A 115,343-nucleotide genomic window follows, 5' to 3' on the forward strand; every position below is an offset into this window, starting at 1 on the left:
CGCGTCGATGGCGACCACAGTGCACTGCGAGCCGAACTTCTCAGCCGCCTCGTTCACGAACTCGGGACGATGTACCGCGGCCGTGTTGATGGAGACCTTGTCGGCCCCGGCGTTCAGAAGACGCCGGATATCGTCAACGGTGCGGACCCCGCCGCCGACGGTGAGCGGCATGAAGACGCGCTCCGCGGTGCGGCGCACCACGTCGATGATGATGTCGCGCTCGTCCGAGGAAGCGGTGATGTCGAGGAAGGTGAGTTCGTCGGCGCCCTGCTGGTCGTAAAGCTCGGCGATCTCCACCGGGTCACCCGCGTCACGCAGACCGAGGAACTGGACCCCTTTCACTACCCGTCCCCCCTTCACGTCCAGGCAGGGGATGATTCTCTTTGTCAGCATCTGAAACTCCGGATTACCGCTTTTTGGTCAGCGCGATCGCTTCGGCGAGGTTGATGGCGCCGGAATAGATGGCCTTGCCGGTGATGACACCGGTAACGCCGGAAGACTCGATGGAGATGAGGTTTTCAATGTCCTTCAGCGAGGAGAGCCCGCCGGAGGCTATCACCGGGATGTTGATCGCTTCTGCCAGTGCCTTGGTCGCCTCGATGTTCGGCCCCTGCATCATGCCGTCGCGGCTGATGTCGGTGTAGATGATGGCGGAGACGCCGTCCCCTTCGAACTGTTTCGCGAGCTCGGTCGCGGTGATGCCGGTAACCTCGGCCCACCCCTGCACAGCGACCATGCCGTTCTTGGCGTCGATGCCGACGACGATCTTGCCGGGGAACTTGGCGCAGGCCTCCTTCACGAAGGCGGGGTTGCGCTGCGCGGCGGTGCCGATGATGACCCGGCCGATGCCGAGGGAAAGATAGGCTTCGATGGTGGCTATGTCGCGGATGCCGCCGCCCAACTGGGTCGGGATGGTGACGGATTTCACGATGGACTCGATGGCGGAGCGGTTCTTCGGCTCGCCGGCGAAGGCGCCGTCGAGGTCGACGATGTGGAGGATCTCTCCGCCCTGGCGCTGCCACTCGGCCGCCTGAGCACCCGGATCGTCGTTGAAAACGGTGTCCTTCTCCATCAGCCCCTGCTCGAGACGCACGCAGCAGCCGTTCTTCAGATCTATTGCCGGAATAATGATCATTTCAATTCCTCATCGATATTTCAGTATCCCCCCACTCCCTCCCCCTCCGGGGGAGGGTGGCCGGAGGCCGGGCCTGCCGGCCGTAGCTTGGGGCTGCGAAGGCTGGTGAGGGCGTCGCTACGAAGCGAGACGGTTGAAGATTACAGCGCCCTCACCCCCGCCCCTCTCCCGGAGGGCGAGGGGAGACAGGTTCTCCAGCTGCAAGATGCCTACTTCATCTGCGCGAAGTTCTTCAGCATCGCGAGCCCCTTCTCCTGGGACTTCTCCGGGTGGAACTGGGCCGCGACTACGTTGTCGCGCCAGATGGCGGCGCAGAAGTCGATGCCGTAATTGGTGGTCGCCGCGACGACGCTCTCGTCCTCGGGCTTCACGTAGTAGGAGTGCACGAAGTAGACGTTGGAGCCGCTGTCGATCCCGTTGAAGAGCGGGGAAGGACGCTTGACGTCGAGCTGGTTCCAACCCATGTGCGGCACCTTCAGCTCCTCGCCGGCCTCCTGCATCCCTTCCGGGAAGCGGAGCACCTTGCCGGGGATGACGTTCAGCCCCTTGTGGATGCCGAACTCTTCGCTCTCGGTGAAGAGAAGCTGAAGCCCCAGGCAGATGCCGAGGAAGGGCTTTCCTTCCTTGATGACCTTGAGGATCGGCTCGACAAAGCCACCTTCCTCCAGGTTCCTGATGCAGTCACGGAACGCGCCCACACCCGGGAGCACGACGCGCTCGGCGTCGAGGAGCACCTTGGGATCGGAGGTGACCACGGCCTCGCAGCCGACCTTCTCGAAACCTTTCTGCACGGAGCGGAGATTCCCCATGCCGTAATCTATGATCGCGATCATCTCGTTCCTTCCTTAAAGCTTGCCTTTCGTGGACATGACCCCTTCGATGCGGGGGTCCATCTGGGTGGCCATATCGAGGGCGCGGGCGGCGGCCTTGAAGCAGGCCTCGACGATGTGGTGCACGTTGTCGCCGTACATCACGTTCAGGTGGAGGTTCGCGCCGCAGTGGTTCACGAACGCCTGGAAGAACTCGCGCACCAGCTCGACGTCGAAGTCACCGATCTTCACCTTGGGGAGATCGACGTTGTAGACCAGGTAGGGACGGCCGGAAAGGTCGGTGGCGACGCTCGCCAAAGTCTCGTCCATCGGCACGGTTGCCTGGCCGTAACGGCGGATGCCGCACTTGTCGCCCAGTGCCTCCTTGAAGGCGCTGCCGAGCACGATGCCGATGTCCTCGACGGTGTGGTGGAAATCGATGTCGATGTCGCCGTGGGCTTCGACCTTCAGGTTGAAGAGGCCGTGCCGGGCGAAGAGGTCCAGCATGTGATCCAGGAAGGGGACGGAGGTGCAGACCTGCGCCTCACCCTTGCCGTCGATTTCGAGGGAGAGCTTGATCTGGGTCTCCCTGGTGATCCGTTCGATACTTGCCGATCTAGCCATGCCGCCTCCTTGCATGAATGTCAAAGCTGCAATGAATTGAAAATCAGTCCTGAAGCCTCAAGCTGACCGACCTGCCGTGGGCGTCGAGGCCCTCGAGCTTGGCGATCCTGACCACGTCCTCACCGACCCGCTGCAGGCCTCCCTTGGTGAAGTAGATGAGGGAGCTTTTCTTCACGAAGTCGTCCACGGAAAGGGGCGAGAAGAAGCGCGCGGTGCCGCCGGTGGGGAGGGTGTGGTTCGGCCCGGCAAGGTAGTCGCCGGAGGCCTCGGGGGTGTAGTGCCCCATGAAGATGGCGCCTGCGTTGGTGATGAGCGGCATCACCTCGAAGGGGTTCTCAACGGCGAGTTCCAGGTGCTCGGGAGCGATGCGGTTGGAGAAGGCGACGGCCTCCTCGAGGTTCCCTGCCACGATGATGACGCCGAAGGACTCCCAGGACTTGCGGGCGATCGCCTCGCGGGAGAGTTCCTTCAACTGGCGCTCCACCTCGGCGGCCACCTTCTCGCCGAAGGAGCGGTCGGTGGTGATAAGGACCGAGGAGGCGAGTTCGTCGTGCTCGGCCTGGGAGAGGAGGTCGGCGGCGATGTGGACCGGGTTGCCGCTGCCGTCGTTGATGACGAGGATCTCGCTCGGGCCCGCGATCATGTCGATGCCGACCTGGCCGAATACGAGCTTCTTCGCGGTGGCGACGTAGATGTTGCCCGGACCGGTGATCTTGTCGACCCTGGGGACGGTGGCGGTGCCGTAGGCGAGGGCCGCGACGGCCTGAGCGCCGCCGATGCGGAAGACGCGGTCGACGCCGGAGAGTTTCGCGGCCACCAGGACGTGCGGGTTCGTTTCGCCCCCCGGAGTCGGGACGACCATGACGATCTCGCCGACACCGGCGACTTTCGCGGGGACTGCGTTCATGATGACGCTGGAGGGGTAGCAGGCCTTGCCGCCCGGGACGTAGATGCCGACCTTGGCGAGCGGTGTCACCTTTTGCCCCAGCATGATGTCGGCTTCTTCGGTGGAGAGCCAGGTCTGCTGCTTTTGTTTCTCGTGGAAGCGGGCGACGCGCTCGACGGCGAGTTTCAGAGCCGCGAGGTCCCTTTCGTCCACCTGGGCGAAGGCCTTTTCGAAATCGGCTTCGGTGATCTCCAGACCGGCGGCGTCGCACTCAAGGCGGTCGAAACGATGCGTGTACTCGAGGAGCGCATCGTCGCCGCGCTTGCGCACATCCGAGATGATGCCGAGCACCACCTCTTCCACCTCGCGGCCCGACTCTTCGCCGCGCTCGATGATGGCGTCGAACTTCGCCTGAAAACCTGCTTCCCTAATGTCGAGGAACTGCATCGTTTAAACCTCGCGATTAATATCATTGTAATTGAAGCGCTGCTCAGCCTTTTCCATCAGCCGACATATTTCGTCAAGTTTGTCGCGATGCTCATCCAGCGTAGCCCTTATGGCATCAAACTCCGGCTTGAGGAGTTGCTGGTAGAAATCCAGCAACGCATCATCGATAGCTTTCGTCAATCAGCACCTCTTATATGTGCTGCTCAAGCCCCTCGATGATCTTGGAGATCCGCTCGTGCTTGGTCTTGAGGCTCGCCCGGTTGACGATCAAGCGGCAGGTGATCTCGGCGATGGTCTCGATCTCAGCCAGGCCGTTTTGCTTCAGCGTCTCTCCGGTGGAAACGAGGTCGACGATGCGCTCGGAAAGCCCGACCAGCGGGGCCAGCTCGATGGAGCCGTAGAGCTTGATCAGCTCGACCTGCACACCCTTCGCCGCAAAATACTTCTCGGTGACGTTGGGGTACTTGGTGGCGATCCTGATGTTGTTCCAGGCGGCGGGATCGTCCTTGCTTGAAAGCTCGACCGGCTCGGCGACCATCAGGCGGCAGTAGCCGAACTTCAGGTCGAGCGGTTCGTACAGGTCCTTCTCCGCCTCCATCAGCGTGTCCTTGCCGACGATGCCGAGGTCGGCGCAGCCGTACTCGACGTAGGTGGGGACGTCGGTCGCGCGCACGATCATGTAACGCATCTTCTGCTCATGGTTCACGAAGACGAGTTTGCGGGTGTCGGAGAGAAGCTCTTCGCAGTCGATGCCGATCTTCTTGAAGAGGGCAACGGAGTCCTGAAGGATGCGGCCTTTGGGGATGGCTATGGTGACGTAATCGGTCATTTTAAAAACTCCGGTGGAGCATGGCATTTTACGGCAGCGGTCTGGTGGACCAGATGGACCAAATGGACCGGCGGGGCGAACGGGGGCTCAGCCCTCCACTGCCCAACTACGGGCCTTCGGTGTCCTGAACGCGGACGATGTCGGCACCGAGACCGGCAAGCTTCTTCTCGATGTTCTCGTAACCGCGGTCCAGATGGTAGATCCTCGAGATCTCGCTGGTGTTGTCGGCGGCAAGGGCGGCCAGAATCAACGAGGCGGAGGCCCTCAGATCGGTCGCCATGACGGGCGCGCCGGAGAGCTTCTTCACGCCTTTCACGGTGGCGCTGTTCCCCTCGCAGATGATGTCGGCACCGAAACGCAGCAGCTCGGAAACGTGCATGAAGCGGTTCTCGAAGATGTTCTCGGAGATCACGCTGGCGCCTTCGGCGATGCACATGAGCGCCATGAACTGGGCCTGCATGTCGGTCGGGAAGCCCGGGTACGGACGGGTCTTGATGTTGACGTTCCTGATCTTCTTGGGCCCTTTGACGCGGACCAGGTTGTCCTTGTTGGTGATCTCGACGCCGGCGTCCTGCAGCTTGAAGGTCAGGGCGTCCAGGTGTTCCAGGCGCATGTTCTTGATCTTGATGTCGCCGCCGGTGATGGCCGAGGCGATCATGAAGGTCCCGGCCTCGATGCGGTCCGGCATCACGGCGTGCTCGGCGGCGGTCAACTGCTCGACACCCTTGATCCGGATGGTGTCGGTACCGGCGCCTTCGATGTCGGCGCCCATCTTTATGAGGATGTCGGCCAGGTCGACGATCTCCGGCTCGCGCGCGGCATTCTCCAGGATCGTTTCCCCCTGCGCGGTGGCGGCGGCCATGAGGAGTTGTTCGGTGCCGCCGACGGTGGAGATGTCGAAGTTGATGCGGGCGCCTTTGAGCTTCTTGGCCTTCGCTTCGACGTAGCCGTGCTCAAGGGTGATCTCGGCGCCAAGCGCGGCGAGACCCTTCAGGTGCAGGTTGATCGGACGGGCGCCGATGGCGCAGCCGCCGGGCAGCGACACGCGGGCCTGGCCGAAACGGGCGAGGAGCGGGCCTAGCACCAGGACGGAGGCGCGCATGGTGCGCACCAGGTCGTAGGTCGCCTCCCAGCTGTTCAGGTCGGTGGTGTCGATCTTCACGACGTTGCCGCGGCCGTCGACCTTGGCACCCAGTTTCTCGAGCACCTTGATCGTGGTGTTGATGTCCCTAAGGAAGGGGACGTTGCTGATGGTGTGGCACCCGGGTGCCAGAATGGTCGAGATGAATATGGGGAGGGCGGCGTTCTTCGACCCGCTGACGGTCACTTCTCCGGAGAGTTTGTTGCCACCTTTGATTACCAGTTTTTCCACTGTTACCTCTGTACTCTTTTCTTTTGTTCAGCGCCCCTTGGGGCGGATGGAAATGTCTAATCCCCTCACAGCCTGCCGCCGACGACCCGCTCGATGCCGGCGGGATCGGTCTGCGTGAAAGTCTCCTCGGTAAAGCCGCCTGTCTTCAGCAGGCCAAGAACCTGCGGGGCCTGGCCGGCGCCTACCTCGAAGATAAGCCAGCCTCCGGCGTTCAAGTACTCGGGAGCTGCGCCGACGATGCTGCGGTAGAAGTCGAGGCCGTCGGCCCCTCCGTCCAGCGCTCCGGCCGGTTCGAAGCCGCGCACTTCGGGCTGCAATGTCGCCATTTCATGGTTGGGGATGTAAGGCGGGTTGGATACTACCATGTCGAAGCGGCGTCCGGCAAACGGTTCAAACAGGGAGCCCTCAAAAAATTGCACCGCGGCGCCGTTGGCCTCGGCGTTGCCACGGGCGACGGTAAGGGCCTCGCCGGAGACGTCGACGCTGCTCACTTCGCATTGCGGCAACGCTTTCGCGAGCGCCACGGCGACGCAGCCGCTCCCGGTGCCGATGTCGAGGATGCTCTTGGCGGCGCCGCCGCGCTTGGCGGCCTCGGTTACCAGGACTTCGGTGTCGTGACGCGGGATCAGCACCGCCGGGGTGACGCGGAACTCGAGGCCCATGAACTCCTGGGTCCCGAGGATGTACTGTAGAGGCTCGCGCTTGCCGCGCCGCGCCACCATGCCGCGGTAGGCGGCAAGTTCGGCGTCGGACAGGGGCTTGTCGAAGTTGAGGTAAAGGCCGACCCGGTCCAGGGACAGCGCATCGCAGAGCATCCACTCCGCTTCAAGGCGCGGGTTCTCAACGCCTTTTTCGGCAAGGTACCCTTTGGTCCAGTTGAGAACCTTGAGGACATCCCATTTTTCGGGGGTGGTGGTCATGGCAACCTGCTTGTTGTGGGCCTTGTGGACCCGATGGACACGGTGGACCTGATAAACCAGGGGCTTGGCAAGCCGGCGGCTCACGGAGCCTTCGACGACGTTGCTACATGCCTTCGCTCTGCGCTTGCAGGGCTTCCATCTGGTAGTGGGCACGCAGGGCATCGGCAATCTCGGCGATGTCACCGGCCATGATCGAGTCAAGACGGTAGAGGGTGAGCCCGATGCGGTGATCGGTCATGCGCCCCTGCGGGAAGTTGTAGGTCCTGATGCGCTCGCTGCGGTCGCCGCTGCCTACCTGGCTCTTCCTGTCGGCGGCCAACTTGGCGTTCTGCTCCATCACGATGTTGTCCAGGATCCTGGACTTCAATACCTTCATGGCCTTCGCACGGTTCTTGATCTGGCTGCGCTCTTCCTGGCAGGCCACGACGGTGCCGGTCGGGAGGTGGGTGATCCTGACCGCGGAGTCGGTGGTGTTGACGTGCTGGCCACCTGCCCCGGAGGAGCGGTACACGTCGATCTTCAGGTCGGCAGGGTTGATTTCGATGTCGATGTCTTCGGCCTCGGGCATGACCGCGACGGTGCAGGCGCTCGTGTGGATGCGCCCCTGCGCCTCGGTCTCGGGAACGCGCTGCACACGGTGCGTGCCGGACTCGTACTTCAACCTCGCGAAGACGCCGTCACCCTCGACGAGCGCGATGACCTCCTTGAAGCCTCCGCGCTCGGATTCGGAGGCGGAGATGATCTCGACCTTCCAGCGGTTCACCTCGGCAAAGCGGCTGTACATGCGGAAAAGGTCGCCGGCGAAGAGGGCGGACTCGTCACCGCCGGTACCGGCGCGGATCTCGAGAACGACGCTCTTGTCGTCGTTGGGGTCTTTCGGAAGCAGCAGGACCTTGATCTCGCCTTCCAGCGTCTCGCGGCGCTCCTCAAGGCTCTCCAGCTCGGCCTGCGCCATCTCGCGCATCTCCTGGTCCGGCTCTTTCAGGAGCTCCTTGTTCCCTTCGATGTCGGCAAGGACCTTCTTGTATTCGCGGTAGGCGGTGATCAGCTCGGCGAGGCCGGAGTGCTCCTTGGAGAGCTTTCTGAACTCGGTCTGGTTCGCCAGCACCTCGGGATCGGACAGGAGCGATTCAAGTTCCCCGAAGCGGACTTCAAGATCTGCGATTTTGTCAAAGATGGACATCTAAAACCTCAAAAAAGGTTCTACGTTCTATGTTCTACGTTCTACGTTGAAAGCAAACCGCAGACGGCAGTGCTCTTAACGTAGAACGTAGAACGTAGAACATAGAACGTGTTTTATTAATTTACACGACCAGCCGGTCGTCCTTGTGGCCGCCGTTCAGCTCGAGCGCCACCTGCATGGACTTGATGGCGACCTCGATCTGGCTGTCGTCCGGCTCGCGGGTGGTCAGGCGCTGCAGGGCAAGCCCCGGCGCGATGATCATCTTCACCAGCGGGTGGTTGTCATGCTTCGCGGTCCACCTGAGTACCTCGTAGGAAAGCCCGGCGATCATCGGCAGCAGGATGATCCTCGACCCGGCCTTGAAATAAAACGGCCAGAGCTTCGGGATCAGGGAGAACACCACGATGCTCACCAGCATGACGATGAGAAGAAAACTCGTGCCGCAACGCGGGTGGAGGCAGCTGTACTTGCGCACGTTCTCGACGGTGAGTTCCTCGCCCGCCTCGAAGGTGAAGATCGATTTGTGCTCGGCGCCGTGGTACTGGAACACCCGCTGGATGTCCTTCATCCTCGATATGCCGACGATGTAGATGAGGAACACGGCCACGCGGATCACGCCGTCCACCAGGTTGAAGACGATGTTCGAGTCGCCGATGACCGGAACAAGCAGCTTGGTGAGGTAGAGCGGAAGGATGAAGAAAAGCAGGATGCCGAAGCCGAAGGCAGCACCCATGGTGCCGGCGATGGCCCAGTTGTTGATCTCTTCCTTCTCTTCGCCCTCGGCAAGCGCCTCGTTCGCGGAGAAGTTGAGCGCCTTGATGCCGGTGGCGAGCGAGGAGAAGAGCGCCACCGCACCGCGCACGATCGGGAGCTTGGTGATCGGGAACCGCTCGGAGAGGGGGATCACCGTCTCGCTCTTGACCGAGATGTCGCCGTCAGGGCGCCGTACCGCAATGGCCAGCGAGCGCGGAGCCCGCATCATGACACCTTCCAGAACCGCCTGTCCGCCAATGTTGATCTTTGACACGTGTTACCTCGTGTGTTGAAACGAAGGAAAACTACATTTCCCGGAAAAACTCTCTGACTTGTGCCATCTTGCCGCAGCACATGGCGCCTTCGGGGCAGGGGCCGCCGAGGCAGCCGGGACCGGCCTTCTCGAAGACGGTCGGCGCCACCGGCTTCACCAGCCGGAGCATCTCGATCGCCATGGCGCGGATCTCCCACTGGGCCCGCTCGCAGCAGCGCACCGCGAAGAAGTGCAAAAGCTCCCTGGCGTTCATGGTGATGATGATCTTGGTCTCGGTCGCGTTCGGGAGCAGGTAACGCGCATCCTCCGCCGGAACGCCCGCCTCAACCAGCGCGGCATAGGCGGCATGCACCGCCGCCACCTGCGCTTCGAAAAGCTTCAGGTGCTCGGGGTTGCCGGCGATGGAATCGGGGGTCACGACCGCGAAACGTTCCTTGTGGGAAACGTAGCGCTGGGACTGCTGGGAAAAGGAGGCTACCCGGTGCCGCACCAGCTGATGGCTGGTGACGCGCGAGATCCCGTCCACGCCGAAGGTGAACGAGGCGTGCTCCAGCACCGACTGGTGCCCAAGCGACATGATCTTGTCCAGGAATTTTTTTACGTCAGCGCCGGAAAGCTTCTCCTTGAGCGCCTCGATATCTGCCGACGAATAGCAGAGCCGGGCCGCCAAGGCGATGGTCAACTCGGGCTCGGGGGTGTGTTGCAGAAGGGCAACCTTCATGAAGATCCTTCAAAAGACAACAGGTTGTGCAATCAGGTCATAGAAAACGAAACAAGGGGATTTCGCCATGTGACAAAATCCCCTCCGAACGGATTCGCAAACGCGAAAGCATCTACTTTTCCAGGTTGTATCTCTTGCGGAAGCGCTCGACGCGGCCGGCGGTGTCGATCAGCTTCTGCTTGCCGGTGTAGAACGGATGGCACTGCGAGCAGATCTCGGTGCTGATCTCAGCCTTGGTGGAACGGGTCTGGAACTCGTTACCGCACAGGCACTTTACGGTAATTTCTTCGTACTTGGGGTGGATCCCTTCTTTCATTATCTTCCTCCTCGCGGGGTCGCACCCCGTTATCTAGCTTGATAGGTAATGCCGGAAAGTAGCCATAAATAGCACCTCCCCCGCAAAATTTCAACAGTTTTTTACTTGCTCATGGAATCGAGGAAGTCCTGGTTGGTCTTGGTCCCCTGAAGCTTGGAGATCAGGAACTCCATGGAATCGACCACGTTCATCGGGTGCAGCACCTTTCTGAGGATCCAGATGCGGTTAAGAGAGGCCTGCGGGATGAGGAGTTCCTCCTTCCTGGTGCCCGACTTGTTGATGTCGATGGCGGGGAAGGTCCTCTTCTCGACGAGCTTCCTGTCGAGGTGGAGTTCCATGTTGCCGGTGCCCTTGAACTCCTCGAAGATGACCTCGTCCATCTTGGAGCCGGTATCGACCAGGGCGGTGGCGATGATGGTGAGCGATCCGCCTTCCTCGATGTTGCGGGCGGCACCGAAGAAGCGCTTCGGCTTGTGCAGTGCGTTGGAATCGACACCGCCGGAGAGGATCTTGCCGGACGGCGGGATCACGGTGTTGTAGGCGCGTGCCAGACGGGTGATGGAGTCGAGCAGGATGACGACGTCGCGCTTGTGCTCGACGAGGCGCTTCGCCTTCTCGATGACCATCTCGGCCACCTGGATGTGACGGGAGGCCGGCTCGTCGAAGGTGGAGGAGATGACCTCGCCCTTAACGGAGCGCTGCATGTCGGTAACCTCTTCCGGGCGCTCGTCGATCAGGAGAACGATCAGGAACACCTCGGGGTGGTTCAGCGCGATCGAGTTGGCTATGTTCTGGATGAGCATCGTCTTGCCGGTGCGCGGCGGAGCGACGATGAGCCCCCTCTGCCCCTTGCCGATCGGCGCGACCAGTTCCATGACGCGGCTCGACATGTTGTCCGGGGTGGTCTCGAGGATGAGCTTCTCTTCCGGGTAGAGCGGGGTCAGGTTGTCGAAGAGGATCTTGTCGCGGGCGACCTCGGGAGACTCGTGGTTGACGGTCTCGACCTTGAGGAGCGCGAAGTAGCGCTCGCCTTCCTTGGGCGGCCTGATCTGGCCGGCAACGGTGTCGCCGGTATGCAGGTTGAAGCGGCGGATCTGGGACGGCGAAACGTAGATGTCGTCCGGACCCGGCAGGTAGTTGTAATCCGGCGCCCTCAGGAAGCCGAACCCGTCAGGCAGGGTCTCGAGGACCCCCTCGCCGAAGATCATGCCGTTCTTCTCGGTCTGGGCGTTGAGGATGGCGAAGATCAGGTCCTGTTTCCTGAGACTGGACGCCCCCTCGATGTTCAACGCCTTGGCAATGGCCGTGAGATCGTTGATTTTCTTTTCTTTAAGTTCCTGTAGGTTCATCTGTTCTCCTGATATGGCGCAAATATAGAGCTAGCGGCGTTTGCCTGAATGGAAAGCACGGGAATGTCGCACCGAAACGGCATGGATGTACATGCGGGGTGTGCCTGATGAGCGCTAACGTGTAAAGGATCTGTGAATTATTAACCCTGGTTTACTCTAGAGGTGTCGAGTCGGTTCGGAATGAGAAAGCTTGGGGTATATAAGGTGTCTGCTAAAGGTCTTATTGAGGATAATGGAAATTTATACCCTTGTCCTCATTACCTTGTCAACTTTATTTTTAGAAGCTTTACGGGGGAAATCAGACGCACTTGGTATGGAAGAGCAGGGCGTTCTGTGACCGTAACGCGGTCAATTTATTGTCACAGATCCTGACCGGTTGACGCATCTTCCCCGCTTTCCGGCTCCGTCTCCGCTTCATTTGCAGCAACGGTGCCATATTTCACGGTGCCGCGACGTTTTCTGCGCGCCTTCTGCCGTTTCAGCTTTTCCGCCGCCAGTTCCTTCTTGGTCTTGCCGCCACCGGCACCTTCCAGCTTCTCCAAAAGCAGGCGCCGGGCCAGGAAGCGGTTCAGCGACTGGCTGCGCGACTCCATGCATTTGACCTCGGTGCCGCTCGGGAGATGTTTTATGTACACGCACGAGGAACTCTTGTTCACGTGCTGCCCCCCGCGCCCTGAAGCGTGCACGAAGCGCTCTTCCAGATCCTTCTCCGCGACCCCGAGCTGCTCCATCTTTTCCCTGAGCCAGCGGTTTTTCTCCTCGCTCACCGCGAAATCGGCCATCTTGCGTCTCCCCTTTCGAATCGCCGGCCATGATAGCGTTGGATATCGAGGAAGTCAAAGATGTGCAGTTGGTAAGCATGCGGAGACGACGACGTCCATCCCCTCTCCCCCCGGGAGAGGGTGGCCGCAGGCCGGGTGAGGGAGACGCCACGGGCCATTAATTGCCTATTGCAACGCCCTCACCCCGCCCCTCTCCCAAGGGGAGAGGGGGAATGGACAGACCGGGATGTTCTTCGGTGGGTCGGGCGGAGTTCAGCGCCCGGATTGGGGCAGCACCACGTCGGCCATCAGGGTGGCGATCTGCGTCGCCGTGAACCGGTTGTTGTTGAAGATGAGGTGGTAGAGGGTCGGATCGGTGATGTCCCGCCCGAGGAAATCCTTCAGGAAGGCATCGCGCTGGCGCTGCTTGTCCCGGACCTTGTCCTGGGCCTCGTCCGCGGAAATGCCGCAGCGGGCGGCGACCGACTTCACCTTGAAGCTCATCGGGGCAACGATCCTAAAGTGGTAACAATTGCCGGTGTCCTGGGTGAGGATCGAGGCACCACGCCCCACCAGGATCACGTTCCCCTCCGTGGCAAGCGCCAGGATCTGGCGGCTGAGCAGGCGGTAATAATCCTTGTCGCTCTTCCAGCGCGACGAGAAGGTCGAGAGCATGTCGTCGAGGAAGCGGTTCTTGGTTCCCAGGTTCTCCAGGATCTCCTGGTTGAGGTTATGGTCCTTTGCCACCGCATCGAGCAGGGCGCGATCCATCACCAGCCAGGGCTTGCCGCTTCGGCTCTCCAAAAGCCCTTGCAGCCTTTCCGCCACCGGGTACCCCTCGCAGCCGAACTCTCGGGTGATGGTCACCGTCGGGTTGCCCCGCTCCACATCCACGAAGCCGTGCTCATGCAGGTTCCTCCGCCCCACCTCCATCAGTCCGCGCAGCCTCTGCTCGATGGAAGGGATCAAAATGCTCTTGGACATGGCACCCTCCTGTACAGGTTAATTCCCCGGCCTAACACCTCTAATTAGGCCCCTTTTTGCGCGACAGTCAACCGCCCGACGCCATTCTTTCGAGCGCATACGCGGGGTTGCCGCTGCGGCGCCGCTTTTTTCCGTTATCATTTCCGACATGATGCCCCTATGGTTTCCTCTCACAGTGATCTCCGCTTTCTTCCTCGCCACGAGCGATGCAACGACGAAGCGCGCCCTCGAGGGACGTAACGAATATCTGGTTACCTGGCTGCGCATCGTCCCGACACTGCCGCTCTTCCTGATGCCGCTCCCCTTCATCCCGGTGCCGGTAATCGGTGACGACTTCTATTTCTGCGTCTTCACCGCACTGCCGCTGGAGACCATCGCCATCATCCTCTACACGAAGGCGCTCAAACTCTCGCCGCTGTCGCTCACCCTGCCGCTTCTGTCGCTTACGCCGCTGCTCCTTTTGGTGGTGCCGTTTCTGCTCTTGGGCGAACGGATCTCCCCCATGGGGGGTGCCGGGATCCTCCTCATCGCCCTGGGTGGCTACCTGCTGAAATCGGGCAAGGGGGAGAGCGGGGTCCTCGCCCCCTTGAAAGCAATCGCGCGGGAAAAGGGGGCCCTGTGCATGCTCGGCGTCGCGGCGATCTACAGCGTCACCTCGACGCTCGGCAAGCGCGCCATCGCCGCCTCATCTCCCCTTTTCTTCGCCGCGGTCTACCTGCCGCTCCTGGTTCTCGCCGTCACCCCTATCGCCCTTTACAAGGCGCGCGGCGAACTCGGGCAGGCCGCGCGCAACGGCACGGTGCGGTCCGCCCTGCTCCCCGGCGTCTGCTACGCGCTGCAGGCCCTCACCCACGTCTACGCGGTCAACCTGACCAACGTCGCCTACATGATCGCGGTGAAGCGCCTGAGCCTTCTCTTCGGCGTTCTGTACGGCCATTACCTGTTCAAGGAACGCGGCGGCATCGTCCCGACCCTCATCATGCTGGCGGGCGTCTTCCTCATCGTGCTCGGCGGATGATCGGTCGCCCGCAACAGCACCGCCGCGAGCCGTCGGGAAATTGACAAAACCGCGGCAAGAAACCTTTTCAAAATGTTGACGGATATGTCATCGGCGCCCACCGGTCTTACATGCCTGCCTTCCGTCCGGCGCGGGAAGCCGCGCTCAGCCTTTACCGCCCCGAGTCTTATAGCCCAGCCGCCGGGCGCTCCCGCCTCTGGCATGGCAGTTGCTTTCGATCATCCTGATCAGCCCCGCCCGCACCTTGCCTTAGACCCGCGGCGGGCACGCTGTCGACCAAACCGTAAATGGAGATACTCATGAGCCAGCTAGTTACCCGCCCAAACGGCGGCCCGGTCGCCGTGGTTGATAACGGCACGCTCGTTTCAGCCATCGTCGTCACCCGCAACCGCGAATCCCACCTCAGGGAGTGCCTTAGTGGCCTTATGGAGCAGAGCATCGCCGACAGGATGGAGGTCATCCTGGTGGACCAAGGCTCCGACGAATGCGAATGGGCCGTGGCGGCCGACCTGCAAAGGCGGTACGGAAAGCTCGTCATGCTCAAGGTCCCCGCCGCATCCGCGGTCAAAGCAGTGAACATGGCGCTCAAGATTGCGTCGGGCAAGTACCTCACCATCCTCGACGCCACCGACCGCATGAGGCGCGACGCCTACGAGCAGTTGGCCGCGACGCTGGAAACCAACCCCACCGCGATGCTGGCCTACGGCGATACCTGCTTTACCGCCATCCCCCACGAAAACTTCGCAAACCATACAAGCTACGGCAAGGTGATCTGGCCCGACTACACGGTGCAGCAGCTCTCCCAGCTCTCCGAGGTGGCACCGCACCCGCTTTGGCGCAGGGAGCTGCACGACAGCATCGGGTTCCTGCCGGAAGGTTACCCGAACCACGGCATACGCGAGTTCCTACTGAAGACGGTGGAGCGCTTCCGCATCCAGCACATTGAAGAATTCACCGGGCTCAAGCTGATTGTTGCAAGTGGCCAGGCCGTCCAGTCCGAGCCCCGTGCGACCGCGATGCCGGTACAGGAGCAGTTTTCCTCGCAGCCGCTGCATAGCTTCGAGCAAGCCGCCCCGGCGCAGGCAGCACAACCTGCCCCGGCCCCGCTCGGCCCGGACGAGGCGTACGCGAACCTGAAACCCGTTCTTTCCGGTGGTGACATGGAAAAGGCGGAAAGGGTGCTCAAGGAGCACCTGCTGCGCTACCCGAACCACGCGGTTGCGCACAACGATCTGGCCGCAGTGAGCTACCAACTCGGCAATTGCGAGCAGGCTCTCAAGCACTACCGCGAGGCGGTCCGCCTGCAGCCGGACGAGGATGTCTACCTGAAGAATTTGGCCGATCTCCTCTACGTCGAGACGGACGGGACCGAAGAAGCGATCTCCATCTACCTGAAGCTCCACGAGAAGTCCCCGCGCGACGTGGAGACCCTGCTGAACCTGGGCCTCATCTGCGAGGGGGTTGGGCAGCCGGCCGAGGCGGAATCGTTCCTTCAGAGGGTGCTCGAGATCGAGCCCTGGAACCAAGCGGCACGCGAGCGCTTGAAAGCGCTCAGGGAGGCCACGGCCGCACCGGCACAAGCAAGCGCTACGGCAGCGGCACCCGCCCCGGCATGCGAGGATGACGAGATGACTGCGGAGGAGCTCTACGAGGTCTCGCAGCAGATGGTGCAAAGCGGCGACCGCTCAGGTGCTGAGACGAACCTGCGCAAACTCATCGAGTTCTACCCGGATTTCGCCCCTGCGCATAACGATCTGGCTGTCCTAGCCTACGAGCATGGGGACAATGAGACCGCCAGAATCCACTACGAGAAGGCAGCGCAACTGAAACCGGGCAACAGCACCTTCCGGAAGAACCTGGCCGACTTCTACTTCGTGGAGGGGTACGACCTGGACGGCGCCATCAACATCTACCTGGAAGAGCTCCGGAAGGAACCGAAGAACATCGAGACGCTGATGGGTCTGGGTAAGATCTGCACCGTTTTGGACCGCCCTGCGGAGGCGGAAAGCTTCTATGGCAAGGTGATCAACCTGGAGCCCTGGAACCGCGAAGCCCGCGAAAGCCTGAACTCGCTAAAGCAGGCGGTGAACGGGTAGAACCGAGAGGACGTTCAACGTTCAGCATTGAACGTTTACAACCAACACCGTGGCAGGCCCCGTCTTACTGGGGACGGGGCAAGTTTTTATTAAAGTTTCGCCCGGCTTGCGCCGATACGTACAGCGGCTGACAAGCCCAAGGCGGAGGACGTTATGGCAATGAAAACAGCATGGGACTACGTAAGCGACATGTTCGATACGCTTACCTCGCAGGACACCATGAGGGCACAGGCAGCGACCGGCGCTATGGCCTCGGGTGCGACATTCTTCCAGAAGAAGGATTACACCCGCGCGGCCAACGAGTTCAAACGCGCCATTTCGCTCGATCCCACCACCGCACAGCCATACAACCTCCTCGCCAACGCCTATCTCGCACAGAACAAGACCGATGAGGCCATCAAGACCTACAAAAGCTCCCTCGCCCTTGACCCCACCCAGGACTCTGTGCACACAAACCTCGGGAACATCTACCTGCAGCAAAAGAAGTACAACTTGGCTGAGAAGGAGTTCAAAGAGGCCGCGCGCCTGAACCCCAGCGACACCCTAGCCCCCTACACACTAGGACAGCTCTACCTGCAGACCGACCGCATGAGTGAAGCGGAGGCGCAGTTCAAGAAGGTCGCCAAGATGGCCCCCAACGATCCGAACCCCTACTACAGCTTAGGTGTCACCTACAACAAAGAGGGGAAGTACGAGGAGGCGGTGAAGGAGCTGACCAAGGCTGTGAAGATCCGGCCGAAGATGGCAGCGGCCCACTTCGAGCTGGGCGTCGCCTACTCCGAACTCGGCGACAGCACTAACGCCCAGCAGGAGGTGAACACCCTGACCTTGCTGGACGCGTCGCAGGGGGCACTTTTGAAGGCGACCATCGCCCAACCGAAGATGGTGGCAGGCGGCGGCGGCGAGACCGACACCTTCTTCCCGGCGCTGGAGTCCGGGACTGCGCTCGTCGGCCTCCTCGGGGTCGACAGCACCACTGGACAGCCGCTCCAGTCCAAGGCCTTCAGTCTCACCTTTTATTTCGATTCCGCGATGGACCCGACATCCGTGCAGGACACGAGCAACTGGACCATCACGAAGGCGAGCGGCGGCGCCGCCGGTTACTATAACAACCTTCTGCCAGTGCTCCCAACCGAGGCGTACATCCCGCAGAACCCAATTAGCGTGGTCTACGACCAGGAGAAGCAATCCGCCACCGTCACCTTTATGCTGAGCCAGAACTCCACCAATAACGCGACCGTCGACCCGTCCCACATGGTCTTCAAGTTCTCCGGTACCGACGCCCGCGGCAAGATCATGGACCCGACCGCGGACGAGTTCGACGGCGCGGCGGAAAGCCCCTTTTAGACTCACTTCACCCCGGGGAAGCGCCCCCTTCGCGCCGCGCCCCCCTCCCCCCCCCTCCCCCCCCCTTCCCCCTCCTTCCACACCGTACATCCGCGGGCACTGGCACGACATCTGCAGAAACTGAAAAGTCGTCTGCCGTCAAGGCTTTGCAGCCCCGTAACGGTCTGAAAAAATGTGGAACGGGAATGACTTAAGGCAAGTCGCTACATCCGTCCCTATTTCTTCAAAAAATTGACACGACGCCGAGCGGTGCGACCGAGTCCCCAAGATCCGGTTCGCGCCACCCACGGCACACCACGGCTTACTGGGGGAGAGATGGGATTGGCCGAAGCAGATGTGAAGCTTCAGGAGCTTTCTGAAGAGATAGCAACTAACATAGCGCAGGGACGTACCGATGCTGCAATACGGCAGATAAAACTGGCCCGGATTGCCGGTGTGGAGGACCAGGATTTTTATTGGCGGTTGGCGCAAGTCGCGCGGGACGCAGGAAACCTCCCTCTTGTCGACTACACCTGCAGCATCGTCCTAGAGATATCACCCCAATTCTGGTTCGCCCGCGAACTCCCGAGGCATGCCCGCGGCTTTTATGCTCAAAAGGAGCAGGACGTCGTTATAGAAAGCTTCTTCACCTCGGTGCCCCCGACCGATAAGTTCTTCGTTGAAGTGGGCGCTTTCGACGGCGTGCACTACAGCAACGTAAGAAGGCTCGTCGAACAGCATGGCTGGAGCGGCATCTCCATTGAGCCGGTGGAACAGAACTTCGCCAAACTTACCTCGTCCTACCGCGGAAAGCCTGTCACCTGCGTCCGCTGCGCCATCGGAGAGAAGGAAGGCGAGGCGGAACTCAACGTATCGACCTACCCTCATCTCCCGGACTGGGGGAGCGACGTGGCCAGTCTCACCGAAGAGGATACTGAGCGATGGCAGAGGGAGTACGGCGCGGTCTGGCGCAAAGAACGGGTCAGGGTCAGGACCCTCGACTCCATCCTCGCCGAGAACAACGTCGCCCATTTCGACCTCCTCTCGGTAGATGCCGAGGGGCACGACCTGGAAGTCCTCAGGGGGCTCAACTTCAGACGCCATCGTCCCACGCTGATCGTGGTGGAATACGGCAGCAACAGGGAAGAGATCTTCGCCTTCCTCGGAGCCCATGGCTACTCCCTGCTGCTGGACAATGGGCAGGACCTTTTCATGGCGTCCCTCCCGCAATCACTATCCCTTAATGGGTCGCCGCGAAAGCCCGCACGGGAGAGCGCGTCATCCCCCCTGACCGACGCGGCAAGATCTGGAGATCAAGAAAAGCTTGTAGCTACACTCCTCGAACTGGAGCGCGCCCCGTCGCTCGTCAAGACGCTGGTGCAAGGCGAGGGCGGCATAATGGCAAGCGAAGACCTGCTGCTCCTGGCGGAGCAGGGCAGGCGCATGGGATGCCTCACCTCCGCACGAATGCTTGCACAGGGGGTACTCGCCCAGGAACCGCAGTCAGGTGCGGCGCGTGACCTTCTGCGTCGCATGGAGGGCTACTACTGCGACGATGGAGCCGACTTGATCATCGAGGAGTATTTCCTCAGGCATGGTGCACCGTCACGCAGTTTCGTGGAGATCGGTGCCGGGGACGGATACACCGAAAGCAAGGTGCGCCGCCTGCATGAAAAGCACGGCTGGAGCGGCATCTGCCTCGAACCCCGGAGAGAAGTTTTTCAACAACTGTCGGACTCATACGCCGGGAGCTCGGTCCGCTGCGCACGCGCCCGCGTCCAAGGCCCTGGAAGGGAGTCCGACGGCGACGTCCCGGAGGTACCCTTCGACCGGGTTCTCGAGGCACTTGCAACTGCTACGGTCGACCTGCTGGCCATCAACACCCCCGCCCCCGACTCCGTCCTCGCCGGGTTCGAATGGCAAAACCAACAACCCGCCGTCGTGGTTCTCGGGCCCCGGGAAGGGGCGGAGCCGGCCGTCTCACGCCTCAAGGGGCTCGGCTACCGCATGCTGCATCAGGGGGGGCTCTCACTGGTAATGGCGAAAAGCGAACCTGAGACGCCGGTCACTCTTGACACGGTTGCCTCGCGTCTGCACCCGTTCCTCCTGGAGAACCGCTACTTTGAGCAGGCGCGCCTCACCAGAGCCTCCACCGGACCGCGAACTCTCCTCTCGGCGCGACGCTTCGACATCCCGGCAAAGCTCATATATGCACGTCTCACTACTGAGGGGCACGACACCCTCTTTGGTGTCGAGCTGTACCGCGAGCACCTAGCCATCTTCAACTGCATCAGGGAGACCGCTGAAAAGGAGGGATTTGAGGCGTTCGAAGCAGATTTCCGCGCCACCCTTGAAAGCATCGGCAGTGAAGGCTTTTTGCCGAACCGGAGCCTCCTGCCGGTGGATCCACTAGGGTCTCCGGTGGACGGAGCGCACCGGGCAGCGGCATCAATTTACCACGACCGGCCGGTGCAGGTGCTGCGCTGCGACAGGATCGCACCGGTGTACGATTACCGCTGGTTCCGTGACCGCGGACTGTCGGAGGAAGCATGTGACGCCATTGCTACCGAGTACGTACGCTGGAGCCCACGCTGCATCATGGTGACGCTCTTTCCCGCCGCCGACCGCACCAAGGACGAGGCGGTGCTGCGCATGCTCCTGGAACAGGGGGACATCGTCTACGGCAGGGAGTTGGAGGTACGCGGCGACGGACCCGCGCTCCTAATCTGGCAGATGTACCGGCACGAATCTTGGGCGGGGGACGCCGTGCAGCAGTGGCCGGGCACCAGGTACAAGGCGAGCTGCTGCTTCCCGGCGGGGCACGGCGTGGTGCGTGCGCTCCTCTTCGAGCCCCGGCCGGGAGCCGACCTGCGCCGGCTCAAGAAGGAGATTCGTGCCGTCTATGCTGTGGAAAACGACAGTGTCCACATCAACGACACACACCGCGAGACCCAGTTGCTGGCGAGCATCTACTTCAACGCCAACAGCAGGCACTTCCTGAACAACGCCCGGATGACCTACATGGAAAACTTCTGGGGCCTGTTCACCCGCTTCGAGGCGGGGCTCTACCTACAGGACGCCACCCCAGACGATTACTGCATCGACGGCTCTGCCATCCTCTCCGCTTACGGCCTCAGGGAATGCCGCGACCTAGACTTCCTGCACACAGGGATCGACGACCTCTCCTTCGGGGACCCTGACCTCATCGGATCGCACAACCTCTGCACGGCCCATCACGTCACCTCGCGCGACGACATCATCTTCAACCCGGCCAACCACTTCTACTTCCACGGCATCAGGTTCGGTTCGCTGGGAATCATCGCCGCCATGAAGAACCGGCGCGGCGAGGGGAAGGACGCCGCCGACCTCGCCCTCATCGCCGGACTCCCGGAACCGCCGCCGCAGCCGCACCGACAGCGCAACCAGGTGACGGTCCCCTTCGACTGGAGCAAGAGACCGCCGAAGATCGTGGGGCTTGTCACCGTGCGCAACGAGAGCGCCATCGTTGGGCAGGCCCTACGCCTGCTCTCGCTGTTCACGGATGCCATCGTGCTCCTCGACGACGCCTCGACTGACGACACCGTGGCCGTGTGCGAGGCTTACGCCGCCTCTTGCCGCGTCGAGCACATCATCCGCAAGCGGAGTTGGTTCCGCGATGAACCGGGAGATCGCAACCGTCTCTTGAATGCAGGGCGCGCCATCGGCGGCACCCATTTCATCGTCACGGATGCGGACGAGTGCTTCACGGCGAACCTGCTTCGGAACGGTTTCCTGCGTCGAACCCTGCTCTCCCTGCAGCCCGGCGAGATCTTGGAGTTGCAGTGGCTCCAGTTGTGGCGCTCCACCTCCAACTACCGCGACGACGGCAGCATCTGGAGCAACAGCTACAAGGCGGTGGCGTTCAGAGACAACTGGAGCAGCCACTACACCAGCGACTTCATTCACACCCCCCGCATCCCCAAAGGGATCGCGGGCCGCACGATCCGCGTCAACGGCCCAGAGGTGGGGCTTATGCATTTCCAGTTCACCAACTGGGCGAACCTCCTTTTAAAGCAGGCTTGGTACCGGTGCATGGAACGCATTCGCACCCCGGAAAAGCCCGACGCCGAAATCAACGAGCGATATGCCCCCAGCAAAGATGAACGGAACATGGTCCTCAAGGGCGCGCCGGAGGCGTGGTTCTCCGGCTACCCGCTGTTTGACCACGAATGCTACCAGAAGCCGGACAACTGGCGCATGGAGCAGGTGCTCGCCTGGTTCGCGCGCTACGGCCGGGAGCACTTCACGGGCCTCGACATTTGGGATGTGGCCTGGGAGACCGCGCAGCCGCGGGAGGCACTACCACCCCGGCCCGACCGGCTCGGGGTGATACGCGGTGAGCTCGCCGACATGCTGGGGGTGCGCAGGCCAAAGGGGTTCAACGACGTGACCGCCAGGATCTATGCGAGCCCCGTCGCGGCAGTTTTTTTCCACGATCAACTCCCCTACCTGCGCAGCGAGCCGCTCGCAGCCGAGTTCGTCCCGCGCTCGGGGATCTCCACGGAGACGGTTAAACGACTCACCGGCGGTCCCTGCCGGATCGGGTACCTGGGGGCCTCGGTTTCGGCACAGCAGGACTCGTACGTAGCATTCCTGCACGACCACCTGTGCCGCCTCACAGGACAGGACCATGGAAAGGTGGTGCTCGCTTACGGTGCCATGGGGTCGGTAGCAGCCCTGCAGAAGGTGGGGCAAGAACTTTTCGAGTTCCGCCCGCAGATCTGCTTCATCGAGCTTCTTACCGGGGAGATGAACGACGGGCTCACGCCGCTGCCGGAGATCGGCCCGGCGCTGGAAGCCATAGTGCGCGGAGCGCGGAATATCGGGTGCGAACCGATCTTCCTGAACCTCTACCGCGCCGACCATCTCTTCAACGAAAAGAACCCGTGGCTTGCCTGCTACGAGTCGGTAGCGCAGCACTACGGCGTGCCGAGTATCAACGTCTGCTCGCGCTTTTTCAGCGCCATCACCGCAGGGGAGCTGGAACTACAGCAGGTGATCAAGGACGCGGTACACACCACGCCGGAAGGCTCACGGTTCGTCGCCGCCACCACCATCACCCATCTCGCCACGCTGCTCAAAGGAGGTGGCGGGCATCTCTCCGCAGTACCGGCACCTCTGTTCGGCACCCGCTACCTGCAGACACTCTCGTTATCCCCCCAAGAACCATGCACCCGGCAGTTCAAGGATGCGCACGTGTGGGAGATGGCTCCCGGACAGGAACTGGCCATCCCTGGTGAAGGGTACCTGGCCGGGATCCAACTCGTGGTCGGGTCCAGGGCCGGGCTGCTCGAGGTGGAAATCACGGCGAGCGGCTTTCACCGGCGCTACTCGACCTGGGACCACTGGTGCTACCACGGGGAGCGCTTCCACTTTCTCTGCATAGGGACCGAGGTCCCCCCCGGGGGGACGGTGCGGCTTCGCGCTCTTCCCCATGAACGTACCTGGTGCGGCTTCTGCTACCATGAGGAAGCCGATGGCCGGCTGGCGTCGCAGGCTGCCATGCCGGGATGGGACGCACTGCTGCCTCGCGAAACCCCGTGCAGCGAGTCGGACCAACCCGCGCCGGAGTATCCGGTAGTCCAGGTGGTCTCCCTCTTTTTCGGCGTAGGTGCGGCGACCTCACCCACAGCACCGCACGACCTGGAAGACGGAGGGGCACCGAAGGTGGAACGCAGCAACCTAAAGTACTGGCAGCATATGCAGGAGAAAGGTTATTTCGAAAACCAGAACTTCTTTCTGATGGAGAAGTTCGGTGCTCAGGAGTACCGGCGCCTCTTCGGCAGCAGCGACCCCCGAGAACCCAGGGACACCTCGAGACGTGACAAGGCTTTTATCGCCGAGTTCATGGCGCTCGACCGGACCATGAACGCCGCAGTTATCGGCTGCGGCTACGGAAGGGAAAGCCTGTCCATCGCGCCGCAGGTAAAGCAGGTCTACGGCATCGACGTGAGCCCGACCATCCTGAAGAAAGCCCAGGAGTACCTGGGCTCCAAAGGGGTGCACAATTTCACCCCGGTCCTGGCCCAGGATTGGCGCAGCGGGATCGAGGCCGAACTCGACTTCGTCTACTCCATAACGGTCTTCCAGCACCTGACCCGGGATCTGGTGCGCGACTACCTGTTCGGGCTGGCGCAAAAGCTGTCGGCTCGCGGCAGGGGGCTTTGCCAGTTCGCCGAGCTCTCCGGAGGCACGACAGACGCGGAACTGAAAACCTACGAGCCGTCGGTGAACTGGAGCGCGCCCGAAATCGAGGCGCTCGTCGAGGAGGCGGGCCTGAGGATGGTCACCCTTAGGACGCTGGACGTGCAAGGAGGGAAATGGCACTGGGCCTTCTTCGCGCGCGCCGCGAACGGTGGGGAGCAGGGATGAGCAAGTTCCGAGTTTCCGCTATAGTCTCAACCTACAACTCCGAGCGCTTCATGGAGGGGTGCCTCACTGACCTCGCCGGCCAGACCCTGTTCGCCCGCGGCGAACTGCAGATCGTCGTCATTGACAGCGGCTCTCCCGAGCAGGAGGGGGAGATCGTCAAGCGCTGGCAGCAGCGTTTTCCGGAGCGTATAAGCTACCTGCGCACCGAGCGCGAAACCCTCTACGCGGCCTGGAACCGCGGCGTCGAGTCGGCCCGGGGCGTCTTCCTCACCAACGCGAACACCGACGACCGGCACCGACCCGACGCGCTGGAGGTCATGGCGGCCGCGCTGGAGGCGAACCCCGGGGTCGATCTCGTCTACGGCGACTGCTACGTCTCCACTGTCGAGAACGAGACCTATGCGGAGTCCGCACGGAAGAGGCTCTTCAGATACCCGGACTTCCTGGCGCCCGCTTCCCTGCTCCACTACCAGCTCGGCCCGCAGCCCATGTGGCGGCGCTCGGTGCACGAAAAGATCGGCTTCTTCGACGGCTCCTTCCACGCCGCCGGGGACTACGACTTCAACATCCGCTTCGCGCTCGCCTGCAAGGCGCTGCATCTGCCGGAACCGCTGGGACTGTACCTGGAGGCGCCGACCGCGATCTCGTTCCGTGACAACCGGATGGGGAACGAAAACACCCTTTTGCGCAGGACCTACCACAACGAGGAAACCGTCTTCGGCCTCTACCGCGCGGCGGGGGTCCCCTGCGAAAACGACGTCGAAAAGGCGCAGGCGCTTCTCGACCTCGGCATTCGGGCGCTGCGCTTCTACCCTCCCTGGAAGGAGGGGGGCCCGGAGCGGGACCCGGAGCTCGCCCTTTTCTGTTTCCGGCGCGCCGCCGAGCTCTCAGGCAACGCCGTCGCCCCCTGGAACAACCTGGCGGTTGCCGCCTTTCATGACGGGGAGCGCGATGTGGCGCTCAGCATCCTGCAGCGGCTCGTCTCACGCGGCGCCGACAGCGACGTGGCGGCGAACCTCCGCCTGGTAACCGCCGATCGTTGTTCCCCGGCGGATCTTAAACTCATGCCGTCCGGCCTCGCCTTTCCGTCCCAGCAGGAACTCGTCGCCGGCCTCCCCCCCCGGGACACCGCCATGGCGAAAACACCGCGGCTCCCAAGCCCGATCCTGCTTGTCTGCCACGGCTATCCTCCTGCAAACACAGGCGGGACCGAACTGTACGTGGCGTCCCTAGCTCGGGAACTCCGCCTGGGGGGAGCTCACGTGGTGGTTCTGGTACCGGGGCACGCCCCGGACCGGCCGGAGGGGGAGATCGTCGAACGCGATGAGAAGGGCATCCTGGTCGCCGAGATGAACGTCCACCCCACTTCCGGCAGTGACGGCATCCGGCAGCTCAGGGAACAGTTCCACAACGAGAGACTCGCGGCCCACTTCGAGCGTTTTCTGCAACGAATCAAGCCGCGCCTCGTGCACTTTCACCACTTCATCGACCTCTCCGCCTCGCTGCTCGACGCCGCGGCGCGCTGCGGCATACCGAGCGTGGTGACGCTCCACGACGGCTGGGCGGTTTGCCCCCTGTACCATTTCTTCCGCCCTGACGGCACGTATTGCGAAGAGGGACCGGTCCCGGCGCGTGCCTGCACGCGCTGCCTCACCGGCGGCTCCCCCGGCCCGGGCGACCAGGCTCTCGAGGAACTCCTCGCTGAGCGCAGGGATTACATCCTGTCGCGGCTTTTACTCGCCGACACGATCCTTTTCCCTTCCAGGTTCATGCTGGAGAAGCTCAGGCGCCACGGACTCGACCACCCGCGCTGCATGGTGCACCCGCTCGGCCTGCCCGAGCTCTCCCCGTTGCCCCGGAAAAACGGGACGCAGGGGAGGGTCCGCTTCGGCTACATCGGCCATATCCACCCGGTGAAGGGACTCGACGTCCTGATGCGTGCGGCGAACCTTTTGCGCCCCGGCAGGGCCGAGCTCGCCATCCATGGGGAGGTACGCGACCCGGCGTACTTCCGGGAGGCGGGGGGAGAACTTAACGCACCGGTGCCGGTCACCGGTCACGGGACATACCTGCGCAGCGACTTGCCCGGCATCTTAGCCTCGATCGATGTCGCGGTGATTCCCTCCCGCAACGAGAGCTTCTGCCAGACCGTCAGGGAGTGCCTTCAGGCCGGCGTCCCGGTGATCGTCTCGGACGCCGGTGCGCTGCCGGAGGCGGTCCGCCACGGGGTGGACGGCCTGCTCTTCAAATCCGGGGACCACGCGGACCTCGCCGCGTGCATGAACGCCTTCATCGACGACCCCGCCCTGCTGCAAAGGTTGAGGGCCGGGATAACGCCGGTGAAGACGTCGCACGACGAGGCGGTGGAGCTGGCCGCCGTCTACGCCGCGGTCGTCGGCCGCAAAGGCGAGGCCCCGGAAGCAGGGGGAGGCAGCGTCCCTGCCGAGGGAAGCCAGAAGGCCGTGGCGGGAAGCGCGGCCGAGGTGACCATCGTGATCCCGGTCTACAACGGCGCCGAGCTCACCGAGAACTGCCTGAGGGCCATCGCCGCGAACACTCCCAAAGGGATGTACCGGGTGGTGATCGTCGACAACGGCTCAAAGGACGGGACCCGGGCACTGCTCGAGAGACTCCGCGCGCCGGAGATCACCGTGATCAGCAACGCCTCTAACCTCGGGTTTGCGAAGGCATGCAACCAGGGGGCTCAGGCTGCCAACGGGGAGTTCATCCTCTTTCTCAACAACGACACGCTGCCGCACCCCGGATGGCTGGAGCATCTCGTCGCGATGGCGCGGCAGGACGCGACGGTCGGCATCGTAGGGAGCAAGCTCCTTTACCCGGACGACCGCGTCCAACATGCAGGCGTGGTGGTCGGCCTGCGCGACGGCGAGCCCTACCCCTACCACGTGCACCTGTGCGAGCCCTCCGACAGCCCGCTCGTCAACGTCCCGCGCGAGTACCAGATGGTGACCGGCGCGTGCCTTATGATCAGAAGCGGGCTCTACCGGCAGGTGGGCGGGTTCGACGAGGCCTACGTGAACGGCCACGAGGATCTGGATCTCTGCATGAAGGTGAGGGCCGCGGGGGCCAAGGTGATGTACTGCCCGGCGAGCGTGGTCACGCACCTCGAGTCCCGCACCAAAAGGCTCATCGGCCTGGAACAGTTCCACTACGAGAAAGGGGTCGATAACGAGGAGGGGCGGGGGAGGCGGCGCTTTCTAAAGCGGTGGCGGGAAACGCTGCAGATCGACGGCGGGGTGCTTGCCGGATCTGGCGACCACAACCCCGTCCCCCCTGCCGCTCATGGGCTCAGCATCCTTTTCACCATGTACGGCTGGAACGAGACCGGCGGCGGCACGACCTTTCCGAGGTCGGTGGCGCTGGAGCTCGCCCGGCAGGGGCATCGCGTCACCGTTTTCTACGCTTCCCTTGCGACCGACCCCGCCCGGCCGGCATACGCGCTGGAGAGCTCCTCAGAGGAGGGGGTCCGTCTCTTCGCCCTTTTCAACCGGCCGGCGCGCTTCACCGATCCGGACCACCCGGAACGCGAGATGCTCGACGAGGGGGTGCTTATGGCCTTCCGGCAGGTGCTTTTGGAGAGCGCTCCGGACGTGGTGCATTTCCACAATTTCCACGGCCTCACCCTCGCGATGGCGCAGGAGACGAGGCGCGCCGGCATCCCGAGCCTCTACACGCCGCACAACTACCACATGATCGATCCCGACCTCTACCTTTTCAACAGCGACCTCTCGCTCTGGAACGGGACCGACCTTATCGCGAACTCTGAGGCGGTGGCGCGCAACCCGGAGAAGGTGCCGCAATACCGGCTGCGGAGCGAGACCGCGCGGCGCCTCATCAACGAGTGGGTCGACGTCACCCTGGCGGTATCGACGCGTCAGAAGGAGCTGCTCGTAGATTTCGGCGCCTCACCCGAAAGAATCGCGGTGGTGCACCAGGCGAGCCGCTCCACCGACCTCCTGTGGCACGACCCGGCGCTCGCCCCCCTCGGCGCGAGAGTGCTCGAAAAGCCGCTGCGCTTCGGCTTCATCGGCGGGGTCATGCCGCACAAAGGGGTGCACATGCTGGTCGGAGCGGCGCAGCTCTTCCAACCCGGGGAGGCGGAATTCCACGTGTACGGATTCATCTCCACGGGGTACCTGGAGGAGCTGCGAACGCTCGACTCGCGCGGCATGGTCGTCTTTCACGGCGCATACGGTGAAGCCGATCTCCCAGCCATCGCAGCCGGGATCGACGTCGCCGTGGTGCCCAGCGTCTGGGAGGACTGCGCGCCGCTGGTCCTTCTGGAGCTCATGGCCTTAAGGCTCCCGATCATCGGGGCGAAGATCGGCGGCATACCGGATTTCGTCGAGGAAGGGGTGAACGGCTTTTTGTACCGGCACGACTCGCTGGCGGAGCTCGTCGCATGCCTTAAGCGCTGCGCCGCCGATCCCGGCATGGTCGCCAGAATGCGGGGAAGTCTCGCCTCGCCACACTCCTTCGACCGCTACATGGGGCACCTCGCAGAGATCTACCGTCTCCTTAAGGAGCGAAAGCCTCTCCTTATGCCGGAGCTGGAGCTTCGCATCCGGCTTGGGACGAAGAAGACGCCCGCCTCCCTTCCCGCCGTCGTGTGGGAGGGTTCGCAGTTCGTCGGGCACTCCCTCGCGCTGGTGAACCGGGAACTCTGCCTGCAACTGATCCGGGACGGCTATCCGCTGAGCATCATCCCCTACGAAGAGGACGAGTTCGGGGCCGAGGCTGATCCCCGCTTTCACCTGCTCGCCGAGGCCGTCCGGCGCCCGCTCCCCACGCAGCCTGCGGTGCACGTGCGGCACCAGTGGCCCCCCGATTTCACCCCTCCCCCGCATGGGCGCTGGGTCATGATTCAGCCCTGGGAGTTTGGCAGCCTTCCCGTCAGTTGGATCGAGCCGATGAACGAGAAGGTCGACGAGGTGTGGGTCCCCTCCTCCTACGTGCGCGACTGCTACCTGCGCAGCGGGGTCCGGCCGGAACGGGTCTTCACCGTCCCAAACGGCGTCAACACGGCGCTCTTCAACCCGCAGGCTCCCCCCATCGCGCTTGAGACCCGCAAGAGGTTCAAGTTCCTCTTCGTCGGTGGAACCATCGCGCGCAAGGGGATCGACATCCTGCTTCAGGCGTACTCCGCCGCCTTCACCAGCAGCGACGACGTCTGCCTGGTCATCAAGGACATGGGGGGGGGATCGTTCTACCAGGGGCGCACCGCGCAGGACCTGATCGCGCGCTACCGGCAAAACCCGGAACTCCCCGAAGTCGAATACCTGGACCGGTTCCTCCCGGAGCGGGAACTCGCCGGACTCTACACGGCCTGCGACTGCCTGGTCCACCCGTACCGAGGCGAGGGGTTCGGGCTCCCCATGGCCGAGGCGATGGCCTGCGGCCTCCCCGCGATCGTGACCGGGTATGGCGCCGCCCTTGATTTCTGCTCCGACGAGACGGCGTACCTGATACCGGCGCGGGAGGTAAAGCTGCCGACGAAACAGGTGGGGGTACTGGAAACGGTGGATTACCCCTGGCTCGCGGAGCCCGATGCCGCAGCCCTCACCGACCTTATGCGGCACGTGGCGAAGCATCGCGATGAAGCGCGGCAAAGGGGAAGGGCGGCAGCCCAGCACATCGCCCGGAACTTCACCTGGGAGAAGGCCGCCGCTTACGTACGTGCGCGGCTGTTGGCCCTGAGCGAAGAAAGCGCAGAAAAGCCGCCTTGCAACGAGGAGGTCCCGGCGCGCGCGGAGGAAACCCTCTGCTCCATCGTCATCGAGGCAGCCGGACCCCTGGAAGGTTTGGAGCGCTGCCTCGACAACATCGCGCGGCACACGCCGCAAGCGCACGAGGTGCTCCTGGTCCATGACGCCACACAGGATCTCGCCCGCCTAGAGCAGCTCGCCCACCGGCATGGAGGCTGCCGCCTGGTGGACGGCGGCACCCGGACCGGTGACTCGGACCCGCGCAACGCAGGATTTGCGCAGTCGCGTGGCGACGTGATCGTGCTGATGGAGCAAAGCGTGGTGGTGACTCCCGGGTGGCTTACCGACATGCTCGCCTGCCTGGATCTGGAAGAGGGTGCGGGCATCGTCGGGCCCATGGGAGACGGCGCGACAGGTCTGCAAAGAGCCCAAGGCCCCGGGGACGAGAGCGAGGCCATCGTGGCAGAATTCGCCCGTTCCTTCGCGGCACGACACGCCCGGCGCCGCATGTCGGTCCAGGCCGTCGCCCCATTTTGTTTCCTCTTGACCCGCAAGACGCTTGAGGCCGCAGGAGCTCTGGACGCCCGGCTGAAGCGGTCCGACCGAGGAGAAGACCTCTGCCTGCGCGCCGCCCTGGCCGGCTTTGGCTGCGTGATCGCTGGAGATGTCTTCCTCCACCACACGACTTGCACGGCGGTTGAAACTCCTGAACCAGGAAAACTCTCCTTGCGCGAAAAATGGGCGCTTGGGGGGCTGGACGAAGCACTGGCGCAGCGAGTGGCATGCCGCCAGGCGCTCTATCGGGCGCAGGAGCTCGCCAGGCGCGGGAGGCTTCAGGAAGCGGTCGATCTGTTCCTGCAGCAGGGGATCGCCCTCGCGCCGGGCGAACCGGTGCCGTACCTGCTTCTCGCCGAGGCGCTCCTCGACGCGGGGAGTTTCCAGAACGCCCTGGATGTGCTGGGGCAGGTCCCAAAAGGGGAACAGTTGCAGCGCCTGTACCTTAGCTGGCGCTGCCGCATGGCGCTGGGACAGGAGCGAGAGGCTCTGGCGCTGGCCGAAGAGGTCGCGGGGCTTGCACCGCAGAGCGCAGTCTCCTTCTACCTGCAGGGAAAAGCGGCGGTCGCCAGGGGGGACGCAAAAAATGCGGAGGCCATGTTCCGAAGCTCCTGCCAGGCGGACCCGGGGTTCGCCCCCCCCTGGGTCGAGCTCGCGATCATGCATCGGGAGCGGGGTGAGCGTCGCGAGGCGCTCGATCTTGCCGAAAAGGGGTTCGTCCTTTCTCCGCTGCAGCTCTCAGCCCTTGCCCTGTTCCACAGCCTGGCCGAGGAAATGGAAGCCCTGCCGCGCGAGGAAGAAAGGGTGCGCGAGGCGTGCCTTATCTACCCTGAACACAAGGGTCTCTCTTTCGGGCTCATCGAGGTGCTGATCCGGCAAGGACATTACCTGCAAGCGATGGACGAGATCGAGCGTGCGGCGGTCGGCTTCGGGCTCGACGATGCAGGGCTCGACGCGGCACTGGAAATAAGAAGGCTCGCAGGTCCAGCATTTTCCGACTCACCCTGCCGCGCCGCCGTTTCCGTCTGCATCATCGTGAAGGATGAGAGGCGGCATCTTGCTGCGGCCCTTGCTTCGGTTAAGCCGCTTGCCGCCGAATTGGTTGTCGTCGACACCGGTTCCACCGATCGAAGCGGCGACCTGGCCCGTCTGTTCGGGGCACGCGTATTCTCCTTCCCATGGACCGGCGACTTCTCAGAGGCGCGAAACTTCTCGCTCGCTAAGGCGAGCGGGGATTGGATTCTGGTGCTGGACGCGGACGAGGTACTGGCGGCACGCGACCTGCCGTTATTGAAGGAGCTACTTTCCCGTGCGGGTTCCGCCGCTTTCTCGGTCACCACAAGAAACTACACCACCGAAGTCGCCCGGAAGAACTGGACGGCGAATGCGGGGGAGTACCCGGCGGAAGAGCGCGGGCTCGGCTGGACCCCGAGCCTCAAGGTGCGGCTCTTCCCGAACGACACCCGGGTCCGTTTCGAGGGGGCCGTGCACGAACTGGTGGAAGGCTCGCTGGCGCGCTGCGGCATCCCGGTCCTATCCTGCGACATCCCGGTGCACCATTACGGGAAGCTCGACAACGTGAAGTGCGCCGAGAAGCAGGAGCAGTATTACCTCCTGGGGATGAAGAAGCTGTCCGAGGGGGGCGCCACCGTCCAGGCGCTCACCGAACTGGCGATCCAGGCCACCGAGCTCGAGCGGTTTTCCGAGGCACAGGAACTCTGGCGCAAGGTGCTCGAACTGACCCCGGATGCGTGGGAGCCGTACTTCAACCTCGGATACCTGCACCTGCGCCTCGCGCATTACGGGAAGGCACGCGACTACGCCCTGAAGGGGGTGCAGTTCGCACCCGACATGAAGGAAGCGGCGTTCAACCTCGCCAAGAGCGAACTCTTCCTTGGGAACACGGAGCGCGCGTCGGAACTGTCAAGCGACATGCTGCTCAGATGGCCCGAGTATCCTCCCGCGCTCTCCCTGCTCTGCGTCTGCCGGCTCCTGGCCGGCGAGACGGACGAGGCGGAGGCGATCGCGCGCAGGCTGGCGCAAATGGGGTATGACTGCGTCGACTTCCTGACTGAATACGCTGCGGGACTTGCCCGGGGGGAGCGCGGGGATCTTGCCGTCCCGGTGCGGGAACTGGCGGAGCGGTTGGAGAAAAGGGGTTCGGCAATATGACGGACGCCACCAAGACAACTTCCGCCGCCATCGACGCAAAGGCGTACCTGGACTGGGGGAACGAGCGTTACACCGCCGGAGATGTGCAAGGCGCCGTCGCATGCTACCGTGCCGCCCTGCGGCTAACCCCCGACCTCGCGCCGGCGCACTACAACCTCGGGTGCGCCTTGCAACGGCTCTCGGGGCCGGCTGATGCCTTACCGCATTTCGAGTGCGCGGCGAGGCTCGAGCCTCAGTGGAGTGATGCGCACGGCATGTACGGCTTGGCCCTTGCGCGGTCGGGACGCATGGCCGAAGCAGCCGAGGAACTGCGAAGGGCATGTGGACTCGCGCCGGACCGGGCGGACTACCAAAACGACCTCGGTCTCGCGCTGAACGCCCTCGGACACGGCGAAGAGGCCCATGCCGCCTTCAAGGAGGCGATCCGCCTCGACCCGCTATCCCCCGTCTACCACGCGAACATCGCCGTGCTGCTGGAGCGCTTCGGCCACGTCGCGGCCGCCATCCGCTCCTGCCTGGAGGCGCTCAGGCTGCAACCGGATTTCCCCGAGGCGCACCACAACCTCGGGACGGCGCTCAAGGCGCAGGGAAGGCACGCGGAGGCAATCGCGCATTACCGCGAAGCGCTCCGCTTGAGGCCGGGTTACGAAGATGCACTAAGCTGCCTCCTGTTCACCCTGCTTTACCCGGCGCACATAGGGGAAGAGGCCGTTTTCGCCGAACATGCAGCCTTCGGCGCCGCACACCGTTTTGCGCCCCCCCCACACGACAACGCCCCGACGAGCGGCCGGATACTGAAGCTTGGGTACCTTTCTGCCGATTTCAGGGAACACGCCGTGGCGCGCTTCATCGAGCCGGTGCTGAAAAACCACGACCGGACGCGTTTCCAGGTCTTTTGCTATGCGAACGTCACCGTTCCCGACGGCAGGAGCGCTCGGATCGCCGCCCTGTGCGACCGCTTCGTCGGCATCGCGGGACTTTCCGACGCGCAGCTCTTCGAGCTTCTCCGCCGGGACGGGATCGACATCCTCATCGACCTCTCGGGGCACTCGGCGGGAAACCGCCTGACCCTCTTCGCGCACAAGCCCGTTCCGGTGCAGATGACCTGGATCGGCTACCCCTTTTCGACCGGACTTGCTGCCATCGATTACCGCATCACCGACGCCATCTGCGATCCACCTGGGGCGACCGAACGCTTTCACACCGAGGAACTGCTGCGACTTCCCGGTCCGTTCTCATGCTTCGCCCCACCCGAGGAGGCACCCGAGGTCGCCGAACTGCCGGCGCTTACGGCGCGCCACGTGACCTTCGGCTCCTTCAACAACCCGGCGAAGATCACGCCGGAAACGGTGGCGCTCTGGTCTGAGGTGCTACACGCCGTGCCGGACGCGCGCCTTTTGCTGAAGGGTTATTCCCTAGCCTGCGCCGAAACGAGCCGGCGCTTTATGGATGCCTTCGCTGCGCACGGGATCGACCGGGAGAGGCTGACTCTCACCGGCAACACCCCCTCCTACCGCGATCACCTGGCCCTCTACGGGAAGGTGGACATCGCCCTGGACACCTTCCCCTACAACGGCACCACGACCACCTGTGAAGCGCTCTGGATGGGGGTGCCCGTCGTTACCCTCTCGGGGGGGGTACACCGCGCTCGGGTCGGGGTCTCGCTCCTTAGCACGGTGGGGCTCCCGGAACTGGCGGCCGATGACGCCTGTCGCTTCGTGGAGACCGCCCGGATGCTCGCCTCGGACCTGCCGCGACTCGCCTCCATCAGAAAGACGCTCCGCGCCCGGATGGCAGCCTCCCCTCTCACCGACGGGGCCGGTTTCACCCGTACCCTCGAACAGGCTCTGGTATCAGCGTGGGGTAAGTGGTGTCGCGAAAGAGCGCACGTATAGAGAAGGCACTGCCGGGGAAGTATAGGCCGGTGAGGCGTGCAGCGGCCATAATGACGATAGGGTTGTCGGGGGTGAAAAAGGGTTCAGGCGGGATCGGCGCGAGGCCCCTCGCAGGGGAGAAAGGAACCTTGTCCTTCCTCCCCCCGAAGCGCAGCCGTGCAGCTAACCTTCGGTCGCGGGAGTGGTCCTCAGGCCGGCGGCGATGTTGAAGTTGATGTCGACGACGATGGCGAGTTTGTCCGGGGCCGGGTAAGCCATCACCTCGAACAACCTCTTGTCCACGAACAGGCTAAGGTTGAGGATGTCTTCCCTCAGCTTTTTAGGCATCGGGTGATTCGGCTCGGTGAGCTCGGCCTGGAAGAAACTCCAGACCTTCTGGTTGTACTTGATCGCCTCAAGCATCTTCGCCTCGCGGTCCGGGGCATCCCAGTTATCCTGGACCGCCTTCAGCATCAGCCCAGCCTTGGTCAGCACGGAGGCTTCGAGTTCGCGTCCCGACATGCTCTCCTTCTGGATACCGACGTACTCCTTGATCGCGTTGTTAGTTTGCATTTTTCAGTAGCTCCTCTTCGTACTCGATGAGATTCTTCGCAATTTTGAGGGCCTGGTAGTAGCCGCCAGCCTCGATCCGTTCGTTCAACTGCTCGATGAGTGGCTTCGTGCTCGGCGCCGCCTTCAGTATCTCGCCGGCCAGTTCCGCATACGTCTTGACGTAGGTCGGCACGTTCGGCTCGTCGATGTACATGAGCTGGATGGTGAAATAGACGCGCCTGCAGGGCGTGGTGATGTCCTTCTCGCCCAGGATGTCCTTTTCGCGCAGGATGGGAACCGTGTTCTCGATGAACAGGACGGTACCCTTGCCGCCATTTCTGACCACTGCGCCGCCCACGATCAGCCGTTCGTTGCTCTTCAGAGTGATTTTCAGGGACATGTCGGTTAGCTCAACCCTTTCAGGAATTGAGGGCGGTGTAGCGTCACCCCCTGAGCAACTGAATCTGCAAATTGCTGGCCAACCTCGACACTTTTTTGCGCGGCACCAGCGTCCGAGGCAATCGGAAGCAAATCCAAGGATTCCGAGCCTTTGGAAGCGGTGAATATGCCCGCGAAGCGCCCGTCGCGCAAAAGGGACGCGGTGCCGGCGGCGATATCGCCGCGCATCGCCTGCAGCGAACTGGCCGCTGCGTCAAGTTTGTCAACGTGGTCAGCAATTTGACTGTCGTCCGAGTTCATGGAGAGCGGCTCTGGAAGCTCCATCTGCTTGCGAGCCTCGACGACGGGAGGTGGCGGAGGGATGGTGAGCTGGTCGATCTCCTTACGGAGGGCGTTGTAGGACCTGAGCAGCCGGACCCTTTCCTTGTCTTGCGGTGCGAAGGGAGGGAAATTCTTCACGATCGTTTCGAGAGGTTCCTTCAGCTTGTCAATCCTTTGACCCATCTCCCGCGCCGCCTCGTCGGTCCTGCGGATGGCAGCCGCGGCGGAGTTTTTGCGCTCGTTTTCCCTGACGATGTCGCCGATACGGGAGTCGGTCTGCTCGGAAACGAGCACCTGGTCGGCGATTAGGGGGTCGGACGGCTTTTGTTTTTCGGTCTGGGGAGTCTGGGCGTAGCTGGAGGGGGAAGTGGGTGAGGCGGGAAGAGAAGCGGAAGCGATAGGAACGCTCTCTGGTTGCAGCCGGTCGATTAACATATGCTACCCCCGGTGAAGAGGGATTGCGGAGCGGGTTTCCCCGCTCCGCAAAGCTAGGGTTAGAACAGCCTGAGGACGGCCTGTGCTGCCTGGGAAGACATCGAGAGCGAGGTGGTGCCCAAGCTCTGACGGGTCTGCAGCATCAGCATGTTGGCGCCTTCCTGGTTCATATCGGCCAGGGTCAGGTTGTCAGCACCGGTCTGCAGGGTGTTGATCATCGAGTCCGTGAAGTTCTGACGGATGGTGATTACGTTCAGGTTAGCAGCCAGGGTCTGGGTGTTGGTCCTGAGGGTCGAGATCGCGGTGTCCATCTTCGCGGTGTCGGTGGTGATGTTGGCGTTGGTCTGCCAGTTGCTGGTGGCGGTGCCGCCGAGGCTCAGGCCGGTGGAGTTGGCCAGGAAGCCGACTACGTTGAGGCTGGAGCTCGCGTTCTCGTTGAAGTTGACGGTCAGGGTGTTGGTGGAGCTCAGCAGGTTGAGGCCGCGGTACCCGGAGTCCGAGGAGATGTTGTCGATCTGGGACTGGATGGTGCTGTACTGGGCCCCCAGGGTGGACCTGGTCGTGGTGTCGCTGGTGGAAAGGGCGGATTGCGCGATACCTTTTGCCGCGTTGATCAGGCCAGTGATGGCGGTGATGCCGGCGTTGGCTGCGGAAACGGTCTGTACCGCTTCTGCCATGCCGTCCTTACGGTCGGCGAGGTCGCTGGCGCGCTGGCTCGCGTTCTGAGCCGCGAAGTAGTTGGTCGGGTTGTCGAGTGCGCTGTTGACCTGCTTGCCGGAGGAAAGCCTTTCCTGGGTCCTGTTCAGGAGCTTGCTGGTCTGTTGGAGGTTGAGAAGGTTGGTCCTCATGCCTGCGGTGAGAGAGATGTCGTTGGTGCTCATGGTGTTTCTCCTTTTCTGGGTTTTTACCGGCATTCTTGCCGGCTTGTGAAACCTGGTTGATGGTTACGTTCCGACGAGGTCTTATGTCCCGGGCCTCCTGCCCAACGGCGAAACTCGCCGGCGCGTCCTGCGCTTTTGTAAGGAATATCGACACTCGGGGGTAGGAACTTTAACGAAAAATCGCCCCGTTGCGATTATTTTTGTCAAATTATCGACGCTTCAGTTTTTCCTCCAAAGCCGCGCGGATCCGGCACAGCCCCCCCTGCCAGTCGCCCGGGCGCTCCTGCCGGAAGATGCGCATGGACGGGTACCAGGGGGAGTCGTCCCGGTCGGCGAACCAACGCCAGTCACAGGAGTAAGGGAGCATGAGCCATACCGGCGCCCCCATCCCGCCGGCCAGGTGGGCCGCCGCGGTGTCGACGGTGACCAGAAGGTCGAGTCCGGCGACGATCGCCGCGCTGTCATCGAAATCCGCGATCCGGGGCGCGAGGTCGGCGGCAGGGAGCACCGCCGGATCGGGCGCCTCGCCAAGCTGCAGCGCATAGAAGGTCACCCCCTCCATATCGGCTAGAAGGGCGAACTCCTTAAAGGGGCAGGCGCGGTTTCTCGGCAGGGGACCGCCGCGCCAGACGAGGCCGACCCTGAGGCGCCCCTCGTCCTCCAGGACGAGGTCCCAGAGCGCCGCGCGCCGGGGGTGCGGGATGAGGTAGGGGCGCCACGGTGGCATCCGCTCGAGCGTGGTGCCAAAGAGGTGGGGGAGGCTCGCAAGCTGCACCTGGAGGTCGCAGACAGGGATCGCCTCACCCTTGGCGCAGACCGCGCTCACCCCGGGAACACGAGCGATGAGCGGCTTAAGAGACGGAAGCTGGCAGCGCACCACCACCCTCCCCCCACGCTCCGCTACGAGCGGGGCGTAGCGCACGAACTGCAGCGTATCGCCAAGCCCTTGCTCGCACTGCAAGAGGATGGTGCGCCCACGAAGCTCCTCGCCGCGCCAGACGGGGAGCGAAAGCTCGGGATCTTTCCCCGCAAGGCGCCACTCATACTCGCGCCAGCCACGCTCGAATGCACCTGTGGAGAGGAGGCTAAGCGCCAGGTTCCAGTGCCCTTCCTGATGTCCCGGCACCATGGCGAGGAGCTCCTCGTAGGTGGCAATGGCATCGTGGGGCTGCATCAGGTCCTGGTAGGCGGTCCCAAGGTTGATGCGTGCCTCCAGATAATGGGGGTCCCGGGCGATCGCCTCGCGGTACAGCGCAACCGCCTGTGCCGGCTCCTCGAGTACCTGGAGGCAGCAGCCCAGATTGACGTAGGCGGGAAGGTACCCCGGGTTCAGCTCCAGTGCGCGCTGGAACAGCGGAAGGGCGGCCTGGTGCGCGTCGCGCATCACAAATAGCGCGCCGAGGTTGTTGTAGGCGTCGGCAAGGCCGGGGTTCAGGTCCAGGGCGCGCCGGTAGCTCGCCTCCGCCTCGGCGCTGGCCCCCTGATCCTGCAGGGCGAGTCCCAGGTTGTTGTGCACCTCGGCTAGGTCGGGGCACCGGGCGAGCAGCGCGCGGTAGGCACGTACCGCGCCGTCGAGATTGCCTGCGTCCCGCAGGCGGTTACCCTCCCGGAAGATGAGGTTCGGGTCGAGGTCCGGACGGGGGGCGAGGAAAAGCTGTTCGGTCAGCGCGGGGACCACCGTCCCCCAATCCCCCGGTGCCTCCTGCCGATAGATGGTCACGCTCGGGTACCAGGGGGAGTCGGCGCGTCCGACGAGCCAGCGCCAGTCGCAGGAGAAGGGAAGCATGAGGTGCACCGGTTTACCCATCGCCGCCGCCAGATGCGCCACCGCAGTGTCTACCGAAACTACCGCGTCTAGCTGGTCGATGAGGGCGGCGGTGTCGGCGAAGTTCTTCAGGTCGGCGCTATAGTCGCGCAGCGCACCGCAGGAGCAAAGCAGGGCTACGTCTTCGGGAGAGGCGCCTAACTGCAGGTTGTAAAGCGTCACCCCCGGGATGCGGGCGAGCGGGAGGAGTTCCCGCACCGGCAGCGACCGGAAGCGGTCGTTCTTGTAACTGGCGCTCCCGGCCCACACGAGGCCGATCTTGAACCCTTCCTCGGGCGCGAGCCTGTCGCGCCAGGCTGCGACGCGCTCCCGGTCCGCCGAGATGGGAGGGGACTGCGCCGGGATGCTCGAAAGCGTGGTCCCCATGAGATGCGGCAGGCTCATAAGGTAGCACCAGGTGTCGAAGCGTGGGGGGGCGTCACCCGCCGCGACGAAGGTGATGCCGTCACCTTGTGCGGCGAAGAGCGGCAGGAGCTCGCGGCGACACTCGAGCAGGACCCGCTCGCCGCGCCGGGCGAGCAACTGGGCGTAGCGGAAGAACTGGATTGCGTCGCCGAAACCCTGTTCAGCGCGCACGAGGAGGATACGCCCGGCAAGCGGTGAGCCGTCCCACCCTCCTTCGGCCAGTCCGGCGCGCGGATCCTTCAGGCGCCATTCGTACTCGCGCCACCCCTCGGTGTAGTCGCCGGTAACGAGAAGGACGAGGGCCAGATTCCAGTGTGCATCCACGTTTTGCGGATCGACCGAAAGCGCCGCGCGCTGCGCGTCGATCGCCTCGTCGAAGCGGTTCAGCGCGAGGAGGGAACCGCCAAGGTTCACCCATCCCTTCACGTGCCCCGGATGCAGCTCCACAACCTTGCGGTAGCACTGCACCGCCCCCTCCCACTCCGCCTGGCGGCGCAGGGCGTGCCCCAGGTGGTAATAGGCGTCGACGTAGTTCGGATCGAGGGCTATGGCGTCGCAGTAACGCTCAACCGCCTCGGCGAAGCGGCCGAGCTTCAGCAGGGCGTTTCCCAGGTTCCCCTGCGCCTCCGGGTACTCCGGGCGCAACCCGAGCGCGCGCCGGTACGATGCCGCCGCCTCATCCGGTCGCCCCATCTCCTCCAGGATCACCCCCAGATTGTTATGCGCCTCGGCCAGGCCCGGAGCGAGCAAGGCGGCGCGGGAAAAAAGCTCGCAGGCCTCTACCAGGTCCCCCCGCTGTCGGGCGAGGACGCCGGAGAGGGTCAAAAGCTCGACGTTGTCGGGCTCCTCACGCAAAAGCGCAGCGCAAAGCTCACCCGCACGCTCGACGCGGTTTTCCGACAGCGCCTGGTTCAATTCGGTAAAACGGTCGGTCAAGGGATGTTCTCCTTATCGGCTTTAGCGGTGAGGGTTGCCAGCTCACGCGCCACCCGCTCGAGCACCTCCCCCCAGTCGCCGCGCCGCTTCTGCCTGAAAAGGCGCGCCGTCGGGTACCAGGGTGAGTCCTCCCGCTCCATGAGCCAGCGCCAGTCGCAGGCCGAGGGTAAAAGCACCCAGACCGGCACCCCCATCCCCCCGGCCAGGTGCGCCACCGCGGTATCGGCGGAGATGACGAGGTCGAGTTGGGCCACGATGGCGGCAGTGTCGGCGAAGCTTTTGATGCCGCCTCCGAGGTCGGTAAGCTCCATCCCCGGCGGCGGGTGGGCCGCCTGTTCGGCGCCGTCCCCCACCTGCAGCGCGCAGAGGCTCACGCCGGGAACCCCGGCGAGCGGCGCGAAGAGCGGCAGCGACAGCGAGCGTTTCAGGTCGTCCTTGTAGCTCTTCCTCCCGGCCCAGACGAGTCCCACGCGCAAGCCGACGCCTGGGATGCGGGGACGCCAGCGCTCGACGAGGAGCGGGTCCGCGAAGAGGTAGGGTATGTGCGCCGGCACGGTGGCGAGCTCGGTGCCGCACAGGAAAGGGAGGCTCATGAGCGAGGCGTGGCAGTCGAAGCGGGGTAAGGGGTCCTCGCGCAGGAGCACCCTCTCAACGCCCGGGACGCTGGCAAGGACCGCCGCGATTGGCGCCCCCTGGCACTGCACCAGCACGCGCCCCCCCTGTGCCGCGAGAAGCGGCGCGTAGCGCACGAACTGGAAGGTGTCCCCGAAGCCCTGCTCGGCATGAAGCAGGATGGTCCGCCCCGCAAGGGGGGAGCCGTCCCACGCGGGTGCCGGGAGTTCCTGGCGCGGGATGGGATCGATCTTCTCAAAGCGTGCCTCGTAGCCCAGCCAACCTTCGCGGTAGCGCCCGAGCTGCAGATCGATCAGGGAGAGATTCCAGCGGGCGTCGACGTAGGAGGGGTCGAGCTCCAGCACCCTGAGGTAGCAGGTGACCGCCTCCTCCACGCGCCCGAGGGCGCGGCTCGCCGAGCCCAAGTTGTTGAGGGCGTGCAGGTAATCTGGGTCGCGGGAGAGCGCGGTGCGGTAGCATTCCACCGCATCCTCCAGGCGTCCCTGGACCTGCAGGGTGATGCCGAGCGCGTTCCATGAGGGGAGATAACCGGGGTCCCTCGCCAGGATCGTGCGGAAGGTCTCCTCGGCACGCTCGAGGGCTCCCGTCTCGTGGTACAGCTCACCCAGGTTGTGCCGGGCAGCGAGGTAATCCGGAGCCGCCGCGATCGCTTTTTTGAGCGCGTGCAGCGCCTCTTCAAGCTTCCCTTGCGCCTTCAGGGCAAGCGCCAGGTTGTGCCAGGCCTGCGCGAGCGCCGGGTCGAGGGCCAGGGCGCGCCGGTAGCAGTCGATCGCTTCGCCGTTACGCCCGAGCGTGTAGAGGCTGTTCCCCATGTTGTAGTGGGGGGCGATGAAGTCCGGAGCGAGCCGGATCGCCTCCCGGTAGCGCTCGACCGCCTCACCCTGCCTCCCCGCCTCGTCAAGCGCGCACCCTTCGTTGTTTAGGAGCTCCGCTTGGGAGCCTTGGCTGACGACAGCTATGGGAGGGTTGACAGCGGGAGCCACGGGGTCGGTTCCCGCCGCGAGCGCGGTTAACTCCGCACGCAGGCGCGAAAGTACCCCATCCCAGTCGCCGGCCCGCTCCTGCCGGAAGAGACGCATGGTCGGGTACCAGGGGGAGTCCTCACGACCAGTCATCCAACGCCAGTCGGGGACGAAGGGGACCAGGAGCCAGACCGGGACGCCGAGCGCGCCGGCAAGGTGGGCGACGGAGGTGTCGACGGAGATGACGAGGTCGAGTAGGCTCAAAAGCGCTGCGGTATCGGCATAGTCATGGATCGCCTGGGTGAGGTCGGTCACCGGAAGAGGGAGGGCCCCGTCCTCCCCCATCTGCAGGGAATAAAAAGTCACTGGGGAAAGAGCGGCGAGTGCTGCGAGCGCAGACGACGGGAGCGAGCGGTTCAGGTCGTTATTGTGGGCCGGGTTGCCGCGCCAGACGAGGCCGACCCTGAGCGTCCCGTCCGCCCGGACCAGGGAGCGACAGCGCTCCAGGCGCACCGGGTCCACCTGCAGGTAAGGCACCCGGTTCGGGATGTTGCCGAGCTCGGTGCCGAAGATACCGGGGAGGTCCATGAGCGAGGCCTGCAGGTCGAAGCGTGGCAGTTCGTCACCGCCGGCAAAGGCTCCCGCCACCCCGTCCACGCTGCGCGCTATTTCGACGAGCGCTGGTGACTGCACCATAACGAGCAGACGTCCGCCGCTCCCGGCGACAAGCGGCGCGTAGCGCAGAAACTGCAGCGTATCCCCCGCCCCCTGCTCGCCCCACAAAAGGAGGGTCCGTCCGGCAAGGGGAGCGCCATCCCAGGCGGGAACACCCTCGAAGCGCCGTACCGGCGCGCCGCTGCTTTTTTTGAAGCGCCATGGGAACTCGCGCCACCCGGCGGCGAGGTCGCCGTGCATGAGCAGGAGTACGGCTAGGTTCCAGTGTGCGTCGCCGTGTTCCGGGGCGCGGCGCACCACCTCCCGTAACTCTTCCAGCGCCTCCTCGAAAAGCCCCAGCTCCTTGCAGGCGGTGGCTAGGTTGTAACGGGCCTTCACCAGCGAAGGGTCCAGGCGCAGCGCCTCCCGGTAGCCGGCCGCGGCGCCCGAGAGATCCCCTTCCATCTGCCGCGCGATCCCTATCGCCTCGTGCAGCAGGGGGGCTCCCCGCTCGAGGGCGAGGGCCGCCTCCAGCGCCTCGCGCGCCTCGGCCATCATCCCCATCTGCTGCAGCGCGCCGGCAAGGGCGTAATGCGGCTCCCAGCGCCCGTGCAGGAGCTGGGACGCCTTTGAGAGGCGCACCGTCGCCTCGCGCGGTTTGCCGGTAGCGGCCAAGAGGGCTCCGCAGAAGTAATGGGCTGTCCCGTCGAAGGGACGCCTGGCGAGGGCCCCCTCCCAGAAGGAAAGCGCCGCGCCGTCAAGCGCCGCACGCACCCTTTGCACCACTTCGCCCCACTCCCCCTGCCGCTTCTGGCGGAAAAGACGCATGGTCGGGTACCAGGGGGAATCCTCACGCGTGACGAGCCAGCGGTAGTCCCCCGCCATCGGGAGGAGAAGCCAGACCGGCTTGCCGAGCCCCCCGGCCAGGTGCGCCACCGAGGTGTCGACGGAGACGACGAGATCGAGCCCGGCGACGAGCGCCGCGGTGTCGCCGAAGTCGCGGATGCCGGCGGTCAGGTCGACGAGCCCCGGGCACTCATGGGCTTTCGTCCCCTCCTCCCCCACCTGGAGGGAGTAGAGCGTCACCCCGGGAACCTCGCCCAGGGGAGCGAGCTCCGTGATGGGGCAGCTGCGGAAGGGGTCGGGAAGCGGCTTGCCGGCCCAGACCAGCCCGACCTTCAGGGAAGGGTTTCCGGAGAGCTTCTCGCGCCAGCGGGCGAGCCGATCCGGGGGGGGCGCGAGGTACGGGACGCGGTCCGGGACGGTATCGAGTTCGGTGCCGAAGATGTGGGGGAGCGAGAGGAGCGGCGTCTCGAGGTCGAAATGGGGGAGTTCCCCTCCCATGACGCAGGTCTCGCTCACGCCGGGGATGGTCTCCATGATGGGAACGAGGGCGGCGGACTGGCACTCGGCGATGACGACGCCGCCCCGTTGCGCCACCATCGGGAGGTAGCGGGCGAACTGGATCGTGTCGCCGTACCCCTGTTCGCCGTGCACGAGGATGCGCTTTCCGTTCAACGGCGCGCCGTCCCAGGCGGGGACGTCGAAGGCGCGCCTGGGCGAGGTGAAGCTGTCGCGCTTCCAGCGCCACTGGTACTCGGACCACCCCTCTTTGAAGTCGCCGGCAAGGAGCAGGGCGAGGGCGAGGTTCCAGTGCGCGTCGGCATCATCGGGGCGGCGCCGCACCAGGTCGCGGAAGCAGGCGAGCGCACCCGCGAGGTCGCCCGAGCGCTGCAGGGCGCCTCCGAGGGCGATGGCGATTTCAGGCGCGTCCGGCATTCGCTCCAGCGCCAGGCGAAACTGCCGCGCCGCCTCGGCAAAGCGTCCGAGCCTGAAGAGGGTAGAGCCCATGTTGTTCAGGGCGATGGGGTTCCCCTCCCGCGCGGCGAGGGCCGCACGGTACTCGTCGAGCGCCTCTAACGGGCGACCCGTCTCGTCGAGGATCGCGCCCAGGTTGACGCGCGCGTCCACGGCCAGCGCCCCTCCCGCGGCGACCAGCGGGCGATAGATCTCCTCCGCCTCGGCCAGGCGGCCGGCGCGCTGCAGCTCCATGGCGCGGGCGAAGTCCCGTGCCGGGTCGGAAGCACCGGCCATGGATCAGGCCCCCTGCATGCGGGCAAGTTCCGCCCGGGTGGCGAGCTTGGTTGCGATGTAGTGGAACTGGCGTGCGGCGCCGTCCCAGGTGAGCCGCGTCATCTCCTCCGCCGCCAGCACCCCTTTCCCGGGGAGCTCGTGGCGGTTTCGGTAGACGCGCTCAAGCGTCTCGATCACCTCTTCCAGGACCGGTTCCTCCCACACCGCGCTCTGCACGCCGCCGCTTCCCACCACCATGGGGAGGTAGCGGGTAAGCGGGTAGGCGATGGAGGGGGTGATGACGTCGGCATGGCCCGAAGAATCCGAGGCGATCACGGTCCGGCCGCACGCCATGTATTCGCACATCACCATGTTGTTCCCCCCCTCGCAGCGGTTCGGGAAGAGCCCCACGTGGGTTTCGGAGAAGAGCCGGCGCATCATCGTGTTGTCCACCAGGGGGTGTACCAGGGTGCGGACCGGGTCGAGGCCGTTTTCCATGGCGCAGCGCCCGGGCAGGTTGAGGAAATCGACCTCGTCGTGGCGGTAGGTGATGAGGCGCGACGCCGCCATGGTGGCGAGGGAAAAGGGCCACTGGTTGGTCCAGCTGCAGGAAAGGTAGACGTCGGGGTGCCGCTGCATCATCACCTTCATGGCAGCGATGACGATGTCCTGCCCCTTTCTCAGTTCGAACTTGCCGCCGGAGAAGACGACGAAACGGTCCTCCGGGGGGAACGGCACCGGGAAGAAGTGTTGCGGGTCGATCCCCTGGAGGATGGTGCAGCAGTTCTTCACGCCGCCGCTCCTCAGCTGGTACTCGCACCATTTGGAGCCGGCGACGATGAAGTCCCAGTTTTTCGCCGCTTCTCGGGTGAAGTTCAGGATCTCGATATTATCCTCGAAGAAGCAGTAGCCGATGTTGATGGCGTCCCAGGCCTCCGGCATGCGGGGGGTCAGAGACCTCGACATGCAGTGCAGCGTGACCCCGGGGACCGGGGGAAGCTTGGCGATTTCGCGTTCCAGGTAGGTTCCGGCAACTCCCCAGCCGTGCATGGAGCCGCTGGGCATCGATACTTTCATGAATGGACCTCTCGTTGGTGATAGGACTGCCACAAGACGGCAGCAACTACCGTACCAGAAGGCAGGACATGGTGGTAATGCCCCGGAAATGCAGGCATTTTGTCAGCGGGAGGGGCTACGGGTCATTTCTTTGACAGCGGGAGTCAAGGTGGCGCGCCAGTCGGACGGGGCGGACGGGGTTGGAGGGGGCGGCTTGCTGGGCGCAGGGGGGCTACGGCTCGTTGCGCTCGCTTTGCTCGTTGAGGAGAACGATGTCGACGCGGCGGTTCTTGGCGCGACCGTCCGCATCGGTGTTGTCGGCCACCGGGCGGTACTCGCCGTACCCTGCGGCGGATATGTTGGCGGGATCGAAATCTTCCTGCTTCACCAGGTAGCGCAGCACGTTGGTGGCGCGCGCCGTGGAAAGCTCCCAGTTCGACGGGAAAGCGGCGGAGCTGATGGGAACGTTGTCGGTGTGCCCCTCGACACGCACGCCGTTGGAATAACTGGCGAGCGAGGCCATCACGTCGTTTAGGAGGGCGTAGGAGTTCTGCTTCAGGGTGGCGCTTCCGGAGTCGAAGAACCCCGCTTCCTTGAGACTCACCACGAGCCCGCGCTGGGTGACCGATACGGAGACCTTGTTCTGCGCCCCCACCTTCATCAGATAGGCCTCGATGGAGGCCTTGGTGGCCCGGAAATCCTGCTCACTGCCGCGGCTCTTGCCGCGCTTGGGGGCCTGGGTCATCTTGTGCATCGAGGGGATCACGCTCATGGAGCCGGTGTCGATCACGGTGGGCTTCGCGCCTGCGCTGGTGGTGCTGTACCCGAAGGATTCACGCATCGAGGCGAGCACCTCTTCCGCCTTCTTCTTGTCGGTCTGGCTCATGGCGTAGAGCGTCACGAACACCGCGAAGAGCAGGGTGATGAAGTCGGCATAGGAAACGAGCCAGCGCTCGTGGTTCGGTTCCTTCTCGTGTTCCTTCTTCTTAGCCATTTACTTCCCCTTCTTCTCCGCAGACTCATGCAGGTAGGCCCTGAGCTTCTGCTCGATGAAGTGGGGGTTCTCGCCGTTTTGAATGGCGATGAGCCCCTCGATGACCATCTCCTTCTGCAACAGCTCCTCCTTCAGGCGGATCTTCAGCTTGGTGCCGAAGGGGATGCAGAAGATGTTGGCGGTCATGAGACCGTAGATGGTTGCCACGAAGGCGACTGCGATACCGCCGCCGAGCTTGGACGGGTCGGAGAGGTTGCTCATGACGTGGATCAGGCCGAGCACGGCGCCGATGATGCCGATGGTCGGGGCGAAGCCCCCCGCCGCCTCGAAGACCTCGGCGCTGTGCTTGCCGTGCGACTCGAAGGAACCGAGCTCGATCTCCATGGTCTCCCTGAGCTTCTGCGGGTCGATGCCGTCGACGACGAGCGAGATCCCCTTCTTGGTGAAGGAGTCCTTCACCGTCTGGGCTTCCTGTTCCAGGGAGATGAGGCCGTTTCTGCGCGCCTTGGCGGCGTAGTTGATGATGTTCTTGATCACGCCTTCGGGGTCTTCCTTCGGGGGCATGAAGACCTTCTTCAGGTCCTTCACCGCGGTGAGCAGGATCGGCAGCGGGAAGCTGACGATGGTCGCCGCAGCGGTGCCGCCGAGCACGATGATGGCAGCGGTCGGCTGTATGAGAGCCGACATGTGCAGCCCCTCGAGTGCCGCGCCGCCAAAGACCGCGAAAAGTCCCAGCGTGATTCCGATTATGGTCGATAAATCCATAGTGGTTCCGGATCAACCTTGTGCGCTCCCGTCATCGGGAGGTTAGATCTTGCAGTTCGGGTGGTAGCGCTCCGCGTCCCTTCTGCGCAGGTAGCGGCGGGCGACGCTCGACGAAGCCTGCCGGAACACGTGCGCCTTGAAGGTCGCGATCCGGTCGATCACCACTCGCGCCGGTTCCAGCACGAGGTAGCGGTTGCCGTTGGAAAGGGTGATGTGCGTGTCCGGGGTCTCCGTGATGATCTCGATCAGGTCCGGGTTCAGGTACATCTCGGTGCCGTCGCGTGTTGTCACCTTGATCATGCGCTCCCCCACGGGCGAAGTTCCTAATACTGCCGATAGTGTTTTATTCGGACGTGCAGCGGAAAGCTTTAGCGCTAACCGCCGCCGCATCGAAAAAAGGAACGAAAAGGGCCGGACGAGCCATCTGCTCGCCCGGCCCATGACGGCGCAGGGGCGCGTCCCCCGCTAGCTCATGTAGTCCAGAAGCGAAAGCTGGCTAAGCTTGGCCGTTGAGGAAAGCGCCGCGTTGAAGGCGGTGGTCTGCTGGGACAAAAGCACCCCTGCCTTCGCGTAGTCCACGTTCTGGATGTCGCCGAAGACGGTCTTCAGCGTGTTCTGGTTGTTGGTGATCATGTTCTTCATGTTGTCCAGGCGCACGAGCCTCCCACCCACGTCGGAAAGCGCCACGTTGACCTGGTCCGCCCCCGCCTTCAGGTTCTTCACCCCGTCGAGGATCCCCGCGCTGTCCTTGTTGCCGATCGCCGTGATGAGGGCGTCGATGGAGCCCAGGATGTCGATCGGTCCCTGTCCCGCGGTGGAGCCGCTCCCGACCGTTGCCGGCGGTTTGCCGCCGCGCAACAGGTCCGCCCCGCTCACGGTGGCCCCCACGTAGCTGTTCGGGGAGACCTCGACCTTCAGGATATCGGTGGTGCCGCTGAAGGCGCCCGTGGCATCGAAGGGCTGGCTGGTCGAGTAGCCGCCGAAGACGTACTGGTCCCCGAGGCGGGTGTTCCCCATGTCGATCAGCTGGCTTTTGAGCTGGGTGAGGTTGGTGATAGCGCTCGCCGTGGTGGTCGCGTCGAGGGTCCCGGTCACCATGTCCCCGGAGATCTTCTTCACCTGCTGCATCAGGTCCGCCATGCTGGAGAGGGCGGTGTTGGAGACGTTCAGCAGGGTCTCGGTCTTCGTGATGTTGGAGCTGTACTGGTTGCCGGCGTCGATCTGCTCCTGCAGGTCGAGCAGTTGCCTTGTAGAGAGCGGATCGTCGCTGGGGCGGTTGATGTTGTAGCCGGAGGCGAGCTGCTCCTGGAGCTGGTCGATGGCGCTGCGCCCCTGCTGCAGGTTGTAGATCGCGTTGTCGGCGCTCATGCCGGGCGTTATTCTCATGACGGTCTCCTATCGCACCATGCCGAGGATGGTGTCGAGCATGTCGCTTCCCGCATTGACCACCTTGGCGGCACCCTGGAAGGCGCGCTGGTACTTGGTGAGGTTCAGAAGTTCCTCGTCGAGCGAGACCTCGGAGTTCGAGGCGCGCAGGGCGTTCAGCTGTTTCAAAAAGGCGGCGTTCTGCGTGGTCACGTTCTGCACCCCCTCGGTATCCACCCCCACCTGGGAGACCATGGAGTTGTAGAAGTTGCCGAAGGTCGCGTTGCCGGTGCTGAAGGCCAAGCTCGTGCTCGAGAGGTTGGCGAGCTTCAGGGCGTTCACGTTGTTGCCGCTGCTGGTCGGCACCGGGTCGCTCGCGGTCGGCAGGGCGGCGGCGATTTTCACCGCGGAGATCCCCGAGTCGAGCGCGATGCCCTTCGCGGTTACCCCGGAGGCGTCGAAGAAGTCGTTGCCGGTCGTCCCGTCCAGGGCGTAACCGGCCGCGTGCAGCGTGTTCACCTGGGTGACCACCTGGTTCGCCATCTCGTCGAGCATGGAGCGGTACTTGGGAACGATGCTGTCCCTGACCTGCATGGTGCCGCCGAGCTTTCCGCCGATCGCGGCGCCGTCCCCCACCGTGGCGACGACGGTGTCCGTTCCCGGCGCGTTGGCGGGAGGCGGGTTGCCGAGCCCCGAGATCATGATGTCGTTCGCGGCGGGCGTACCGGTCGCGTTGGTGTAGAGGGTGGCGTATTTGGTGCCGGCGACCAACTGGGCGCCCCCGGCGAGGGTCACCGAGGCGGTGCCGTCGTTGCCGACGCTGGTCGAGATGCCGGTCTGCTCGGAGAGCTTTCTGAGCAGGAGGTCGCGCTGGTCGAAGAGCTCGTTGGCGTTCCCCCCGACCGCGTTGGTGGCGAGGATCTGCTGGTTCACCAGGGCGAGGTTCCTCGCGTTGTCGGTCACCTCGGCGGTGATGCCGACCAGGTTCTGGTCCGCGGTGGAGGCGATCGAGGTGAGGCTCGAGTCGGCCTGGTGGAAGCTGTCCACCATGATCTGGCCCCGGGTCAGCACCGCCTGCCTTTCGGCCGCCCCGGAGGGGTTCACCGAGAGGTCCTGGAAGGCGCCGAAGAAGTTGGTCACCGCGGTGCCGAGCCCGTCGGAGGTGAGCGAGTTGAAGCTCGCCTCGATCTGCTCGAGGGACGACTGCTGGGCGAGGCTCTCCTGGTAGCCGCTGTTCGCGTTCACGAGCTGCAACTGGAGCATGCTGTCGTAGGAGCGTTGCACCGAAGCGACCTCGACCCCGGTCCCGAGCGGGAAGCCGTTCGCCGTGGTCACCGGCTTGTTCTCCATGATCACGCGCTGCCTGGAGTACCCCTCGGTGTTGACGTTGGCGATGTTTTCGCCGGTAACCTCAAGAGCGAGACGCTGCGCCGTGATACCGGAGGAGGCTATGTCGAAGATGGTGTTGAGGCCCATGCTAGATCTCCTTGCTGACGAAGCCGGAGGTGCCGCGTCCGCCGTTCACGAAGGCGCCCGCGACGCCGTAGGTGTGGCCGGGGTTGAAGATGCGGTTGAAGAAGTTCACCGAATTTCCCACCACGTTCAGGGAGTCCTCGATGAGGCGCCGGTGCAGGGCAAGCGCCCCCTGCAGGGCCTTCGCGTTGCCGGTAACCGACTGCTGCGCCTCGGCAAGCGCCCGCTTTTGCGCGGCGCCCACGCGCTCGATGATCGGCGAGAGCGTCTGGTTCCCCGGCATGCCGAGCTCGGCCCCGACCGACGCGATCATGAGCCGGCACTGCTCGGAGAGCTTCGCCAGGCGCTCCATCCCCGCCGCGATCTCCTGCTGGTTCTCCTCCATCCTCGCGAGGTCCAGCGAGATCATGCAGCTCTCCTCCTCCTTGAGAAGGGCCTGCAACTGGTCCAGAAGTATCCCCTTCTCGCACAGGGCCGCTATCAGTTCCGCTATGCTGCGATCCATCACTTCCCCCTTAACGCGACTTTCCGTACGCGTCCATCATCTTCTGCGCCAAAACGGAGGGGTCCACGCGGTAGCCTCCGCTCTGCAGGTTCTGTTTGGCAAGCGCCACCCGGTCGAGTCTCACGTCCGGCATGGCCGCCACCTCGTCCTTGAGCGTCTGCAGCTCCCTCGCCTTCTGGGAGATCTCCACACGGTCGATGCTGATGACCCGCCCGGCCGGACGGGAGCCCTGGACCGCCTGGGCCTGCTGATTTTCGTTGCGGACCTGCTGGGAGCGGTTAAGGTCGACTACGTAGGCAGAGCCTTCAATCCGCATCGTGCACCCCCTTAGCCGGAGCCGGTGCGCCGTAAGCGCGAGAGAGTTCCCTCTCTATGGTCTTTGCCAGTCCTATGCCGCCTCCCTGCACCGCGGCGTTGGCGTACTCCTGGTCGAGCAGGGAGCGGAAGGTCTCTTCACCCTTGCCGCCGCCGGTGAGAGTGTCCTTCCCCACCGTGTCCCGCATCGACTTGAGCATCATGGCGACGAACATCGCCTCGAAGTCGCGCGCCACCTTGCGGATCTGCTCGGGGTTTTGCTCCTGCTTCCCCTTTTGCGCCCTCAGGTCCGCGACCGGCAGCGTGTTGTCCGGTATCGGCTTAAGCTCCATGCGGCTCTCCTACATCACGCTCAGCTCGGCGTTTAGGGCGCCGGCCGCCTTGATCGCCTGCATGATCCCCAAAAGATCGCGCGGGGTGACCCCCAGGGTATTCAAGCCCCGTACCACATCGCCCAGGTTCGCCCCCTCCCTGACGAGGGAGAGGTTCACCTTCTCCTCGGCCACCTTCAGGTCGGTCCTCGGCACCACGACGGTGGTCCCCCCCTTGGACAAGGGGGCGGGCTGGGAGACCTTCGGGGTCTCCTTGACGACGACGGTCAGGTTGCCGTGGGAGACCGCCACCGTCGAGATGCGGACGTTCTCGCCCATGACGATGGTACCGGTCCGCTCGTTCATGACCACCTTCGCGGTCACGTCGGGGTTCACGTCGAGGCGCTCCAGATCGGCCACGAACTCGACGACGCGGTTTTGGTAGTCCGCGGGAATCGCGACCTGTACGCTGCCCGGATCGGTGAGCGAGGCGGACCCCTGGAAGCGCCCGTTGATGGCGGAAGCGATGCGGCTCGCCGTGGTGAAATCGGACTGGTGCAGGTTCAGCTTCAGCACCGAACGGTTCGCGAGCACGTTCGGGAGCTCCCGCTCCACGAGGGCCCCCTCGGGGACCGTGCCGGCGGTGGGATGGTTCTTCACCGCGCTGGCCGCCTGGCCGCCGTAGGAGAACGAGTTGGTGAGCACCGGTCCCTGCGCCACCGCGTAGACCTGCCCGTCGGCGCCCTTCAGGGGTGCCATCATGAGCGTGCCGCCGGCGAGGCTTTTCGCGTCACCCATCGAGGAGACCAGCACGTCGAGCCGGTTCCCCTGCTTCGCGAAGGGGGGGAGGTCCGCGGTCACCATGACGGCCGCCACGTTTTTCACCGTGATGTCGCCGCGGTTCACCGTGAGCCCCAGCCGCTCCAGGGCGCCCACCAGCGACTGCACCGGGAACTTGGTCTGGTCCGAATCGCCCGAGCCGTTCAGGCCGACCACCAGGCCGTAGCCGATGAGCTGGTTCTGGCGCACGCCGTCGAAGGCGGCGATGTCCTTGATGCGCGCCCCGAGGGCGACCCCGGGGAGGAGCAAAAAGACGAGGAGCGCGAAAGAGTATTTTGATAAAAGGTTAATTTTCAAGCGGTTCACCTAACCCTTTTCGGTGCGCCGTGTCGGAAACTTGACACAAAACGTCAATTCCCGCACACGCCGCCCCCCTAGAACGGCCACACCTTGTCCAGCACGTTCATGAGCCACCCCGGTTTCTGCCGGTCCGAGATGACCCCCTTGCCGGAGTAGGAAATCCTGGCATCGGCGATCAGGGCCGAATTCACCGTATTGTCGGCGCTGATGTCGCGCCCGCGCACCGTGCCGGTCAGCACGATCACCTGGTCCTCGTTGTTCACCTTTACGTTGCGCCTCCCCTCGATGAGGAGGTTGCCGTTGGGGATCACGTCGACCACCTTGGCCGAGATGGTCGCCTGAAGGGTCTCCTGCCGCGAGGTGGAACCGGCGCCGTCGAACTTGGAGCTGTTGCTTACGCTCAAAAGGTTCGCGAGGTCGGCCCAGGTCTTGATCGGCGTCTTCTCGAGCCCCAGAAGCTTCGGGATGCCGGCGCTCATGGAAGAGTCGCGCGAGGTGCCGGTGGCCGCCTTCTTGCTGGCGCTAGCGTTTTCCGAGATGACCACGGTGACGATGTCACCGCGCCTTCTCGCCTTCACGTCCTCGGCGAGCCCCGTCGAGGAGGCCTGCCAGAGCGATCCCGAGGCGTAGTTCATCTGCGGCGCCGGGATCTGCTGGTCGAAGGTCGGTGTGGTCACCTCGGCGCTCTCGTGGGCGCACCCGGCAAGCCACAAAAGCGGCAGGCACAGGGCCGCCGCCTTCAATATTTGAGAGCCGGTGCTCTTCTTGCGGTTCATCAGAAATCCACCTTCACCGTGGTCGCGTCAACCACCCGCGCCGCGATCTCCTTCTGCGAGGAGAGGTTCTGCACCGTGATCAGGTCGCCCGGGGCGCCCGGCCCCTTGGCCCGTCCCGTCGCGGTGATGCGCACCACGTCGTTCTCGGCCACGATGGTCACCACCTGGCCGCTCTTGACGACGGGCACCTTCTCGAGGTTGTCCTTTCTTACCGGGGCGTTGGCCCTCATGGTGCTCTTCACCCTGAGCCCTACCGCCTCGTCGATGTTGTTGAAATAACGCCCCTGCACCTGGGCCAAGTCACGTTTCGCGACGGCGAGATCCGAGGGGGCCAGCACCTCGCCCCGCTCCAGGGTGCGCGCCGCCACCACCATGTCGGCCAGCGCCTCGACATCGACGAGCACGGTCTGGTTCCGCTTCACCTGGTCGTCGACCCGCACCACGAGGGCCACCGAGGCGCTTCCGTACCCCTCCCAGCGCTCCGGGGCCACCACGTCGAAGGTCACCTTCCCGGCGGGGAGCTTCAGGTCCCCCTGGTAATTGATCTTCTTCACGGTGACCTGGGCGTTCAGGGGGGCGGCTTTCTGCATCAGGTAGTCGGTGATCGCCCCTTTCACCGTCGCCTCGGTGACGAGGTTGACGGGGGCCGGCACGGCGGCGCGGGCGATCCCCGGCATGGGGAGTGCGAGGAGCGCGAGTGCGAACAGGAACGCGCGCATCAGAGGTTACCTCTTGAGCGCTGCGGCCTGCTGCAGCATGTCGTCGGAGGCCTGGATCGCCTTCGAGTTGATCTCGTAGGCGCGCTGGGAGACGATCATGCTTACCATCTCTTCCATGACGCTCACGTTGCTCTGCTCGATGTACCCCTGGTCGAGGGTGCCGAGGCCGTTTTGTCCGGCGGTGCCGGTGGTCGCGTTACCCGAGGAGTCGGTGGGGAGGAAGAGGTTCTTGCCGATGGCGTTCAGGCCCGCGGGGTTGGTGAAGGAAGCGAGCTGGATGGTGCCGACCGTGGTCGCCGCGGTCTGTCCCGCCTGCTGCACCGAGACGGTGCCGTCGTTCCCTATGTTGATGCTGGTCGCGTTGCTGGGAATGACGATCTCCGGGACGATGGGCTGCCCGTCCGAGGTGACCACGCGTCCCTGGCCGTCCTTCTTGAGGGAACCGGCGCGGGTGTAGGCGGTGGTGCCGTCGGACTGCTGCACCTGGAGGAAGCCGTCCCCCTCGATGGCGACGTCGAGTTCGTTGCCGGTGTGGACGATGGTCCCGGTGGTGAAGATCTTGGAGACCGAGCCGGGGCGGACGCCCAGGCCCACCTGGATGCCGGTCGGGATGGTGGTGGTGTTGGTGGCCGGTGCGCCGGTGGTCTTCTCGGTCTGGTACATGAGGTCCTGGAAGTCGGCGCGGCTTTTCTTGAAGCCGGTGGTGCTGGAGTTGGCCAGGTTGTTGGCTACCACGTCTATGTTCAGCTGCTGAGCCTGCATCCCGGATGCGGCGGTCCAAAGCGCTCTTATCATCTCTTTCTCCTTAACGGCTTGACGGCTTTAACGGCCGTTCAACGTTCAGCGTTCAACGTTCGACGACTGAACCTTTTTTGACTTCTTAATCGTGACTTGTGAAATTCCCGCCGCCGCGTTGAAGGGGGCCGAAACCGTACTCGTGTCGAACGTTGAACGTCGAACGTTGAACGGTTTCTAGACCTTCCCAAGATCGTTAGCCGCGCGGTTGTTCATGTCGTCGTAGGTCTTCACCGCCTTGGCGCAGATCTCGAAGTAGCGGCTCGCCTCGATGAGACGCGACATCTCCACCACCGCCTTCACGTTGGAGGTCTCCAGGTACCCCTGCTTGACCCCGGCGGTCGAGGCGATGGTCGCGGCCTGCGGATCGCTCGGCCGGAAGAGGCCGTTGCCGAGCTTCTCCATGGCGTAAGGCTTCGGGAAATCGACCGTGGCGATGGTGCCGACCGTGTTGACCGTAGTCTGCCCCGGCTGCTGCACCGATACCGTGCCGTCGTTGCCGATCTCCACCTTGCCGCCGTTCACGGTGATGGGACCGCCCGCCCCCTGCACCTCGTAGCCGTCCGCGGTTACGAGCCGCCCCGTGGGGCTTAGGTGAAAACTCCCCTGCCTGGTGTAGGCGGTCCCCTGCGGCGTGTTCACCACGAAGAAGCCGTCACCCTCGAGCGACACGTCGAGCGCGTTGCCGGTCTGCTGCAGCGCGCCGGAGGAGAAGTCGGTGGAGTAGCGGTCGTTGCTGAAGACCGGCCCGTCTGTCGAATTTTTGACATTGGCGAGGACACTCTCGAACTGGATGCGGTCCGCCTTGAAACCGGTGGTGTTCGCGTTGGCGAGGTTGTTGGAGACCACGTCAAGCCTGCGCTGGGCGGAAAGGTTGCCGGTGAGGGCTGCGTACATGCCGCTGTTCATCTTGTCTCTCCCCTAGCCCATCCGCTTCATCTTGCCGCGCAGCCTGATGATGGCCTGGCTGTGCAGCTGGGAGATGCGCGATTCGGTAAGATCGAGCACCGCGCCGATCTCCTTCAGGTTCAGTTCCTCGTAGTAGTAGAGCGTGATCACGATGCGCTCCTTCTCGGGGAGGGCGTCGATCGCCTCGGCGAGGCGCTCCACGGTCTGACGCGCGATCAGCTGGCTCTGCGGGCTCTCGGTCCCCTTGTCCTCCAGGACGTCGAGCAGGCCGAACGGTGCGCCGTCCTCGTCGTGCCACGCGTCGTCGAGCGACACGAAGGAGAGAAGGTGGATCTCCTCGAGGAGCCGGAAGTAGTCCTTCAGCTCGAGCCCCATGGCGGTGGCCACCTCGTCGCTGGAGGGGTTCCTCCCGAGGCGCTGCTCGAGCTGGGAGAACTCCTTCTCCAGCTTCTTGAACTTGTCCCTGAGGCTCCTGGTGAGCCAGTCCTGGGCCCGCAGCTCGTCCATGATGGTGCCTCGGATGCGCTGTTCCGCGAAGGTCTTGAACTGTACCCCACGGCTTGGGTCGAAGCGCTCGGCGGCCGAGATCAGCCCGATCACCGCCGCACTCCTCAGATCGTCACGGTCGAGGTGCGGGGGGAGTGACGAGGCGATCCGGTCAACAATGAACTTCACCAGCGGGAGGTGGTTCACCACCAGCTCGTCCCGGCTCATCGGGACCCCGCGTTGCGCCTCATGCTCGTACGCCTTAAGAAGACAGTTCATGGTTCCTCCACATCGTGCTGGATGCCATCGAAGCCGCCGACATGGCCTCTGCCACCGCCGGCGTCTCCTTATTGATTTTCTGTGCCAAAATTTTGAAACCTGTCGACGCCTTGGCTTCCGGGAAGAGGCGGCATAAAGCCCCGCGCCGCCTCACACTTTCCACCAGGAGCTCGTCGTGCAGGATCGATCCCGCGTGGTCAAACTGTACTTGCAAAAAGCGGCCCGTAATTGCGGATAATTTTGAAAAGAGCGTATCACCCTCCTGATTGTCGCGGCACATGTTGATCAGGAGCCGGAAGCGGAAGGAGCTGTCGCGTCCGGAGAGCATCTTGATGAGGGCGTAGGCGTCGGTGATCGAGGTCGGCTCCGGGGTCACCACCAGCATGATTTCGCGGGCGATGGAGGCGAAGCCGGTCAGGTTCGCGGCGATGCCGGCCCCGGTGTCGATCAGGAAGTAGTCGTAGTCGTTTTGCAGCCTGAGCATCGCCTGCAAAAGGGCGCTGCGCTCACGCGGCGAAAGCGAGCTGTACTGCTGCACGTCCATCCCGGCCGGGAGCACCTTGACGCCCCCGCCGATGTCGACCACGGTGTCCTTCAGGGTGATCTCCCCGGCGAGGACCTGCCCCATCCGGTACGGCGCATCCTTGCCGAGGCGCAGGCAGATGTCGCCCACCCCCGGGTTGGAATCGACGATGAGCACCCGCTCCCCTGCCGCGGCGAGGGAGGCGGCCAGGTTCACCACCACGGAGGTCTTGCCGACCCCCCCCTTGCCGCTGGTCACCGAGATCACCCGGAGCCCCTCGCGCACCTGCAAGAGGTCCGGCGCCGGCGCCTCGCTTTTTGCCCGTCCCGCAAGCCTTCTGAGGGACTCGGCCTGGTCTGTTGTTGCTAGGCAAGACATAGTCATCTGTTGGACTCCTGCACCACCATGGCGACGAGCTTTCTCGAGGTGGCGACCTCGATGTCCTCGGGCACCTTCTGGCCGGTGCTGAAATAGGAAAGAGGGATCTTGTGCTTCAAACAGGTGTCGACGATGCTGCCGAAGGTCCGGCTTTCGTCGAGCTTGGTGAAGAGGAGCTTCGTGAGCGGGAGCGTCCCGAAGGTGGCGATGATCTCGTCGATCTCGCGGCTCCTCGTCGTTGCCGAGAGGCAAAGGTAGACGTCTATGCCGGTCTGGGTCTCAAGGTAACCCTTCAGTTCGTCGAGACGATCGGCGTCTTTCGGGCTCCTGCCGGCGGTGTCGATCAGGATCAGGTCCTTGTCCGAGTGCCTTGCGAGCGCCTTGGAGAGTTCCTGGGAGTTGCCGGCCACCTCGAGCGGCAGGTCCATGATCTTCGCGTAGGTTTTCAGCTGCTCTACCGCCCCCACCCTGAAGTTGTCCATGGTGACCATGGCAACGGAGACGCGGCGGTTCAGGGCGTACATGGCGGCGATCTTCGCGATGGTGGTGGTCTTGCCGACGCCGGTCGGTCCGACCACGGCGACGATGCGCGGCCCGTTCTTCTTGATGCGCAGCGAGCCGGAGCACTTCACCATGCCGGCCAGGTTGTCGGCCATGAGGCCTCTCAACTCCTCGAGGGATGCCCCCTCCTCGGCCGCGCCACGCACCGATTCGGTGAGACGCTGGACCGCTGCGGGCCCCACGTCCTCTCCCCTTAACTCCTCGGCCAGGCGCTGCAGGAGTTCGTCCTCCTCGCTTACCGAAACCCTTTCCCTGACGAGTTCGAGGGTCGGACGGGGCCTCTCCTCGACCGGTGCCGGTGCCTCGGCCGCAGCCTCGGGCTGCACCGCGCTCTTCACCACCTGCTCGAGGTTCATCCCCGCGAGCGGGAAGGTCACCGGCTTGGCCCCCTTCTCTTTTCCGCCGGAGACGGCGTTGTAGAGAAGCTGCTTGATCTCCTCGAGTTCCTCCTTGCCGAAGGTCCTCGGTGCCGCGGGGGCTTCCCCCTGCGCTTCAGCCGCCTGGGGAGCCGGTTGAGCCGGCTGCTGCGCCTCTTTCCTGGAGAGCGCCTCGATGCGCTGCTTCAGCTCGCGCACCTCGCGGGCCAGGGGGCCCAGCATCGAGTTCTGGAACTCCTCGCGGGTGGAAAGCTCGCGCTCCGGAACCACCGGGGCCTCTTCGCGGTACGGGTTCGCCTTCGGCGCCGGCCTCGGGTCCAGTGCCGCGGTCACCTCGTAATACGGCTTGGAGAAGAAGCCGAAGATCCCCTTCTTGCGCTCCTTCTTCGAGGAAAGGATCATCGCGTCCAGACCCATCTCGGCCTTAACCATCCTGAGAGCTTCCGACATCTCGCCTGCTTGGAAAGTTTTAACTAGCATTGGTCACCACCACCCCTAAGGATTGGATTTTTATGTTGGGCGGGATCTCGTTGTGCGAGATGACCGCCAGATTGGGCATGAACCGCTCGGTCAGTTTCTTCACGTGACGGCGGATGGTCGGCGAGGCCATGAGTACCGGCAGCGCGCCGATGGCGTCGAACTGCTCGGCGTTTCTCCTGATCGCGGCCAGGATGCGCTGCGCGAGATGCGGGTCGATGGCCAGGTAGCTCCCCTGCTCGGAGAGCTGGACCGAGTCCACGATCGCCTCCTCGATGTCGTGGTCGAGGGTGATCACGCAGAGGGTGTCGTCGTCGCGCTTGTACTGCTCCACGATGTAGCGACCGAGGCTCTGCCGTACGAACTCGGTGAGCATCTCCGGGTCCTTGGTCATCCCGCCGTAGTCGGCCAGGGTCTCCAGGATGGAGCGCAGGTCGCGGATCGACACGTTCTCCTTCAAGAGGTTCTTCACGACGCGCAGCACGGTCCCCAGGGAGAGGAGCGACGGCACCAGTTCCTCGACCACCTTGGGAAGCGTCGCCGCGATGGAGTCGAGCAGCTGCTGCAGCTCCTGGCGTCCCACCAGCTCGTGAGCGTGCTTCTTGATGGTTTCGCTGATGTGGGTGGCGAGGATGGTGGTGTTGTCCACCACGGTGTAGCCGGAGACCTGCGCCTTCTCCCGTTCCTTCCCCTTGATCCAGACCGCGGGGAGTCCGAAGACAGGCTCGGTGGTCTTGATCCCGTCGAGCCCGCCCATGGCGCCGCCGGAGTCCATGGCGAGGTACTGGCCGGAAAGTTCGCCGCCGCCGACCTTGGCGCCGTTGATGAGGATGTTGTACTCGTAGGGTTTCAGCTGCAGGTTGTCGTGGATGTGGATCGGGGGAACGATGAAGCCCATGCGGTCCGCCACCTGTTTCCTGATGGAGCGGATGCGGTCGAGGAGCTCTCCCTGCTGGCTTGCGTCGACCATCGGGACCAGGCCGTAGCCCACCTCGAGTTCCAGCATGTCCAGGGGGCGGATGCTGCTGATCTGGTCGCTTTCTTCCGCGGACGTCTGCGTTTCCACCACATCCTCGACCTCGGCCTTCTTCTCCACCGCCATCTTGCTAACCATGTAGGCGATGCCGGAAAGGAGGAAGAAGGCGAAGTGCGGCAGCCCCGGGATCATGGCGAAGAGGAACAGTACGCCCGAAGCGACCAGGAAGGCCTTCGGGTAGTTTAAGAGCTGTCCCGCGATCTCGTGTCCGAAGTTGTTCTCGTCGGCGGAGCGGGTCACGATGACGCCCGCCGCGGTGGAGATGATCAGGGCGGGGATCTGGGCCACGAGCCCCTCGCCGATGGTGAGCAGGGTGTAGTTCTGCAGCGCCACGTCGAGCGGCATTCCCTTCTGCCAGACACCGATGACGAAACCGCCGCAGATGTTGACGAGGACGATCATGATGCCGGCGACGGCATCCCCGCGCACGAACTTGGAGGCACCGTCCATGGAGCCGTAGAAGTCGGCCTCGCGTGCGATCTTCTTGCGCCTGAGTTTCGCCTCCTTGTCGGTCAGGATGCCGTTGGAGAGGTCGGCGTCGATGGCCATCTGCTTGCCCGGCATGGCGTCCAGGGTGAACCTCGCGGCCACCTCGGCGACGCGCCCGGCGCCCTTCGTGATGACGACGAAGTTGATGATGACGAGGATCAGGAAGATGACCGCCCCCACCACGTAGTTGCCGCCGACCACGAACTGGCCGAACGCCTTGATCACCCCGCCCGCGGCCTCGACCCCTTCGCTGCCGTGCAGGAGGATGAGTCGCGTGGAGGCGATGTTCAAGGCTAGTCGGAAGAGCGTCGTGACCAGCAGGATGGAGGGGAAGACCGAGAAATCGAGCGGCTGCACCGTGTAGAGGCAGACGAGCAGGATGACGAGGGCGACGGTGATGTTGGTCGCCAGGAAGATGTCGAGCATGAACGCCGGCAGCGGGATCACCATGAGGGCGAGCACGCCGATCAGGGCGACCGCCATGTAGATGTCCGAATTGCTTTTAGGTCCCGGGAGCGCCAGGGCGTCCGTCGAGGGGTTTGCCATGCGTCATTTCCTCTGTTTTTATCGGTGGGGGCACCGTGCCCACGCAGTTTGTGCAACCGTCATGCCATTTCCGGGCCACACCCCTTAGGGGGCAAAAACAGGAATGAATCCGGTAGGCGGGAGGCTTTTCCAGGGTAAAAGCGGGGCAGCCGGGGGTAGTGGGGAACGTCATTTTTAAAGAGAGCGGCCGGTCAACTTTTTGACCATCACCCGCGCTGCCCGGTTAACGTCCTCTTTTTTTCTTGTCAAAATTCGCCGCAGCCGTTAAGGTTTCCGAGCTTTTTGGGGACACCGCTCTCCCTCCCGGTGACCTCGCGCTCCCCCCTTTGCGAAGGGGGGGGGACAATCAAACGGGAGCCCCACGAGGAAACGTCAACTAAACCGCTCACCCGAGAGCCTCACCGAAACGGACCCTATGCGCGCGTTATCCATATCACTTCTGATCCTTTTCTCGCTCCTTGCCGGGTGTACCAGCTTCATTCCCTCCACGGTCCTGCCCACCTCCTCGCCGGCGCAACCGTACACGAAGATGGTCACCATCCCGCTCCCGGTGATAGCCACGAGCCCGAATGAGGGGGTGACCTACGGGGCGCTTACCGCGTTTCTGCTGCACAACGAGAAGGACGAAGTCTCGGCGCTGTTCGCGCCCCAGTTGAACCAGAACGAGAACTTCGGCACCACCGGCACCCTCTACGGCGCGATGTACCCGTCGCCTTTGCGCAGCATCGAGTTCAACCTCTCCAAGTCCACCCGGGTCAACGAGGACTACGAGGTGAGGGTCCGCGACCAGCACCTCATGGAGCAAAAGCTGGAGCTGAACGCCTTTTTGTACAGCTTCACCGACGGCTCGGCCCGCTTCTTCGGCTTCGGCCCGGAAAGCAAGGCCGACGCCGAGACCAACTTCGCCGACATTGAATACGGCTTCACCGCGTCCGCCGGCTATCCCATTCTTGACAATACGGTCCTCTTCCTCGGTGATCGCGTGAGAAAGCTGGCCGTCGACGAGGGGGCGGTCAAGAAGCTCCCTTACCTGCGCGACCGTTTCACCATCGACGAGATCCCCGGCAGCGACGGCTTCGTCACCCACGCCCAGTCCGTCTCCCTGGTCTACAGCACCCTGGATGCAGCGGCGATGGCGAGCTCGGGGGTCCGCGCACGCCTCACGCTGGAAGGAAGCCTCGCCGGGCTGGGAAGCACCGCCGGCTTCGGCCGCTACGAGGGGGAAGTGAAGGGGTTCTTCCCGGTGCCTGACACCCGCTTCATCAGCGCCGGGCGCATCGCTTTCGGTCAGACGCGCGGCAGTTCGATTCCCTTTTTGGAACGGAGCATCCTGGGCGGCGAGAACACCCTCAGGGGATTCGGCAAGAACCGCTTCGTCGACAACTCGTACGTGCTGTGCAACTTGGAGGAGCGCATCCGGCTCTTCAGGTGGGAGGTCTTCGACGTGCGGGCGGACTGGGAGCTGGCGCCTTTCGTCGACATCGGGGGGGTGATGGATTCCTTCGGGGATCTGCGCCTGCGGGACCTCGAGGTGAACCCGGGGGTCGGCTTCCGCGCCGTGGTCCGCCCCAACATCCTGGGGCGCATCGACGTAGGTTTCGGCAAGGACGGCGCCGCGGTGTTCGTGGGGCTTGGGTACCCTTTTTAACGGACGTTCTACGTTCTACGTTCTACGTTCTACGTTCTGTGTTAAACAGTCAGCCTCAACCGAACCAGGCCCGGCTCAGCAGCTTGATCCCCTCGGCGATCTCCTCCGCTGAGAGACCGCCAAAGCCTATCATGATCAGGTTCTCCGGGGCGGACTCGGGGTTCTGCCAGAACTGGCGCGTCGGCGACACCTTAACCCGATACGCCGCCGCCCGCTCCACCATCGCTTCCTGGCTCTCGCCGGTGAAGTGCTCGAGCAGCACGTGCAACCCGGCGTTCTGCCCGTAAATCCGCACCCGGTCACCCATCTCCCGCTGAATCGACTGCACCAGCACTTCGTGCTTCTTCTTGTTGACCAGACAGACCTTCCTCAAGTGCCGGTCCCAATGCCCCCCCGACAACAGGCTCGCCGCCACGTACTGCTGCAGCCTCGGAACGGTGCACTTGTAGCGCTCGAAGACGGTGTGGTACCTGGAGAGCAGCCATTGCGGCAGCACCATGTACCCCATGCGCAGCCCCGGCGCGAACGCCTTGGAAAAGGTCCCGAGGTAGATCACGCGCTCCTGGCGATCGATCGATTGCAGGGCCGGGATCGGCCGGGTTCGGTAACGGAACTCGCTGTCGTAGTCGTCCTCGATGATGACGCCACCGCTTTGCTCCGCCCATTGCAGCAACCGCATGCGGTGCTGGATCGGCATCACCACCCCGGTCGGGAGCTGATGCGAAGGGGTGACGTAGGCGAGTCGGGCCCCGCTCTTTTTCAGCTCCGCCGGGTCGATGCCAGATTCGCCGACGGGAATGGGAAGCACCCGGTAGCCGTGGTTGCCGAAGATGACCCTGGTGAAGTCGTACCCCGGCTCTTCCATGCCGAGGATCCGCTCCTTGAGCGGAAACAGCAGGCAGGTCATCATGGCCAGGTCCTGAAGCCCGGCGCCGACCACGATCTGCTCCGGCGAACATTTGACACCGCGCGACTGACGCAGGTATTTCGCCAGCTCACGCCGCAGTTGCAGCTCCCCCTGCTTGTCCCCGTAGTAGGCGATGGAATCGACCTTCAGCGAGGTGAGCACCTCGTTGTTCAGGCGGCGCCAGAGCGCGTGGGGGAAGGAGTGCGGGTCGAAGTCCCCGTATGAGAAGTTGTACTTCACCGGCCGGGACTGTGCGGGCGCCGGCTCATCCGGTCCCGGCGCCTCGCCCCCCGCCGGAAGGCACGGTGCCTCATCCTCGTCCGTCGTCATGCCGGGGAAATACAGCAGGTCTTCCTGAAGATCCTGCACCACGAAACCGGACCCGTGCCTTCCCTCCACGTACCCCTCGATGCAGAGCTGGTCGTAAGCGGCCTCCACCGTGTTGCGCGCGATGGACAGATTTTTGGCCAGATCCCTGGTCGAGGTCAGCCGGCTCCCCTTCTCGTATTCCCCGGTGATGATGTTCTGTTTCAACTGCTCGTAAAGCTGCTGATACAAAGGCTTTTTCGACTCCGGGTTCAGGTAGATCATCGCGCGTTCTCCCGCTTCGCCGCCGGCATTGCCGCAAACCGTAAACGAAGTGTATCCATAAAATTTATGAAATGTGGCCCTTCACAGGGATACTGTTTGCGCCCTATCCTTACACCACATTTACAGCGTTGTAAATATCGAGGGACCGTCCCCCACACCTGAAGCGGGGGCCGCCCCACCACAGGAGGACTTTATGAAAGCTGCAAAACTGAACTTCCTCACCGTCATGACCATCATCGCCACCGCTCTGCTGGCAGCGTCTCCCATGACCGCCGCGGCAGGAGAACGTGCCGGCACGGCAGGCAAGGTTACCCATAAAACCGCTGCAAATGAACAGGCTGAACGGATGGCGTTGAAGATAGGCTGGGTCACCGTCGCCAACGACGGCTCCCTGCACATCGACTTCACCGCGCAGGACGGCAACGGCAAGCCGGTCAGCGGGCTGACCCGGGACGACATAGCGGCGGTTTCCTTCGGTCGATTCGGCTACGAGGACGAGGTGGGACTGAGAACGGTGGTCGGCCAGCCGAGCAAGATCTGGCTTAGTTACCTGGAGAAGCGCCGCGACGGACAGGGCATCGAGCGGAACCGGGGCGTGAGCGAACTTGGGGCGAAGGACCGTCTGACCGAGGAGGGGAACGGCAGCTACACCCTCGAAGTGAAAAGGCCGGCGCGGCTGCTGACCAAGTTCTGTTATGCACCTGAGGCTGAAACCGGCGTGCTGCTGAGGATCAAAAGGGATGGCGGGGCGGAAGGGGCGGATTCCTATTTCTGGCGCCCGGCATTTGCGAAAAGACTGGAAGCTCCGAAGATGCTGGCCCGGAATGAAGGCGGCCGCCGCCAGGTTGCCAGGCCGCACGCCTGGAACTAAACGGCGGGATCAAGGCAATAAGGGGACAGGCACCTTACGGAGCCAGTCCCCTTGGGGAGCCTTGTTTGGTGTTTCTCCGCTCCAGCTCGTGATCGATGCAGTTCAGCACCTCGAACTTCGCCAGTGACCAAAGCGGCGCGATGAGGTCCTTACGGTTGCCGTCGCCGGTCAGCCGCTGCACTACGATCCTCGGGTCGAGCCGCTCAAGAAAATCGCAAACCAGTCCTACGTAGCTGTCCCGGTCCAGGAGGGGGACTTGGCCGGCCTGGTACATCTCGGCGAGCCTTGTGCCGCGCATCACGTGCAGGAGGTGGATCTTTACGCCGTCGACGCCGCAGCGGTTCAGAAACTCCGCTCCGGAGAGCATCTCTTCACGGCTTTCCCCGGGGAGCCCCAGGATGATATGGGCGCAGACGCGGATGCCGCGTTTTTGACACTCGCTGACGGCGGTACTGAAAGAGGCGAGATCGTGACCGCGGTTGATCGCGGTGAGGGTGCGCTCCAGCGGCGACTGCAGGCCGAGCTCGAGCCAAAAATAGCAGCGCCGGGCGTATTCGGCGAGGAGATCGAGGGTCTCGGTCGGGAGGCAATCGGGCCGGGTGCCGACGATGAGCCCCACCACATCGGGCACGGAAAGCGCCTCGTCGTAGAGCCGGCGCAGGTGCTCCACCGGCGCATAGGTGTTGGAGTAGGACTGGAAGTAGGCGATGAAACGGGAGGCCTTGTACTTTCGGACCATCACCTCCTTGGCGTGCTCGAGTTGCTCCGCGACCCCCACCCCCTGCAGGATGCCGTAAGAGCCCGAGCCCTTCCCGCCGCAGAAGATGCAGCCGTCCGTCCCGACGGCGCCGTCGCGGTTCGGGCAGGTGAAGCCCGCGTCCACCGAGAGGCGCTGCACCTTGCAGCCGAACACCCGCTTAAGCTCTTCCGAAAATGCGTTGTAACGCTGCATGAAATCTCCTCGGCCTCTCTTCTAACATATATGGCGGCACCGGATCAATGACCGCGCCAGGCGGTGCCTGCTTTTCAGTTGCCTCCCCCACCCAAACCCTGTATCTTCAACCGGGCCATGCAAAAGTACTTTTCCTCGCTCGCCAGCGAGCAGCTCAGAAACGCCATACAGGAAGCAGGCGGCAACGAGGTCTTCTTCCTCGGGCGCACCGACGAGGCACGCATCGTCGTCCAGGTCGAACCGCTCGCCCGCGGCAACAAGGACGCCGTTCCCGCCATCATGATCGCCTGCTCCTTCGGCGATGTCGTGATCCACAACCACCCCTCCGGCAACCTCACCCCCTCGCAGCCCGATATCGAGATCGCATCCCTCCTGGGGAACCAGGGGGTCGGCTTCTACATCGTCAACAACGACGCCTCCCGCGCGAACCAGGTGGTCGCGCCCTTCGCGCGGAAGGTGGTCGAGCGCCTCTCCTACCCGGAGATAGAGCACTTCTACGCCCCGGACGGCGTACTGGCCCAGGCGCTGTCCGGCTACGAGCACCGCCCCGAACAGACCAGGATGGCCCTGAACCTCTCCGAGGCCTTCAACGAGGAGAAGGTCGCCATCGTCGAGGCGGGGACCGGCACGGGGAAGTCGCTCGCCTACCTGCTCCCTTCCGCGCTCTGGTCGGTGCGCAACAAGGAGCGGGTGGTGATCTCCACGAACACCATCAACCTCCAGGAGCAGCTGATCCAGAAGGACATCCCCTTCCTGCAAAAACATGCCGGGGTGCCGTTCCGTGCCGTGCTGGTGAAGGGCCGTGGCAACTACCTCTGCCTCAGAAAACTGCAGGTGAACGCGGCGGACGCCTCGCTCTTCAAGGACGACACGGCCCGCGAGCTCGACGCCATCGTCGCCTGGAGCAAGAAGACCGACGACGGCTGTCGCGGCGACCTGGCCTTCATACCGAAGGACGAGGTCTGGGAGGAGCTCTGCTGCGAGTCGGACCAGTGCGGCCGGGTCAAGTGCCCGGACTACCCGCGCTGCTTCTTCTACAAGGCAAGACGCGAGGCGGCCGGCGCCGATCTCCTCGTGGTGAACCACGCCCTGCTGCTAGCCGATCTCTCGGTGCGCCAGGAAACCGGCTACGATGCCACCGCCATCCTCCCTCCCTTCACCCGGCTCGTCTTCGACGAGGGGCACCACCTCGAGGACGTCGCAACCAATTTCCTCTCCAGCCAGGTCTCCCGCCTGGGGCTCGTGAAGCTCATGGGTAAGCTGCAGCACCCGAGAAAGGCGCACCGAGGCGTCCTCCCGCAACTCTCCACCCAGCTTTCCGCCGCGGTGCCGGAGTCGCAGGACGACCTCTACCTCGAGATCGCCGAAGTCCTGGAGGGAACGCTCATCCCGCGCCGCGTCGCCGTTCTCGACGCCTGCACGCGCGGCATGGACGCCATCGGCGAGGCGCTCTTCCAGAAGCTGAACAAAAACGGGGCGGAGCAGAAACTGAGGGTGACACCGGCGCTTTACCGGACGCCGCTCTGGCAGGAGGTGACGCCGCACATCGAGGCGATGTGCAAGGAGCTCTCTGAATACGCCCTCGCCATGCAGAGCTTCTTGAAAGGGTGTGAGAAGCTCTCGGACAAGGTGCTGGACAAGCTCGCCGGTCCGCTCACCGACCTGCGCGGCGTGAAGGGGAGGGTCGAATGCGCGGTGGATGCGCTCAGGTTCTTCATGACGCAGGAGGAGGAGTTCTGCCGCTGGTTCGAGTTGAGAAAGGGCCCACTGGTGAAGCTCTGCTGCTCGCCGCTCGAGGTGGCCGAGTCGATCAAGAAGGCGATCCTCGACCGCTTCAAGACCGTGGTGCTCACCTCGGCGACCCTCGCCATCGGGGAGAAGTTCGACTTCCTGAAGCATCGCACCGGCATCGAGCTCCTCGCCAAGGAGCGGGTGAGCGAGCTGCTGCTCCCCTCCCCCTTCGACTACGAGCACCAGGCGCTGGTCGCCGTCCCCTCCGACATGCCGGAGCCGACCTCCCCCATGTTCGAGGCGCGCCTTTGCAGCCACCTCCTGGATGCGCTCAGGATCTCTCAGGGGCGGGCCTTCGTGCTCTTCACCTCGTACGATCTCCTGGTCCGGGTCTACAACCGGCTTTCCGAGACACTGAAATCGTCGGGGCTCACCCCGATGCGCCAGGGGGAGACCAACCGGCACATGCTCCTGTCCAGGTTCCGCAGCGCGACGAACCCGGTTCTTTTCGGTACCGACTCTTTTTGGGAAGGTGTGGACGTGCAGGGGCGTGGGCTGGAACTCGTGGTGATCACCCGGCTCCCCTTCAGGGTTCCTACCGAGCCGATCCTGGAGGCGAGAAGCGAACACATCACCGCCAAGGGAGGCGACCCCTTCATGGGGTACACCGTCCCGCAGGCGGTGATCAAGTTCAAGCAGGGATTTGGAAGGCTGATACGGAGCAAGGAAGACCGGGGCGCCGTGCTGATCCTCGACTCCCGCGTGCTCACCAAGAACTACGGGAAGATCTTTTTGACCGCGCTGCACGGCGTCTCGGTCATGAAAGCGCCGGAAGATGAGATCTGTCGCAGGCTGGACACCTTCTTCGCTTCGCGCTGATCAAAAAATAGGGCCAACTGCACGGTTGGCCCTTTCCATTTCATGGGCGGGACGCCGACCCATTCAGCTCGCCCCGCATCGCATTTCCGCTGCAGCGGAAAACTAAACCTTTTCTATCTTCGCCTTGCCGCGCAGTTGTTCAACGTATGCGGCGAGCAGCTGGCGGATCTTCTCGCGCTTGATGTTCCCGGCGATCTGATTCTTCACATCCTCGTAACGCTCGGTCGCAGGCGGCAGTTTCTGTTCGACCTTGATGATGTGGTAGCCGAGCGCGGTCTCCACAACGTTGCTGATCTCACCCGGCTTGAGGGCGAAGGCCGCCTTCTCGAAGGGCGGCATGGTCTGCCCCTTGCCGATGATGCCGATGCTCCCACCCTGGTCCTTGGTCGGCGATGTCGACTCCTTCTTCGCCACGTCGGCGAAGGGCTCCCCACCCTTGACCCGCTTCAGCACCGCCATGGCCTTCTCCATCGCCTGCCGCTTGGTGTCGATGGACGCGTCCTTGGCCACGCCGATCAGGATGTGACTCACCTTGAGCCTCTCCCCTTGTGTGAACTGCTTCTGCTTGTTCTCCTCGTAGTACTTCCTTACCTCCGCCTCGGCGACAACAGCCTTGTCGGCGAAACGCTGCACGATGAGGTTGTTGATGACGATATCCTTGCGTGCCGCCTCTTCCAGGTCCTTCTGGGTCATGTCGACCGACTTGAGCGCCTTGTCGAACTCGGCCTGGGAGGGGTACTGGTACTTGCTCTGCGTGATGCGCTCGGTCACCTGCTTGTCCAGGTCCTTGACCCCCAGCTTCAGGCCGTCCTGGTAGAGGAGCTCCGCCGCGGTCAGCTGGTTCAGCGCCGCCTCGGTCGCCTTCTTCAACATGTCCGGCGGCAGTTGCTTCAGGTCGCGCTGCCCGACGAGGGCCTTTATCGTCCGGTCGAGCTGAGCTTTTGTGATGGGGGCGCCGTTCACCTTCTCCACCGCCGCCTGGGGTGAATCCTTAGCCGGCTCAGCCGCGCAGGCCGCCAGGGCCAAGAGGGAAGCGGCGGCAGCCGATCGTGTCATCTTATTGAACGAAAACATCTTAATCTCCTTTACCTTTTAGCCACCAGCGGAACCGCACCTTTCGCCTTCCCGATTTCGCTCAGGATGCGCAGCGCAGTGGTGGTGGAGTCCGGGGTGGAACCGTACCCCTCGAGGGGGCCAAAGCCGCCATTCACCTTGATGTACAGCCGCTTCATGAAATTGAGGGCGATGGTCTTGTCGACCCGGTTGGCCGCACCGACTTCCCTGAGGGCGCGGATGGCGTAAAGCTGCTCGTCGAGGTCGGGACGCTCCTTGCTCTTCTTGTCGAGATAAGGGGTCTTCTCCAGGAACTGCACCGCCTTTTTGGCGGTCGCCTCGTCAAGTGCCCCCAGGGCGTTCAGGACATAGGCCGCCATGTAGGTGCTGCGCGCGTTGGCGACACCGGCCCCCTTCTCCGGACCGAAACCTCCGTCCTTCTTGGCGAATGCTTTCACGTACTCGACGGTCTTCGACTTTTCCACGGCATCGATACCGTTCACCGCCTTCAGCACATGCACCGCGTAGTAGGTGGTGGCGAGCGAGGACTTTTTTGCCTCCTGACTGAAGCCGAATCCGCCGTCGGCGTTTTTAAGGGAAGCGGCGAAGCTCTTCGCCTTGGCGCGGTCGATGGCGTTGTCGGCATTAAGCAGCGACAGGGTCTCCAGTGCGACATCGGTATAGAGGATCGACGCGTTCTTGTTGGTCTTATCCGGGGTGAACCCGCCGTTTTTCTGCTGGCCGAGCTTCACGTTGACGATGATGGCGTTCTGCCTCCCGGCATCTATCTTTTCCCCCATGGCGAGGAGCGTGTAGACGTAGTCGTTGGCGATCACGGTTGCTACCGGAAAATCCGGGCGACCTTCCATTTCCTTTATGAAGGCGCTGGTCTTTTTGAAATCGAACTCTGCAGCCGCCTTGGGTGTCCCCTTCGCCTTTTCCTTGGCAAGCGCGGGGGCGACCAGGGCGGCGGAAAGGGCAAGAGCGGTCAGCAACTGAAACATACGGCTTTTGATGAACATGGCATTACTCCGTGTGCGGCGGAATTTTATGAATGGTCGGAACGTGAAAGTGCGTACGCAACTTGTTGTAGGGGGAGCTTGCGCTCCCCCTACTCGCTTCATTACAGCTCGTGCGGCGGAACCGACCAGGTGGTCGATTTCTGGTAGTGGCAGACGTCACATACGCCCAGTGCGTAGCTCTTGTCCTTGCCGGTCGGGTACACCGCCTTGATGGCGCCCTGCAGCGTGGAGTTCTGGACGTTGTCCGGGGCCGAAGTCGAGGGGTTTTCGCCATGCGGCATTCCGTGACAGGTCTGGCAGAGCAGTACGCTGGTGTAGTGGCCGCGGGCATTGATGTATTTACCGAACAGGTTCGGATCCCAGCTCACATTGGTCTTGTAGGTGTTCGCGCTGTGGCATGCGAACGCCGAGTTTACTCCCGGGCTGGGGTTGTAGCAGGTCGGCAGGGTTGCCTGCAGCCACGGTTTTGCAAGTTGGTTGGTTGCTACCCTCTGGTTCAGGTTGCCGTGGCAGTCGGAGCACCAGATGGCGGTCTTGCCCTTGTGTGCTCCGCGGTAGCAGTTCACGTTGTTGCCGGGATGGCAATCGTAGCAGTTGTTGGCGATGTTCGGGTCGTACTGGGTCAGCACCTTCTGGCTCTGGGAATGAAAGCGGTGCAACACGTCCGAGAAGGAATAAGCCGATTTTTTCAGCGTGAAGGTAGCCCCGGGAAGGAGTTTGGTTCCTGTGGGCCAGCCGGGGGCTGCGCTCTCGCCCATAGCCGGATCCCAGTGACACCAGGAGCAGCGCACCGGGCCGCCTTTGCCGTCGCCGTCGGGATCGATCATGGAGATGTCTATCCCGCTGGAGTTCTGGCTGTGCATCTTGCCGAGGTAGGCGAAGGAGCCGGCGGGGGTCGCCGGATAACCGTTCTGGCTCGCCAGGGTGAGGTGGCAGGAGCAGCATCCGCCGAAGGCGACGGGAACCACGGTCGAAGTGGTGGCCAGGACGGTGCCCGACGCGTTTTTAACCGTGATGTTTGCGGTGAGGTACGGGTCGCGTTTCGGTCCGCCCAGCGGGTCCGTCATGATGTCTTTGGCGGTGTTGCCGGTGGTTACCGGATACGCGGGGACACCCGCTGCCACGTAAGACATGGACTGGCTGTCATACGACATGAGGTCCGCGATTCCCTTGCCGGTCAGGCCCTTTACCTTGCCGTTCACTACGGGCTGGAAGCCGGGGAACAGCTTAGGGGCGTTGGCGATCCAACTGGAGAAGTACGTGTCCGCCTGCAACGTGGCATCGGTCTCTTCGGCGAACGAGTAGCTCACCGTGACGCCGGAGCTTACGACGATCGGTTTATCGCCGCCGTACTGGATGACCTGGGCCCTGATCGTATTGAAGGGGGGCAGCAGCAGGAAACCCTCGAAGGTTGGGCAGGCACAGTGCATGCCGAGGTCATTGTTGGCGATTACTTTATAGGTGTACGCCGATGCCACACCGGCGAACGTGGTCAACGCGGCAAGTGCCGCGAGAGACCGTATAACTGTCTTCTTCATCTTTTCCTCCATTGTTAGAAAATTCTGGGAAAGCCCCCGGTTGCTACGCCCGTTGGGGCTTTCGGCGGTCACGATGAGTCACCACCTGATCGGCACGACGGTGTTCGGCCCTTTACCTTTTTGCCACCAGGGGAATCCCCCCCTTCGCCTTTCCTATTTCGGACAGGATTCGCAGCGCGGTGGTTGTGGAATCGGGGGTGGAACCGTACCCCTCGAGGGGACCGAAACCGCCGTTCACTTTGATGTACAGCCGCTTCATGAAGTTGAGGGCGATCGCCTTGTCGACCCGGTTGCCGGCAGCTACTTCCTTCAGGGCCCGGATTGCGTAAAGCTGCTCGTCCAGTTCCGGACGCTCCTTGCTCTTCTTGTCGAGGTACGGGGTCTTCTCCAGGAACTGCACCGCCTTTTTGGCGGTCGCCTCATCCATGGCGCCCAGGGCGTTCAGGACATAGGCCGCCATGTAGGTGCTGCGCGCGTTGGCGACACCGGCCCCCTTCTCCGGCCCGAAGCCCCCCTCCTTCTTGGCGAAACCTTTCACGTATTCCACGGTCTTCGCCTTGTCCACGGCGTCCAGTCCGTTCACCCCCTTCAACACGTGCACCGCGTAGTAGGTGGTGGCGAGCGAGGATTTTTTCGCTTCCGGGCTGAAGCCGAAACCGCCGTCGGCGTTTTTCAGCGAAGCGGCGAAAGTCTTCACCTTGGTGCGGTCTATGGCGTTGTTCGCATCGAGCAGCGCCAGGGTTTCCAGGGCGATATCCGTGTAAAGGATCGAACCGTTCTTGTTGCTTTTGTCCGGGGTAAACCCGCCGTTTTTCTGCTGGGCGAGCTTGGTGGCAAGGATGATCGCGTTCTGCCTTCCTGCATCTATCTTTTCTCCCATGGCAAGGAGCGTATAGACGTAGTCATTGGCGATGACGGTTGCGACCGGAAAATCAGGACGCCCCTCCATCTCCTTGATGAAGGCACTGGTCTTCTTGAAATCGAACTCTGCAACCGCCTTGTGTGTCCCCTTCGCCTTCTCCTTGGCAAGCGCGGGAGCGGCCAGGACGACGAAAAGGGCGAAAGCGGCGGCTAACTGAAACATGCAGCTTTTTTTGAACATTAAATCACTCCGTGTGCGGCGGAATTTTGAATGGGTTGGATAAGGGGGGGGAGTAACATCCTCCCCCCCCGGCAGCACTGCATTACATTGAATTAGAGGTGCGGCGGGGTGCCCCAGGTCGAGGTCTTGGTCGGGTGGCAGTAGACGCAGACGCCGAGAGCGTAGGTTTTGTCTTTGCCGGCCGGGAAGCTGTAGCTGGTGCTACCCTGCAGGTTGGACAGCTGGGTGTTGTCAAGCGTCATGGTCGACGGAGCCTCGGCGTGTGCGGAGCCGTGGCAGGTCTGGCACTTGATGCTCCCTTTGTGGCCGCGCCCGTTGATGAACTTGCCGAAGAGGCTCGGGTTGGTCGGGTACACGGTGCCGTTCACGGTGTTGGTCGCGTGGCAGGCGAAGGCCGGGTTGGCGCCGGCGCTAGCAGCGGTGCAGGACGGCAGGGTGGAAGCTTTCCACGGCTGGGTCAGCTGGCCGGCAGCGGTACGCTGGTTCAGGTTACCGTGGCAGTCGACGCACCAGAGGGCGGTCTTAGCCTTGTGGGAACCACGGTAGCAGTTGACGTTGTTGCCCGGGTGGCAGTCGTAGCAGTTGGTGGCAACGTTTGCGTCGTACTGGGTGAGGACCTTGGTGCTCTGGCTGTGGAAGCGGTGCAGCACGTCGGAGAAGGAGTACTGGGAAACCTTGACGTCAGCTTTGGTGAAGCCTGCGCCGGCCATGATCACGTAGTTCGGCCAGACGTTGGCAAGGCCCGGTGCAGCGGTCTCGCCCATCGCCGGATCCCAGTGACACCAGGAGCAGCGGATCGGGCCGGAGGTGCCGTCGCCGGTCGGGTCAAGGTAGTTGAAGTCGATCTTGCTGGAGTTCATCCCGTGCATCTTGCCGAGGTAGGCGAAGGAACCGGCCGAGGTCGCCGGGTAGCCGTTGGCTGCGGCGAGCGACAGGTGGCAGGAGCAGCAGCCGCCGAAGGCAACCGGGGTCACGGTGCTGGTCTGCGCCAGGATGGTGCCGGAAGCGTTCTTCACGTACACGTTGGTCATCGGGTACGGGTTGCGGTTCGCGCCGCCGAGCGGATCGGTCATGATGTTTTTCGCGGTGTTCGCGTCAACCAGCGGGTACGCGGGGATGCCTACGGCAGTCCAGTCTTTCAGGTTGGTGTCGTAGGTCATGTTGCCGGAGATGCCGTTGCCGGCCAGGCCCTGGACCTTGCCGCCGGAAACCGGTACGAAGCCCGGGAAGAGCTTCGGAGCGTAGGTGATCCACTGCTGGAAGTAGGGGTCAGCCTGCAGGGTGGCTTCGGTGTTGTCTGCCATGGCGTAGCTGACGGTCACGCCGTAGGTGCCGGCATTGGTCGAATCGATGATGACGGGGTCGTTGCTGCCGTATCCCAGGACCTGAGCCCTGACCGTGTTGAACGGGGGAAGGAGCAGGAACCCTGCGAAGGTCGGGCAGGCGCAATGCATACCAAGGTCATTCCAAGCCACCACCTTGTAGGAGCTGGGGGTGGTGGTTCTGCCGGCAAGAGCCGGAGCGGCAACGGCGGTAAGGGCCGCTGCGGTCAGTGCCAGCGCAGGTACGAGTTTCTTCAATTTCATGCCTTGTGTTACCTCCTTTTTGATGTGAAACCATTCTCCCCTTTGTCGGGGGGGGGAGAACCCTCCGGTCCGCCTAGGGTGGGTACCTCACCCCGGCCAAACCGGCTACTGTATTTGTCCGCACCCGGTATGCGGACGGGGCTTTTAATAGCAGGGAATATGCCAGTGGTCTAAAAGCCACTAACTCATTAAAAGAAGGCGACCAAAAACATAGGGTTTTCTCTATTAATGAGGGGCAAAATCCCCATCAGACAAATACCGACACCCAACCGGGGTTATTTTACGCAGAGGGGATGGCCCCAGCCGCATAGGTATATCGCCCTAAGAGGCTTAAATCACTGCCCTATTGAGTCGTCCCCGCCTTGTGATTCGGATCACACTATCCCATGACAAATCAGCACTATACATGTGGGTCTGAAAGGGCGGCGACCCCGGACTCCCCACTTGGGGCGGACGCCCCACTACCGCCCAAAGGACGGGCCTGCTCAGCCATGGAGCGTGGATTGTTGATGGCGCTTTCGATTTGGTTGTGCTATTAGGTGGCGGACAAGTGGCCGCTTCTTCCGGCCGATTACGCAAAGAGGTGCGAGCATGAGGAGTCGTAGTAAGTGGTGCGCTGTAGTAATCGCTGCGGCAGTAGCGGCGTTTCTGACCTGCCCAGGGAGAGGGGAGGCCGCCCCGTGCAACCAGGAAATCCTGGTGGGACAACCGATGAACGAGGTGGCGGCCCTGTGTCAGGTCCCTACCCTCAAGGACAAGCGTGATCTTTGGGAAGAGGAGTCGGACGGCAAAACGAAGAAGCGGACGACAACGACCTACGAGGAATGGATCTTCGACACCGGCGCGCAGGAGTTCATGCAGAGCATCGTCTTTCTCAACGGGAAAGTGGCCGAGACGCGCCTTTTGGGGTACGGCAGCATGCGCGACCCGATGATGCCCAACTGCCGCAACGGCGAGGGGCTTGCCGTGGGCGACACCATGGTGGAAGCCTATCTGAAGTGCGGGGAACCGCTTGCACGTGAGAAGCAGGCGGACAAGGTGGTGGAGAGTACCGACGGCGAGATCACCCGGCGTACTTCCGTAGCCGTAACGGATTGGACCTACCGTTACGGACGGGATCTGCCCGGCTACACGATTCGGTTTGAAAACGGCCAAGCGACCGACATCCGCCAGCGCGAGTTCGGGAAGTAGTGGAGGACATCGCGACTAAGAGTGGAGTCCCCGCGCCACCGTCACTGCGGCGACCGCGTCGACTTCCGCATCCCTCAGCGCATCGACACAGGCCCGCATGGTGCTGCCTGTGGTCAGCACGTCGTCCACCAGCAGCACCCTTTTCCCCTTAAGCCCTCCCGGGTTGCGCACCCCAAAGGCCCCCTCTACGTTCGCCACCCTATCCCCAGCGTCCAGCCCCGTCTGCGGTTCGGTCCAGCGCAACCGGCACAGGTTACCCACCTGCTGCGGTGCGCCGAGCATCCTCGCAAGCACCTCAGCGATCAGTTGCGACTGGTTGTAGCCGCGCTGCCGGAGTCTTTTGCGGTGCAGCGGCACCGGCACCACGCACTCCGGCACGAACTCCCTCAGGAATATCTCCAGTCTCGGAAAGGCGAGGAGACCGAGCGGTTCGCTAAGGTGCGGCCGGTCTCGGTATTTGAAGCGGTGGATCAGTTCGCGCACCGGTCCGTTCAGGGCCGCAGCCGAGCGGCAGCTATGAAAAGGGGGATGTTGCAGGCAGGCGCCGCAGGTATGGGAAGCGCCGCTTTCAGTGGCGAAGGGGATGCCGCAGGTGGTGCAAAGGGGTGCTTCCAGGAAGTCGATCTTGGCGAGGCAGTCGTTGCAGATGAAGGGGCGGGGTAGTCCGTGCTCCTCACCGCCCGGCGGGATGTACGCCCTGCACACATGGCACAGCGGCGGAAAGAAGAGGTCCAGCAGAGGGCGCAAGAACATGGCCAACCCCGGAGAAACGAGTTCTATGTTCTACGTTCTAAGTTCTACGTTAGAGAGAGTCAGCTGCCAAGAGCAGTTCTGCAAAAGTCTTGCAGTCTTCTGGTAACGTAGAACATAGAACGCAGAACGTAGAACGTCTTCCGGTTTTAGAGCCCCATATCCTCGTTCACCACGAGCACCTTGATGTCGGTGTTGCGCGGCTTCTTCTCGATGATGGTGGTCACGCGGCAGATGCGCTGCGGCGAGTTGCAGTCCGAGCAGAAGCCGGTGGTGGTGCAGGGGGTGGAGAGGTTCAACCGCTTAGCGTTGGCAGGCGAAGCGTAGGTCCTTATCCGCTGCACCGCGTCCTCGATGCTGCCGTCCACAAGCTTGTTGCGCCCCACCACGACGATCACCTTCTGCGGACCGAAAAACATGGCCGCGGCACGGTTGCCGTTGCCGTCGATGTTCACCAGCACGCCGGAGAGGGTGACCGCGTTACTGCCGGTCAGGAAAAGGTCGCAGGTAAGCTGCCGGCGGGTGATGGCGAGCTTCTCCTCCGGGGAGAGACCGGGCGCCCCGTGGTTAAGAATCTCCTTCCCCATCCCCTTCAGCTTGTCGGCAAGCTTCAAGTCCGCGACGGAGAGGGAGCCGCCGAAGCCTACGCTGTTGGCCTGCTCGGACTCGTTCACTATGTAGTGGAAGACCTCTTCCCCGTTATGACAGTAGAGCGCGTCGAAGCCGTTCTTCTTCAGGTTCTCCACCGCCTTCTTGCATTTATGGGCATACGCCCAGTTGTTCAGTTCTTCGGTATTGCTCATATTTCTTCTCCAATAACGCTCAGTCCCCTCCCCCGGAGGGGGAGGGTTAGGGAGGGGGAAGATTTCAAGCTGCTGCCGCCTTCCCCCCTCCCGACCTCCCCCCTCCAGGGGGAGGAGTTATTTTAACCTCTTCGCCAGATACTCCTTCTCGTACGGCCAGCACTCACCCATGAAACCGATCAAGTGGCCCATGCGCTCCTTGAAGCCGAGACGGAAGCCGTCCTGCTCGGGAAAAGAACGCTTTTCGCGCACGCTGTCGCAAAGTTCCTTGCCGAGGGCGCGCGCCTTCTGGAACAGCACCTCCTGGTCGGGAAACATGCGCGGTCCCATCCCGGGCGAGCCGATGCTCCCGACGTTCTGGGCGCCCATGGCGTTGACGATGCGCTGCATGTACTCGAGCGGCTCCTCGTCCCCCCCGCCGCCGGAGGTCTCCACCAGCGCCGAATACTTCCCTTCCAGGGCCGTCAGGTGGATGAGACCGTTGCAGCGGTCCAGAAACGCCTTCAACTGCGCCGTGATGCTCAGGAGGTAGTTAGGCGTCGCGAGGATGAAGGCGTCCGCCGCCATGAGCTTGTCCTTGACGATTTCGTAGTCGTCCTTCACCGGGCAGATGCCGACCTTGTGGCAGGCGTCGCAGGCGACGCACGGCTTGATCGGGGTCTCCGAGAGCGAGACCACCTCGATGTCGGCGCCGGCCTGGGCCGCGCCCGCCAGAACCTCTTCCAAAAGCCTGCCGGTGGTGCCGTTCATCCCACGGGGGCTGCCGTTGATGGCAACGATTTTCATGCGGCTTCTCCTTGTCAGTCGGACTCGTCGGACTCGTCGGACCAGTCGGACCGGTCGGACCGGTCAGACTGGTCCGACAGCAGAACTGGCCGAAAATTTCTTGAAAGCTAGTGCACCAGCAAGCTCTTCCCGCCCATCTCCTTGGGCTGCGGCAGGCCGAGAAGTTCCAGCATGGTGGGCGCGAGATCGGCGAGCACGCCGGCGCGCAGCTTCACACCCTTCCTGGTGTCGTCCACCAGCACCACCGGCGCCATGTCGCAGGTGTGGGCCGTGTGGGGTCCCCCCTGGTCGTCCTGCATCATCTCCGCGTTGCCGTGGTCGGCGGTGATTATCGTGATGCCGCCCTTCTCACGCACCTTCTGCACCAGTTTGCCGACGCACTCGTCGACTGCCTCGACGGCCTTCACCGCCGCGGCGAAGATCCCGGTGTGCCCGACCATGTCCGCGTTGGCGAAGTTCAGGATGATGACGTCGTACTTGTCCTCGTCAAGCCGCTTCATGAGCTCCTCGGTAACGAGATATGCACTCATCTCCGGCTTCTGGTCATAGGTCGCCACCTCTTTGGGCGAAGGAATCAGGGCGCGGTCCTCACCCGGAAACGCCTCCTCCCTGCCGCCGTTGAAGAAAAAGGTGACGTGGGCGTACTTCTCGGTCTCGGCGATCCGCAACTGGGTCAGCCCGGCGTTGCTGATCACCTCCGGGAAGATGTTGACCAGTTCCTCCGGCCCGAAGGCCACCGGAAGGTCGAAGGTCTCGTCATAGCTCGTCATGCAGACGTAGGAGGCAAGCCTCGGCCATACGTCGCGGGTAAAGCCGCTGAAAGCGGGATCGGTGAAGGCGCGGGTGATCTCGCGGGCACGGTCGGAGCGGAAGTTGAAGAAGATGAAGCCGTCGCCGTCCTGCATCCTCCCCACCGGGATCCCCCCGTTCATGATCACGCTGGGCAACACAAACTCGTCGGTGACCCCGTCGGCGTAGCTCTGCCTGATCGCGGCCTCGGCACTGGGGAAAGGAGTTCCCTCCCCAGAGACCATGGCGCGGTACGCCTTCTCGACGCGGTCCCAGCGGTTGTCGCGGTCCATGGCGTAATAACGGCCGATCACCGTGGCGATCCTGCCGCAGCCAAGACGCGCGATCTCGTTCTCCAGGGTCCTCAGGTAATCGGCGCCGCTTTGAGGCGGGGTATCGCGGCCGTCCAGCAGGCAGTGCACCAATACTTCGGAAATACCCTGGCGCTTCGCCATTTCGATGAGGGCGTAAAGATGGGTGTCGTGGGAGTGCACGCCGCCGTCGGAGAGAAGACCGGCGAGGTGCAGACGCCCGGTTCCCGCTTTCGCCTTTTCCATGCAGGCGATGAGAGCCGGGTTGGTGAAGAAGTCGCCGTCGATGATCGACTTGCTGATCCTGGTCAGGTCCTGGTACACCACGCGGCCGGCGCCGATGTTGGTGTGGCCGACCTCGGAGTTCCCCATCTGCCCGGCGGGAAGCCCCACCGCGAGGCCGGAGCCGTCGATCTGGCCGGAGGGGTACTCCGCGGTCAGGCGGTTCATGTTGGGGGTAGCGGCCTGAGCGACGGCGTTGGCTTCCGTCTCGGGGTTGATCCCCCAGCCGTCAAGGATCATCAAAAGCAGAGGCTTCTTCGGCATGGCATTTCTCCCTCATTAGAGATATTAGATCCAATTAAAAAAGGTGAAGCAGGAAGTCTTCACCTTTAATTCAGCATCTTACGCTACTCATGATGGTACGGCTCACCGTTCATTATGGTGAAACCGCGGTAGATCTGCTCCAGCAGGAACACCCGGACCATCTGGTGCGTGAAGGTCATCTTGGAAAGCGAGATCGATTTGAAGGCCTCCTTGCGGAAGCCGTCGGTGAAGCCGTAGGCGCCACCGATGGCAAAGACGAGGTCCTGGGTCCCCTGGTCGCGGTTCCTGGAGAGAAAGGACGCGAACTCGGGGGAGCTCATTTGCTCGCCCCGCTCGTCGAGGAGCACCAGCCTCCCCCCCTTCGGAAGGAGCTTGGTGAGCCGCTCGCATTCGCGCTCGCGCATGGCGGCAGCCTGCGCCCCCTTCTCCTCGCGGGCTTCCAGGATCTCCAGCGGCGCGTAACGCCTCACCCTTCCCGCGTATTCATCGATGCCGGTGCGGACCCAGCTCTCCTGGGTCTTGCCGACCCAAAGGAGCTTAAGTCTCATTTCTCCTTATGCTCCCAGAGGTACTCCTCGGGGATCTCTACCTGCGGCGCCCGCGACCAGAGTTCGTCCAGGTTGTAGATGGCGCGTACTTCCTCCTGGAAGAGGTGCACGATGACGTCCCCGAAGTCGACTACGATCCAGCGCCCTTCGTCGTAACCTTCGGTGTCTATCGCCATGTCGATCGGCTTGAGACCCTGCTTGACCGAGTCGGCCATGGCCTGCACCTGGCGGTCTGAGCGCCCGGTGGCGAGCACCAGGTAGTCGGCGATGCTGGAGATGTTCTTGATCTCGAGCACCTTGACGTTAAGCGCCTTCTTGTCCAGCGCGAATGCCGCGCATTTCACGGCGCGTTCCACGGCCGGAATTACCACTTTATCTTGCATCAACGTATAACCCTTGTTCCTTTATGTAATGCTCGACGGCCTCCGGAAGGAGGTACCTGATCGAGCGGCCGGCCTTAACGAGCCGACGGATGTGACTTGAAGATATGTCGAGCAGCACGCCGTCCAGGGCATAAACACAGTGCCCGGAGCTGTGATTCAGGCGTTTAGCCGCCGAATCATAGCAGAACTCACCTGCTATGGCAACAGGGAGGGCCTTGGCGAGACTGGTGATGGTGGAGCCGGGACGCTGAACGCTCACCACGTTGCAAAGGGTGAAGATCTCGTCGTAACGGTGCCAGGCGGCGATGTCGTTGAAGGAGTCGGCACCGATGATGAAGAAGAGTTCGTCCTCCGGGCGCTCGACGCGCAACTGGCGCAGGGTGTCCACCGAATAGGAGCGACCGCCGCGCACCCCCTCCATATCCGACACCTCGAAGCACGGGTTGTCGGCGACCGCCAGGCGCACCATCTCGAGACGGCTCGCGAAGGAGAGCTCCCCCACCTGCGGCTTGTGCGGCGGGGTCGCCGCCGGGATGAAGATGACCCGGTCCAGTTGGAACAGGTCGCGCACCTCCTCTGCGATGCGCAGGTGCGCGTTATGGATGGGGTTGAACGTCCCCCCCAGTATCCCCGTTTTCATTGCTCTCCTGGCTCCGGTTGTGGACGAAAACCAAATTTGCAACGCAAAGACGCAAAGACGCGAAGGGAAAAGCAAAAACAGGAACTCTGGTTTCTTGTTTTCTTTGCGCCTTTGCGGCTTTGCGTTAAATACGCTTTAAGGCCTCACCTGCCCCGCCCCGTACACGATGAACTTGGTGGTGGTGAGGTCGGTGAGCCCCATCGGGCCGAAGGAATGAAGCTTCGTGGTCGAGATGCCGATCTCCGCCCCCAGGCCGAGCTGGTTGCCGTCGGAGAAGCGGGTCGAGGCGTTCACCATGACCACCCCCGAGTTCACCTCACGGATGAAGCGCTGGGCGTTGGCGTAGTCGCCGGTGATGATGGACTCGGTGTGCAGCGAGCAGTAACGGTTGATGTGGTCGATGGCGGCATCCATCCCGTCCACCACCCGCGCCGCCAGGATCAGTTCCAGGTACTCGGCGTACCAGTCCTCCTCGGTCGCCGCCCCGGCCTGCGGTGCGAACTTGCGGAATTCCTCGTCGCCCCGGACCTCCACCTTCTGTTCGGAAAGCGCCTGATAAATGAAGGGGACGAAGCGCTCGGCAACGTCCTTATGGATGAGCAGGGTCTCCAGGGCGTTGCAGACGCCGGGGCGCTGCACCTTGGCGTTGATGATGATGTCGCGCGCCATGTCGAAGTCGGCGGTGGCGTCCACGAAGATGTGGCAGACCCCCTTGTAGTGCTTGATCACCGGGATCTTCGAGTTCTCGACCACGAAGCGGATCAGGCTCTCGCCCCCCCTCGGGATGATCACGTCGATGAACTCCTCCTGTTTGAGCATCTCGGTCACCCCCTCGCGCTCCGTAAAGGGGATGAGCGACAGGGCTGCCGCCGGGATGTTGCGCTTGGCGAGCTCGGCTTTCAGGATCTCCGCGATGGCGAGGTTCGAATGAATCGCCTCGGAGCCGCCGCGCAGCACTACCGCGTTGCCGCTTTTAAGGCAGAGCACCGCGGCGTCCGAAGTGACGTTCGGGCGGGACTCGTAGATGATGCCGATCACCCCGAGCGGGATGCGCATCTTGCCGACCATGAGGTCGTTGGGGCGCTTCCACATGCCGGTCACCTCCCCCACCGGGTCGGGGAGTGCGGCGACCTCGCGGATGGCGTCCGCCATACCCTTGATGCGCACCTCGTTCAGCATGAGGCGGTCCAGCATGGCAGCGGAAAGGCCGTGCTCTTTCCCTGCTTCGAGGTCCTTCTTGTTCTCGGCGATGATCTCCTCGCAGTTGTTCACCAGCCCGTGCGCCATATCGAGCAGGAGCTCGTTTTTGACGGCGGAAGAGAGTTTTGCCATGGCGAAGGAAGCCTGCCTGGCCTCGGCGGCGATGGTGCGGATCTGTTCGGCGACTGACATGTGTACCTCCAACTTTTGTAAGGCTGAACCGGCAAGCCCTCACCCCGCCCCTCTGCCGGAGGGCTATGGGGCTCAGATTTTAACCTAGAACGTAGAACCCGGAACGTAGAACGTTTCTCAGAGAATTACGAGGTTGTCCCGGTGGATGACGTCGTCCCCGTAGCGGAAGCCCAGGATCTCCTCGATCTCGCCGCTTTTGTGACGACAGATCTTTTCGATCTCTTGGCTTGAGTAATCGACGATGCCGCGGGCGAACTCGTTTCCCTCTGCGTCGAGCACCCTGACGCACGCCCCGCGGGCGAAGCGCCCTTCGACTTTCACGATCCCGGAGGGGAGAAGGCTCCTGCCGTGGGTGGCGAGGGCGCCCTTGGCACCGGCATCGACGACCAGGTTACCCGCCGGCTTGATGGTGAAGGCGATCCAGTGCTTGCGGCGGTTCAGCGCTTCGCCTGCCGGCAGAAACAGCGTGCCGACAAGCTCCCCGCTCATGACGCGAGCTAAGTTACCCTCACCCTTCCCCGCGAAGATGATGGCGGCAACGCCCGATTTCACGACCTTTTTCGCCGCGGCGAGCTTGGTGGCCATGCCGCCGGTCCCGACGCTCGTGCCGCTTCCCCCCGCGCCGCGCTCCATCTCCCGGGTCACCGCCCCCACCTGGTGGATGAGGGTCGCCGCCGGGTCGGTGCGCGGGTCGGCGGTATAGAGACCGTCGATGTCGGTCATGATCAGGAGGAGCTGCGCCTCCACGAGGTTCGTGACCAGCGCCGAGAGGTTGTCGTTGTCGCCGAACTTCAGCTCATCGACGACGACCGTGTCGTTCTCGTTGATGACCGGGATGATGCCGCAGGAAAGCAGCGTATCGAGCGTGCCGCGCGCATTCTGGAAGCGGCGCCGGTTGGCCAGGTCGTCCCGGGTCAGGAGGATCTGGGCGACCTTCAGGTCGTAGCCGGAGAAGGCCTCCTCGTAGGCACGCATCAGGCGGGACTGCCCGACGGCTGCGGCGGCCTGCTTCTGCGGAAGGGTGCGCGGTCGATCCGGCAGGCCAAGCGCCGGACGCCCCGCCGCCACCGCACCGGAGGAGACCACGACCACCTCGATCCCCTTCGCACGAAGCCCCGCGATCTGCGATGCCAGACCGTTCAGAAATACGGGGTCGACCCCGTTGTCCTCGCAGGTCAACACGCCGGAGCCGATCTTCACCACGATTCTCTTAACTTTTTTGAGCAGTTCTTTACGCATTCCGGGTTCCGATAACGTTTAGTAAAGGCCAGGATACTAACACGATTCATACTCCGTGGCAATTTTCTTAAGGAAAGCCACGGCTCAAACTCATTGACAAAGACCGGGGCGGTCTTTAGACTGTGCGACATTCTCGAGGTGACTGTTGCTGAACAAAGAGCTGTGGAAAAAACGAATTTACAGCATTCTTTCGCTAGACAACCATCCGGGGCACATTGCCGCCGGGTTCGCTGTCGGCGTCTTCATCAGCTTCACCCCGTTCTTCGGGCTCCACACCGCACTCGCAGTAGCCGCCGCCTTTCTCTTCCGACTTAACAAGCTCACCTGCATCACCGGCGCCTGGGTCAACACCCCCATCACGATGGTTCCCGTTCTCGGCATCAGTTACAAGCTGGGGGCCTTCCTGCGCGGACGTCCCATCAAGGACCTCCCCGTTTCCGGCGCGCTCGAGTGGCACAACCTGGAGCGCTACGCGAAGTCGCTGGTCCTCGGCTCCTCCCTCCTCGGCTTCGCTGCCGCGGTCGTCGCCTACTTCCTCTGTTATTACCTGGTGCTCCGCTTCCGCGCCAAGGACGCCACCCAGGCGGAGCAGGCCGAAGAGATGGACAAGGTCGGCGAAGAGCTGGAATAGCCAAAAAAAATCGGGAGCGGCTTAGCAGCCACCCCCGATTCACATCCCGATTTCCTTCCTGCTTTACTTACCCAGAAACGGCGAGAAAACGATGTAGCTGACGAAGCCGGCCGTGGCCGATGCTGGTATGGTGATGATCCACGCCAGGACGATACGGTAGGCGACCGCCCAGTTCACCGCCGAGATCCTCTTCGACAGCCCCACGCCGAGGATGGAGGAGGTGATGACGTGCGTGGTCGAAGTGGGAAGCCCCATGGCAGAGGCGCCCAGGATGACCCCGGCGGAGGCGGTTTCGACGCAGAATCCGTGCACCGGCTGCAGCTTCACGAAGTCGTGCCCGACCGTCTTGATGATCCTCCAGCCGCCCGCGGCGGTGCCAAGGCCCATGGCCACGGCACAGGAGATCTTGACCCAGTTGGGAACTTCGAAGGTGGCGAGGGAGCCGTAGCTCACAAGCGCCATGGTGATAACCCCCATGGACTTCTGGGCGTCGGCGGTGCCGTGCGAGAAGGCCATAACCGCGGCGGAGAAAATCTGCAGCTTGCGGAACACCTTGTTCAGGTTGTACGGCGCCTTGTTCCTGAAGATCCACATCATCCCCACCATGAACAGGAAGCCGAAGAAGGCGCCGACGATCGGCGACACAATGAGGACGGTTACGATCTTCTTAAGGCCCGCCCAGTGCAGCGCCGAAGTCCCGGCATGTGCCACCACCGAACCCGCCAGCCCGCCGATGATGGCGTGCGAGGAGGAAGAAGGGAGCCCCCAGTACCAGGTGATGAGGTTCCAGATGATGGCGCCGGTGATGCCGGCAAGCACCACCATCTGCGTGATGTTGTTGGCGTCCACGATCCCCTTGCCGATGGTCGCGGCGACCTTGGTGGAGATCATCGCCCCGACGAAATTCAAGCCCGCAGCCATGAAGATGGCGGTCCTCACGGTGAGGGCCCGGGTGGAGACGCAGGTCGCGATGGCGTTGGCGGTATCGTGGAACCCGTTGATGTAGTCGAACAACAAGGCCGCGCCGATTACCGCGACCAGCAGGACCAGGGTAACCTCAGGCATTTTTTACCACCACGCTTTCCAGGATGTTCGCGGCATCCTCGCACTTGTCCGTTGCCGTCTCGAGGGTCTCGTAGATCTCCTTCCACTTGATGAGCTGGATCGGGTCCTTCTCCTCGGCGAAGAGACGGCTGATAGCCTCGCGGCAGACGCGGTCCGCCTCGTTCTCCAGGGCGTTGACCTCGATGCAGTAGGCGCTGATCGGCTCGAGCTTGCCGCCCAGCAGGGCGACCGTCTTGTCGATGGTCTGGCAGGACTTGAGGATCAGGAAGGCGAGTTCCTTCGACTCGGGAGTCGGCTTGGTGACGTTGTACATGACGAAGCGCTGCGCGGAGGCGTCGATCAGGTCGAGGATGTCGTCAAGGGCCGAGGAGAGGGCGTAGATGTCCTCGCGGTCGAAGGGGGTGATGAAGCTCTTGTTCAGCTTCTTGATGATGTCGTGGGTGATGGTGTCGCCCTTGTGCTCGACCTCTTTGATCTTGCGCTGGCTCGCCACCGGATCGTCAAAGTTGTCCAGCATGTCCTTAAGGAGTTGCGCCCCCTCGATGATGTTGTGAGACATATCCCTGAACATGGCGAAAAACTTTTCATCTTTCGGTATCAACCCAAACATTTAACCCTCCGATCGGTGTCGGCCCCAGGCCGAATCTAGTTGCAAACTGGGGAGATATAGCACATCCGCGACAAATATTAAACAATGAATTACGTAATGCAACAGCGCTAATTAGCGACCTGGCGTTTACCATTGCGCGCCCAGAGGGACTGGCGCGACGCCCCTGCCTGTGTATTATTTATCCTTAATTCTTAAGGACGCGATCCGGGAGGACACATGAGCGGCGGTATCAAATGCTGGCCCGAGGCGGAACGCCCCCGGGAAAAGCTGATGCGGAAAGGGGCCTCGGCCCTGTCCGAAGCCGAACTGCTCGCGCTGATCCTGGGGAGCGGGGACGCCGCAAGCGGCCGCAGCGCTATCGACCTCGGCCGCGAGCTCATGCTCCAGTTCAAGTCGTTGCGCGCCCTGGCCGATGCCTCGTGCAGCGAGATCCAGCAGGTAAAGGGGATCGGTCCGGCCAAGGCCGCCTGCATCCTCGCCGCCCTCGACCTCTCAAGGCGCATCCGCGAAAAGGAGGGGCGTCCCATCGAGTCCTTCGTCCGCTTCTCCTCCGCATCCCAGGTCTTCGAACACCTGAACCACGAGTTCCGGGACCGCCACACGGAACAGTTCATGGCGCTCCTGCTCGACGGCAAAAACCGCATCATCACCCGCGCCATGATCTCGGAGGGGTCGCTGAATCAGAGCATCGTGCATCCAAGAGAGGTGTTCAACGCTGCGGTGCGCCAGTCCGCAGCGGCGATGATCCTTCTGCACAACCACCCGACCGGCGACCCTACTCCCAGCCCCGAGGATCTCGAGGTCACCCGCCGTCTCTGCGAGGCTGGACAGCTCATGGGCATCCGCGTGCTCGACCACATCATCATCGGGGAAAACGAGTTCTACAGTTTTGCCGACCACGGGCAGCTCTAGCACACTGGAAAAGGAGAGAACATGCGCAAATCCATCGTTACGCAGGAAAGCCCGGACGCCGGGAAGGGGATCGACTGGTTGGATCTCGAGAGCATCGCGCGGGTCGAGATCACTTCAGAGGACCCGCTGCAGCCGATCGAGTCGGCGCTGCAGCCCATCGGCGCCCCGGGCTGGTGTGCCGACGCGCCTGGCCCCCAGCGGATCCGCGTGCTGTTCGACCACCCCCAGAGGATTTCCCGGATCTACCTGCTCATCAGCGAGGAAGAGGTCGGCAGGACCCAGGAGTTCGTGTTGCGCTATGCGCAGGAGGGAAGCGATACCTTCCGCGAGATCGTGCGGCAGCAGTTCACCTTCGCTCCTCCCGGCACCACGGTCGAACAGGAGGAGTACCAGGTGGAACTGGCCGGGGTGACGGCTCTCGAACTGGAACTCGTTCCCGATCTTTCCGGAGGAACGGCAAAAGCGAAGCTTGGAAGGCTGCTCTTCGCCTGAAAATCCGAAATCAGGACAAAAAAAAGCGCCGAAGCGAAAGGAGGACTCCACCGTCGGCGCAAAAGTTGGGTTTTGGTTGGTCGAGCGGCTCGTTTCGCCCGCTCTTGCCTTTCTTATTACAAGAGCGATGCCAACCGTGTCGGCAGGCAAAATTTTTCCAAAGTGATTGATTTTACGAGCGAAACAACCCACACACTCCGAACGGCCAGCCGACGGGCAGAGTTCAACTTCTGCACAGTAAATCTTGAACAGCACCGGCTATCCGCGCCAAGTCCTCATAACCTTTAGCTTTTGCAGTTTTTGAACAGGAGTTCAAAACTTGCACACCGCGTTGCACCACTTGAATCCTCCCCACAAACCGGCGTCCCGTCCATCCGGCAAACAGAAATAAAAGGAGGCCACGTGATTGCACGTGGCCTCCTCGGTAAGCCCTCCCTATTTCGGCTCAGCTCGCCGCTACTTCTGCACCCAGCGGTCGTTTTGCAGCTGCATCCACCACCCGGGCTGCGCCGCCTCACGCTTCGTCTCGGCGAAGGTCGCGGCCGCTTTCCCCAATACCTGGTTCATCGCCTCCTTGCTCTCCTTCTGCTTTTGCAGCTTGAGGATCGCCTTCGCCATGCTCGTCACCACGACCTTGCGGCTCTGGTTTTCCGAAGAGACCAGCGCCTCGTCCTGCGGGGCGAGCTTCCCTTTGGCCGAAGGAGGTATCACGACGAGACCCTGTTTGGAGAGGCCGACCGAACCGCCGGCAAAAAGCGTGTTCAGCCGCGGGAGCCGCTTGCTCATGTCGTCGTAGGCCTTCAGCACCTCGGGCATGCTCGAGAGCTCCACCGCCAGGGCATCGGCGTCAGCATCGGTGTCGGCCGCATAAGCCGCGGTGACCAGGGAGAAATCAAAGACCCGGCTCTGCGGCTTCTCCTGCGGCGCGGCGGGCGGCACCCCGGGAGGAACCTTCTGGCCGCCGGGAGCCTCACCGGTTTTCAGCAGCATGTCGTCAAGGGACTTGTACGCCTCCTTGGCCGCCTTCTCCGGAAAATAGACGTTCACCGTGATCACCGCACACGCGGCAAGGAAAATACAGGAGACAGAGAACAGCAGTTTGATCAGTTTCGTTTTCATAAAAGCCTCCGGCGTTGGTATCGTCGTTCATGAATATAGCACAGCACCTTCACTCTTCCCACTTGAACTCCGGCGCCGCTTCCGGCGGTGGCGCTGCCGTGCCCTTTTTCTGCTCCGGCTCTCCGGTTGCCGGCTTGCCGCGCACCGCCGCCTCCCTGATCGACTCCAGGAGATGGCCGAGTCCTATGCGGTTCTGGGTCGGCGCTATGTTGACGTTCAGATCCTTCACCCCGACGAAGTTGGTGTTGACGATCCTCAAGGTGTTGAAGGTGAGGTCGCCGTCCTGCAGGGTCGCCTTGATCTCCGCCGCGTCGTAGGGGCGATCGCGGCTCAAAAAGAACCCGCTCAGTTTCTGCTTCGCCAGCCGCTGCAGGAATTCCTTGCTGACCAGCATCTTCTCATCCTTCCCTTCGCGGGCCCACAGCTCCACAAAGCCTGCGGTGCCGTCGATACCGCCCCCCGTACCGCGAAAACTGATGACGCCGTCCACCTTCCCCGAGATATACCCCTGGACACTCGGGATGCTGCCGCAGAGCTGTTTCAGGCTCACCCCGTTCACCAAAAGGTCGGCCCGATAGTTCGCCTTGGTCCCCATGGCAAGATAGCCGGTCCCGAGGATGGCGCCCTTGTAGAGCGTCGCACGCAAGGGGAGCACCTCCATCACTCCGTTTGACGCGCGCAACTGCAGGGCGAGCTTTTCGAGCTGCAGCGTCCCGTAGGAGATGCGGTCGATGTTCAGCGCGTTGCCTCCCGCAGACATCCCCTTGAGCTCCGCTAGGACGCGCCGGTAATTGCCGCGACTGAACTCCCTGCTGTCGCGGGGCCTTGGTGCGGCCTTCGCCGAGAAATCCATGGAAACCGGGAGGGTTCCGTCGATGCCGGAAATGGTGAGCTTCTGTGATGGAGAATCGATGCCGCCGCCATGGACCTCCAACCGTCCATCGAGGAGCTGCCGTCCCCCACGCAGCTCGAGTTTCCCGCCCCCCGAGAGCGTTCCCTTGAGGGTCGCCTCCTGTATCGCCTGCGGCATCAGGTTGATGGCGGTGTCGACGAGGGCATCCACCGGTGTCTCGGGAAGGGACAAGGTGAGGGAGCCCTCCCGCGCCGGCGACGCGGCACGCGCCACCTCGCCCCGTACCCGCAAGGCGACCCCTTTCCCCGGGGAGAGGAGTCCCTCACCTATGGACAGTTTCCCCGACGCGTAGTTCCCGGAGAGGAACAGGGATCCGCCGGAAAGGGCACGCTTGCCGTCCTTGGACGCCGAGAGGTTGCGTCCTTTGATATCGAAGCGGCAGTCGAGTCCCCTTTTCCCCGCATAGCTGCCGCTCGCGCGCAGGTCGATCTCCCCGCCGGTGGGCCTTGTCGCCGCGTCATGCTTCAGAAAACCGGCCGCCTGGGCTGCCGCAGCACCGGTAAGGGAGAGAGAGAACTGGCCCGTGTCCGGGGTGAAGGGGCGGAACTTACCCTGTCCGGCGAGCTTTCCTCCCAGGAGCGAGCCGCTCACCTCTGCTTCCCCCCCCTCTCTGGAGAAGACCGCCTGCAAAGCGGGGGCGCCGATCCCTTTTCCCTTGAGCGTTACCGACTTGGTCGAGATATGGGCTTTTCCTTCCAGCCACCGCTCCTCCCCGGAGCGCACCAGTAGTCCACTGAAGCGTCCTGCCACACCGGCAAGGTCGAGATCGCCCTGCCGCAGCGCCCCGCCTTCGAGCTCCCAGGCCAGAGGGGTGCGCCCGGTTGCCCCCTTGGGAGGTAGTTCCCCGCTCAGACGAGCGATGGCAAGACGCGTGTCTCCCAGCCGTCCCTGCACCCCCTCGAGGGTGAGCTTGGTACCGTCGACCCGGTAGGCGAGGCGTGCATCCCCTCCCTTGCCGTCCAGGGTGAGACCGGCAAGACGTGCCTCCCCCGAAGCTTGAAGCCGTCCGGCGCGGCGGCCGAACTGCGCGGTAACCGCACCGTCTTTGACGGCGGCTGATGTCTTCCCTCTTTTTGCGGAGACGCCTGAGAGGAGCAGTTTTGCGGTGGCGGTGAAGTCGCTTCCTCCCTTGCCGCTTGCGGCGAGCGTACCGGAAAGGACTCCGGTACCGGTCTCGGCACCGTAGCGCTTCAACAAGGGGTTCAGCGAGGAGACCTTTGCCTCGCCGATCTTCAGGGACGCGGAGATGGGCTCCGGACGCGCGGCATCGAAGGCAAGATCGCCCGTTGCAGGGATGCCCATCAGGCGCGCGCTCGCCTTGCTGCTTTCAAAGCGCACCGGCTTAAGCTGCGGAGTGAGGATGAGGTCGAAAGGAAGCTCGACGGCTTCGACCAGGGCCTTGCCTGTTGCCTGAGGCGCCGAGAGCCTACCCGCCAGCGCAACGCCCCCTCCCTTGCCGGCAACGTTCGCCTTTCCCGAAAGCCCGCTCACCAACGTCTCACCTCCCCTGGCAAGGCTCCCCTCCTCGAGGACAAGAACGCCGGTGGCGCTTTCCACCCCACGAGGGGCGCTTCCCTCCACGCGTAGCGACTCGCAGCGCAACTGGCCGCCGTAGAGAAGGCCGCCACGGGCCTTGTCCGCCAACAGGGCGTTCAAAAGGGCGAGATCGACGCGGTCTACGGCGAAGAGGAGGGCGAACTCACGCTCCTTTCTTACCCCGGACACGCTCCCTTCGCCGTGCAGTTGCGCCACGTCTTTTATCTCGAGAGTCGCGTCGGCAAGGTCGGCACGGTCCTCTTCCAGACCGTAGGTCCCGGTGAAATTCAGGGAACCGGCCACGGGATAACTGCCGCGGGCGGCGGGGAGCTGGATGTCGCGGAAGCGGAAGGCGCCGGAGAAGCGGAGTTCCCCTTTGGCGAGAACGGCGGTAACGGCGAGAGAGCCCCCCGCTTTCCGGAACGGTTCCGGGGTCTTCAGCTTGAAAAGAGCCGCGGCACGCTGCAGGGACAGGGTGGGGGCGCTCAAGGAGAGATCCAGCGCGGCCTCGCCCCCCGGGCGTGCGGTCCCGCCCAAGTGGTAGGAATTACCTGCCGGGTCCTGGAAGACGAGGTCTAGCTGCGCGCTACGCGAGCCGCCGGTCGCGAGGTTGAAAAGCTTCAGGTTCATCCCCTGCACGCCCTCGCCCTGCACCGATAGCGAGCCGTTCACCACCGCGAGCTTCCCGATTACCGTTTCGGGCGCGGGGCGCGCCGGTGGCTTTTTCGCGGCAAGTCTTCGCTTCAGTTCCGAGAAGTTCCATGCGCCTGCCGGGTTCTTCCGTAAGTCGATGCTCCCCTTCTCGATGGAGATGGACTCGAAGTTGCGGCGCCCACGCAAGAGGTCCCACCATTTGGGCGTTACGGTCACCGAATCGGCGGCGACAAGGTCGGGTCCGGCAAATCCCTTCGGGGAGTGCAACCGGATCCCGCGCAGGACTACGCTGCGCCCCGAAAGCCCTACCTTCGCCACGGTGAATTCCTGCTGGAGCGTGGAGGTGATGAACCGAGACAACTGGCGGGCGGGAAGCGGGGTGGCGAGATAGATTTCCAGCGCGAGGAAGATAAGCAGGATAAGGGCGAGCAGCGCGGCAGCGCAGAAGGTTGCGAGCCGTCCCGGCCCTTCTAAGGTGAATTTTCTGCCGACGTCGTTGCCCATGTGACCCCTTTCTTCGCAGGGTGAACTTTACCTTGGATCGTCAAGATGGGCAAGGACGGGCTTCAGGAGCGGGAGGAGGCTTTGAGAGAGGGATGGAACGAAAAAGGGGCGCCCGCTTTCCGGACGCCCCTTCCTTTTCCAACTAATACTGTCGCCCTTAGGCCGGCAGTGCGGGAAGCTCGAGGCCGGCCATCTTCTGGACCATGCGCACGACCTGGCAGCTGTAGCCGAACTCGTTGTCGTACCAGACGTAGAGCACGCAGCGGTTACCCTGCACGATGGTGGCGAGTGAGTCGACCACGCCCGCGTGACGGGAACCGACGAAGTCGCTGGAGACGACGTCCGGGGAGTTCGTGTAGTCGATCTGGTTCTGCAGCGGCGAGTCGAGGGAGATGGCGCGCAGGTAGCTGTTCAGCGTCTCCACGTCGGTCTCCTGCTTGAGCTGCAGGTTGAGGATCGCGAGCGAAACGTTCGGGGTCGGGACGCGGATCGCGTTGCCGGTCAGCTTGCCGGTCAGTTCCGGAAGCACCTTGGCTACGGCCTTGGCGGCGCCGGTCTCGGTGATGACCATGTTGAGCGGGGCGCTCCGCCCGCGGCGATCGGCCTTGTGGTAGTTGTCGATCAGGTTCTGGTCGTTGGTGTAGGAGTGGCAGGTCTCGACGTGACCGCTCACGATGCCGAACTTGTCGCTCACCGCCTTCAGCACCGGAACGATGGCGTTGGTGGTGCAGCTAGCCGCGGAGAAGATGGTCTCTTGCGCTACGATCAGCTCGTTGTTGATGCCGGCGACCACGTTGGGGATGTCACCCTTGCCCGGCGCGGTGAGGAGCACCTGGGAAACGCCCGGCGCCTTCAGGTGACGGCCGAGACCTTCGCGGTCGCGCCACTTGCCGGTGTTGTCGATGACAATGGCGTTGCGGATGCCGTACTGGGTGTAATCGACGTTCTCAGGGGCATCGGAGTAGATGATGCGGATCATGTTGCCGTTGGCGATGATCGCGTTTTCTTCTTCGTCGATGGTGATGATGCCGTTGAACTGGCCGTGCACGGAGTCGCGGCGCAAAAGGCTCGCACGCTTCACCAGATCGTCGGGGCCTCCCTTGCGCACTACCGCTGCGCGCAGGCGGAGTTTTTCGCCGCTGCCGGATTTTTCAACGAGGATGCGGGCGAGCAGGCGGCCGATGCGGCCGAAACCGTAGAGCACGATGTCCTGCGGCTCGTCGAGCAGCGATGTGCGGCCGGTGTTGACCGAGGCCAGTTCGCTCGCCACGAAGTCGTCGACGGAGACCTTGCCCTGCAGCGCCTGGTAACGGACGGCAAGCCTGCCGAGGTCGATGCGTGCCGGCGCGATGTCCAGCTTGCTCACGGCCTCGAGAACGGGGAACGTCTCCTGAACGGTCAGCTCGCCGTCGAGGACCAGACGAGCGAAACGATGCGCCTTGAGGATCTCGATGGTCGGGCTGTTTACCAGCGAACGGCCGTACACGGTGGTGACGACGTTGTTGTCGCGGTAAAGGTGACCGATGATCGGGAGCATGCGCTCGGCAAGCTCCTCATGGCTCTGCCATTCCTTCAAATAAGCTTCCTGTTTCTCAATCTTCATAGTTCGTCCCTTCGCGGAAGATAATGCCGGGGAAGTTCCGAGAGGCTCCCGGCGCAAAACTTAAGTGTCACAGGGCCGACGCACTACTGTCAACTGCCACCGAGGGCATCGCCTAAGTACACTGAATCACTTCGCGGTTGACAGAACGACAGGAGCTGGAACGGCCAAAACTCCCGCATACTACAGTATTTTCGTGATGTAAACAATTGAAAGTTCAGGGAGATATTTAAGTAATGTTTTTGTTAATTATTTACGGCACATTTTGCTCGCACGGCGATCACATCGGCATCGTTCGCGCCGCGCTAATCTTTGCACTTGCCGCCTATCTCGTGCTATCCTTCCGGCTTGTGCCGACAGCCGCCCCCGCCGTTTCACCCGGTTGCCGGCAGGCCCCGGCGCGCCCGCTGCGGCCACGGCCGATCGGCCCAAATTCATCGACCCGGAAAACGCAATGAGAACCATCGTACTGCTGATCCTTTCCAACGTGTTCATGACCTTCGCCTGGTACGCCCACCTGAAGGACCTGCGCAGCGCGCCGGTCTACGTCGCCATCCTGGCCAGTTGGGGCATCGCCCTTTTCGAGTACATGCTGCAGGTCCCCGCGAACCGCGCCGGGTTCGGGACCTTTAACCTGGGACAATTAAAGATAATGCAGGAAGTCATCACCCTGTCCGTCTTCGTCCCGTTCGCCGTCTTCTACATGGGGCAACCACTCAAACTTGACTACCTCTGGGCCGGGCTCTGCATGGCGGGGGCGGTCTTCTTCATCTTCCGCGGGTAAAAAAGGAGCAAATGATGATCTGCGTACTGGCTTCGATTCGAGTCAAGGAGGGCGCGCGCGAGGCGTTCCTCGACATCTTCAACGAGAACGTCCCCAAGGTGAAGGGTGAGGCGGGATGCATCGAGTATTTCCCGGCCCTCGACGTCGACGCCGCTCTCCCCGTGCAGGTGCGCGACGAAAAGGTGGTGACCATCATCGAGAAATGGCAGAGCGTGGAGGCGCTGCATGCACACCTCGCCTCGCCGCACATGCTCGAATACAAGGAGCGGGTACGGGACCTCGTGGAAGAGGTGACGCTCAAGGTGCTGCAGCCGGTTTAGACGCGAGGGAACGGGTATGGCGGCGAAAGGGAGAAGCGCGAAGGGGCGCGGATTGCGCGTGGTGTCGTTCTTCGAGGCCCTGAAGGGGGCGGTGGTCCTCCTTGCGGGATGCGGGGTACTGACGCTGATCCACAAGGACCTGCACCATATCGCGGTGCGGCTCGTGCAGCTTTTGCACATGAACCCGGCGCGGCACTACCCGAGCATCTTCATCGACGCCGCCAACCGCGTCACCGATTTTCAGCTCTGGATGCTCGCGCTCTCCGCACTCGCCTACGCCTCGGTCCGGCTTATCGAGGCTTACGGGCTGTGGCACGAGAGGAGATGGGCGGAATGGTTCGGCTTTCTCTCCGGAGCGGTTTACCTTCCCGTCGAGATGTTCGAGATCTTCCGTAAGCCCGACGCCCTGCGCCTCGCCGTGTTCCTGGTCAACCTGGGTGTCGTAGGCTACCTCGCCTCCGCCATCAAATGCTCGAGAAGCTCCCGTCGCTGCTAAGCGAGGTACGGGCGCAAAACCTCGAGAGAGCGCTCCAGATGCGGCTTGCTGTGCGACTCTATCGTATAGGCGGCGTCCGGCGCGTACCTTTCCATCAGTTGGAAGAAAAGTCCGAAATCGACGGCCCCTTCTCCCGGGGGTGCATGGTCGTCCTTCGTCCCGCCGTTGTCATGGATGTGCACTTCCTTGATCCGCGCACCCAGCGCCTCGAACCACCTCTCCATGGAAACCTGCTTGAAAAGGTTCCAGTGCCCCACGTCGAAGCAGTGCCCGAAGGAAGGGTCCTCCACCGCCTCGAAGAGCGCCTGCAGGGTTGACGGCTCTTCCTCGAAGATGTTCTCCACCGCGACTGCCGCGCCGATCGCCTTGGTCCGCTGCAGCACGCTTTGCCAGGCGGCGACGCTCAGCTCAAGCCACGCACCCCTCGCCTCTCCGTAACGCCAGCGGTCAAAGCCCGGGTGGAACACCATCACCTCGGGGCGCAGGATCTCGGCAGCATCGAGCACCTGCCGGAAACGGTGCATGGTGGCATCGCGCAGCAGCCGCTCCAGCGAACCCGGGTTCAGGTCCATGAACGGCGCGTGGATGGTGCAGGAAAGCCCCTCACCCTGCAGCGTCCGCGCGGTCTCCGCGAGATGCGCCGGGGTGGCCGCGTCGAGCGCGTCGGCGGAGAGATAAATCTCCGGGCTCAGACGGCGCTCCATGACAAAGGGGAGATGCTCCCGGATCTGGGCGTACGGTACGTGGGCGAAAACTCTTTTATTCATCCTTCTTCCTGTGTTTCTTGATCATTTCCTCAGCGCAGCCGTCGCAGCGCACCAACTGGTCCAGTTTCTGTATCGCCGCCGGCTCTCCCAGCACGATTAGCGTGTCATGCGCCTCGATCTTCGTATGCGACTCCGGGTTGAAAACCATCCTGCCGCTTTGCTTCTTGACCCCGACGATGATGACGCCGGTCTCCTTGCGGAAGCCGGAACTCGCCAGGGTCTCCCCGATGAAACCGGAATGCATCGGGATCAGGATCTCCTCCATCTGCAATTCGAGGTGCTCCCGTCCGGTGGCGATTTCGATGAAGTCGACCACCGTCGGCCGCAGGATCGCCTGCGCCATCCTCGAGCCGCCGATCAGGTAGGGGGAAACGACCTTGTTCGCCCCGGCGCGCTTCAGCTTGATCTCCGACCCCTCCTCCCCCGCCCGGGCCAGGATGAATAGGTCGGGGTTCAAGCCGCGCGCGGTGAGCGTGATGTACACGTTCTCGGTATCGGAGGTGACCACGGAGATGAGCCCCTTCGCCTTCTTGATCCCCGCCTTCAGGAGCACGTCGTCGATGGTCGCGTCGCCCGGCAGGAACAGGTAGCCGTTGCCGTCCTTCTCCATCTGGGCGATCATGTCCGTGTCTTTTTCCACCACCACGAAGGGAAGCGGTTTGGCTGCGAATTCCTTGCAGATGAGGGAGCCGATGCGCCCGAACCCGCAGATGATGTAGTGCCCGTCCAGGGCCGCTATCGCCTTTTCCACCTTTTTCCTCCCGAGGATCCTCTGGAACTGCCCCTCGAACATGATCTGGGCGAGACTGCCCACGATGTAGCCGATGACGCCGACCCCGAAGAAAATCAGCATCATGGTGAACATCTTCCCCACGTGGCTCAGGTCGTGGACCTCCCGGAAGCCGACCGTACCGAGGGTGATCACCGTCATGTACAGGGCGTCCAAGAGACTCCACCCCTCAATCGTCATGTACCCGCAGGTGCCGACGGTAAGGAGGAGCAGCAACACCCCTATGGAAATTTTGAAATGCCGGACCGGATCCATAGCCGAAACTCCCTCAGCGTCGCAACATACAGACCGCGACAGGACATTTCAAGCATTTTCATGTGCATCCCCCTAAATTTCAGAGGGAAGTTCTTGACAATCTTTGGATACTGTATACAATACGGCGATCATTCAAGGGGGCCGCATGAAGAAGAGCGTAGAAAAGCACCTTACCCTTAGAGAACGCATACTTGAGACCATCCGCGACGCCATCATGTCGGGCGCTCTCAAGCCTGGAGAAAAGGTCGCCGAACCCGAACTTGCCGCCCGCTTCGGAATCAGCCGCACGCCGATCCGGGAAGCCTTCCGCCAGTTGGAATCCGAAGGATATCTTTCCGTCATCCCGCGCAAGGGAGCGCTGGTCGCCAGCTTCTCCGCCAAGGACGTCGAAGAGTTCTACGCCATAAAGAGCATTCTGGAAGGTTACGCCGCCCGCAAGGCCTGCATGCAGCTAAGCACGCGCGAGATAAACAAGCTTGAGGCGATAAACGAGAAGCTGCGCGAGATCGCTGAGGAAGGTGACGTGCGCCACTTCTTCAAGGTGCACAACAGCTTCCACGACCTCTTCATCAAGGGGGCCGGCAACGAAAAGCTGCACGACATGATCGCCCAGCTGCTGAAGAAGTTCCAGCGTCTGCGCATGGCGTCGCTCATGAAGCCCGGGAGGATGCAGCTCTCGGTCGAGGAGCACGAGAAGATCATCGAGGCATTCCGCATGCGCGATCCGGTGATGGCCGAGATGCTCGTGCAGAAAAACGCCGAGTACGGCGGCAAGGTCCTCATCGAGGAGGAAGACTCCCCCGAGATGTGGACCGCCAAGGGACTCGACCTCTAGCCCGCCATTCAAACCCGCGAAGCCTTTCAGCCCGCGGGTTTTCTTTTGCCCGCACCGCTCGTGTCACTTCCGGCACTCCTCCCCTTGTCCAATTGTCAACCGTCCATCATCAATTGCCCCCCGAACCAGTGGATTTTCTTTGCCTCATTCATCGCTTTGGGTTAAATTAGCCCTTTGCCATTTCAATGAGTGGAGGGGCTTCGTGCAGCAGCTGAAATTGATCCCTAAAGTGGACCGGGTTCTCGAATGGGAAGGGGTGCGCCGGCTTCTCGCCGAGCAGCCGAGGGAGCTCGTGCTGAAGGCGGTACGCCAGGTGCTGGATCTGCTTCGTGCCGGGGCACGCGCCGGCTCCCTCGACGACGCGGCCTTTGCCGAAAACGCGGTCTGCGCCGCAGTGGCGCGCGAACTGCGCATGCTGACCCGCCCGAGCCTGCGGCGGGTCATCAACGGCTCCGGCATCGTCATCCACACGAACCTCGGGCGCTCCATCCTCCCCGAGGCCGCCCGCGATGCCCTCAACACCATCGCCTTTTCTTACTCGAACCTCGAGTTCGACCTCGACGAGGGGGTACGGGGGAGCCGCTACAGCCACGTCGAGGCCCTCTTGTGCGAGCTGACCGGTGCCGAGGCCGCCATCGTGGTGAACAACAACGCTGCGGCGGTGCTGCTGACCTTGAGCGCAATGGCGGCGGGACGCGAGGCGGTGGTCTCCCGCGGCGAGCTGGTCGAGATCGGCGGCTCGTTCCGGATACCCGAAGTGATGCGGCTTTCCGGTGTGACGCTCAGGGAAGTCGGCACCACGAACCGGACCCATCCGAAGGACTACCAGAACGCGGTGAACGAAGACACCGCGGTCTTTCTGAAAGTGCACTGCAGCAACTTCGCGGTTTTGGGCTTCACCAAAGAGGTGAGCGCGGAAGAGATGGTGGAGCTCGGCAAAAAGGCGGGCGTACCGGTCCTGGCCGACATGGGGAGCGGGAACCTCGTAGACCTATCCGGGAAGCTCCCCTGCCCCGAGCCGACGGTGCAGGACTTCGTGCGCGCCGGTGTCGACGTCATCACCTTCAGCGGCGACAAGCTCCTGGGCGGCCCGCAGGCAGGCATCATCGTCGGCAAGAAGCACTTCATCGAGGCGATGAAGAAGCACCAGCTCTTGCGCGCGCTCAGGATGGACAAGCTGACCCTGGCGAGCCTCGAAGCGACCCTAGCCCTCTACCGCGACGAGATGGTGGCCTTCAAGGAGGTGCCGACCCTGCGCATGTTGACCGCCACCCTCCCCGAGCTCACCGCCCGCGCCAGGAAGATCGCGGGACAGTTGCGCCGCCGCACGCCGGACGCAGTCAGCTTCAAGCTGACCGACGGATTCTCGCAGGCAGGTGGCGGCACCCTGCCGCTTCTGAACCTCCCCACCATGCTCATCGAGGTCGCCGTGGATGGGCTTTCCCCGAACGACATCGAATCGAGGCTCAGGGGGATGGAGATCCCGGTCATCGGCAGGATCAGCAAGAACGCCTTCCTGCTCGACCCGCGCACCCTGCAGGACGACGACCTGCCGGATCTGGCCGCCGCCCTGACCGCCTTGGTCGGGTAGGGAGCGATCCGCTTTTCCAGGCGGCGTGTCTCGCTCACTTTGGTGATATTTAACTGGTTTTTTCACAGCCAAACTGTAATAATTCGGCGCTTTCCCCCTCGGGGAAGCCGCTCTCACAATCGAGGTTAGTTTTGGCCAGGGTTTTCGCGCTTATTCCAGCCGCGGGCATGGGAAAGAGGATGGGGGCGGGGTACAACAAGCAGTACCTCGCGCTGGACGGCATGCCGATCGTCGCGCACACCGTGCGGGTCTTCCAGGAGGCCGCCTGCATCGACGCCATCTACCTCGTCTCCCCCGAGCAGGAGATTCCCTTTTGCCGCAGCGAGGTGGTCGAACGCTACGGCTTCACGAAAGTGCGGGCCATCGTACCGGGAGGCGCGGAGCGGCAGCACTCGGTCCATAACGGCCTGCGCGCCATAGAGGGAATCGCCCCGGACGACCTGGTGCTGATCCACGACGGGGTGCGCCCCTTCGTCACCGCCGCCATGCTCGAAGCGTCGGTCGCCGCAGCGCAAGCCTCAGGCGCCGCCATCGTAGCGGTCCCGGTCAAGGACACCGTCAAAGTGGTGCGCGATGGGGTCATCGCCGAGACGCCGGCGCGGGAGCAGCTCTGGCTTGCCCAGACGCCGCAGGCCTTTCGCTACGGCCTGATCCGCGCCGCTCACGACGAGGCCGCCGCCGATGGTTTTCTCGGAACCGACGATGCCTCGCTCATGGAGCGCCAGGGGAAACCGGTGCAGGTCGTGAGAGGCGACTACACGAACATAAAGATTACGACTCCCGAGGACATGATCCTCGCCGAGGCTTTTCTGAAGGAGAAGAAGTGAAATGATGCGCATCGGACACGGCTACGACGTACACAGACTGGTGGAGGGGCGCAAACTGATCCTCGGGGGGGTCGACGTCCCGTACGTCAAAGGGCTTCTCGGGCATTCCGACGCCGACGTGCTCCTGCACGCCATCTCCGACGCCATCCTGGGCGCCATCGGCGAAGGGGACATAGGCAAGCACTTTCCCGACACCGATCCGGCCTACAAAGGGGCGGACAGCCTGAAGCTTCTGCACCACGTCATGGACCTCGCGGAAAACAAGGGATACAGGATCGGCAACGTCGACGCCACCGTGGTCGCGCAGCGCCCGAAACTGGCCCCGTTCATCGCGCAGATGAGAAGCAACATCGCGGCGACGCTCGGCACCGAGGAAGACCGGGTGAACGTCAAGGCGACCACCACCGAGGAACTCGGCTTCGCCGGCAGAGGCGAAGGGATCGCCGCCTACTCCGTGGCGCTTTTGCAAAGAAGGGAATAAGAGCTTACCCCCTCGCCCACCGGGAGAGGGTGGCCGGAGGCCGGGTGAGGGCCTTGCCATGAGCAACCCAGCAACCTCCCGGCAGCCCCTTGCAGATAAGCGACGCCCTCACCCCGCCCCTCTCCCTGAGGGAGAGGGAGATATTACGGCGCGTTTGCCCATAACGCCTTCGACACGGCAGCACCATATTTCATTCAAATTTACGCACGCCCGGGTAGTACCGGTTGCGGACAGGACGACGATATGAGCACAACAGAAGAAACACCAGTAGTCGAGAAAGCGGCCAACTTCATCCGCAACATCGTCACCGACGATCTCAAAAACGGCAAACACAAGAGCATCGTGACCCGCTTTCCGCCGGAGCCCAACGGCTACCTGCACATCGGTCACGCCAAGTCCATCTGCCTCAACTTCGGCCTCGCCCGCGACTTCGGCGGCCGTTGCCACCTGCGCTTCGACGACACGAATCCCGCGAAAGAAGACATCGAGTACGAGGATTCCATCAAGGAGAACGTTAAGTGGCTCGGCTTCGACTGGGGCGAGCACATGTACTACGCCTCGAACTACTTCGAGAAGTTCTACCAGTACGCGCTCGTCCTCATCGAGAAGGGGCTTGCCTACGTGGACAGCAGCAGCGCCGACGAGATCCGCGCCATGCGCGGCACCCTGAACGAGGCGGGGAAGGAAAGTCCGTACCGCAGCCGCAGCGTCGCCGAGAACCTCGACCTCTTCGCCCGCATGCGCGCAGGCGAATTCGAGGACGGTACCCAGGTGCTCCGCCTTAAGATCGACATGGCCTCCCCGAACATCAACCTGCGCGACCCGGTCATCTACCGCATCAAGAAGGTCGACCACCACAGGACCGGCGACGCCTGGTGCATCTATCCGATGTACGACTACGCGCACTGCATCTCCGACGCCATCGAGGGGATCACGCACTCCATCTGCACCCTCGAATTCGAAGATCACCGCCCGCTCTACGACTGGGTGCTCGACCAGCTCCCGGTCCCTTGCCACCCGCAGCAGATCGAGTTCGCCCGCCTCAACCTGAACTACACCGTGATGAGCAAGAGAAAGCTCCTCGAACTGGTGCAGGAGAAACTGGTGGACGGCTGGGACGACCCGCGCATGCCGACCCTGGTCGGCATCAGGCGCCGCGGCTTCACCTCGGAGTCGATCCGCGCCTTCTGCGAGACCATCGGCGTCGGCAAGAGCGACAGCCTCATCGACATGAGCATCCTTGAGGACGCGGTGCGCGAGGACCTTAACGTCCGCGCCCCGCGCGCCATGTCGGTGCTGCGTCCCCTGAAGGTGGTCATCGAAGGGTACCCGGAGGGGCAGACCGAGGAGTTCGAGGCGGCGAACCACCCGAACAACCCGGATATGGGAAGCCGCATGGTTCCCTTCAGCGGCACGGTCTACATCGAACGCGACGATTTTCAGGAGGAGCCGGTCAAAGGGTTCTTCAGGATGGCGCCGGGCAAGGAAGTGCGCCTGCGTTACGCCTACATCGTGAAATGCGAGTCGGTGGTGAAGGACGAAAAAGGCGAGATCGTCGAGGTCCGCTGCAGCTACGACCCGGCCTCCCGCGGGGGGAGCGCGCCGGACGGCAGGAAGATCAAGGGAACCATCCACTGGGTGAGTGCTGATCACGCCGTCGACGCCGAGGTCCGTCTCTACGACCGCCTGTTCAGCACGCCGAATCCGGGCGGCAAGAACGAACCGGATTACCGCACCTCGCTGAACCCGAAGTCCATCGAAGTGCTGAAGGGTTGCAAGCTCGAGCCGTCCCTCGCCTCGGCAACCATCGAGGATCGCTTCCAGTTCGAGCGGCTGGGATACTTCTGCCTCGACATGAAAGACTCCCGTCCCGAGGCGCCGGTCTTCAACAGGACCGCCACGTTGAGGGACTCCTGGAGCGAGCAGAAGCGCTAAAGTTCAGCATCATCCCCTCGCCCTCCGGGAGAGGGCTTAACAAGTAAGACCAGATATGGCCCCAGAGGCTTATTAACTTTCAAAAGAGGAACCGACACATGCCTTTACGCGTCTACAACACCCTTACCGGCAGCAAGGAAGAGTTCGTACCGATCAACCCCGGCAAGGTCGGCATGTATGTCTGCGGCGTAACGGTTTACGATCACTGCCACATCGGGCACGCGCGCGCCAACGTGGTCTTCGACATGATCTACCGCTACCTGCAGGCGAAGGGGCTCGAGGTCACCTACGTCCGTAACTACACCGACATCGACGACAAGATCATCAACCGCGCCAACCGCGACGGTGTCCCCTACAACGAGATCTCCGAGCGCTTCATCGAGGAGTTCGACAAGGACATGGCGCGGCTCATGCTGCAGCTCCCGACCTTCCAGCCGAAGGCGACCGAGCACATTCCCGAGATCATCGCGCTCGTCGAGCGCCTCATCGAGAAAGGTTACGCCTACCAGTCCGGCGGCGACGTCTTCTTCCGCGTCGAGCGCTTCGAGGGTTACCTGAAGCTTTCCAAGAGGAACCTCGAGGACATGCAGGCCGGCGCCAGGATCGAGGTGGACGACAAGAAGGAAAACCCGATGGACTTCGCCCTCTGGAAGGGTGCCAAGCCGGGCGAGCCGTACTGGGAGTCGCCTTGGGGACAGGGACGTCCGGGTTGGCACATCGAGTGCTCCGCGATGAGCTCCAAGTTCCTCGGGGACACCTTCGACATCCACGGCGGCGGCAAAGACCTCGTCTTCCCGCACCACGAGAACGAGATCGCGCAGTCCGAAGCGGCATCGGGCAAGCCCTTCGTGAAGTACTGGCTGCACAACGGCTTCGTGAACATCAACTCGGAAAAGATGTCCAAGTCGCTCGGCAACTTCTTCACCATCAAGCAGGTGCTCGAGCGCTACGACGCCGAGGTGCTCCGCTTCTTCCTCCTTTCCGCGCATTACCGCTCGCCGATCGACTTCTCGGACCAGAACCTGAAGGAGGCGGAACTCGGCCTGGAGAGGATCTACAAGGCGCTGGCCGGGATCGACGAACGCCTCGCCGCCGGCACCGACCACGCCGCCACCCCGGAGAGCGCCGAGCTCGAGGAGAAGTGCGGCACCATTGCGGCCCGCTTCGCCGATGCGATGGACGATGACTTCAACACCGCGATGGCGCTCGGCCACATCTTCGACCTGGTGCGCAGCGTGAACCGCGCCCTCCCCGTCTCCCCGCTTGCACTCCTCGCGCGCGTGAAGGAAGAGATCGCAAAGATCGCCGTGACGCTCGGCGTGTGCGACTCGGTTCCCGCCGAATTCATGCAGCGGATGAAGGACCGCAAGACATCGGAGATGGAGATCCCGGTGGAAGAGATCGAGGCGCTGATTGCTGAGCGCGCCGAAGCAAGGAAGGCGAAGAACTTCAAACGCAGCGACGAGATAAGGGATATGCTGCTGGAAAAGGACATCGTCCTTCTGGACAGCGCACAGGGGACGACCTGGAAGGTGAAATAGGGGACGGGGGGTGCAGAAGGGACTGGCTCCGTAGGTGCCTGTCCCTCTAGCGGAACGCTCCATTCAGCCCAGCCACCTTACCGAAGCATAAGGGGACAGGCACCTGGCGGAGCCAGTCTCCGCGACAAGAGTTCGCAACGCATTAATTCTGGATATAAAAAAAGGCCGCTTTCGCGGCCGTTTTTTATGGTACGGGTAAGTTGCGAGGCGGCCTAAGCCGCCTTCTGGCCCATCTCAACGCTTCTGGCCTTTACCAGTTCCATCGCTTCCCTCATGATTTCGGAAACGCTCTTCTTGGTGGTGTCCATGATCTGCTCAAGGGTCTCGCGCTCTGCGTCGCTGATCCTCATGGAAATTACGTTGTACCTCGGGTTCTCTCTCATTCTGCCCATCTTGTATTCTCCTTATTCTGGTTAGTGCTCAAATTTGGTGACACGATGTCTACACTATTGCTACATGCGTGCCAATGCGAAAAAAAAGCAGCCCGCCAGCCTAAGTTGTTGTTTTCACGTATACCGAATTTTTAGGATTAGAGTCCTGTTATCTTCCAGTGTATACAAAGTGCGCCAATTTTGGCACACGCTGCGTAATTGTGCCCATTTGTATCATTTTGTCCTACTTTGCAGCTTCGCCCGGAGGCTAAATCACTCCTCTTCGCCCTCTCTGGCGCGAATGGTGCGTCCTTTCAGTCCGTGCTTGGCCAAAAGACGATAAAAGGTGCGTCTCGGGATGTTGGCAAGTTGTGCCGCTTTTGACACATTGCCTCCCGCGTCGGCCAGATAGCGCTGGATCAGCTTCTTCTCGACCCGCAGTACGTGCGGCTCGCGCTCCTTTTTGAAGGAGCGGAGGTCGATGACGTCCTCACCCTCGTCGGCATAGCTCTCGGCGAAGGCGAGCGGGAGGTTGCCGAGCTTGATGATGTCGTCATGCGTGAGAACGGCGGCACGCTCGATGACGTTCTGCATCTCGCGGATGTTACCCGGCCAGGGGTACTTCACCATGGCGTTGATGGCGCGCTCCTCGATGCCTATGATGTGCTTGTTCAGTTTGTTGCGCGCCTTCTCCAGGAAGTGGTGCGCAAGCTGCGGAATCGACTCCACTCGCTCCCGCAGGGGGGGCATGGTGATGGAGAAAACGTTCAGTCGGTAGTAGAGGTCCTCGCGGAACCAACCGTCGCGCACCCCGTCCTCAAGCGACTTGTTGGTCGCGGCGATGAGGCGGACGTCGACGCGGCGCGCCACGGTGCCCCCCACCGGCCGCACCTCCCCCAGGTCGAGCACGCGCAAGAGCTCCGCCTGCAGCTTCGGGGTGATGTCGCCGATCTCGTCGAGGAAGATGGTCCCGCCGTCGGCAGCCTCGAAAAGGCCCTTCTTCTCGGTGATCGCGCCGGTGAAGGACCCTTTCTTGTGGCCGAAGAGCTCGCTCTCAAGGAGCGAGTCGGTGATGGTGGTGCAGTTCACGGTAACGAGCGGCTTGTCGTTTCGCTTGCTGAAGCGATGGATCCCGCGCGCGGCGAGCTCCTTGCCGGTCCCGGACTCGCCACGGATCAGCACCGTGGTCGGGGTCGGCCCGACCTGCTTGATCTGGTCCAGCGCCTCGAGGGTCTGGCTGTCGCTCCCCACGATGAACTCGTCGCCGTACTCCCGGTCCAGCTCCCTCTTGGCGAGCTCGTACTTCTGGATCAGGCGCCCGCGCTCCTCCTCGAGCTGCTGCAGGTTGTGCGGCAGGCACATCTCCAGGTCCGCAAGCCCCTGGAACACCGCGACGGCGTACTCGCGGCAGGTCCGGTAGCCGCAGGTGCGGCAGTTAAGCTCGTCCTTCTGGGTGAACTTGTTGGTCGCCTGCAGGATCTTCTTTACGTCGCCACCCTTCGGTATGGGGAGCTTCGCGTACTTGTCCGAGAAGGTGCGCGAGAAATCGATCTGCCAATCCTTCTTGTAGTGGGGCGCCACCCGGTACGGAATCTCGCTGCGGAAATGGGAGATCACCATGTTGCGCCTGGAGAACTCGGTTAGTTCCCTGTTGCGCCCTGGGCCGCCGATGCAGCCGTCATAGCAGAAGCGCAGATCGACGAGCTTGGGGCTGATGCGCCCTGCTGCCAGGTCCTTGATGATCCCCATGACGTTCACTTCCCCCTCGGCCGTTACTATCTCAGTATCGAGCGGGTCCGGGTTGATGCCAAAGGCCTGGAAGGACCCTTGGGAAAGCGAGAAGACGCGCCCCATGTGCGGTTCACGCCCATCGTAGGGTTCTTCCTCAAGCGCGGTGAGGTCGATGCCGCGCTCCTTGAAGATCGATTCCAGCTCCCGGTAGGTCAAAAGGACGTCCACCGCCCCCTTAGTCTGCTCGGCCTGCACCTCGAACTTACCGGCGATGCACGAGCTGATGTAGACGACTTTCACGTGATCGCCCAGGACGTGCTTCAGGTAACGCCCCATGGCGACCATGTGGGTCACCACGCCGACCATGTTCTCTATGAGCTGCGGGTAGTGGCGCTCAACCAGGTCGACTACGGCAGGGCAGTGCGAGGAGATGAGCGGCAGGCTCGCGTTGTTGATCGCGTTTTTGTACTCGTCCGCGATGAGCTCCACCCCGCTCGCACCCTCGTGCACCTCGGCAAAGCCAAGCTGGCGCAAACCCGCCGACAGCTGGCCGGGGGAGCAGTAGTGGAAGAAGGCCGGGAAGGAGCAGCCAAGAACGGCGATGACCGGCTCACCGGAGGTAAGCAGCGCCTCGGTGACGGTGACATTGTCGGCGATGACCTTGGCGTGCTGGGGGCAGTTGCTCAGGCAGTTGCCGCAGCCGATGCAGCGTTCGGAGATGATCTCGGTGTAGCTCTTCTCCACCTTGATCGCCTTGACGGGGCAGCTGCGCACGCAGGAGTAACACTTACGGCACTGATCGGTAATGGTGACTATCGGGTACATCTTTCCTCGCAGGTCATGGAATTACAGGACGAACGGATTGTATAGGATTCGACAAAAGTGTGCAACAGTTGGCACACTCGGGAGGCGGGATCGCGGGCAAAAAAAACCCTAGCGACTAGGAGGGCAAGTCAGCTAGGGGAAGGGGGATCCTACGATCCCCCGCAACTCTTATCTATGTTCCCATTATACTTGTCCCGTTTTCGGACTGCAACAGCTTAAGTGCATTTAATCAAAGGATTATATTTTTCATTGATCTCATGAGGTTGCACGACACCGGCATTCATCAGAATTACCGATCGGTTAGCGCGTTGCGCACGCCGCGGGTTGTGTGGTATAAATGCCCCCGCACGCACCACAGTAAATCACCACAGCTATCGAGGAGCCGCCCATGTCGCGCCATATGAAATACTGGAAGTTGCTGGTCGCATTGATCATGGTCCTTCTGCCGCTGCGCCTGTTGGCCGCCCCCCTGCCGCAAATCCCCTCCCTTCCGGAAGGGGAGCGCTGGTTTGCCATCATCATGGGGGACGAGCAGGTCGGCTTCGGCCAAACCACCGTGACCCGTACTGCGGACGGGTACCAAATCGCCTCGCGCGGCAGCGTGAAGATGAAGGTGATGGGCTTCTCGAGAGAAGCAAGCTCCACCGAGACCTACCAGGTGGCCCCGGACCTGGCACTGCGCTCCTTCCAGGCGGAAACCCGCATCGACGGAAGCCCCTCGGCCGTAAGCGGCGAGGTCACCCCAAAGGGGATCAGCGTCGTGACCCGCTCCGGGAACGGCAGGAAGGAGCATAAACTCAAGGTGAAAGGTACCGTCTATCCGCCGCACGCACTGAACCTCTACCCGCTCATTCATGGGGCGGTGCCGGGAAAGAGCTACAAGATCCAGTACCTCGACGTGGAGGCGGTGAAGGTCAAGCAAGCGAAGGTAGAAGTGGTCGGGCAGGAAACCCTGGACGGGAAGGCCGTGGTGCACCTCAGAAACAACCTTTACCCGATGGTGGACAACGACATCTGGATCGATTTGAAGGGGAACGTCCTGAAGGAATCGGTTCGGGACGGGCTCGTGGTCACGCTGGCCCGGGACGAGGCGGCGGCGAGGGCGGAACTTACCGAAGCCGCCATGGCTAAGAAGGACCTTGTCTTCGACCTGAGCCTGATACGGGTCACCCCCCCGATCGAGCATCCGGAGCGGCTGCAGAAACTGGTCGTCCGGATGAATGGCATCCCGGCTGAGCAGCCGCTCTTGCAGGGGGTGAGGCAGAAGGCGGAACGGATGCCCGACGGCAGCGTCGTGTTCACCCTGCCGAACCCTACCCCGGCAGCGGCTGCACCTCCGGCCGAGGCGGACGTGCAACCGGGAGAACGGACGCCCAGCGACAACCCCGAAATCATCGCACGCGCGAAGGCCATCGTCGGGGACGAAAAGGATCCCGCAAAGAAAGCGGCCCGGCTCGCCGCGTGGGTCGCGGCAGAGATCAAGCCCGACGTAACCGACGCGCAGTCGCCGTTGGAAACCCTGCAAAAGGGTCGCGGCAACTGCCAAAGCCATGCACGTCTCTACACCTCGCTCGCCCGCGCCGCAGGTATCCCTACCCGCTTCGTCTCGGGCCTTGTCTACCAGGGGGACGGCTTTCTCTACCACAGTTGGGCCGAAAGCTACCTGAATGGAGGGTGGATGCCGATCGACCCGACCTTCAATGAAGTTCCGGCAAGCCTCACCCATATCAAGCTGATCGAAGGGGATTCCGTTGATGAGATGGGAAGCATCGCGGGTATGATAGGCAGGACGCACGCCACGGTAGTGGAAAAGCGCTACTGATGCAGAAAATCATGCGGGCTCTCAGGAACGAGAAGCTGGCGAAAGATCATCGCACTGAGTAAATTGCGCGAGGCGTGCCCTTCCCCGGAGGGGGAGGGACAGGGGGGGGGAGCGCAGCGGGCTTAATCCGGCTTCCCCCCCTCCCTGCCTCCCCCCTCCGGGGGGAGGTGTGCTTACATCAAGGGGGCAGGTGAACCCGCTTCCTCCGACTTAACGCTTCCCGCTCGTGCTTTTAAAAATGTGAGGTCAACTTTAAGCAAAGTTACATCTGCATTTAGCATCTCAAGAGGCGAGTTAAGAAAAACAAGACCTGCTTTTATTAATGTAACGTCACGCATAGGCAAATCGACGTTCCCCCTTCACCCCTTAAGCCCCACCATCGGTCCCACTTACCCCGCTTTTATCTCAGCTGACTTATATTGGCCTTGTTCGCCCCCTGCTTTTAGCTGAAAAAACTGAATTTAATGCTCCGGAGGCCTGTTTTTCATCAGTGAAAGGGAGACGGCAACTTCATGAAAAGTGCGGTTAGCTAAAGTCACTACCTCTTTTGCTTAACCACGAGCTGCGTTTGCTTAAGTGCGACCTCTGCTTGCTTATCTGTGCTGTCAGTCGGCGTAGGTGTTGCCTCGTGGAAATTAACTCGAGGCATGCGGAAGCTGCCATCGAAGTCTTCGAGACTAACCGCGAGGAGGGCAAGGTTGCATGCAGCGGTGACAAGCTTAAGGAAGGCGCCGCGAAGTTTATTTGCGACGGCGGAGTGCTTAGGTGTGGAGCGGTGAAGGCTAAATGCGGGGGGGACGGAGTTATGTATGAATTAAAGGGTGACTGGCACCTGCGGAGCCAGTCACCTTCTTGCACATTATTTTCGGGACATCGCCTCTACCATCTCCCGGCGCGCTTCGCCGATGGTGAGGGGTAGACGCGTGAAGGAAAACCCCTCCTCGTGCTTCAACTGGTAGATGAGCTCGGCGATGTGGGGCAGGCGCAGCTTCACGCTCGCGAGCTCATCGGGAGCGGTGAAGACTTCCTCGGGAGCGCCGCCGCGGATCAGCCGACCGCGACTTAAGATGTGAAGCTGGTGCAGGAAGATCGGCACGAGATCGACGCTGTGCGTAGCCATCACGATGGTCACCCCCTGGTCACGATTCAGCCGGGTCAAGAGTTCCATCATCCGGTACTCTCCCATGGGATCGAGCCCCGCGGTCGGTTCATCCAGAAGCAGGATCTCGTGCCCCATCGCGAGAAGTCCCGCGATGCAGACGCGCTTTTTCTGCCCATAGCTCAGGTTGTGGATCCCCTTGGCGGCGAACTCCGCCATGTCGACGCTGGCTAGCGCCGCCTCGACCCGGGTTTTCACCTCCGCCTCACCGCACCCCATGTTGCGCGGCCCGAAAGCGGCGTCCTCGAAGACGGTGGTGGCGAAGAGCTGGTCGTCCGGGTTCTGGAACACGAGCCCCACCTTGCGGTAGATGTCGCGCGGATGCAGCTTCAGCACGTTCTCCCCGTCGAGCAGCACCTCGCCCTTATACCCCTTGATCAGTCCGTCCATGACCTTCAGAAGCGTCGTCTTCCCCGAGCCGTTGGAGCCGAGGATCCCGGTGAACTCGCCGCGCCGGATCTCAAGCCGCAGCTCGGCGAGCGCGACTGTCCCGTCGGGGTATTTGTAGCTCTCCAGGTCGACAGAAATTCTCGTATCCACGATGCTCCTCTAAATGAGTCTGATGACGGCCATGGCGCCGACGAAAAGAAGCGCCGAGCCGACCTCGGCGACGCGCAGCGGCCGGTGCATCGACATAGGCATGACGCCGTCGTAGCCGCGCTGCACCATCGCCGTCGTAATGCTCTGGCTGTTGTCGAACGCCTTGATCACCATGACCCCGGCGAGAGTGCCGAAGGAAGCAAGGGCACGACGACAGCCGACGTAGCCGAGCCGGTTTTTCTGGGCGTGGTAAACGACCTGGGCGTCCTCCAGAAGCAGGAAGAGGTAGCGCCACGCGAAGAGCGCCACGTCGACGAGCACCTGGGGCACCCTCATCCAGGAGAGGGCGGCCATCAGTTCGGTGAACGGCGTCGAGAACCCGACCACCCCCAGCAGGGTGACCCCGCCCAGGATGCGCCCCGCGATCAGGAGCCCGGCATCCAGGCCGTCGCGGTGCGCCACCAGTTCATAGCCCAAAAGCCCGAAACTGAAAAGTGGAGCGTTACCGGAAAAGAAGGTCTTAAGCAGCAGCACCACGACCGCGATGAAGATCGGCTCGGAAAAGCGCAAGGCCAGGAGGCGCACCGGCGTCCCGAGGTGCAGACAGAAGAAGATGCCCGCGGCGGCAACGACGAGCGGGAACGCCGACCCTTGCGAGGTGATCACCATGACCAGCAAGGCGAGCGCGCTCAGAAGCTTGACCCGGGCGTCGATCTTTACCAGGGCATGCGACGCACGAAAACTATGTGTGCTTAAGTGATGATGCATCATCTTTCCTCGGCTTTTGGGCCGTCAGGTCGCGCCAGTAGTATCCCGCCACGAAGCCCCCCACCGCGCCCGCCATGAGAAAGGCGAACAGCAGCAGGTCTCCGGAGAGATCGAGAAGGGGCGGTTTCGCCTCCCGGCCGTGCTCCTTGGCGACTTTTTCCACGACGGCCTCATCGACCCCGTCCCAGGCATGGGAAACGGAGGGGACGCAGGAGAGGGCGAGCAAAAGCGCGGGGAGCATCATCGCAGAGCGGAGCGATTTTTTCCACTGTTTCCGGTCACGCATTGACGGAGCCCTCCTTTTCGGAAATCACCCTCATCCTGACCAAGAGGTCCGGCCGCTTGCGGTAGAGAAGCGTCACCATACCGGCCGTGATCACCCCTTCAAGGATGCCGAGGGGCAACTGGGTGGGAAGGAAGGCGACCACGACCTTCGTAAAGAGCGGCCAGAGCGGCGCGTCTCCGCGGATTCCGAGGGCGAGGAACAGGGAAGTCGCAGAATAGGTGGCCCAGTCGGCAACGATCCCGGCGAAGAAACCGGCCACGCCGAGGCTCCCCCCCATGCGACGCAGGGCCCGGAAGGTGAACCAGGCGGAGAAGGAGCCGATAACCCCCATGGAAAGGGTGTTCGCGCCCAAGGTGGACAGACCGCCGTGGGCGAGAAAGAGCGCCTGGATCAACAGTGATACCGCCGCGACCACCACGCTGACCAGGGGGCCGACCAGGATCGCGGACACGCCGGTACCGCACGGGTGCGAGCAGGTACCCGCGGTGGGGACCGGGATCGGCATACAGGAGATGATGAAGACGACGGCGGTCAAAAGGCCCACCAGGGGCTTGAGGGAAAGGTCCTCGCGCGCCAGGGCGTTCAGCCGCCTCGCACCCAACGCCAGGAACGGCACGAGCACGAGATACCAGACGAGCGCCCAGGAAAACGGGAGGATACCCTCGGAGATGTGCATGGCGAAGGCCGGGGTGGCCGCCAAGAAGTCGAAAAGCGCTCCCACCAGCAGCACACTCACCCACGCGCTCCCCCTCCCCTTGCGGGAGGGGGCTGGGGGGTGGGGTAAGGTGCCGGCATTTACAAAGCTTGCGGCTTCACCCACCCCCCGCCCCCCTCCCGTCAAGGGAGGGGGAGGTTGGAACCTCCGGCGAGTGGAGTGGGAAAAGGCAAGGAACGCTGCCGTGATTCGCCCCCTCCGCATCAAATCTTGTCTCCGCGCAGGTCGGCGGCGAAGATCTTGCCGGCACCGCGGGAGGCGCAGAAATCGCCACACATGGTGCAGGTCTGCTCGTCCTCGGGAACGCGGCTCTTCCTTATCTCGGCCGCGTCCTCGGGGAAGAGCGCGAGTTCGAACTGGCGCTGCCAGTTCAGGTCACGGCGCGCCTTGCTCATCTCCTTGTCCCGCTCCCTACCCTTCTCCGGGTACTTGTTCATGTCGCCGATGTAGGCCGCGATCCTGGCCGCCTTGACCCCCATCTTCACGTCCTCCTCGTTGGGAAGGGCGAGGTGCTCGGCAGGGGTGATGTAGCAGATCAGGTCGGCACCGTAGCGCGAGGACTGGGCGGCACCGATGGCGGCGGTGATGTGGTCGAAACCGGGGGCGACGTCGGTCGAGATCGGCCCCAGCATGTAGTAGGGCGCCCCGCCGCTCATCCTTTTCTGCAGCTTTATGTTTCCTTCGATCTCGTCCAGCGGCACGTGGCCGGGGCCTTCCACGAGCATCTGGCACCCCATGTCGCGGCCGATCTCGGCGAGCTCGCAGTTGATCAGGAGTTCCTGGATCTGGGCGCGGTCGCTCGAATCGTGGATCGCGCCGGCCCTGAGACCGTTGCCCAGCGAGAGGACGGTATCGTAGCGTTTGAGGATCTCGACCACGCGGTCGAACTTCTCGTAGAGCGGGTTCTCTCGGTTGTTGGCGAGCATCCAGGCGGCCATGCTGACGCCCCCCTTGGAGACCAGGCCGCCGTAACGGTACCCCTGCTTCCTCAGCCGCTCAAGGGTATAGAGGTTGATGCCGCAATGCACGGCCATGAAGGCCATGCCGTCGGCGCACTGGCGCTCGATGATCTCGAAGAGCATCTCCTCGTCGAGCTTGTTCGGGTCGCCGTATTTGCGGGCCGCCTCGCAAAAGGCCTGGTACAGCGGCACGTTGCCTACCGGCAGGTCGACTGCGGCGATCACCTCGCGACGCACCCGGTCCAGGTCTCCACCTACGGAGAGCTCCATGAGCGTGTCGGCTCCGGACTGCTGCGCGGCATGAGCTTTTCTTACCTCGGCCTCGTAGTCGATGATGTCGGAGGAGGTGCCGATGGAGGCGTTCACCTTGGTCCTGAGCCCCGCGCCGATGCCGGCCACCTTCGGTTTCCTGACGTGGTTCCAGGGGATGACGATCTGCCCCAACGCCACCTTTTCCCGGACGTACTCCGGCGTCACGTTCTCGTCACATGCCACCTGCGCCATCTGCGCGGTGACGATGCCCGCGCGCGCCGATTCGATCTGCGTTTTCATGTAAGACTCCTGGTCCGGTATGCCCTGCAGTGCCCCACGAAGTCCCGTGCGATACCCGGCGCGCTGCCGAAATGTAAATGGATGTAGGAGGCGAGGCAGTTGCGGTAGCGGTACCCCTCGAAGCCGAGGTCGATCCCCTTCCTGCTGACGCGGTAGAGCCGCTCGAAACGCTGCGGCACCTCCTCCATCTCTGAATAATGAAATTCGTGCCCGCGGGCGACGACGCCTTTACTTCCCACCGGGCCATCGGCCATAAGCTCCACCTCGCGGTAACCGAGCGCCTTTCTGCGCGGCAGCATGCGGGTCAGCACCGGGAAGATCCCGACCATTGCGTGGTCACCACCGTCGGCCGCCACCCCGCTGGTCAGGTATATGAAGCCGCCGCACTCGGCGTACACCGGCATGTCATGCTCCACCGCACTCGAGATCGCCTCCCGCATCGCCACGTTCTCAGCGAGCCGCTCCGCGAAGAGCTCGGGATAGCCGCCGGGGAGGTAGATGCCGTCGACACCATCGGGTAGCGCCGCGTCGGCGAGGGGCGAGAAGTAGCAAAGCTCGGCGCCCGCCTCCTCGAGAAGACGCAAGTTATCCGAATAGGCAAAACAGAAGGCGGCGTCGCGTGCGACCGCGATACGCGCCGGGCGCAAGCCGTCATCGTCCCCGGCACAGGGTTCCTCACCCTGGACCGCACACTCCACCTGCACCGCATCGAGGAGACGTTCCAGGTCAAGATGCCGCTCCATGACCCGCGCCAGATGGTCGAGAAACTCCTCCGAGAGCGGGTTATCCTCGGCCGTCGTCAGCCCG

At 62.9% G+C, this 115,343-nt stretch carries 94 protein-coding genes (2 of these 94 cut by a window edge); 23 read left to right on the forward strand and 71 right to left on the reverse strand.

What is annotated here, in order from left to right; all coding sequences use genetic code 11:
* The 16 genes from hisF to D6Z24_RS01395 all read right to left on the reverse strand — a co-directional run.
* On the reverse strand, positions 1-393 hold the 5' portion of the coding sequence (gene hisF, locus D6Z24_RS01325; protein WP_129124736.1) for an imidazole glycerol phosphate synthase subunit HisF. It extends 366 nt beyond the left edge of the window; 393 of the gene's 759 nt are visible here — the first part of the coding sequence; its start codon is at positions 391-393; the stop codon falls past the left edge of the window.
* A gap of 13 nt (positions 394-406) precedes the next feature.
* Positions 407-1,135, reverse strand: coding sequence for a 1-(5-phosphoribosyl)-5-[(5-phosphoribosylamino)methylideneamino]imidazole-4-carboxamide isomerase (gene hisA, locus D6Z24_RS01330; protein WP_129124737.1), 729 nt, complete (start codon positions 1,133-1,135; stop codon positions 407-409).
* A 209-nt stretch (positions 1,136-1,344) separates the two neighbouring features.
* Positions 1,345-1,968 (reverse strand): imidazole glycerol phosphate synthase subunit HisH, encoded by a 624-nt coding sequence (gene hisH / locus D6Z24_RS01335; RefSeq protein WP_129124738.1) that lies wholly within the window; start codon positions 1,966-1,968, stop codon positions 1,345-1,347.
* A gap of 12 nt (positions 1,969-1,980) precedes the next feature.
* Complete coding sequence (gene hisB / locus D6Z24_RS01340) at positions 1,981-2,568, reverse strand: imidazoleglycerol-phosphate dehydratase HisB (RefSeq protein ID WP_129124739.1); 588 nt, start codon at positions 2,566-2,568, stop codon at positions 1,981-1,983.
* A gap of 43 nt (positions 2,569-2,611) precedes the next feature.
* Complete coding sequence (hisD, locus tag D6Z24_RS01345) at positions 2,612-3,901, reverse strand: histidinol dehydrogenase (RefSeq protein ID WP_129124740.1); 1,290 nt, start codon at positions 3,899-3,901, stop codon at positions 2,612-2,614.
* A gap of 3 nt (positions 3,902-3,904) precedes the next feature.
* Positions 3,905-4,081 carry a hypothetical protein gene (locus D6Z24_RS21475; protein WP_162605055.1) on the reverse strand — a complete coding sequence of 59 codons (177 nt, stop codon included), beginning with the start codon at positions 4,079-4,081 and terminating at the stop codon, positions 3,905-3,907.
* Positions 4,082-4,091: 10 nt separating this feature from the next.
* Positions 4,092-4,730 (reverse strand): ATP phosphoribosyltransferase, encoded by a 639-nt coding sequence (gene hisG / locus D6Z24_RS01350; RefSeq protein ID WP_129124741.1) that lies wholly within the window; start codon positions 4,728-4,730, stop codon positions 4,092-4,094.
* A 106-nt stretch (positions 4,731-4,836) separates the two neighbouring features.
* On the reverse strand, positions 4,837-6,102 hold the full coding sequence (gene murA, locus D6Z24_RS01355; protein ID WP_129124742.1) for a UDP-N-acetylglucosamine 1-carboxyvinyltransferase: 1,266 nt from the start codon (positions 6,100-6,102) through the stop codon (positions 4,837-4,839).
* 65 nt (positions 6,103-6,167) lie between these two features.
* On the reverse strand, positions 6,168-7,022 hold the full coding sequence (gene prmC / locus D6Z24_RS01360) for a peptide chain release factor N(5)-glutamine methyltransferase (RefSeq protein WP_129124743.1): 855 nt from the start codon (positions 7,020-7,022) through the stop codon (positions 6,168-6,170).
* 103 nt (positions 7,023-7,125) lie between these two features.
* Entirely contained in the window at positions 7,126-8,199 is a 1,074-nt protein-coding gene (gene prfA, locus D6Z24_RS01365; protein WP_129125398.1) for a peptide chain release factor 1, read from the reverse strand.
* A 127-nt stretch (positions 8,200-8,326) separates the two neighbouring features.
* Complete coding sequence (locus tag D6Z24_RS01370; protein WP_129124744.1) at positions 8,327-9,232, reverse strand: DUF1385 domain-containing protein; 906 nt, start codon at positions 9,230-9,232, stop codon at positions 8,327-8,329.
* 31 nt (positions 9,233-9,263) lie between these two features.
* The gene (gene thyX, locus D6Z24_RS01375) at positions 9,264-9,953 is read right to left on the reverse strand and encodes an FAD-dependent thymidylate synthase (protein WP_129124745.1); all 690 of its coding nucleotides are present in this window, start codon (positions 9,951-9,953) and stop codon (positions 9,264-9,266) included.
* A gap of 112 nt (positions 9,954-10,065) precedes the next feature.
* Positions 10,066-10,269 carry a 50S ribosomal protein L31 gene (gene rpmE, locus D6Z24_RS01380; RefSeq protein WP_129124746.1) on the reverse strand — a complete coding sequence of 68 codons (204 nt, stop codon included), beginning with the start codon at positions 10,267-10,269 and terminating at the stop codon, positions 10,066-10,068.
* Positions 10,270-10,370: 101 nt separating this feature from the next.
* Positions 10,371-11,618, reverse strand: coding sequence for a transcription termination factor Rho (gene rho, locus D6Z24_RS01385; protein WP_129124747.1), 1,248 nt, complete (start codon positions 11,616-11,618; stop codon positions 10,371-10,373).
* 359 nt (positions 11,619-11,977) lie between these two features.
* Positions 11,978-12,400 (reverse strand): peptide chain release factor family protein, encoded by a 423-nt coding sequence (locus tag D6Z24_RS01390; RefSeq protein WP_129124748.1) that lies wholly within the window; start codon positions 12,398-12,400, stop codon positions 11,978-11,980.
* Between the two features lie 252 nt (positions 12,401-12,652).
* Positions 12,653-13,363 carry a cytidylate kinase-like family protein gene (locus tag D6Z24_RS01395; RefSeq protein ID WP_129124749.1) on the reverse strand — a complete coding sequence of 237 codons (711 nt, stop codon included), beginning with the start codon at positions 13,361-13,363 and terminating at the stop codon, positions 12,653-12,655.
* Positions 13,364-13,538: 175 nt separating this feature from the next.
* Between D6Z24_RS01395 and D6Z24_RS01400 the strand changes: the two genes are divergently transcribed.
* The 6 genes from D6Z24_RS01400 (at position 13,539) to D6Z24_RS01425 (ending at position 34,562) form a co-directional block, all read left to right on the forward strand.
* A complete protein-coding gene (locus D6Z24_RS01400) occupies positions 13,539-14,381 on the forward strand; it encodes an EamA family transporter (RefSeq protein WP_246014531.1) in 843 nt (280 codons plus the stop codon).
* 299 nt (positions 14,382-14,680) lie between these two features.
* The gene (locus tag D6Z24_RS01405) at positions 14,681-16,477 is read left to right on the forward strand and encodes a tetratricopeptide repeat protein (protein WP_129124751.1); all 1,797 of its coding nucleotides are present in this window, start codon (positions 14,681-14,683) and stop codon (positions 16,475-16,477) included.
* A gap of 153 nt (positions 16,478-16,630) precedes the next feature.
* Positions 16,631-17,824, forward strand: coding sequence for a tetratricopeptide repeat protein (locus D6Z24_RS01410; RefSeq protein ID WP_129124752.1), 1,194 nt, complete (start codon positions 16,631-16,633; stop codon positions 17,822-17,824).
* Positions 17,825-18,145: 321 nt separating this feature from the next.
* Positions 18,146-24,214, forward strand: a complete 6,069-nt coding sequence (locus tag D6Z24_RS01415; protein ID WP_162605057.1) for an FkbM family methyltransferase — start codon at positions 18,146-18,148, stop codon at positions 24,212-24,214.
* Positions 24,211-32,667 (forward strand): glycosyltransferase, encoded by an 8,457-nt coding sequence (locus D6Z24_RS01420; protein WP_162605058.1) that lies wholly within the window; start codon positions 24,211-24,213, stop codon positions 32,665-32,667. The genes D6Z24_RS01415 and D6Z24_RS01420 overlap by 4 nt, the downstream gene beginning before the upstream one ends.
* On the forward strand, positions 32,664-34,562 hold the full coding sequence (locus D6Z24_RS01425) for an O-linked N-acetylglucosamine transferase, SPINDLY family protein (protein WP_129124755.1): 1,899 nt from the start codon (positions 32,664-32,666) through the stop codon (positions 34,560-34,562). Before D6Z24_RS01420 ends, D6Z24_RS01425 begins: the two co-directional genes overlap by 4 nt.
* A 162-nt stretch (positions 34,563-34,724) precedes the next feature.
* On the opposite strand, the gene flaF is transcribed toward D6Z24_RS01425, so the two are convergent.
* From flaF to flhA, 24 genes are all read right to left on the reverse strand, one after another.
* On the reverse strand, positions 34,725-35,114 hold the full coding sequence (flaF, locus tag D6Z24_RS01430) for a flagellar biosynthesis regulator FlaF (RefSeq protein WP_129124756.1): 390 nt from the start codon (positions 35,112-35,114) through the stop codon (positions 34,725-34,727).
* A complete protein-coding gene (locus D6Z24_RS01435) occupies positions 35,104-35,493 on the reverse strand; it encodes a flagellar biosynthesis repressor FlbT (protein WP_129124757.1) in 390 nt (129 codons plus the stop codon). Before D6Z24_RS01435 ends, flaF begins: the two co-directional genes overlap by 11 nt.
* 5 nt (positions 35,494-35,498) lie before the next feature.
* A complete protein-coding gene (locus D6Z24_RS01440; RefSeq protein WP_129124758.1) occupies positions 35,499-36,248 on the reverse strand; it encodes a hypothetical protein in 750 nt (249 codons plus the stop codon).
* Positions 36,249-36,307: 59 nt separating this feature from the next.
* The gene (locus D6Z24_RS01445) at positions 36,308-37,129 is read right to left on the reverse strand and encodes a flagellin N-terminal helical domain-containing protein (RefSeq protein ID WP_129124759.1); all 822 of its coding nucleotides are present in this window, start codon (positions 37,127-37,129) and stop codon (positions 36,308-36,310) included.
* A gap of 208 nt (positions 37,130-37,337) precedes the next feature.
* A complete protein-coding gene (locus D6Z24_RS01450) occupies positions 37,338-40,295 on the reverse strand; it encodes a tetratricopeptide repeat protein (protein ID WP_129124760.1) in 2,958 nt (985 codons plus the stop codon).
* Complete coding sequence (locus D6Z24_RS01455) at positions 40,292-44,638, reverse strand: tetratricopeptide repeat protein (protein ID WP_129124761.1); 4,347 nt, start codon at positions 44,636-44,638, stop codon at positions 40,292-40,294. The genes D6Z24_RS01450 and D6Z24_RS01455 overlap by 4 nt, the downstream gene beginning before the upstream one ends.
* Positions 44,639-44,641: 3 nt before the next feature.
* On the reverse strand, positions 44,642-45,694 hold the full coding sequence (locus tag D6Z24_RS01460; protein ID WP_129124762.1) for a glycosyltransferase family 4 protein: 1,053 nt from the start codon (positions 45,692-45,694) through the stop codon (positions 44,642-44,644).
* A 211-nt stretch (positions 45,695-45,905) separates the two neighbouring features.
* Complete coding sequence (locus D6Z24_RS01465) at positions 45,906-46,667, reverse strand: OmpA/MotB family protein (protein ID WP_129124763.1); 762 nt, start codon at positions 46,665-46,667, stop codon at positions 45,906-45,908.
* Positions 46,668-47,432, reverse strand: coding sequence for a flagellar motor protein (locus D6Z24_RS01470; protein ID WP_129124764.1), 765 nt, complete (start codon positions 47,430-47,432; stop codon positions 46,668-46,670).
* 42 nt (positions 47,433-47,474) lie between these two features.
* The gene (locus tag D6Z24_RS01475; protein ID WP_129124765.1) at positions 47,475-47,732 is read right to left on the reverse strand and encodes a flagellar FlbD family protein; all 258 of its coding nucleotides are present in this window, start codon (positions 47,730-47,732) and stop codon (positions 47,475-47,477) included.
* A 165-nt stretch (positions 47,733-47,897) separates the two neighbouring features.
* Entirely contained in the window at positions 47,898-48,818 is a 921-nt protein-coding gene (gene flgL / locus D6Z24_RS01480; RefSeq protein ID WP_129124766.1) for a flagellar hook-associated protein FlgL, read from the reverse strand.
* Positions 48,819-48,827: 9 nt separating this feature from the next.
* On the reverse strand, positions 48,828-50,273 hold the full coding sequence (gene flgK / locus D6Z24_RS01485; protein WP_129124767.1) for a flagellar hook-associated protein FlgK: 1,446 nt from the start codon (positions 50,271-50,273) through the stop codon (positions 48,828-48,830).
* A gap of 1 nt (position 50,274) precedes the next feature.
* Positions 50,275-50,775, reverse strand: coding sequence for a flagellar protein FlgN (locus tag D6Z24_RS01490; RefSeq protein WP_129124768.1), 501 nt, complete (start codon positions 50,773-50,775; stop codon positions 50,275-50,277).
* Positions 50,776-50,785: 10 nt separating this feature from the next.
* Positions 50,786-51,091 (reverse strand): flagellar biosynthesis anti-sigma factor FlgM, encoded by a 306-nt coding sequence (gene flgM / locus D6Z24_RS01495; RefSeq protein WP_129124769.1) that lies wholly within the window; start codon positions 51,089-51,091, stop codon positions 50,786-50,788.
* Positions 51,081-51,422 carry a rod-binding protein gene (locus D6Z24_RS01500; protein ID WP_129124770.1) on the reverse strand — a complete coding sequence of 114 codons (342 nt, stop codon included), beginning with the start codon at positions 51,420-51,422 and terminating at the stop codon, positions 51,081-51,083. Before D6Z24_RS01500 ends, flgM begins: the two co-directional genes overlap by 11 nt.
* 9 nt (positions 51,423-51,431) lie before the next feature.
* Positions 51,432-52,532: a flagellar basal body P-ring protein FlgI gene (locus D6Z24_RS01505; RefSeq protein WP_129125399.1), complete on the reverse strand. Its 1,101-nt coding sequence runs from the start codon at positions 52,530-52,532 to the stop codon at positions 51,432-51,434.
* A gap of 83 nt (positions 52,533-52,615) precedes the next feature.
* A complete protein-coding gene (locus D6Z24_RS01510; RefSeq protein ID WP_162605071.1) occupies positions 52,616-53,284 on the reverse strand; it encodes a flagellar basal body L-ring protein FlgH in 669 nt (222 codons plus the stop codon).
* A 32-nt stretch (positions 53,285-53,316) separates the two neighbouring features.
* A complete protein-coding gene (gene flgA / locus D6Z24_RS01515) occupies positions 53,317-54,036 on the reverse strand; it encodes a flagellar basal body P-ring formation chaperone FlgA (RefSeq protein ID WP_129124772.1) in 720 nt (239 codons plus the stop codon).
* 6 nt (positions 54,037-54,042) lie between these two features.
* Entirely contained in the window at positions 54,043-54,831 is a 789-nt protein-coding gene (gene flgG / locus D6Z24_RS01520) for a flagellar basal-body rod protein FlgG (RefSeq protein WP_129124773.1), read from the reverse strand.
* 177 nt (positions 54,832-55,008) lie between these two features.
* A complete protein-coding gene (gene flgF, locus D6Z24_RS01525; protein ID WP_129124774.1) occupies positions 55,009-55,740 on the reverse strand; it encodes a flagellar basal-body rod protein FlgF in 732 nt (243 codons plus the stop codon).
* A gap of 12 nt (positions 55,741-55,752) precedes the next feature.
* Complete coding sequence (locus D6Z24_RS01530) at positions 55,753-56,505, reverse strand: FliA/WhiG family RNA polymerase sigma factor (RefSeq protein WP_129124775.1); 753 nt, start codon at positions 56,503-56,505, stop codon at positions 55,753-55,755.
* The gene (locus D6Z24_RS01535; protein ID WP_129124776.1) at positions 56,489-57,412 is read right to left on the reverse strand and encodes a MinD/ParA family protein; all 924 of its coding nucleotides are present in this window, start codon (positions 57,410-57,412) and stop codon (positions 56,489-56,491) included. The genes D6Z24_RS01530 and D6Z24_RS01535 overlap by 17 nt, the downstream gene beginning before the upstream one ends.
* Complete coding sequence (gene flhF, locus D6Z24_RS01540; RefSeq protein WP_129124777.1) at positions 57,409-58,824, reverse strand: flagellar biosynthesis protein FlhF; 1,416 nt, start codon at positions 58,822-58,824, stop codon at positions 57,409-57,411. The genes D6Z24_RS01535 and flhF overlap by 4 nt, the downstream gene beginning before the upstream one ends.
* A complete protein-coding gene (gene flhA / locus D6Z24_RS01545; protein ID WP_129124778.1) occupies positions 58,814-60,892 on the reverse strand; it encodes a flagellar biosynthesis protein FlhA in 2,079 nt (692 codons plus the stop codon). Before flhA ends, flhF begins: the two co-directional genes overlap by 11 nt.
* Before the next feature lie 415 nt (positions 60,893-61,307).
* Between flhA and D6Z24_RS01550 the strand changes: the two genes are divergently transcribed.
* Positions 61,308-62,540 (forward strand): BamA/TamA family outer membrane protein, encoded by a 1,233-nt coding sequence (locus D6Z24_RS01550; RefSeq protein WP_129124779.1) that lies wholly within the window; start codon positions 61,308-61,310, stop codon positions 62,538-62,540.
* Between the two features lie 55 nt (positions 62,541-62,595).
* Here D6Z24_RS01550 and pdxR read toward each other — a convergent pair whose 3' ends face one another.
* A complete protein-coding gene (pdxR, locus tag D6Z24_RS01555) occupies positions 62,596-64,038 on the reverse strand; it encodes a MocR-like pyridoxine biosynthesis transcription factor PdxR (protein WP_129124780.1) in 1,443 nt (480 codons plus the stop codon).
* 193 nt (positions 64,039-64,231) lie between these two features.
* On the opposite strand from pdxR, the gene D6Z24_RS01560 reads away from it, so the two are divergent.
* Complete coding sequence (locus D6Z24_RS01560) at positions 64,232-64,909, forward strand: hypothetical protein (protein ID WP_129124781.1); 678 nt, start codon at positions 64,232-64,234, stop codon at positions 64,907-64,909.
* Positions 64,910-64,943: 34 nt separating this feature from the next.
* On the opposite strand, the gene D6Z24_RS01565 is transcribed toward D6Z24_RS01560, so the two are convergent.
* A complete protein-coding gene (locus tag D6Z24_RS01565; protein ID WP_129124782.1) occupies positions 64,944-65,861 on the reverse strand; it encodes a TIGR01212 family radical SAM protein in 918 nt (305 codons plus the stop codon).
* Positions 65,862-65,978: 117 nt separating this feature from the next.
* Here D6Z24_RS01565 and D6Z24_RS01570 point away from each other — a divergent pair, with 117 nt between their 5' ends.
* Entirely contained in the window at positions 65,979-68,471 is a 2,493-nt protein-coding gene (locus D6Z24_RS01570; protein WP_129124783.1) for a helicase C-terminal domain-containing protein, read from the forward strand.
* A gap of 102 nt (positions 68,472-68,573) precedes the next feature.
* Here the strand turns inward: D6Z24_RS01570 and D6Z24_RS01575 are convergent, their stop codons facing one another.
* The 5 genes from D6Z24_RS01575 to D6Z24_RS01595 all read right to left on the reverse strand — a co-directional run bounded on the left by D6Z24_RS01575 (position 68,574) and on the right by D6Z24_RS01595 (position 74,772).
* Positions 68,574-69,545, reverse strand: a complete 972-nt coding sequence (locus tag D6Z24_RS01575) for a peptidylprolyl isomerase (protein WP_129124784.1) — start codon at positions 69,543-69,545, stop codon at positions 68,574-68,576.
* Between the two features lie 11 nt (positions 69,546-69,556).
* On the reverse strand, positions 69,557-70,546 hold the full coding sequence (locus tag D6Z24_RS01580; RefSeq protein WP_129124785.1) for a prenyltransferase/squalene oxidase repeat-containing protein: 990 nt from the start codon (positions 70,544-70,546) through the stop codon (positions 69,557-69,559).
* A 101-nt stretch (positions 70,547-70,647) separates the two neighbouring features.
* Positions 70,648-72,084 (reverse strand): hypothetical protein, encoded by a 1,437-nt coding sequence (locus tag D6Z24_RS01585; RefSeq protein ID WP_129124786.1) that lies wholly within the window; start codon positions 72,082-72,084, stop codon positions 70,648-70,650.
* A 112-nt stretch (positions 72,085-72,196) separates the two neighbouring features.
* Positions 72,197-73,186, reverse strand: a complete 990-nt coding sequence (locus tag D6Z24_RS01590) for a prenyltransferase/squalene oxidase repeat-containing protein (RefSeq protein WP_129124787.1) — start codon at positions 73,184-73,186, stop codon at positions 72,197-72,199.
* A 92-nt stretch (positions 73,187-73,278) separates the two neighbouring features.
* The gene (locus D6Z24_RS01595; protein WP_129124788.1) at positions 73,279-74,772 is read right to left on the reverse strand and encodes a hypothetical protein; all 1,494 of its coding nucleotides are present in this window, start codon (positions 74,770-74,772) and stop codon (positions 73,279-73,281) included.
* A gap of 591 nt (positions 74,773-75,363) precedes the next feature.
* Here D6Z24_RS01595 and D6Z24_RS01600 point away from each other — a divergent pair.
* Entirely contained in the window at positions 75,364-75,963 is a 600-nt protein-coding gene (locus tag D6Z24_RS01600; RefSeq protein WP_129124789.1) for a DUF2845 domain-containing protein, read from the forward strand.
* Positions 75,964-75,978: 15 nt separating this feature from the next.
* Here D6Z24_RS01600 and D6Z24_RS01605 read toward each other — a convergent pair whose 3' ends face one another.
* The 9 genes from D6Z24_RS01605 to proB form a co-directional block, all read right to left on the reverse strand.
* Positions 75,979-76,716: a ComF family protein gene (locus tag D6Z24_RS01605; RefSeq protein ID WP_129124790.1), complete on the reverse strand. Its 738-nt coding sequence runs from the start codon at positions 76,714-76,716 to the stop codon at positions 75,979-75,981.
* Between the two features lie 146 nt (positions 76,717-76,862).
* Entirely contained in the window at positions 76,863-77,516 is a 654-nt protein-coding gene (locus D6Z24_RS01610; RefSeq protein ID WP_129124791.1) for a lactate utilization protein, read from the reverse strand.
* Between the two features lie 117 nt (positions 77,517-77,633).
* Positions 77,634-78,302 carry a flavodoxin family protein gene (locus D6Z24_RS01615; RefSeq protein WP_129124792.1) on the reverse strand — a complete coding sequence of 223 codons (669 nt, stop codon included), beginning with the start codon at positions 78,300-78,302 and terminating at the stop codon, positions 77,634-77,636.
* 107 nt (positions 78,303-78,409) lie between these two features.
* Complete coding sequence (gene gpmI, locus D6Z24_RS01620; protein ID WP_129124793.1) at positions 78,410-79,948, reverse strand: 2,3-bisphosphoglycerate-independent phosphoglycerate mutase; 1,539 nt, start codon at positions 79,946-79,948, stop codon at positions 78,410-78,412.
* Positions 79,949-80,031: 83 nt separating this feature from the next.
* Positions 80,032-80,496 carry a 23S rRNA (pseudouridine(1915)-N(3))-methyltransferase RlmH gene (locus tag D6Z24_RS01625; RefSeq protein WP_129124794.1) on the reverse strand — a complete coding sequence of 155 codons (465 nt, stop codon included), beginning with the start codon at positions 80,494-80,496 and terminating at the stop codon, positions 80,032-80,034.
* Entirely contained in the window at positions 80,493-80,879 is a 387-nt protein-coding gene (gene rsfS, locus D6Z24_RS01630; protein ID WP_129124795.1) for a ribosome silencing factor, read from the reverse strand. The genes D6Z24_RS01625 and rsfS overlap by 4 nt, the downstream gene beginning before the upstream one ends.
* Positions 80,869-81,519, reverse strand: coding sequence for a nicotinate-nucleotide adenylyltransferase (gene nadD / locus D6Z24_RS01635; protein ID WP_129124796.1), 651 nt, complete (start codon positions 81,517-81,519; stop codon positions 80,869-80,871). Before nadD ends, rsfS begins: the two co-directional genes overlap by 11 nt.
* Before the next feature lie 135 nt (positions 81,520-81,654).
* Positions 81,655-82,911, reverse strand: a complete 1,257-nt coding sequence (locus D6Z24_RS01640) for a glutamate-5-semialdehyde dehydrogenase (protein WP_129124797.1) — start codon at positions 82,909-82,911, stop codon at positions 81,655-81,657.
* A 117-nt stretch (positions 82,912-83,028) separates the two neighbouring features.
* Positions 83,029-84,150, reverse strand: a complete 1,122-nt coding sequence (proB, locus tag D6Z24_RS01645) for a glutamate 5-kinase (RefSeq protein ID WP_129124798.1) — start codon at positions 84,148-84,150, stop codon at positions 83,029-83,031.
* A 145-nt stretch (positions 84,151-84,295) separates the two neighbouring features.
* On the opposite strand from proB, the gene D6Z24_RS01650 reads away from it, so the two are divergent.
* Entirely contained in the window at positions 84,296-84,781 is a 486-nt protein-coding gene (locus D6Z24_RS01650; RefSeq protein ID WP_129124799.1) for a DUF2062 domain-containing protein, read from the forward strand.
* A gap of 63 nt (positions 84,782-84,844) precedes the next feature.
* Here D6Z24_RS01650 and D6Z24_RS01655 read toward each other — a convergent pair whose 3' ends face one another.
* Together D6Z24_RS01655 and D6Z24_RS01660 are read right to left on the reverse strand one after the other, a co-directional pair.
* Positions 84,845-85,846 carry an inorganic phosphate transporter gene (locus D6Z24_RS01655; protein WP_129124800.1) on the reverse strand — a complete coding sequence of 334 codons (1,002 nt, stop codon included), beginning with the start codon at positions 85,844-85,846 and terminating at the stop codon, positions 84,845-84,847.
* Entirely contained in the window at positions 85,839-86,456 is a 618-nt protein-coding gene (locus D6Z24_RS01660) for a DUF47 domain-containing protein (RefSeq protein ID WP_129124801.1), read from the reverse strand. The genes D6Z24_RS01655 and D6Z24_RS01660 overlap by 8 nt, the downstream gene beginning before the upstream one ends.
* Before the next feature lie 216 nt (positions 86,457-86,672).
* Between D6Z24_RS01660 and radC the strand changes: the two genes are divergently transcribed.
* Positions 86,673-87,368, forward strand: a complete 696-nt coding sequence (gene radC / locus D6Z24_RS01665) for a RadC family protein (RefSeq protein ID WP_129124802.1) — start codon at positions 86,673-86,675, stop codon at positions 87,366-87,368.
* 21 nt (positions 87,369-87,389) lie between these two features.
* Complete coding sequence (locus D6Z24_RS01670; protein WP_129124803.1) at positions 87,390-87,860, forward strand: hypothetical protein; 471 nt, start codon at positions 87,390-87,392, stop codon at positions 87,858-87,860.
* Between the two features lie 456 nt (positions 87,861-88,316).
* Here the strand turns inward: D6Z24_RS01670 and D6Z24_RS01675 are convergent, their stop codons facing one another.
* The 3 genes from D6Z24_RS01675 to D6Z24_RS01685 form a co-directional block, all read right to left on the reverse strand.
* A complete protein-coding gene (locus tag D6Z24_RS01675; RefSeq protein ID WP_129124804.1) occupies positions 88,317-88,979 on the reverse strand; it encodes a DUF1318 domain-containing protein in 663 nt (220 codons plus the stop codon).
* Between the two features lie 49 nt (positions 88,980-89,028).
* Positions 89,029-92,586, reverse strand: coding sequence for an AsmA family protein (locus D6Z24_RS01680; protein ID WP_129124805.1), 3,558 nt, complete (start codon positions 92,584-92,586; stop codon positions 89,029-89,031).
* 157 nt (positions 92,587-92,743) lie between these two features.
* Complete coding sequence (locus tag D6Z24_RS01685; RefSeq protein WP_129124806.1) at positions 92,744-94,189, reverse strand: glyceraldehyde-3-phosphate dehydrogenase; 1,446 nt, start codon at positions 94,187-94,189, stop codon at positions 92,744-92,746.
* Positions 94,190-94,640: 451 nt separating this feature from the next.
* Here D6Z24_RS01685 and D6Z24_RS01690 point away from each other — a divergent pair, with 451 nt between their 5' ends.
* Genes D6Z24_RS01690 through D6Z24_RS01700 form a run of 3 tightly spaced genes read left to right on the forward strand, consistent with a single transcriptional unit; the run spans position 94,641 to position 95,786 of the window.
* Positions 94,641-94,970: a DMT family protein gene (locus D6Z24_RS01690; RefSeq protein ID WP_129124807.1), complete on the forward strand. Its 330-nt coding sequence runs from the start codon at positions 94,641-94,643 to the stop codon at positions 94,968-94,970.
* Between the two features lie 14 nt (positions 94,971-94,984).
* Positions 94,985-95,290, forward strand: a complete 306-nt coding sequence (locus tag D6Z24_RS01695) for a putative quinol monooxygenase (RefSeq protein ID WP_129124808.1) — start codon at positions 94,985-94,987, stop codon at positions 95,288-95,290.
* Positions 95,291-95,306: 16 nt separating this feature from the next.
* The gene (locus tag D6Z24_RS01700) at positions 95,307-95,786 is read left to right on the forward strand and encodes a DUF2127 domain-containing protein (protein WP_129124809.1); all 480 of its coding nucleotides are present in this window, start codon (positions 95,307-95,309) and stop codon (positions 95,784-95,786) included.
* On the opposite strand, the gene D6Z24_RS01705 is transcribed toward D6Z24_RS01700, so the two are convergent.
* Both D6Z24_RS01705 and D6Z24_RS01710 read right to left on the reverse strand, forming a co-directional pair.
* Positions 95,783-96,553 (reverse strand): sugar phosphate isomerase/epimerase family protein, encoded by a 771-nt coding sequence (locus D6Z24_RS01705; protein ID WP_129124810.1) that lies wholly within the window; start codon positions 96,551-96,553, stop codon positions 95,783-95,785. The genes D6Z24_RS01700 and D6Z24_RS01705 overlap by 4 nt on opposite strands.
* Complete coding sequence (locus D6Z24_RS01710) at positions 96,546-97,598, reverse strand: potassium channel family protein (protein WP_129124811.1); 1,053 nt, start codon at positions 97,596-97,598, stop codon at positions 96,546-96,548. The genes D6Z24_RS01705 and D6Z24_RS01710 overlap by 8 nt, the downstream gene beginning before the upstream one ends.
* Positions 97,599-97,743: 145 nt before the next feature.
* Between D6Z24_RS01710 and D6Z24_RS01715 the strand changes: the two genes are divergently transcribed.
* The 6 genes from D6Z24_RS01715 to cysS all read left to right on the forward strand — a co-directional run bounded on the left by D6Z24_RS01715 (position 97,744) and on the right by cysS (position 104,808).
* Positions 97,744-98,433: a GntR family transcriptional regulator gene (locus D6Z24_RS01715; protein ID WP_129124812.1), complete on the forward strand. Its 690-nt coding sequence runs from the start codon at positions 97,744-97,746 to the stop codon at positions 98,431-98,433.
* Between the two features lie 202 nt (positions 98,434-98,635).
* Positions 98,636-100,024, forward strand: a complete 1,389-nt coding sequence (gene selA / locus D6Z24_RS01720; RefSeq protein WP_129124813.1) for an L-seryl-tRNA(Sec) selenium transferase — start codon at positions 98,636-98,638, stop codon at positions 100,022-100,024.
* Positions 100,025-100,155: 131 nt separating this feature from the next.
* Positions 100,156-100,851: a 2-C-methyl-D-erythritol 4-phosphate cytidylyltransferase gene (ispD, locus tag D6Z24_RS01725; protein ID WP_129124814.1), complete on the forward strand. Its 696-nt coding sequence runs from the start codon at positions 100,156-100,158 to the stop codon at positions 100,849-100,851.
* Between the two features lie 4 nt (positions 100,852-100,855).
* Positions 100,856-101,332: a 2-C-methyl-D-erythritol 2,4-cyclodiphosphate synthase gene (gene ispF, locus D6Z24_RS01730; protein WP_129125400.1), complete on the forward strand. Its 477-nt coding sequence runs from the start codon at positions 100,856-100,858 to the stop codon at positions 101,330-101,332.
* 243 nt (positions 101,333-101,575) lie between these two features.
* A complete protein-coding gene (locus D6Z24_RS01735) occupies positions 101,576-103,267 on the forward strand; it encodes a glutamine--tRNA ligase/YqeY domain fusion protein (protein WP_129124815.1) in 1,692 nt (563 codons plus the stop codon).
* A gap of 98 nt (positions 103,268-103,365) precedes the next feature.
* Positions 103,366-104,808 carry a cysteine--tRNA ligase gene (cysS, locus tag D6Z24_RS01740; protein WP_129124816.1) on the forward strand — a complete coding sequence of 481 codons (1,443 nt, stop codon included), beginning with the start codon at positions 103,366-103,368 and terminating at the stop codon, positions 104,806-104,808.
* Positions 104,809-105,020: 212 nt separating this feature from the next.
* Here cysS and D6Z24_RS01745 read toward each other — a convergent pair whose 3' ends face one another.
* Positions 105,021-105,200, reverse strand: coding sequence for a ribbon-helix-helix protein, CopG family (locus D6Z24_RS01745; RefSeq protein ID WP_129124817.1), 180 nt, complete (start codon positions 105,198-105,200; stop codon positions 105,021-105,023).
* A 252-nt stretch (positions 105,201-105,452) separates the two neighbouring features.
* Positions 105,453-107,735 (reverse strand): sigma 54-interacting transcriptional regulator, encoded by a 2,283-nt coding sequence (locus tag D6Z24_RS01750; RefSeq protein WP_129124818.1) that lies wholly within the window; start codon positions 107,733-107,735, stop codon positions 105,453-105,455.
* A gap of 388 nt (positions 107,736-108,123) precedes the next feature.
* Between D6Z24_RS01750 and D6Z24_RS01755 the strand changes: the two genes are divergently transcribed.
* Complete coding sequence (locus D6Z24_RS01755) at positions 108,124-109,557, forward strand: DUF6134 family protein (RefSeq protein WP_129124819.1); 1,434 nt, start codon at positions 108,124-108,126, stop codon at positions 109,555-109,557.
* Between the two features lie 859 nt (positions 109,558-110,416).
* Here the strand turns inward: D6Z24_RS01755 and D6Z24_RS01760 are convergent.
* The 6 genes from D6Z24_RS01760 to D6Z24_RS01785 all read right to left on the reverse strand — a co-directional run.
* Positions 110,417-111,256, reverse strand: coding sequence for an energy-coupling factor ABC transporter ATP-binding protein (locus D6Z24_RS01760; protein WP_129124820.1), 840 nt, complete (start codon positions 111,254-111,256; stop codon positions 110,417-110,419).
* A gap of 9 nt (positions 111,257-111,265) precedes the next feature.
* The gene (gene cbiQ / locus D6Z24_RS01765) at positions 111,266-112,027 is read right to left on the reverse strand and encodes a cobalt ECF transporter T component CbiQ (protein ID WP_129124821.1); all 762 of its coding nucleotides are present in this window, start codon (positions 112,025-112,027) and stop codon (positions 111,266-111,268) included.
* Positions 111,999-112,310, reverse strand: a complete 312-nt coding sequence (locus D6Z24_RS01770; RefSeq protein WP_129124822.1) for a cobalt ABC transporter permease — start codon at positions 112,308-112,310, stop codon at positions 111,999-112,001. Before D6Z24_RS01770 ends, cbiQ begins: the two co-directional genes overlap by 29 nt.
* The gene (locus D6Z24_RS01775) at positions 112,303-112,986 is read right to left on the reverse strand and encodes an energy-coupling factor ABC transporter permease (protein WP_129125401.1); all 684 of its coding nucleotides are present in this window, start codon (positions 112,984-112,986) and stop codon (positions 112,303-112,305) included. Before D6Z24_RS01775 ends, D6Z24_RS01770 begins: the two co-directional genes overlap by 8 nt.
* 242 nt (positions 112,987-113,228) lie before the next feature.
* Positions 113,229-114,536: a phosphomethylpyrimidine synthase ThiC gene (thiC, locus tag D6Z24_RS01780; protein ID WP_129124823.1), complete on the reverse strand. Its 1,308-nt coding sequence runs from the start codon at positions 114,534-114,536 to the stop codon at positions 113,229-113,231.
* On the reverse strand, positions 114,533-115,343 hold the 3' portion of the coding sequence (locus tag D6Z24_RS01785) for a cobyrinate a,c-diamide synthase (RefSeq protein WP_129124824.1). 572 nt of this gene lie beyond the right edge of the window; the window shows 811 of its 1,383 coding nt (coding positions 573-1,383); its start codon lies off the right edge, out of view; it ends in the stop codon at positions 114,533-114,535. The genes thiC and D6Z24_RS01785 overlap by 4 nt, the downstream gene beginning before the upstream one ends.

It is taken from the genome of Geomonas oryzae (genome assembly GCF_004117875.1).
Taxonomy (GTDB): Bacteria; Desulfobacterota; Desulfuromonadia; order Geobacterales; family Geobacteraceae; genus Geomonas; species Geomonas oryzae.

Excerpts from the sequence above, each read along its gene's own strand:
- flgF (WP_129124774.1), bottom strand. The coding sequence starts at position 55,740 with ATGAACAGCGGCATGTACGCAGCCCTCACCGGCAACCTTTCCGCCCAG.
- D6Z24_RS01420 (WP_162605058.1), top strand. The coding sequence starts at position 24,211 with ATGAGCAAGTTCCGAGTTTCCGCTATAGTCTCAACCTACAACTCCGAG.
- thyX (WP_129124745.1), bottom strand. The coding sequence starts at position 9,953 with ATGAAGGTTGCCCTTCTGCAACACACCCCCGAGCCCGAGTTGACCATC.
- ispF (WP_129125400.1), top strand. The coding sequence starts at position 100,856 with ATGCGCATCGGACACGGCTACGACGTACACAGACTGGTGGAGGGGCGC.
- rho (WP_129124747.1), bottom strand. The coding sequence starts at position 11,618 with ATGAACCTACAGGAACTTAAAGAAAAGAAAATCAACGATCTCACGGCC.
- D6Z24_RS01640 (WP_129124797.1), bottom strand. The coding sequence starts at position 82,911 with ATGTCAGTCGCCGAACAGATCCGCACCATCGCCGCCGAGGCCAGGCAG.
- D6Z24_RS01475 (WP_129124765.1), bottom strand. The coding sequence starts at position 47,732 with ATGATCAAGGTGACAACACGCGACGGCACCGAGATGTACCTGAACCCG.
- hisH (WP_129124738.1), bottom strand. The coding sequence starts at position 1,968 with ATGATCGCGATCATAGATTACGGCATGGGGAATCTCCGCTCCGTGCAG.
- D6Z24_RS01435 (WP_129124757.1), bottom strand. The coding sequence starts at position 35,493 with ATGTCCCTGAAAATCACTCTGAAGAGCAACGAACGGCTGATCGTGGGC.
- proB (WP_129124798.1), bottom strand. The coding sequence starts at position 84,150 with ATGCGTAAAGAACTGCTCAAAAAAGTTAAGAGAATCGTGGTGAAGATC.
- D6Z24_RS01405 (WP_129124751.1), top strand. The coding sequence starts at position 14,681 with ATGAGCCAGCTAGTTACCCGCCCAAACGGCGGCCCGGTCGCCGTGGTT.
- D6Z24_RS01575 (WP_129124784.1), bottom strand. The coding sequence starts at position 69,545 with ATGTTTTCGTTCAATAAGATGACACGATCGGCTGCCGCCGCTTCCCTC.
- flgA (WP_129124772.1), bottom strand. The coding sequence starts at position 54,036 with ATGCGCGCGTTCCTGTTCGCACTCGCGCTCCTCGCACTCCCCATGCCG.
- pdxR (WP_129124780.1), bottom strand. The coding sequence starts at position 64,038 with ATGATCTACCTGAACCCGGAGTCGAAAAAGCCTTTGTATCAGCAGCTT.
- D6Z24_RS01715 (WP_129124812.1), top strand. The coding sequence starts at position 97,744 with ATGAAGAAGAGCGTAGAAAAGCACCTTACCCTTAGAGAACGCATACTT.
- D6Z24_RS01410 (WP_129124752.1), top strand. The coding sequence starts at position 16,631 with ATGGCAATGAAAACAGCATGGGACTACGTAAGCGACATGTTCGATACG.
- flgG (WP_129124773.1), bottom strand. The coding sequence starts at position 54,831 with ATGATAAGAGCGCTTTGGACCGCCGCATCCGGGATGCAGGCTCAGCAG.
- D6Z24_RS01535 (WP_129124776.1), bottom strand. The coding sequence starts at position 57,412 with ATGACTATGTCTTGCCTAGCAACAACAGACCAGGCCGAGTCCCTCAGA.
- gpmI (WP_129124793.1), bottom strand. The coding sequence starts at position 79,948 with ATGCCGAAGAAGCCTCTGCTTTTGATGATCCTTGACGGCTGGGGGATC.
- D6Z24_RS01735 (WP_129124815.1), top strand. The coding sequence starts at position 101,576 with ATGAGCACAACAGAAGAAACACCAGTAGTCGAGAAAGCGGCCAACTTC.
- D6Z24_RS01460 (WP_129124762.1), bottom strand. The coding sequence starts at position 45,694 with ATGAAAGTATCGATGCCCAGCGGCTCCATGCACGGCTGGGGAGTTGCC.
- D6Z24_RS01590 (WP_129124787.1), bottom strand. The coding sequence starts at position 73,186 with ATGTTCAAAAAAAGCTGCATGTTTCAGTTAGCCGCCGCTTTCGCCCTT.
- prmC (WP_129124743.1), bottom strand. The coding sequence starts at position 7,022 with ATGACCACCACCCCCGAAAAATGGGATGTCCTCAAGGTTCTCAACTGG.
- rpmE (WP_129124746.1), bottom strand. The coding sequence starts at position 10,269 with ATGAAAGAAGGGATCCACCCCAAGTACGAAGAAATTACCGTAAAGTGC.
- radC (WP_129124802.1), top strand. The coding sequence starts at position 86,673 with ATGAGCGGCGGTATCAAATGCTGGCCCGAGGCGGAACGCCCCCGGGAA.
- D6Z24_RS01600 (WP_129124789.1), top strand. The coding sequence starts at position 75,364 with ATGAGGAGTCGTAGTAAGTGGTGCGCTGTAGTAATCGCTGCGGCAGTA.
- D6Z24_RS01390 (WP_129124748.1), bottom strand. The coding sequence starts at position 12,400 with ATGGCCGATTTCGCGGTGAGCGAGGAGAAAAACCGCTGGCTCAGGGAA.
- D6Z24_RS01750 (WP_129124818.1), bottom strand. The coding sequence starts at position 107,735 with ATGTACCCGATAGTCACCATTACCGATCAGTGCCGTAAGTGTTACTCC.
- D6Z24_RS01580 (WP_129124785.1), bottom strand. The coding sequence starts at position 70,546 with ATGTTCATCAAAAGCCGTATGTTTCAGTTGCTGACCGCTCTTGCCCTT.
- D6Z24_RS01700 (WP_129124809.1), top strand. The coding sequence starts at position 95,307 with ATGGCGGCGAAAGGGAGAAGCGCGAAGGGGCGCGGATTGCGCGTGGTG.
- D6Z24_RS01610 (WP_129124791.1), bottom strand. The coding sequence starts at position 77,516 with ATGAGCAATACCGAAGAACTGAACAACTGGGCGTATGCCCATAAATGC.
- D6Z24_RS01560 (WP_129124781.1), top strand. The coding sequence starts at position 64,232 with ATGAAAGCTGCAAAACTGAACTTCCTCACCGTCATGACCATCATCGCC.
- flaF (WP_129124756.1), bottom strand. The coding sequence starts at position 35,114 with ATGCAAACTAACAACGCGATCAAGGAGTACGTCGGTATCCAGAAGGAG.
- D6Z24_RS01755 (WP_129124819.1), top strand. The coding sequence starts at position 108,124 with ATGTCGCGCCATATGAAATACTGGAAGTTGCTGGTCGCATTGATCATG.
- D6Z24_RS01695 (WP_129124808.1), top strand. The coding sequence starts at position 94,985 with ATGATCTGCGTACTGGCTTCGATTCGAGTCAAGGAGGGCGCGCGCGAG.
- D6Z24_RS01595 (WP_129124788.1), bottom strand. The coding sequence starts at position 74,772 with ATGAAATTGAAGAAACTCGTACCTGCGCTGGCACTGACCGCAGCGGCC.
- D6Z24_RS01570 (WP_129124783.1), top strand. The coding sequence starts at position 65,979 with ATGCAAAAGTACTTTTCCTCGCTCGCCAGCGAGCAGCTCAGAAACGCC.
- flgK (WP_129124767.1), bottom strand. The coding sequence starts at position 50,273 with ATGGGCCTCAACACCATCTTCGACATAGCCTCCTCCGGTATCACGGCG.
- D6Z24_RS01585 (WP_129124786.1), bottom strand. The coding sequence starts at position 72,084 with ATGAAGAAGACAGTTATACGGTCTCTCGCGGCACTTGCCGCGTTGACC.
- D6Z24_RS01775 (WP_129125401.1), bottom strand. The coding sequence starts at position 112,986 with ATGCACATCTCCGAGGGTATCCTCCCGTTTTCCTGGGCGCTCGTCTGG.
- flgL (WP_129124766.1), bottom strand. The coding sequence starts at position 48,818 with ATGAGAATAACGCCCGGCATGAGCGCCGACAACGCGATCTACAACCTG.
- D6Z24_RS01655 (WP_129124800.1), bottom strand. The coding sequence starts at position 85,846 with ATGCCTGAGGTTACCCTGGTCCTGCTGGTCGCGGTAATCGGCGCGGCC.
- D6Z24_RS01675 (WP_129124804.1), bottom strand. The coding sequence starts at position 88,979 with ATGAAAACGAAACTGATCAAACTGCTGTTCTCTGTCTCCTGTATTTTC.
- D6Z24_RS01550 (WP_129124779.1), top strand. The coding sequence starts at position 61,308 with ATGCGCGCGTTATCCATATCACTTCTGATCCTTTTCTCGCTCCTTGCC.
- D6Z24_RS01605 (WP_129124790.1), bottom strand. The coding sequence starts at position 76,716 with ATGTTCTTGCGCCCTCTGCTGGACCTCTTCTTTCCGCCGCTGTGCCAT.
- hisG (WP_129124741.1), bottom strand. The coding sequence starts at position 4,730 with ATGACCGATTACGTCACCATAGCCATCCCCAAAGGCCGCATCCTTCAG.
- D6Z24_RS01445 (WP_129124759.1), bottom strand. The coding sequence starts at position 37,129 with ATGAGCACCAACGACATCTCTCTCACCGCAGGCATGAGGACCAACCTT.
- D6Z24_RS01705 (WP_129124810.1), bottom strand. The coding sequence starts at position 96,553 with ATGAATAAAAGAGTTTTCGCCCACGTACCGTACGCCCAGATCCGGGAG.
- D6Z24_RS01565 (WP_129124782.1), bottom strand. The coding sequence starts at position 65,861 with ATGCAGCGTTACAACGCATTTTCGGAAGAGCTTAAGCGGGTGTTCGGC.
- D6Z24_RS01625 (WP_129124794.1), bottom strand. The coding sequence starts at position 80,496 with ATGAGACTTAAGCTCCTTTGGGTCGGCAAGACCCAGGAGAGCTGGGTC.
- D6Z24_RS01710 (WP_129124811.1), bottom strand. The coding sequence starts at position 97,598 with ATGGATCCGGTCCGGCATTTCAAAATTTCCATAGGGGTGTTGCTGCTC.
- nadD (WP_129124796.1), bottom strand. The coding sequence starts at position 81,519 with ATGAAAACGGGGATACTGGGGGGGACGTTCAACCCCATCCATAACGCG.
- D6Z24_RS01670 (WP_129124803.1), top strand. The coding sequence starts at position 87,390 with ATGCGCAAATCCATCGTTACGCAGGAAAGCCCGGACGCCGGGAAGGGG.
- D6Z24_RS01690 (WP_129124807.1), top strand. The coding sequence starts at position 94,641 with ATGAGAACCATCGTACTGCTGATCCTTTCCAACGTGTTCATGACCTTC.
- D6Z24_RS01465 (WP_129124763.1), bottom strand. The coding sequence starts at position 46,667 with ATGGCTAAGAAGAAGGAACACGAGAAGGAACCGAACCACGAGCGCTGG.
- D6Z24_RS01395 (WP_129124749.1), bottom strand. The coding sequence starts at position 13,363 with ATGTCCAAGAGCATTTTGATCCCTTCCATCGAGCAGAGGCTGCGCGGA.
- D6Z24_RS01455 (WP_129124761.1), bottom strand. The coding sequence starts at position 44,638 with ATGGCCGGTGCTTCCGACCCGGCACGGGACTTCGCCCGCGCCATGGAG.
- D6Z24_RS01425 (WP_129124755.1), top strand. The coding sequence starts at position 32,664 with ATGACGGACGCCACCAAGACAACTTCCGCCGCCATCGACGCAAAGGCG.
- flhA (WP_129124778.1), bottom strand. The coding sequence starts at position 60,892 with ATGGCAAACCCCTCGACGGACGCCCTGGCGCTCCCGGGACCTAAAAGC.
- D6Z24_RS01440 (WP_129124758.1), bottom strand. The coding sequence starts at position 36,248 with ATGTTAATCGACCGGCTGCAACCAGAGAGCGTTCCTATCGCTTCCGCT.
- D6Z24_RS01770 (WP_129124822.1), bottom strand. The coding sequence starts at position 112,310 with ATGCGTGACCGGAAACAGTGGAAAAAATCGCTCCGCTCTGCGATGATG.
- cbiQ (WP_129124821.1), bottom strand. The coding sequence starts at position 112,027 with ATGATGCATCATCACTTAAGCACACATAGTTTTCGTGCGTCGCATGCC.
- D6Z24_RS01470 (WP_129124764.1), bottom strand. The coding sequence starts at position 47,432 with ATGGATTTATCGACCATAATCGGAATCACGCTGGGACTTTTCGCGGTC.
- flgM (WP_129124769.1), bottom strand. The coding sequence starts at position 51,091 with ATGCGGATTGAAGGCTCTGCCTACGTAGTCGACCTTAACCGCTCCCAG.
- hisD (WP_129124740.1), bottom strand. The coding sequence starts at position 3,901 with ATGCAGTTCCTCGACATTAGGGAAGCAGGTTTTCAGGCGAAGTTCGAC.
- flhF (WP_129124777.1), bottom strand. The coding sequence starts at position 58,824 with ATGCTAGTTAAAACTTTCCAAGCAGGCGAGATGTCGGAAGCTCTCAGG.
- D6Z24_RS01490 (WP_129124768.1), bottom strand. The coding sequence starts at position 50,775 with ATGGATCGCAGCATAGCGGAACTGATAGCGGCCCTGTGCGAGAAGGGG.
- hisB (WP_129124739.1), bottom strand. The coding sequence starts at position 2,568 with ATGGCTAGATCGGCAAGTATCGAACGGATCACCAGGGAGACCCAGATC.
- D6Z24_RS01500 (WP_129124770.1), bottom strand. The coding sequence starts at position 51,422 with ATGGAGCTTAAGCCGATACCGGACAACACGCTGCCGGTCGCGGACCTG.
- D6Z24_RS01680 (WP_129124805.1), bottom strand. The coding sequence starts at position 92,586 with ATGGGCAACGACGTCGGCAGAAAATTCACCTTAGAAGGGCCGGGACGG.
- D6Z24_RS01615 (WP_129124792.1), bottom strand. The coding sequence starts at position 78,302 with ATGAAAATCGTTGCCATCAACGGCAGCCCCCGTGGGATGAACGGCACC.
- thiC (WP_129124823.1), bottom strand. The coding sequence starts at position 114,536 with ATGAAAACGCAGATCGAATCGGCGCGCGCGGGCATCGTCACCGCGCAG.
- D6Z24_RS01745 (WP_129124817.1), bottom strand. The coding sequence starts at position 105,200 with ATGGGCAGAATGAGAGAGAACCCGAGGTACAACGTAATTTCCATGAGG.
- cysS (WP_129124816.1), top strand. The coding sequence starts at position 103,366 with ATGCCTTTACGCGTCTACAACACCCTTACCGGCAGCAAGGAAGAGTTC.
- D6Z24_RS01530 (WP_129124775.1), bottom strand. The coding sequence starts at position 56,505 with ATGAACTGTCTTCTTAAGGCGTACGAGCATGAGGCGCAACGCGGGGTC.
- hisA (WP_129124737.1), bottom strand. The coding sequence starts at position 1,135 with ATGATCATTATTCCGGCAATAGATCTGAAGAACGGCTGCTGCGTGCGT.
- D6Z24_RS01660 (WP_129124801.1), bottom strand. The coding sequence starts at position 86,456 with ATGTTTGGGTTGATACCGAAAGATGAAAAGTTTTTCGCCATGTTCAGG.
- D6Z24_RS01685 (WP_129124806.1), bottom strand. The coding sequence starts at position 94,189 with ATGAAGATTGAGAAACAGGAAGCTTATTTGAAGGAATGGCAGAGCCAT.
- rsfS (WP_129124795.1), bottom strand. The coding sequence starts at position 80,879 with ATGCAAGATAAAGTGGTAATTCCGGCCGTGGAACGCGCCGTGAAATGC.